This window comes from Marinobacter shengliensis (assembly GCF_030297115.1).
In the GTDB taxonomy this organism is placed as follows: Bacteria; Pseudomonadota; Gammaproteobacteria; order Pseudomonadales; family Oleiphilaceae; genus Marinobacter; species Marinobacter shengliensis.
This window is the reverse complement of record NZ_AP028062.1, coordinates 3,673,390-3,786,262: the sequence shown is the minus strand read 5'-3', so window position 1 is coordinate 3,786,262 and position 112,873 is coordinate 3,673,390. Positions and strand designations below refer to the sequence as shown.

The following is a 112,873-nucleotide window of genomic DNA, read 5'->3' as shown; positions in this document are numbered from 1 at the left end:
AGGGCTGGAAGACAGCGGAGCCCTGGCGCTTGCCGGGGTCTGGCTGGTAGCGCGATTCTGCACCGAACGTGCCCTGGCTCTGACGTTGGTGGGCTTTTCCATGGCGTTGTCGGCGGTGGTCACCAACGACGTGACCCTGTTCATTGTGGTGCCGCTGACCGTAGCACTGTCGTCGGTTGTTAAAATTCCTCTGGGCCGGCTGGTGATCTTCCAGGCCCTGGCGGTGAATGTGGGCTCGGCACTGACCCCTATTGGTAACCCCCAGAACCTGTTTATCTGGCAAACCTGGGAGTTGGGATTCATCGAATTTGTCAGCGCGATGCTGCCGCTGGTGCTTTTGTTGTCGTTGTCGCTGGGGTTGGCGACAGCCCTGGCGTTTCCATCGAGGCCTGTCCGCGTCAGCCTGGTGGCCAGGCTGGCTAAACCAAGGCTGTTGTTGGTGTCTGGCCTCTTGTACCCGGCGTTCATTCTGGCGGCTGAGGCGGGTGGCGTAATCGCCGCCGCGCTGGTGATACTGGTGTTGTATGGGCTGGTATACCGGTCGGTCCTGCGGGGTGTCGACTGGTTGCTGCTGTTAGTGTTCCTGCTGATGTTTGTGAACCTCGGGTTGTTGGCCACCTTGCCAGCGGCTCAAGCTTTTGTGGAGTGGTTGCTGGCCTTGCCCGGAGGGGTGCTGATTGCCTCTGTCCTGATGTCCCAGGTGATGTCGAACGTTCCTGCGGCGATTTTTCTCGCGCCGTTCACCGATGATTGGCGAGCGTTAGCCTGGGGTGTGTCCGTGGGCGGGTTCGGCCTGGCTATCGGGTCGCTGGCCAACCTGATCGCCTTGCGGCTGGCTCGGGTGCAGGGCTTGTGGTTGGCGTTCCATGTCTGGTCCATGCCGGCACTTGCTTTGGGAGTTCTGTCAGCGGTTTTCCTGATCGGGCCCGGCTGATCGCCGCGTCGAAATCATTCTTGAGGGCGCTCCGTCGCACTGACTGGCAGGGTGGCCGGTGTCACGCGGTTGGCGCGCCATTGCCGGTAATAAGCCAGGGCTGGCTTCTCGATGCCGTAGTGCAGGACAGCGGCCAGGGCAATCGCCACCGCCAGTGCCAGCACCACCCCCAGTTGTCCCGGAAGGCCCGCCTGATAGGCCAGGTTGATCAGCCCATAGCCAATGTTCTGATGAACCAGGTACAGCGTATAGGAAATGCTTCCCAGCCAGAGCAGGCTTGGGCGTGACAGGACATTCAGGTAGCCTGCGACCGCCAGCGCGAAAATGCCGTAGCAGGCCAGCACGAAGATACTGAATGGTGCTTTGTAGGCGACCAGGCAATGGCCGATGCTGAGGGCCAGCAGGGAGATATCGAGGGCGGGCAAGCGGCGGTCGCGATAGGCCCGGTAGATCAGCATGCCGCTGATAAACAGTGGCGCGTAGCGAACAAAGAGCAAATCTTTCAGCAGAAAATCCAGGGTGTCCGGAATGGCCTTCCACCAGATGACACCGGCATAACTGACCAGCACCCAGGCCCAGAGTACCGTCCGAATTCTGCGCCAATCGCCCAGGCCATAGAACAGCAAGGCAATCCACATGTAGAAGGTCGCTTCAATCACCAGGCTCCAGTAGGCGCCGTCAACGTGGGGGTAGCCCAGGTACTCATGCAACAGCGTCAGGTTCATCAGGGCGGCTTCAAAACTGACGGTCCTGTCTGCCGGCCCTAGCCAGTGAACCGCGATATAGGTCAATGCGATGCCAGCCCATAAGGCGGGTAGAAGGCGAAAGGCGCGGGCCAGGGCGAACTGACCGGAAGTGCGCGTGCGTTCCAGAGTCATGAAAATGACAAAGCCGCTGAGCATGAAAAACAGGTGCACACCGTAGCGCCCGAAATCCAGGAAGCCGGGACTGCTGAAAGAGTGGTCATACAGCCGGTCGTAATAGGGCAGGTAATGGAACAGGACAACGCCCAGAGCCGCAAGTCCACGTAGTGCGTCCAGGGCGGTCAGGCGATTTTGGGCATCTGGCATGATCAGCCGGGTTCCGTTGTGAGCGAGCGGACAGTCTATCCTGCCCGCCGTCAGTCGCCTATCGCCGGAGTATACGATTGCCTTGCCGGCCACTGACGTTTCGTTCATGGTGATTCGCCCGATCCGGAGTACACTTGAGGATACGAAGAGAGAACGCAGTAATCAGGGAGCGAGCAGGTCATGACAGTTGAGCTGGGTGTTATCGAAGGTTTCTATGGCCCAATGTGGAGTTGGGCAGAGCGGGGGCGCCTGATGACCTCGCTGGCCGCCCATGGCTACAGCTTTTACCTGTATGCCCCGAAGGCGGACCCCTACCTGCGCCGTCGCTGGCAGGAACCCCATCCGGCAGACCAGGCCGCCGAGCTGGAATCCTTTGCCCGGTTGTGCCGGCGCGAAGGCGTACGTTTCGGGGTAGGCCTGAGCCCGTTCGAGATTTTCAACCGGTTTGACGATGCCGCCCGGGAGGCGCTGGCGGCCAAGCTCCGGATGCTCGACAAGGCGGGTATTCAGGAGCTGGCCATCCTGTTTGATGACATGCGCTCTGAAGTGCCGGAGCTGGCCCGCACCCAGGCGGAGATTGTCCGCTGGATTCGGGATAACTCCAAGGCCGCCACCATCAGCATGTGCCCTACCTACTATTCCGACGACCCGGTGCTGGACCGCGTGTTCGGCGAACGCCCGGCGGACTATCTGGAAACCCTGGGCGCCGAGTTGCCGAAAGAGGTCAGGGTGTTCTGGACCGGAGAGGAAGTCTGTTCCCGGGAAATCTCGCCAGGGCACCTGAAGCGTGTTGGGGACCGCCTGGGCCGCAAACCGGTGCTGTGGGATAACTACCCGGTGAATGATGGTGACCGGATGTCCCGGCATCTGCACCTGCGGGCCTTTACCGGCCGCCCCGCGAACAATGCAGCACATCTGGCCGGCCACGCCATCAATCCGGCACTACAGCCGGCGTTGACGGCGATACCCGCGCTCACTCTGGCGGAATCTTACCGGCAGGGGCCGAACTATCAGTATGGCCAGGCGTTTCATCATGCCGCCCGGGAACTGTTGGGGGTAGACCTTGCCAATCAGCTACAAACCGATCTGCTGGTGCTGCAGGATGCCGGGCTGGAGCGGGTCAGTGACGAAAAGAAGCAGGCGCTGATCCACACCTACGATGCCTTTGATCATCCGGCCGCCAACGAGATTCTGCGCTGGCTGGCCGGTGACTATCAGGTGACGGACGAGATGGTGCAAACCCAGTAGGCGGACGTTACTCGAGGTAATAGTCGACGGTCGATACAACGCGTACCGTTTTCACGGGCTGCTGTTGCTCAGAAATCCCCGGTGCCTGGTCCCGGGCCAGAATCTGGAACACCCCCTGATTGGCCCGGCGCAAACCGCCAACACTGGCGTTGGCATCCCGGGCGAACTGCTGGGCAGCTTCCCGCGCGGCGGCGGTGGCTTCGGCAATCATCGCTGGCTTGATATCGTTCAGGCCACTGAACAGGTAAGTGGGGCCGCCGGGGCCGTAGTCGGTGGTCAGCAGTACGCCGGAATCCACCAGTTCACTGACGTTCTGGGCCGCCTGGCGAATGCGGTCTATCTGGGTGCTGCGTACCATTAAGGTCTGGTTGATGATGAACTTCTGTTCGCCCTCGCCCTGATAGGGGTTGGCGCGAGTGTCGGTGACATCCAGCCGTTGCAGCTCAACGGCGTTCTTGTCGATCGCCTGTAACTCCAGAAACGCATAGATGGCTTCGCGGCTACTGCGTGCTTTTTCCTGCGCTTGTTCCAGGGTGTTGCCCGTGGCGACAAATCGGATCGGCCAGAGTGCCAGATCGGCCTGCACCTCCCGCTCGGCAACGCCTTTGACGGTGACGTATCGATCCGACGTTTTCAGGCCGGTGAGCCCTTCTTTCAATAACGACGCAGAGAGAATCAGGCTTATGCCCAGGATAATGGCAACAACAACTTTCATGGTTCAGTCCCTTGTGTGAATCAACGTGCCTATTCTGTGATGCACTGGACCGCTGGTCCACTGCTAAAACGTTCCCGCATGGCGTTCTGCCGCCGATCCGTGTCCCGGAATTCCGGCGGCAAGGGTTGGATCAGATACAGGTAATCGCCCTTGTCGAGGTTGTCGGCAAACGGTGCTTGTGGTTCCTCGTTTGGCCAGAACACGGGACTGATCACCACCACAGAAAGCTCCGGCGCCTGTTGTTTGAGCAACGCCACGGTGCCCAGCCCCTGCTCACTGTGGAAGGTGCCTGTCAGGTGCACTACCTGGTGGTCCGGGTGTTGTTGATGGGCTTGCAGGATGCGCATGGCCATGGTGTTGTCGCGCAGTAGTTGGGCGTTGTAGGTGTTATCCATGCGCTCGGCCATGGAGGGATCGCCCTGGCCGTGGCTGCCGCTGATGGCCTCGACAAACTTTTCCCGGTAGGCCGGCGTGTCCCGGAAGGGCTGCTCAGGCAGCGTTTGCCGCTGGTCGGTGGGCAAGCGCTCGAGGTAGTCCGGGCCGGTGCGGCCCACGCAGCGAACCACATCGGCAGGGGCATTGGCGGCAACAACGGGAAGATCATGGCGCCGGGCAAATTCCACCAGCGGCCGGTAAGAAGCCCGGTAGTTGTCCCAGGCATTGGCGTCTTCGATCATTTCGGTTTCGCCGGTGATGCCCGCCAGATAACTGTCCAGCGCCGGCTGATAATCCAGGTTGAACTGCTCCAGGGTCAACACCTGGCGCGGACGCTGTTGGTAAAGCCGTTGTTGCAATTGGGCCTGCAGGAGGTGCGAGGCCTGGTGGCCATGATACTCGCCAATCACCACCACATCGGTGCTGGTCAGTGCTCGTGCCAGGTTGTCGATGGTGACTGGCTGGCTTGAATGGCTGTCGACCAGTACGCTGTCATACAGGGTTTGTGGTTGCGCGGGCTCTGTGCCGGACGGTTTGGGTAGCTGGGCACAACCGGTCGTTAGCGCCAGGCTGAGCGCCAGAACAGGGAGGCGAAAGCGTTCGGGTGAGGCCATCGGCGATGCTCAGTCAGGTTTGTCGGTGCGCCGTTCGCGCCAGTCTTCGCCCAGTCTCTGCTCGACGTATTCGCGGATAAACTGGCGGACTTTCTGTGACGGAGTGACATCCTCTGCTTTGCACAGTTCCTCAAAGACCGCTTTCTTCTCCGGATCGATCAGTAGCGTCAATCGAGCTGTTCGGTTTTCCTTAGTCATAAGTGGTAGTGCTCATGGCATGTTAATCAGGTTAACATTGAATGTAATCGGCGTGAGCATATAATGACTGAGCTATAGCCGCAACCGGGAAGTGCCTCATGTCGCACCGCGCTCATCTGTTTTCTCTGAGGATTGCCCACGCCTTCCGTGAAGCCTGTGTGGATGAGCGTTATACCGGCGGCCGCTTCCTGAAAGACCTGATGGCCGGCGTCACCGTCGGCATTATTGCTATCCCCCTGGCCATGGCGCTGGCCATTGCCAGTGGCGTTGCCCCCCAGTATGGCCTTTATACCGCCTTCATTGCCGGTTTTGTGATTGCCCTGTTCGGCGGCAGCCGTTACAGCATCTCCGGCCCCACGGCGGCGTTCGTGGTGATTCTGTACCCCATTGCCCAGAGCTACGGACTGGGTGGCCTGCTGCTGGCCACCCTGATGTCCGGGGTGTTGCTGGTGATTATGGCGGTGATGCGCCTGGGCCGCTTTATCGAGTATATCCCGGAATCCGTCACCCTGGGGTTCACCGGCGGTATTGCGGTGGTGATCGCCACCCTGCAGGTGAAAGACTTTTTCGGCCTGTCGGTAGAGACCATGCCGGAGCATTACTGGGACAAGCTGGCGGTGCTGGCCCAGCAATTACCGGCCCTGGATTCCATGAGCACACTGATAGCCGCCACTACCCTGGCGGTTATGTTGCTCTGGCCCAGGCTGAAAACGCCGGTGCCGCCGCACCTGCCTGCGGTGATTATCGGCAGCCTGCTGGCGATCTGGTTCAATGCCAATGGAGCGGCCATAGAGACCATCGGTTCCCGGTTCAGTTACCTGTTGCCCGATGGCAGTACCGGTGCCGGCATTCCACCGTTTCTTCCCGAATTTGCCTGGCCCTGGCAGCAACTGAATGCCCAGGGCGAGCCGGTGGGCCTGTCCTGGAATATGGTCCGCGAGCTGCTGCCGGCGGCCTTTGCTATTGCCATGCTCGGAGCTATCGAGTCTTTGCTGTGTGCCGTGGTGCTGGATGGCATGACCGGCAAACGCCACAGCGCCAACAGCGAACTGATGGGGCAGGGCATCGGCAACATTGTGGTGCCGTTTTTCGGCGGTATTACCGCCACCGCCGCCATTGCCCGCTCAGCTGCCAACTATCGGGCCGGGGCCCAGTCACCGGTGGCTGCTATGGTGCATGCCCTGGTGGTGTTGCTGGCGCTGGTGTCGCTGGCCGGTATTCTGGCATACCTGCCCATGCCAGCCATGGCTGCGCTGCTGATCATGGTGGCCTGGAACATGAGCGAGGCCCCCAAGGCCGTGCATCTGCTGAAAACCGCCCCGCGCAGCGATGTGCTGGTGTTTTTTACCTGTTTTGGCCTGACCGTGGCGCTGGATATGGTCATTGCCATTACCACCGGTGTCTTGTTGGCGGCGGTGCTGTTCATGCGTGAAATGGCTCAGATGACCAAGGTGACAGACATCAGCGATAACAAACGGGTAGTGCAGGCCGGGCTGCCGAAAGGCTGGCGGGTGTTCAAGATCAATGGCCCACTGTTCTTTGCCGCCGCAGACCGCGTATTCGGTGAGCTGGCAGATCTCTCCCGGGAGACCCGGGGCTTCGTCCTGTATATGGACGGCGTGACCGTGCTGGATGCCGGCGGCCTGGCGGCGTTGAACAAACTGATTGACCAGTGCCGGAAAAACGGTACCGAAATCATGATCGCTGACCTTCAGTTTCAGCCCCTTCGGGCCCTGGCCCGGGCTGGGCTCAAACCGGAACCGGGGGTCAGCAGTTTTTATCCATCGCTGGCCTCGGCTCTTGAAGCCCTCAGTGCCCGCTGCAGTGCCCCGCAGATGGTCTGATCCGCTCACAGCGGCCAGTGCAGTTGCAGGTTGCCGCCGCCAAACCCGAATTTGTGCAGGTAGAAGGTGGGGTTCAGGGTTAATACGGCCTGGTTGCTGGCGCTCAGTCGGGTTTCAATAGGCACGGCCAGCTTGCCGGTAAAGCCGGTGTGCCGGCGTTGTTCCTCCTCCTGTTCAAACGTTTGCCGGATCTCGGGCGCACTCAGGTAAATGCCCGGGCTGATGCTGGTGTTCTGGCTGGCGCTCAGGGTGATCTCGGCGAAGACCGTGGGTTCCCGGCGCCGAATACGTCCCTCATCGTTCAGCTCTCGTCCGAAATATCCGGTTTCATCCAGTTGCAGCCAGGCTACTCCAACCGTGGGGGAGAGGCGGTGCGGCACCAGGGTGGCGGAGCCCCGGGCCTTCAGGTGATCCCGCTCGAATCCGGTGGCCCTGTTTTCATCGCTCCGCTGCAGCGTGTAATCCCGCCGTGTGCGCTCACCTTCCAGGTGTAACCCGATCAGCCAGTCTCCGGTTTGCTGGCGGTGGCTGATGGCTCCGCGCTGGGTTTCGTTGCTGACAGCCAGCTCCTGGCGCTGGCTGATGAACCGGGAATCCGGGGACAGGTTGAGCGATACCGTCGTACCCTCCACGGCAGTGGATCCTTGGTGATGCCACTGCAGAAAATAGGACTGCGGCTTTTTGCTGAAACGGTCGGCGGTATCGGTTTTTTCGTTGAAGTAGTAATCCGGTAGTATCACAGAGGCGTGCAGCCAGCTCTGGCTGTCGAGGTGATGGCGCGCGCTAAGATAAATGTCCGATTCCGCTTTGTCGGAGAACACATCGCCTTGCAGCCACACTTCTGTGCGCTCGCCAATGTTCTGGCGGAAGCCTACCAACTGCCGCTGATAGGGACCGTCCAGATCCTCCGCCCGCTGGATATCGAGCAGAAAGCCGTTCTGATCATCGCGAAACCCGAAATCCTGGCGGTAGCGGAAGTCGAAATACAGCCGGCGGCTGCTGACACTGCCGCCGGTACCGCGGATGCCGTTGTCCATGGCGGTCGGTAACGCCTGACGGTGATCAAACGTCAGCTCGTGAAGGAAGCGCTCGGTGTCATAGGCTTCATCCCGGCCCAGTACCACTGCATCGGACCTCCAGGGTTGCGGGATATGAGCATTGCTGGCGCTTGCGGTGCCGGAGAGGGTGATTGCCAGTGCCAGGATCATCCGACGGGAGGCAGGGCTTCGGGTTGAAGTTGTTGTCATGGATTGAGGTCACCTTCCTGACAGGCTTTGTTCTATCCTATGTCCAACACTGATGATTCGCAAAAAAGGACCCCCATGTTGCCATTCCGGGTTGTTGACCGTCTGAAGTTCATTGTCGAGCGCCAACTTGTCAAAGGGGCTGGATTCCAGTTACTGGTTGTCGGCTTCTTTATTGGGCTTATTTCGCTGATCGGCGGGATGCTTGTGGTGCCCCAGGGGGGAGAGTTCGACGACCCGGGCTCGGCTGTCTGGTGGGCGTTTCTGAGGCTGACCGACCCGGGTTATCTGGGCGACGATGTGGGTACCTGGCAACGGGTGGTCTCCACATTGCTGACCGTGCTCGGTTACGTGGTGTTTATGGGTACACTGGTGGCCATCCTGACCCGCTGGTTGATTGCGAAGATGGAAGAGCTGGAGCGGGGCCTGACACCAGTCACCCTGAAGAACCACTTTGTAGTGCTTGGCTGGACAGCTCAAACGCCGCCACTGGTGGCTGAGCTGTTCAGCTCTACCGGTCGGATGCAGCGTTTTCTGGAGAAGCACGACACACAGAAGTTACGGTTGGTAGTTCTGGCCGAAGAAGCCAGTGCAGAGCAGGCTCACGAGCTGGGGAATGAGCCCGGTGTTGGGCGCCGGGCCCGGGAGGTGATTCTTCGCAGTGGCTCGGCCATCCAGCCGGACGCCTTGCACCGGGTAGCGTGTCTGGATGCCGCTGCGGTGATTGTGCCAAGCCAGGTTCACGATGCCGGAAGCTTGGTGACGTCAGATGTGGAAACCGTCAAGGCGCTGTTGTCCATCGCTGCCCAGGCTCGCCATCTGAACGCCCCCCTTCCGTTTGTCGTGGCTGAGATACAGGACATGCGCAAACTGTCGGTGATTGAACGTGCCTATCCGGGGGCGGTAGAGGTGGTGGCCGGCGATGTCACCATCAGCAGGTTGATGGTGCAGAACGTACTGCATCCCCATCTTTCTGAGGTCTATAACGAACTGCTAACCGCGGGAGAAGGCAGTGAAATTTTTGTCCGGGGCGGTGAAACCGCCGAAGGCTTGAGCCTGGGCGAACTGGCGACCCAACGCCCGAGTGCCATTGTTCTTGGATTGTTGCAGCCCGCCGGTAGCGGCTGGAACGTCAACCTGCTGGCACCCGCAGACACGATTATTCGCCGCGAAGACCGCGTGGTGCTGTTGGCCAGAGATTACGAGCATACGGGGGCAGACCCGAAAGCGGAACCGCTGCCTGTTGTTGAAAGGAGCGCTGCACGGCCCCACACAACTGGCGGTTCGGGGGCTCACCGGGTACTGGTTTTGGGCTGGAACCGCCGGGTACCCAGCCTGGCGGCGGAGTTCAGCAGCTACAAAGGGCGCAAATTCATGTTGAACATGGTGTCTGCCACCCCATTAAAAGAACGCCAGCGAGAAATTGACCGTTACGGCGTTGATCTTGAAGCCATCGACGGTCAGTTGCTGGAAGCTGACTACATGGTGGAAGACGATCTGCGAAAACTGAACCCCGCCAGCTACGATACGGTCATTCTGCTGAGCAGTGACCGCCTTGGTTCCGGGGAAGAGGCCGATGCCAGGGCCATGGTTGGTTACCTGCAGCTGGAAGAGATTCTGGCCGAGTCGCCCCGGCGCCCGCAGGTAATCATGGAGTTGAGTGATCCCAACAACCGCCAGCTGCTCTATGGCCACCAGAGTGAGATGCTGATCAGCCCGATGATCCTGAGCCACGTTCTGGCTCAGGTAGCCCTGCGTCGCGAGCTTCGGGTGGTGCTGGATGAGTTGTTCACGGTGGGTGGTGCCGAGATTCAGTTTCGCGATCCCCACGATTACCCGTTGCCGGCGAGCGCGGATTTTCAGCTGCTTGAAAAAATTGTCGCCGCCAGCGGTGATGTTGCCCTGGGCGTTTATCGTGCAAAGGCTAATGAATTGGGGCGGCACCTTCAGCTGAATCCGCCACGAAAACAGTTCCTGGAGCTGCAGCCACAAGACCGGATCGTGGTGTTGGGAACCAGCTGAACGGGTTCAGGTGGCACCGACTTTGTGGTCCGGACCGGGGGGGACTTTTTGGGCCAGTGACTTGACGTGATCGCTCAAACCCACCGCCTGCTCAATATCGATGACCAGCGCGATGCCGGTACTAAGGCTTTCATCCAGTTTGCCGGCATTGCGGACAGCCGCCAGCACAGGGTCAACCCGGCGGCTTTCTACGAGAATCAGCAGTACATCTCTCGGGTCCAGTATTTCCAGTCCGAAAATACCCAGGGTTTTCTTCAGGCCCTGGCCTCGGGCATTGGTAATAATGGTAGCTCCGGTTGCTCCTGCTTCCCGGGAGGCGTCCAGTACCTTATCGGTTTTGTCCTCATCGACAAAAACCATCAGCAACTTGAATTCCATGGTGCTCTCCAGTGACTTGTTTCAGAAGCTATTCAACCTGTTCAAGCAACACCGCCATAATGTCGTCCATGGTGACAAAGCCCAGCAGATCATTGTCTTCCAGTACCAGGATGCGTTTTACCCGGTGTTCGGTCATCAGGCTGGCGACCTGGCGAACAGCGAGACTTTTCCCTACCGAGATTGCCGGCTTGGCGCAGGCGTCGTAAACGTTCAGCAGGTCAATGTCACCTTCTTCGGCAACAACGGTCTTGAGCACATTGGTGTAGGTAATCAGGCCGTAGGCATCATTTGGGTGCTGTTTCTCGACCACCAGGGATTTCACGTTATGCTTCTTCATCAGGCTCAGGGCTTCCCGCAGCTTGGCGAAGGGGGAAACACAAACCACGTCGGTAACCATGACCTCTTTGACCAGTTTCATCTCCGGTGCTCCTTAGATATTTTCTTTCAGATGCTGTTCAAACTTCTGGAACTGGGACATATCAATGCCGCCCAGGTGTTCCAGCGGCAGGGTGAATACCAGTCCCTGGGAATCGTTTTCCGCCGGCATCAAAAGTTTTTGAATGGATTTGAGTATCTGCAAGGACAGGCCCTTTTCCAGAACCATCACCAGCACACTCTGGCTGCCGTCGTAGGTCAGGCCAAAGAAGGTCTTCTTGGCCGTGTTGCTGATGCCCCGGCCGGAAAGCACGGTAATGCCGCCGGCGCCCAGATCGCGGGCGGCATCTATGCATTCCTGTTCCTGGTCTTCCGGAACAATGGCTACGAGAACGGAAAATTTCATGGTCGCACCTCTCTGCGGTCTGTCAGCCATTGCATGGCAATGGCGTAGAGCATCACCGTAACAATAGGAAAGATAGAAGCGAAAGCAATCAGGCCGAAGCCATCAATCAACACACTCCGGCCCTCGATATTGGTGGCCAGGCCAATGCCGAGGGCGGTCACCAGGGGCACGGTCACCTCGGAGGTGGTCACCCCGCCCAGATCGTAGGCCAGGGCCACGATATATTTCGGGGCCAGGGCGGTCAGGATGATGACTACCGTGTAGCCACCCATAATGTAGTAATGCATGGAGCCGCCAACAATGATCCGGTGCACCCCGATGCTGATGCCAACGGCCACGCCCAGGGCAACCAGAATGCGAATGGCATTACCGTTGATCCGCCCGGAGGCGGCCTCTTCGGCCTGCTTGCCCACAGCGAGCAGGGCCGGCTCGGCCATGGTGGTGGCAAATCCGATCATAAAGGCGAACAGATAGATGAAGCCGAACCTCTCGAGCTCAATCAGCTGCTCCGCCATGCTGGTGCCAATCGGGAACAGGCCCATCTTGAGGCCGACGACAAAGGCATACAGGCCCAGAATAACCAACAAAAATCCGAACAGGATCTTCGGCGGATTGGACAAGCCCCGGCGCAGGACGATGTACTGGAAGAACAGAATGGTTAGGATGATGGGCAGCACGTCCCGGAACATCTCCGCCAGCTCCAACAGCATTTTCAGGGCGCCGGAGATGGCTTCGCCTTCGTCCTGCAGGAGCATGGGGCCCGCTTCGTCGGATACGCCGCCGCTGTAAACCACGATGCCGTAGAGTTGCACGGTAATCATGGGCACCATGACCGCCAGGGCCACCAGGCCAAAGCCATCGGTGAGCGGATTGCGGCCCCGAATGGAAGCGGCCAGGCCGATGCCCAGGGCAGCAATAAGCGGCACGGTAACAATGTTGGTGGTGACTCCACCGGAGTCGTAGGCCAGCCCGACAATTTCTTCCGGAGCGAACCAGGTGACGATGACCACGGTGATGTAACCGATGATCATGAACCAGTGCAGCGGGTAGCCGAAGATGGTCCGGAACACGCCGAGGGCGATCACCACGCCAACCGACGTGGCGACCAGAAGCCGGAGGGTGAGAGCGTCAATCTTGCCTTCGCTGATCTCCTGGGCCTGTTGGGCTACGGCAATCAGGGCGGGCTCTGCCACCACGGCGGAGAAACCCATGGCGAAACCAAACGAGAGCAGGATAGGTACCGACCCCCGCTTGGCAAACTGGTTGGACAGGCTTTTGCCCACCGGGAAAATAGACAGCTCAAGGCCCTGAAGGAACAGGGCGACACCGGCAGCAACAATCAGCAGGCCAATGGCCATGCTGAGTGTATTGTCCGGCATCTGCTGAAGTACGACCAACTGGAAGAACACAACCACCGCAATAATCGGAAACAGATTCTTCAGTGCGTGCAGCAGCGAGTGGCCGAAAGCGCGGATGTAGAACACCGGATACCTCTGTTACCCGTCGTCGCCGGGGCGTGATATTAATCAAGTGGCTGAATCATAGCATGTTATAGCGTGGCCAAAATGACCGGGCTCAAGAACGGCTCTGGTCTACCGGCTTATCCATTTTTGGTATTCACCAGAAAAATGCCGAAAATACACCATATAAATTTCAATTATAAATCGGAAAGCACTAAAGTTACGCCCAACGTCATCCCCTGCCGGGTTGTATGAGCAGGCGGTTGGCTCCGGAGGCTGCTGGCAGCAGCGTTTCCGACCCTTTTGAACACTAACGTAGAAAGGATAGAGACCATGCCCTACGCACAAGACGTCGACCAGATTGCTTCCATCCTGAAGCAGAACCCGACCTGGAATGCTATCAACCCGAAGCACGCTGCCCGCATGCGCGCCCAGAACAAATTCAAGACTGGTCTGGACATCGCCAAGTACACCGCCAAGATCATGCGCGAAGACATGGCTGCTTACGACGCCGATTCTTCCCAGTACACCCAGTCTCTGGGTTGCTGGCACGGTTTCATCGGCCAGCAGAAGCTGATCTCCATCAAGAAGCACTTCGGTACCACCAAGCGTCGTTACCTGTACCTGTCTGGCTGGATGGTTGCTGCCCTGCGTTCCGAGTTCGGCCCGCTGCCTGACCAGTCCATGCACGAGAAGACTGCGGTTTCTGGCCTGATCGAAGAGCTGTACACGTTCCTGCGCCAGGCTGACGCATGGGAACTGAACCACCTGTTCCGTGCCCTGGAAGAAGCTGAAAACGCCGGCGACAGCGCCAAGGCGGCTGAGCTGATCAAGCAGATCGACAACCACGAAACTCACGTTGTGCCGATCATTGCCGACATCGACGCTGGTTTCGGTAACGCCGAAGCGACCTACCTGCTGGCCAAGCAGATGATCGAAGCCGGTGCTTGCTGTATCCAGATCGAGAACCAGGTATCTGACGAGAAGCAGTGTGGCCACCAGGACGGTAAAGTAACCGTTCCCCACGCCGACTTCCTGTCCAAGATCAACGCGGTTCGTCTGGCGTTCCTGGAACTGGGTGTGGACGACGGCGTGATCGTTGCCCGTACTGACTCCCTGGGTGCTGGCCTGACCAAGCAGATCGCTGTAACCAACGAGCCGGGTGACCTGGGTGACCAGTACAACAGCTTCCTGGACGGCGAGTACATCGAAGACGCTTCCCAGATCGAGAACGGCGACGTTGTGATCAAGTCCAACGGCAAGCTGCTGAAGCCGAAGCGTCTGGCCTCTGGCCTGTTCTGCTTCAAGCCGGGCTCTGGCGAAGACCGTGTTGTTCTGGACTGTATCACCAGCCTGCAGAATGGCGCAGACATGCTGTGGATCGAGACCGAGAAGCCCCACGTTGGTCAGATCGCTGCCATGGTTAACCGCATCAAGGAAGTAGTGCCCGACGCCAAGCTGGTTTACAACAACAGCCCGTCCTTCAACTGGACCCTGAACTTCCGTCAGCAGGTATTCGATGCCATGAAGGAAGAAGGCAAGGATGTATCTGCTTACGACCGCGCCAAGCTGATGAGCGCCGAGTACGACAACACTGAGCTGGGCCAGCTGGCTGACGAGTGGTGCCGTAACTTCCAGCGTGATGCGTCCCGTGAAGCGGGTGTGTTCCACCACCTGATTACCCTGCCGACGTACCACACTGCGGCTCTGTCTACCGACAACCTGGCCAAGGGCTACTTCGGTGACGAAGGCATGCTGGCCTACGTTGAAGGTGTTCAGCGCAAGGAAATCCGTCAGGGCATCGCCACTGTGAAGCACCAGGACATGGCCGGTTCCAACATCGGTGATGACCACAAAGAGTTCTTCGCTGGTGAAGCGGCTCTGAAGGCCGGTGGTAAAGACAACACCATGAACCAGTTCGGTTAATCGACCGGTTCCGGTTGTCCGGCAGGCACGCGGTGCCTGCCAGCTACCAGAGACCCCGCAAGGCTTTTGCTTTGCGGGGTTTTGTTTTTTTTTAACACGTCTGATTTTGGCTATCTGCCTGATTCCCCGCCTTTCTTTTTTGTTTGTCCAAGTGTCGTTAAAACCTGCTGTTTCAGTAATGGAACAGGTCGTCCTGGTGTTCGCTCTGGTGTCGAGCAGTATCATTCCTGAAAAACGATATAAATCAGATAGATAACAGCTGTCTGTTAAGGTTGGCACGGTAATCGCTCCAATACATGAGCGGGTCTGGACCTTGGCTTACCCGGTTGCTGGCGGGTTGGGTCGGATTCCATACAGCCAACAAACTCAAAGGAAATGACATCATGAATACCAAGAAAAGTCTGCTAGCAGCTGCCATCGCCATGAGCATGGGTATCTCCGGTTACGCTATGGCACAACAGGGAGGAGACGGCGACCCCAACAACAACGCCAATGACAATTCCTCTGCCAACACCAATTATTCCGGAAACACGGATTCCGGTAACGACAACTCCACCGACAACTCCGATAACTCGAACAATTCAGACAACAGCACCGATGTGTCTGATTCGTTCAAGATTGCCGACAGTGGCAACAACATGTCGGATAATTCAAACAACTCCGATAATTCGAACAATTCGGATAACTCCAATAATTCCGACAACTCGGATAATTCGGACAACAGCACCAATGTTGCCGACGCCTTCAAGATTGCCGATAGCGGCAATACCGACGCATCGGACAACTCCGACAACTCCGACAATTCGGATAACAGCACCAATGTCAGCGATTCGTTCAAGATCGCGGATAGCGGTAACGATATGTCAGATAACTCCGATAACTCGGACAACAGCACCAACGTCAGCGACTCGTTCAAAGTCGCGGACAGTGGTAACGACATGTCAGACAACTCCGATAACTCGGATAACAGCGACAATTCGGACAACAGCACCAACGTGAGCGATTCCTTCAAGATCGCCGACAGCGGTAACACCGACAACTCGGATCATTCAGACAATTCGGATAACTCCGATAACTCTGACAATTCCGACAACAGCACTAACATCAGCGATTCGTTCAAGATTGCTGACAGTGGCAACAGTGACAGTTCCGATAACTCCACCAACGCCACTGATTCCTACAACACCGACAGCAGCGACAATTCAGATAACAGCACCACCACGCTGAATCTGTCCCTGGAAGTGTTCATGAACGATGCCGAGCTCAATGGCTCTGTATCGGGGACCAACGTCACCTACGGCAGTGCTAACGGTGAAAGCTCCTATGTGGATACCCGGGCCTCCAATGAGATTTCCGGTGGCTCCGCTAACTTCACTGGTGTCGGAGCCTTCGCCCAGAACGCGGGCGTGGGCAGCGTGACTCAGGCCAACGTCAGTGTGATGTCCAACCTCAACGCGGGTGGTGGCACCAACTGAGGCAATCAGGGCTGCTCCGGGTGTTGAACCGGGCAGCCCTGTGTTGTCGGGAGATGTGTCATGACAAGGTGCGTCACGCTTTTACTGGTACTGGGCAGCCTGTTTGCCATAACGGCGAACGCGGGTGACTGGCCCGATGTAGAACCACTGAGTGCCGAACAGCTGGATTCCGCCAGCGGTCGCCAGGGCATCTCCATGCAATGGCAGCTGAATGAAACCCAGCAGAATGGTCTGGTCAGTGGCAACGTACTGTCCGGCCCGGTGATTACCGGCGACAACCGGATCAGCGACCACGCCTTCGACAATATGAACGGCGTTGCCACGGTGATTCAGAACAGTGGTAATCAGGTCGTCATCCAGGACAGTACCCAGATCAACATACTCATCAACCATTGAAACCGGAGGCGGGCCATGGCGGGAATACGACAGCTGGTGACGGGTGTTCTGGCGACCCTGCTGTGGCCTTCGGCTTTTGCCGGAACCGTGTTGGTTCCCGGCCCCGGGGGCGATGTGCAGGTTAGTGTCAGCAGTTTTCTGGACCAGCGATACCAGGATGTCTTCCGGCAACAGTACGATTTCAGCTGTGGCTCTGCAGCGCTGGCCACCTTGTTGTCGTTTCACTATGACCACCCGGTCAATGAACAGGAGGTGTTCATCGGGATGCTGGCCATCGCCGATGAAGACAAGGTTCGTCGGGAAGGTTTCTCCATGCTCGATATGAAGCGCTACCTGGAAGCGGAGGGGTATCAGGCCGACGGATTCCGGCTGCCCCTGAGTGGACTGCGAGAACAGGTACGTGTGCCGGTGATTGCCCTTGTGACCCTGGGGGGCTACCGGCATTTTGTGGTTATCCGGGGCATAAGTGAGCGCGAGGTGTTGGTGGCAGACCCCGCCCGGGGTTTGAAGGCCTATAGTTGGGCTGAATTCGAGCAAAGCTGGGATGGCTCAGCGTTCGTGATTCGTAGCCATCTGGACCAGGGGCGGTCCAGCTTCCTGGCAGACGGCCAATGGCCTGGACTGGCCCGGGCACCGCTGTTCAAAGGTCTCAAGGGGCCGGGTGTTGGCCATACCTTGCCCTATTGGCCCAGCGCACAGGAGTGGTGAGATCATGACAAAGGGTACCGGTCTATCCATGGTTTTTCTGCTGGTGGCACCGCTCGCCTGGTCCGACATGCGGGTGTCAGCACCTCCACTCAGCGACAACGAACTGGCCGAATTACGGGGCGGATTTGTGCTGGATAATCTGGAGATTGCCATTGGCCTAGAGCAGGTGGTGGCGGTCAATGGGGACACCCTGGTGGTCAACAGACTGCAGATTCCCGACCTGAATCGCCCGGTGTCCAATGCCTGGAGTAGCCAGATGGAAACCGTGCTGTCCGCGAACGTCCCCGGCTTGCAGGGGTTGGAGCTGGTGTCTGGCGCGGCGGGTAATGGGGGCTGGATGACTGTGATCCAGAACAGCCTCAACAGCACGGTCATTCAGAACACCCGGCAGCTGAATATTGAACTCAACAACCTGGGTGGCGCCTATCGCCTGCCCAGAGACTCCGGCCTGCCTCTGATCCTGCCCTGATTGCCGGTTAAAGGTTGATCGGCAGTTTCAGTGTTATTTCACTGTTAGGTGCGTTATCGGTAACGCCAACGGCGACTGTCAGGCTCAGGGTGGTTGCTGGTGATAACCGATGAGACAGGCCGAAGGACAGTGAACCCACCTGAATACGATCAAAATTGGCGGCGAACAGATCGTTGTTGTGTTCAAAGGTGGTTTTACGAATCACCGAGTGGTCGTAGCCGAGGCTGAAAGACGTCCGTTCGTTAAACGCAAAGCCCATGCCGAATCCGAAGCGGACCACGTCGCCCGGGTCTACGGTGCCGCCATTTTCAAAGCCCTGTTCCTCCTTGATGGTCCAGACGTAACTGAGGTTGCCAAACAGCACAGCCGGGTCGGTCGGGTAAATGAACGAGAGGCCAGGTTCGACCGACCAGAAGCCGGATCCTGTCGGCCGTTCTGCCAGTTCGATGCCGATGGGGTTGCCGCTGTTGTCGGTGAGCACCCGTTGTTTGACGTCGTAAGGGCCGTCGCCGGTCGGGGCTTTGGCTCGGAACACTCCGATCAGATAGGGCCAGCCATCGAGCCCGTCGTTGAGCTGGTAACGCACGGCCAGTTCAACATCGCCAAGGCCTTCACCGGACGATTCTCGCAGGGTGTCTACCGGCGTACCCTGGAAAATCTCTCTTTCCCGAAGATCCTCCCGGATACTCAGGTATGGCACCCGAACGCTGCCCTCAAACCGGCTGGTGAACCCATACTTCAGGGACACGGCGCTGACGAAAATGTCCCGCTGAATCTCGGAGATGTTGATCAGGCCAATCAGCAACGCGGGAATGATGGTGTAGCCCTCCACCGCAACCCGAGTGGCGTTACTGTGGGCGTGGGAGAACGAGGGCTCGATGGTGAAGCGGCCGGGCCGGGTCACTATGCCCCGATCTGCAGTGATTGAGGCGATGTCCGTTGCGGTATCCTGAACGGCCTGTTGTTGGGCGGCATCCGTGGTTGTTCTGGGCCTGGCGTCTGGTTCAGGTGGCGCGGCATTGGCTGTGCTTGCCAGGGCTGCGGCTAACGCTATCGGGGTCAGTGGTTTCATGTTCGGTCTCCTTGCCCTCTGCCGGGGTTCAGGTTGATGCTGGAAGGGAGCTGCAGGTTGTGCTTTTCGAGTAGCCGGTAAAACGACACCCGGGAAATCTTCAGTAGGCGAGCGGCGGCGGAAACGTTCTGGTGGGTAAGCGACAGGCTGGTGGAGATAGCCTGCTCCTCAGCCCTGGCTCGGAACGCCTCAAGGGTGAACCGGTCTGGTTGGGCAGGGGCGCCGGTTGGCTCCAGCCCCAGATCTTCGGGCGTAATATGCAGTGACTTAGTCATCAGCACCGCCTGGCGGATTCGATTCTGCAATTCTCGGAGGTTGCCCGGCCAGCTATGGCGAGCCAGAGTTACCAGGGTGTCGCTTCCGATCTGATATTGGCTTCCATCGCAGGCATCCAGCGCTCGGCGGGCCAGGAATGGAATGTCCTCGAGGCGTTCTTTCAAGGTAGGCAATGTCACGCTCAGATTGCCCAGCCGGTAGAACACATCGGATCGAAACAGCCCCTGTTCCACCCTCTTTTCCAGGGGCACGCTGCAGGTTGCGATGATGCGGACGTTGACCTTTATCGGGCGACTGGCGCCGACAGGCTCAATGATACCGTCCTGAAGGAATCGCAGGATCGCTGATTGCTGTTCCAGGCTTAGTTCATCGGCGCCGGTGAGGACCAGGGTGCCGCCATCGGCTGCAGCGATCCGGCCCATGCGCTTGTTCAAGGCGTGGGTAAAGGCCCCCCGTTCGTGTCCGAACAGCTCGCTCTGGGTTAATGAAGCGGGCAGGGCGGCGCAGTTTACATTGACCAGGGCCTGCGTGCGCCGATCGGAATGCTCGTGGGCGAAGCGTGCCGCCGCCTCTTTGCCGGTGCCGCTGGCGCCGTAGATCAGCAACGGCTCGTTGGTGATGGAGAACTTGCGAACCAGGCTGCGGGCCATGCGAATGGCACTGGAAGGGCCCTCCAGCGCGTACTGCTGATAATCACTGGCATGGTCGGAACTGGCCAATGCTTCGGTCAGTTTCGACATGCCCCACATGTGGCCAAGGCTGTCGGACAGGCGGTAGGGGGCGATGGGAAGGGTGTGGTAATCCTGGCAGAATTCCCGAATCAGTTGGCGCACCGCCGGGTGTTGCAGCTGCTCGCGCCGAACCAGGGCGAGCCAGGACGATACCGGTAAAGCCTCCAGCCAGGGCGCGAACAACGGTAACCCGGCAAGCTCGAGATCGGCAACAACACACACACCCACTGCCAGCCCCCGCCAGTGCGGCAAAATGGCCAGGGATTGGGTATTGATATCAACCGGTACAATCGCCCACTGGGATGTGAGTGATGGCGGTACCGTGTTTTCGCCTGAATCCGCCGACAACCAGACGAGCGGTCGTTTCTGTTCCATAACCTTGCTCCTGCAAAGTGACTGAACAACCGACTGCTTCTGTTGGGAATCTTGGGGGAGCGAATGCGGAAACTGCTATAGTCGACCACGGCCCTGTGACCTGCTGATGAGCTTTGTCATGCAGGCGGAATCCCTGACAACCAGGCAAGCAGATTCTGCACCAGTTCTCTGGGGCGTTGACAATACAGCGAGTTGGAGATGGGTGTGGGGCGCACTGACAAGAGCTCTGTAAGGAAAGCTGACATGTCTGGCCGAAGAGTGGAGTGGCTCCATGCTATCTGATCAATGGACGGTGTTTCTGATTCTGGGCGCAACCCTTGCCCTGTTTATCTGGAACCGCCTGCGCTTCGATATCGTAGCCATGCTCGCCTTGCTGGCGGTTGCTGTCTCCGGCCTGGTTGCCCCCGACCAGTTGTTCGCGGGCTTTGGTCACCCGGCGGTGATTACCGTAGCCGCTGTATTGGTGATCAGCCAGGGGCTGGTCAACGGTGGTGTTGTGGATGCGGTCGCCCGATTGCTTGGTAAGGTTGGGCGTAACGCCGTTCTGCAGGTCATCACCCTGACTCTGGTGGTGGCCTTGTGTTCCGGCTTTATCAATAACGTGGGTGCGCTGGCGCTGTTGATGCCCGTGGCGATCTGGATGTCGCGGCAGTCCGGGCGCTCTCCGTCTTTGCTGCTGATGCCACTTGCCTTCGGCTCGTTGCTGGGAGGCACCATTACCCTGATTGGTACACCCCCCAATATCATTATTGCCAGTTATCGCGAAGCGGGCTCTTTCGGCCTGTTTGATTTTGCGCCTGTTGGGCTGGCCATTACCGCTGTCGGCATTGTGTTCATCGGTGTGATTGGCTGGCGCCTGACACCCAAGCGCGACGACCCGGCCGGTGGCGACAAACTGTTCAGCGTTGGTGAGTATGTTACCGAACTGAAGGTGCCGGAAGAGTCGCCCTTTGCCGGTGGCACACTGCACAACCTGCTTACCTCGGGTGGCACCGAGAAGAGCCTGGTGGTACTGGCATTGATTCGGGGAGAGGAGGTCTCGCCAGCACCATCAACCTTCAACGTGCTGAAGTACGGCGATGTGCTGTTGGTGGAAGCCGACACCGAGAGTCTGCAGGAGTTTGTCGAGCAAACCGGGCTGGCACTTGCCAATGCGGTGAACGACGAGGATGAAGAAGGGAAAGAATCGCAGCCAATGACATCCCGAGAGGGCACCGAAGAGCAGGTGGCCGCCGGGGACGTTCGACTGACGGAAGCCGTGATTTCACCATCGTCGCGTTTAATCGGGCGTTCTGCCAACCGACTGAACCTGAGAGAACGCTACGGTTTGAACGTGGTGGCCATTGCCCGGCAGGGGCACCGACTAAAGCGGCGCCTGGCAGACATCCGATTCCGTTCCGGGGATATCCTGCTGGTGCAGGGCTATGAAGACAATTTGTTATCGACACTGCAAACCCTGGGTTGCCTGCCGCTGGCGGAGCGGGGCTTGACCCTCGGCCGGGAGAAAAATCTCTGGCTGGCCGGCGGGGTGTTCCTCGCCGCCATCGCGATCATCCTGTCTGGCCTGCTGACACCGCCCGTGGCGCTGGTGGCCTGTGCGGTGGCCATGGTGCTGGTGCAGTTGATGGATGCCGGCGATGCCTACCGAGCCATCGACTGGCCGGTGATCGTGCTGCTCGCCGCAATGATTCCCGTAGGGCAGGCCCTTGAAACCACGGGTGGTGCTGCGTTGATAGCTGAGCAGATCCTGACGGTTGCCCAAGGGCAGGCCGCCTGGGTCGCCTTGACCATCATACTGGTGGGCACCATGTTGTTGTCGAACGTGGTCAACAACGCGGCGGCGGCCATTCTGGTCGCCCCGATAGCTCTCGGGGTGTCCAGCCAACTTGGATTGGCATCGGATGCAGTGTTGATGGCGGTGGCCGTAGGCGCTTCCTGTGCCTTCCTTACCCCGATCGGGCATCAGTCCAATGCCCTGGTTATGGAGCCTGCGGGTTATCGTTTCGGGGATTATTGGCGCCTTGGCTTGCCGTTGTCGGTGCTCGTGACGGTTGTCGGAGTGCCGATGATACTTTGGGTCTGGGGATGGCTAGCGTTCGGCCAATAGGCCCCGGAAGTAAGCCTCTACAAAGGTAGGCGCCACGTCAGCCAGCGGCCATTGCTCTGGATCGGCCAGCCAGTCAAAAAACAGTCCCAGCATTTGTGTATGCAGCAAGTAGGCGGCCTGGGCGGGCGTTAGTTCCGGGTGTAGCTTTATCCGGTTTTCCGGGCGTCCCAGGATTTCCGTGACAAATTCTGTGGCTTCCCGGGCCAGCTCCCGGTGTTTGGCAATGGCCTGGTCGGATTCATTGCGATGGAACAGGATCATGTACACACGAAAGTAGCGGGTATCCTGGGCCAGCTTGCGTAATGCCACAACGCACAGGTTTTTCAGGCTCGCAAGCCCCTGATCAGCTTCCGCAGTTTCATCCATCATCTCACCCAGAGGCGCCCGTACCCGTTCCAGCATGGCGTCCAGAATGTCGGCCTTGTTACGGAAATGCCAGTAGACCGCGCCGCGAGTAACGCCGGCCTTGCGGGCGATCTCTTCCAGCGAGGTCTTTGCAACGCCCTTGTCCATAAAGACGCATTCTGCCGCATCGAGAATGGCTTCCCGGGTGGCTTCGGCTTCGGCTTTTGTTTTTCGTGCCATGATTAATCGCAGTCATCTGATGGGAAAAACCGAAGTATAAAGGAAATCAGTTTACATACATACATGGATGGATGTATTTTAGCGCCCTATTAACGTTATGTATTATCCCGGGCCCGCTATTCCATCCCGGCTCGCCTTATGTCTTTAAACCGGTTTTCAGGAGACCGCGCCATGCGCATTGATAACGTTCACCGGCCGATGGCTCGCAACGGCTTTTTGGTTGCAGGTTTGTCATGCCTGTTCATTCTGGCTGGTTGCAGTAACGACGACGCAGGCAGTCAGCAGGGCGGCGGTATGCCGCCAGCAGCCGTGGTGGTTGAGCGAGCCGTGGCCGAAAACATCAGTGTGCGCCAGGATTATGCCGGCCGCGCTCGGGGTGCCCGTGAGGTAGAAGTGCGGGCGCGGATTCAGGGTATTCTGGAAGAGCGTCTGTACGAAGAAGGCCAGATGGTACAGGAAGGCGACCCGCTGTTCCGAATCGATCGCAAGCCTGCGGAAGCGGCCTTGCAACGGGCCCAGGCTCAGCGCCAGGTGGCCGAGGCCGACCGGCGCCAGGCTGAACGGGAGTGGAACCGGATTTCATCACTGTTCCAGCGCAACGCGGTGAGTGAACGGGACCGGGATGCTGCCCAGTCCGCACTGGAGCTGGCCCAGGCCAATCTGGCGGTGGCCAATGCCGGCGTCGCCCAGGCGGAGCTGGACCTTGGTTATACCTCGGTAACCGCGCCGGTCAGCGGTGTCACCAGCCTGGAAGATTTTCCCGAAGGCAGTCTGATCAGCTCCGGTACCCTGCTGACCACGATTGTCCAGCTGGACCCGATCCATGTGCGCTTTGCCCTGCCTGAGAACGACGCCAACATTCGCCGGGCTGCCCGCGAGGGGATGCGCGGTGCCGGCGATCAGGAAGTGGCCGCCCGTCTGATACTGGCCGACGGCCAGGAATATGAGCTGGATGGGCAGATCGACTTTACCGCCTCCACGCTGGACCCGCGTACCGGTACAGTATCGGCCCGCGCGGTCTTTGGTAACCCGGAGAATGTGATCGTGCCCGGCCAGTTTGTACGGGTTCGGGTTGAGTTGCAGAGCTTCGAAGATGCCATCGCAATTCCGGAAAGAGCGGTGACTCAGGGGCCGAACGGGCCGGTGGTCTATGTGGTTGACGATGAGAGCACCGCAAAGGCACGTCGGGTAGAGCTTGGCCCGGTGAGTAGCGGTCGCCAGATCATTCTCAGCGGCCTGGAAGAAGGTGATCGTTACATCGTCAGCGGCCTGGTTAACCTGCGTGATGGCGCAACGGTAAACGTCACCAATACCGATGATGAGGGAGGCTCAGACTGATGCTGCGGACCTTCATCGACCGGCCGATCTTCGCATCGGTCGTTTCCATCATCATCACGCTTGGTGGTCTTCTGGCGCTAATCGGGCTGCCCGTAGAACAGTATCCAAACGTAGTTCCGCCCCAGGTGGTGGTGGACGGCCGGTTCCCGGGTGCCAGCGCGGACGTGATTTCGGATTCAGTGGTGGCGCCGCTGGAGCAGGAAATCAACGGCGTGGACAACATGATCTACCTGGAATCCAGCGCCACAGATTCCGGCAGCTTCCGGGTGACGGTCTCGTTTGAGATTGGCACCGATCCTGACCAGGCCACCATCAACGTCAACAACCGGGTACAGCAGGCGCTGGCTCGCCTGCCCCAGTCCGTCCGTAACCAGGGGTTGAAAGTGGAAGCCCGTTCCACCTCCATCCTGCAAGTGATTACCCTGTCTTCTCCGGATAACACCATGGATGTGGTGGAGATCTCCAACTATGCCTTGCTGAACGTGCTGGATGAGTTAGTGCGGTTGCCCGGTATTGGCGATGCATCCCTGTTCGGGGCCCAGGATTATTCCATGCGGGTGTGGCTGAGGCCGGACAAACTCGCCCAGTACGAGCTGACTCCCAACGATGTAGCCATTGCCTTGCGCGCCCAGAACGCCCAGTTTGCGGCGGGTCGGATCGGGGCGGAACCAGCGCCCGAAGGGCAGGCGTTCACCTTCAGCGTGTCAGCCCCGGGCCGGCTGACCAGCCCTGAAGAGTTCGGTGAGGTGATCCTGCGCAGTGATGATCAGGGTGCCTCCCTGCGCCTGAAAGACGTGGCCAGAATCGAGCTGGGCGCCCAGAACTACGACTTCGCAGCGGTCTACAATGGTGGTGCCACCGTGCCCATGGGGGTGTACCTGCAGCCCGGTGCCAATGCCCTGGACGCTGCTGATGCCGTGAACGCGGCCATGGAAGAAATTGCAGACCGCTTCCCGGAGGGCCTGGAATACAACGTGCCCTACGACACCACCCGGTTCATTGATATCTCGATCCAGGAGGTGATCTCCACCTTCATTGTGGCGGTGTTGCTGGTGGTGCTGGTGACCTTCCTGTTCCTGCAGCATTTCAACGCTACCCTGATACCGCTGATTGCCATCCCGGTGTCTCTGATTGGCACCTTTGCCGGCATGCAGGCACTGGGGTTCTCGGTCAACTTGCTGACCCTGTTCGGCTTGATACTGGCGATCGGGGTAGTGGTGGATAACGCCATCATCATCATGGAAAACGCCGAGCGCCTGATGAAAGAGCAGGGCTTGTCTTCCTACAATGCGGCGGTTCTGACCATTCAGCAGGTGTCCGGCGCGGTGGTGTCTTCCACTTTGGTATTGGTGGCGGTGTTTGCCCCGGTGGCCTTCCTGGGCGGGCTCAGCGGTGAGCTGTACCGACAGTTTGCGATAACCATCGCGGTGTCGGTGGTGATATCCGGCATCGTGGCGCTGACCCTGACACCGGCGATGTGTGCTTTGTTGCTCGGCCACGAAGGCAAACAGTTGGCAGTATTCCGCTGGTTTGACGCCGGCTTCGACAAACTCACTAACGGCTTCTCTGCCGTGGTGGACTGGTTGCTGCGCCATGCGGTGATTGGCGTGCTTCTGTTTGCCGCGATGCTTGGCGGCACCGCCTTCCTGCTGAACAAAATGCCCTCTGGCCTGGTGCCCCAGGAAGACCAGGGGTTTGTGCTAGCGGCCTACTCGCTGCCCCCCACCTCGGCCCTGAGCCGGACGGCGGACACTCGCGACCAGCTGGTTGAGCAGATGATGCAACTGCCGGAAGTGAAAGACGTGGTGTCCTTTGCCGGTTTCGACATCATCTCCAGCGCTCTGCGGACCAACAGTGGTGTGGCCTTCGTGACACTGGAAGACTGGGCAGAGCGGGAAGGCGAGGGCCAGAAGGCGGCCGACATCGCCAACAAGATCATGGGCATTGGCTTTGGGATGCCGGAAGCGTTTGTGATTGCTTTTACCCCGCCTCCGATTCAGGGCTTGTCCACCACCGGTGGTGTGGAAGGCTATATTCAGGCCCGTGGTGGCCGCACCCCGGCTGAGATCAAGACCATGGCAGACCAGTTCACCCAGGCCGCCAACGCGCGGCCGGAATTGCAGAATGTGCGGGTGACCCTGGATACCGGCATTCCCCGTTACAAGGCCAACGTGGATCGGGAAAAAGCCCAGGCTGCCGGGGTTCCGATTGACCAGATCTTCACCACCATGCAGAGCACCTTCGGTGGCCTGTACGTGAACGACTTTACCCTGCAGGGCCGTAACTGGCAGGTCAATCTTCAGTCAGAAGGTGAGTTCCGTAGCCATCCGGACGACCTGCGCCGGGTGTTTGTGCGCTCCAACTATGGTGAGATGATTCCGCTGAGTTCCCTGGTGGAACTGGAGCGGGTCAGCGGCCCCGATATCCTGAACAGGTTCAACGTGTATCCGGCCGCCAAACTGCTGGCAGACCCGTCGCCGGGCTTCACCACCGGTGACGCCCTGGCGGCCCTGCAGGCGGTGGCGTCGGAACAGTTTGATCGTAACACCCTGCTGGGCTGGACCGGTGAAGCCTACCAGCTGCAGGATTCTGCGGACTCCGGCACTCTTGCCTTCGGCATGGGCCTGTTGCTGGTATTCCTGATCCTGGCCGCCCAGTACGAACGCTGGGGCTTGCCGGTGGCGGTAGCGACCGCTGTGCCGTTCGGTGTCTTTGGTGCTGCTCTGGCATCGTTACTCCGTGGTTTCCCCAACGATATCTACTTCCAGGTGGGTTTGTTGGTGCTGATTGGCCTGGCTGCGAAGAACGCCATTCTGATTGTGGAATTTGCCGCTCAGAACCGGAAAAGTGGCATGAGTTCCTTTGATGCTGCCAGCACGGCTGCACGGCAGCGTTTCCGGGCGATTATGATGACAGCACTGACGTTCATCGTGGGCTCCATGCCGCTGGCGTTCAGTACCGGTGCGGGTGCGGTTTCCCGTCAGGAAATCGGTACCGTAGTGGTGGGCGGTATGCTGGCCGCCAGTACCCTGGCGCTGTTCTTCGTTCCCTTGTTCTACAAGCTGATCGAAGATCTGGCCGACTGGCGGCGTAACCGCAAGAAGGCTGCCTGAGGTGGCCTGATTTCTGTCACCTATCGTAATGATAGCTACTGAACCGCCGTGGGTTTTGCCCTCGGCGGTTTTTTCTTTGTTATTCTGTTTGGGTGCACGAATCAGTGATGGGGAGGGGCTTTCTGAAACACGCTGTGAATACATCCGTGTACGCTCTGCTCCGCCATCCATGGCTCCGCAAGGTTTCAGAAAGCCCCTCCCCACCACTGATCCCCAGACTGTGGGAGTGAAAAGCTCTGGAGTTAGACCAAATGGTTGCTGAAGACAACAAAATACAGGTCCTGGAAGATCTGGAACTGGCTCGGACTCGCACCAAACAGCTGATCTGCACGCTGTCGGAGCAGCAGCTCGATGTTCCCTACCATCCTGGCGTGAACCCGCCTCTCTGGGAAATGGGGCATTCTGCGTTCTTCTACGAGGTCTTCGTGTTCAACTTGCTGGATGGCTCGCCCAGTTATGATCCAGCTATGGATGACCTGTGGGATTCCTTCCATGTTGACCACAAAGATCGCTGGCGCCGGGATTTGTTTCCCGGCCGTGAGGAAACGCTCACGTACTTCAATGCCATTTACGATCGGGTTGCAGAGCGCATCAAGAGCCGTGAGTTGACCGAGCGGGAGCTGTATCTCTACCGCTACGCGATTTACCACCAGAACATGCACATCGAATCGCTGATCTGGTGCCGGCAGACGGTGGGGTATCCGGCGCCTTTGGATTTCAAGGGTGACCGGCCGGCACCGGGTGAGGCAGTAACCGGGGATGCGGAGATTCCGGCCGGGCGTTGGGTGATTGGTATGCCCGGCGAGTCTCAACACTACGCAACAGACGACTTTGCTTTCGATGCCGAGAAACCCCGCTTCGAGATTGAACTACCGGCGTTCGCCATCAGTCGTACGCTGGTGAGCAATCGGGAGTTTCAGGCGTTTGTGGACGATTGCGGTTACCAGCGGCCGGAGTTGTGGTCGTTCGGTGGCAGGAAATGGCTGGAGTCTGAGCAGGATGTCAGCCTGGTGTACGGTGTTACGGAACCCCTGATGCATGTACCCCGGCACCCGTTGTACTGGCGCTGGCATGACGGCCAGTGGCAAGAGCGGGTGTTCGACCAGTGGCTGGCCCTGGAGCCGGATGCGCCGGTTACCCATGTGACCTATTGGGAAGCGGAGGCGTACTGCAAGTGGGCGGGGCGTCGGTTGCCGTCGGAGTATGAATGGGAAGTGGCAGCGCTGGGCAACAAGCCCGGGGAACCGTTCCGCCGTTATCCCTGGGGCAGTGACGCCCCGGACAGTTCAAGGGCGGATTTGGACGGCCGCACCATGGCCCGGAATCCGGTGTTCGACTATCCCGCCGGGGACAGCCGGTCGGGTTGCCGGCAGATGATCGGTGCGGTGTGGGAGTGGACCACCAACGACTTCTTGCCCTATGACGGTTTCAAGGTGGACATGTACCCGTTTATGTCCACCTTGCAGTTTGCCACCCATAAGGTCACCAAGGGTGGCAGCTGTGCCACGTCATCCAACCTGATTCGAGGCACCTACCGGCAGGCTTACCTGCCGTTTCGCAGCGATGTGTTTACCGGGTTCCGGACCTGCGCTATTTGACCTTGTCGGCCAGGAATTCCCGGAATAGCCGGGCAGATTCTGCCGGTGTTTCAACCATGGGCGCATGGCCAATATCGTCCAGGAGCACTTTGCGTGCATTGGGGATGGCGTCAACGAACACATCGGCGTTGCGGTAGTCGATTACCCTGTCCAGCTTACCCCAGACCACCAGTACCGGAGCTTCGATCCGGGTAATGGCGTCGCGGAAGTCTGGCTCAAATCCGGTGTCGCGAATGGCGGCAAAGATAACCTCGTTCACTTCCCGGTTGGCGATGGCTTTTTCTTCCATCACATCAAAAATCGGCCAGGGTACGAAGGGGCGCTTTTCGAGAGCGAAGTCCAGAAGCTTGTCAAAATCACCTTTCTTCTTCGGGATCAGTGGGTTGTCACCATCCATGACCCGATCTACCAGTTCGCTTTCATACTCAAAGATACCGGCGGGATCGAACAGCACTGCAGTCTGAATCTGATCCGGGTGGGTGGCGGCGTAAAGTGCAGTGATCGCGCCGCCCATGGAGTTGCCCATCATGTGGAACTGTCTCACGCCCAGTTCGGCCAGGATCTGATTCAGGTAGTTCACCTGGTCTTCAAACCGGTAGCCGATGTCCAGAGGCTTGCTGCTGTCGCCATGGCCAGGCAGGTCGATGGCGTAGACGTTGAACTCGCCTTTGAACTCCTTGGCCAGCCGCGTCCAGTTATCTTTGTTGGCGCCGAATCCGTGTATCAGAACCAGCGTGTCACCCTCAACGGCTTCTTTACTGCGCAGGTAGGTAATGTCCAGCTCGCCAACCGTGACTTCCGCTGTCTCAAGGCCGGCGCTGGAACGCTCCCAGCCAATGGCGCTGTCGTAGATGCTCTGTTTGGAGCAGGCACTGATAAGAAGGGTGGCGATGAGCAGCAGGGCAAGATTGAGCGCGTTTCGGGGCACGGAGAACTCCTTTTCATTGTGGTCGTTGTGAACGCTAACACTACCCCAGAAAAAAGCCCGGTCAATGACCGGGCTGAAGTTTTCCTGAGTCAGGCTGGTCCGTCAGCCTTTTGTGTGGAGACTTCCATCAGAAATCGACGGTAACGCCCAGCGATGCGGTGCGCGGCAGGTTCGGCCGGGCGCCATCGGGTGAGCGAGCGATGATTTTCTGGGTATCGAACACGTTATCGAGCTTGGCAAAGACGCGGGCGCCTTCGGCAACGCGGTAGCTGCCGGAAAGATCAACTACAGTGAGAGACTCGGTCTTTCTGAAGGTGTTGTCGGTGCCGCTGCGATCGCAGGTGTTGTCGATACACATCTCGTCGACGTATGACACGTTCAGGTAGGCGTCCCACTGATTCCCGGCGCGCAGCCCGGTACGCAGGTTCAGGACGTTCTCTGGCAGGTAGACAAGGTTGTCGCCCTTCAGAACGTTACCGGAATCGCTGTCTTTGGTGACCTCGGCATCGGTGTAGGTCCAGGTGGCTTCAACCGGAACAGACAGGCCGTTGGTCAGAGCGAACTCGTAGCCTGCCAGGGCTTCAATGCCCTGAATGCGGGCTTCACCCTGACTGACCGAACCGAAGTCCTGGCCGCCAGCGCAAGGGGTAGCCACGGAGCAGTTCTGGACCGTGTTTTCATAGTCACTGTAGAAGCCGATCAGCTCGTAGCGACCAGCGCCGCGCTGAATCCGGGCGCCAAGCTCATAGTTGGTGCTGAGTTCAGGATCCACGTCGGTGCTACCTGCACCAGCCGGAGCCATACCCCGATGAACACCGGCCAGAAGTGTGACACCGCCATCCAGTTTGTAGGTTGCGCCCATGCCTGGCAGAAGTTCACCGGTGCTGTTTGAGGCACGATCCTGCACATCGGTGCGGGCTTCTTGCTGATAGCGTACACGACTGGTTTCGATATCTTCGTAACGCAGCAGTGCTGTGACGGTCAGGCGATCGTTGACCGTAATCCGGTCAGCGATATAAGTGCTCCAGGCTTCTGCTTTTTCAATGGCGTTGTTGCCGCCATTGATGCCGGTGCCCGAGGTGGTAGAAACATACTGCAGGACCGGACGGCCGTTCACGATAACTTGGTCGAAGGTATCTTCCGGCTGCAGGCGATCCACCTCGTCTTCGTGGTAGCGCAGGCCAAAGGCCAGGTCGTGACGCATTCCGCTCAGGTTGAGGCCCCAGTCCGCCACAAAGTCGATACCCTGGGATTCATATTCCCGGGCGTTGTTCTTGATCTTGATACCGGCGAGATCCGCCTCACCGCGAAGCTGCTGCTGGGCCAGGGCGTCACCACCATTGGCAGCATTGATCAGGGAGTTCAGCCCTGCCGCTTTGTACCAGTTGCGTTTGAATTCGTTGCGGTAGGCGGTGGTGGTCAGGGTTACATCGTTGTTGAAATCCACCAGGTGCCGGGCCATGAAACCGGTGCGCTGGGTATCCATGTTATCCCGCTCAGACGCGAAGTAGCGCTGGTCCGGGTTGGCATTGAAGTCCGCGTCGGTCAGGCCGAGGTAGGTTTCCAGGCTCAGCTCTTCGCTGTAATCCACTTTCAGGTCGAGCTGATGGTAGATGTCAGCGTCCGGGCGTGTGTTCAGGCGAAGCTTGGCGACATAATCCTGCTTGTCGAAGCCGGCTTCGCGGTCTGACTGGCGGATGTCCTTGAAGCCGTCACTTTCATGCTGGTGAGTTTCGATCAGCCATCCGGCCTGTTCGCTGTTGGCGCCATACCAGGCGTGGATGCGTTTGCCGTTATCTTCGGCAATTTCCGCCGTTACCCGACCGCCGGTCGTGGTCGGAATCGGCGTGGAGCGCAGGTTAATGGCGCCGCCAACGGTGGCCGGGCCGTAACGGAGCAGGTCTGGTCCTTTCAGCACTTCAACGCCGTTGATGCGGCCGAAGGACGGGAAGTAGTAGGCGGCCGGACCAGAGTAGGGAGCAGGGGCCATCAGCACGCCGTCTTCCATCAGGGTAACCTTGCCGGACCGGCCGGAACCGGAGCCGCGAATACCGATGTTAGGACGCAGGCCGTAGCCTTCCTCTTCAAGCAGATAAACACCAGGCACTTCCTTTACCACTCGGTGCACGTCCGTGTACTTCATGGTTTCCAGGTCTTCGTTTGTTACCACATGGGCTGAGCCCGGCAGGCTGGCGGCTGAGGTCTCATCCCCGATGATGACCAGCTCCTTCAGTGTGTGCTCCTGGGCAGCGGCAGGAAGGGAGGCGGCCATGATGGCGGCTACGATAAAACGGCGGGTAAATCGTTGTTGCATAATCGCATCCTGTGCAGGTGTCATTGAGTAAGGGTTGCAACTATACAAATGATAAGCGTTAACAACAAGTAATTATTATGATGTAGATTTGAGGTTCCTATTGGCTTTCGGCCATAAAAAACCCGGCGCGGGGCCGGGTTGGGACTCGCTAGCAGGCAGCTCTACCGTTCCCGGGCAATGGCCCGGTAGGCAATGTCGTTCCGATAGAACATGCCGTTCCAACTAATTTTCTTCGCCAGCTGGTAAGCCCGCTGCTGGGCCTCCGTCACGGTGTTGCCCAAAGCGGTGGCGCACAGAACCCGGCCACCGGCAGTCACCACGTTATCACCATCCAGCTTGGTACCGGCGTGGAAGACTTTCTCACCTTCTGTTTCACCTTCCGGCAGGCCGGAGATCACATCACCCTTGCTGTAGTCGGCAGGATAACCACCGGCCGCCAGCACAATGCCTACAGAGGCGCGGTCGTCCCACTCGGAGTCGCACTGGTCCAGTTTGCCATCTACGGCGGCCTGGCACAGTTCCACCAGGTCCGACTTCATGCGCAGCATGATCGGCTGGGTTTCCGGGTCACCGAAGCGACAGTTAAACTCGATCACCTTTGGTGCACCGTTGGTGTCGATCATCAGGCCGGCGTACAGGAAACCCTTGTAGGGGTGACCTTCCGCGGCCATGCCGTTGACGGTGGGGTAGATCACCTCGTCCATGATGCGTTTGTGCACATCGGCTGTAACCACCGGGGCCGGAGAGTAGGCACCCATGCCGCCGGTGTTGGGGCCGGTGTCGCCGTCGCCCACCCGCTTGTGATCCTGGGAGGTGGCCATGGCTAGCACGTTCTTGCCGTCGACCATCACGATGAACGAGGCTTCCTCGCCGTCCAGAAACTCTTCCACCACTACGCGGCTGCCGGCATCGCCAAAGGCGTTGCCTGCGAGCATGTCGCGGATGGCATCTTCGGCTTCGGCCAGGGTCATGGCGACAATCACGCCTTTACCGGCGGCCAGGCCGTCGGCTTTGACCACAATCGGTGCGCCTTTTTCACGTACATAGGCGAGGGCTTCGTCCACATCAGTGAAATTGGCGTAGTCGGCGGTCGGGATCTTCTGGCGGGCCAGGAAGTCCTTGGTGAAGGCCTTGGAGCCTTCCAGCTGGGCAGCACCGGCGCTGGGGCCGAAGATACGCAGGCCGCGGGCTTCAAACTTGTCCACCACGCCGGCTACCAGCGGGGCTTCCGGGCCGACGATGGTCAGGCCCACGCTATTCTGCTCGGCAAAATCCGCCAGGCCGTCCAGGTCCATCACGTCCAGATCGACGTTGTCCAGGTTTGGTTCCCGGGCGGTGCCGGCGTTACCGGGCGCTACGAAGACTTTGTCTGCCAGGGGGGATTGCGCGGCTTTCCAGGCCAGGGCGTGTTCGCGCCCGCCACTGCCAATAACCAGAATGTTCATGTGTTGCTCCTGAATTCTTTGATCAGTGACGGAAATGGCGCATGCCGGTGAAGACCATCGCGATGCCGTGTTCGTTGGCAGCGTCAATCACTTCCTGGTCGCGCATGGAGCCGCCCGGCTGGATGACAGCGGTAATGCCGGCCGCCGCAGCGGCGTCGATGCCGTCCCGGAAAGGGAAGAAAGCATCCGATGCCATGACGGACCCCTTCACTTCCAGGCCTTCGTCGGCGGCCTTGATGCCGGCAATCTTGGCGCTGTAAACGCGGCTCATCTGGCCTGCGCCCACGCCGATGGTGCGGCCGGCCTTGGCGTACACGATGGCGTTGGATTTCACGTACTTGGCCACTTCCCAGGCGAACAGCAGGTCGTTCAGTTCCTGCTCGGAGGGCTGGCGCTCGGTGACGACTTTCACGTCTTCCATGGCGACCATGCCCAGGTCACGGTCCTGCACCAGCAGGCCACCGGTCACGCGCTTGTAGTCCATGGTCTGGGCGCGCTCGCCGTCGAACTCACCACAGGCCAGCAGGCGTACATTCTTCTTGGCAGCGACAATCTCAACCGCTTCCGGCGCCACGCTCGGGGCGATGATGACTTCCACGAATTGGCGGTCAACGATGGCCTTGGCAGTGGCCGCGTCCAGTTCCCGGTTAAAGGCGATGATGCCGCCGAACGCCGAGGTAGGATCGGTGGCGAAGGCCAGGTCATAGGCCTGCAGAATATCGGTACCGATGGCCACGCCACAGGGGTTGGCGTGCTTGACGATGACGCAGGCCGGGTCGGCGAAGGGCTTGACGCACTCCAGGGCGGCGTCGGTGTCGGCCACGTTGTTGTAGCTCAGTTCCTTGCCCTGCAGCTGTTTGGCGGTGGCGATGCAGGCCTCCTTCGGGTTGCGTTCGGCATAGAAAGCAGCACGCTGGTGCGGGTTTTCACCGTAGCGCATATCCTGGACCTTCACGAACTGGGCGTTGAAGGTGCGGGGGAAATCGGCGTTGTCGTTGTCCGGGGTGCGGCCACCCAGGTAGTTGGCGATGGCACCGTCGTAACCGGCGGTGTGTTCGAAGGCCTTTACCGCCAGGTCGAAGCGTGTGTTGTAACTGAGCTGGCCATCGTTGTTGTCGAGCTCTTTCAGTACCCGGCTGTAGTCGGAAGCGTTGACTACGATGGCGACATCGTTGTGGTTCTTGGCCGCAGCACGGACCATGGTGGGGCCGCCGATGTCGATGTTCTCAATGGCGGTGGCCAGATCGCAGTCGGGGTTGGCTACGGTGTCTTCAAACGGATACAGGTTTACCACCACCATGTCGATGGGGTTAATGCCGTGCTCGCCCATGATCGCATCATCGGTGCCGCGACGGCCCAGAATGCCACCGTGGATCTTCGGGTGCAGGGTTTTTACCCGGCCGTCCATCATTTCCGGGAAACCGGTGTAGTCGGACACTTCAGTGACCGGTACGTTGTTTTCCTTGAGCAGGCGGAAGGTGCCGCCAGTGGAGAGCAGCTCAACGCCGCGTTCAGTCAGGGCACGGCCGAAGTCGACGATGCCGGTTTTATCACTCACGCTGATCAGGGCGCGACGGACGGGGGTGTTAGCCTGGTTTGCCATGGGTCACTTTCTTCGCTGTTCAGATAAGCCGGGGATAGCCTGGATATAAAGAACAAGGGCCTCGCGAACGCATCCGGGAGGCCCTTCAGGGACAAGTCTGATTATAGCAGACCGTACTGCTTGAGTTTCTTGCGCAGGGTGCCGCGATTCAGGCCGAGCATGGTCGAAGCCTTGGTCTGGTTGTTGCGGGTGTATTTCATCACCTGCTCCAGCAGCGGGGCTTCCACTTCCGACAACACCAGCTGGTAGACGTCGGAAACCGGCGCGCCATCCAGCTGCGCGAAGTAGTTCTTCAGGGCCACTTCCACGCTGTCACGCAGGGTGACGGTGTTGCCGCTGTTGTTTACCGTGTGCAACTGATGCAGATCATCGTTTGCCGGTGTGCTCAGGGTGTCGTTTGCCAAAGTCTCAGCGGTCATGCTGCGAATACCTCTCCATTTCGTAAGCCTGAAAAATACTGTTCGATGCTGTCTTTCTGCTCCAGCGCATCGTCGATGGCGTTGAAGCGTTTGCGGAACTGTTTGCTCTGGTCGTGGGACTGCAGGTACCAGCCCACGTGTTTTCTGGCGATTCGCACGCCCATTTTCTCGCCATAAAAGCCGTGCAGCTCTGCCAGGTGCTCTGACAGGATCTGCTCCACCTCATTCAGGGGTGGTTCTGGCAGGTGTTCACCGGTTTCCAGGTAGTGCAGGATCTCCCGGAAGATCCAGGGCCGCCCCTGTGCACCACGGCCGATCAGCAAACCATCTGCGCCGGTGTGCGTCAGCACTTGCCGGGCTTTCTCCGGCGTGGTGATGTCGCCGTTGGCAAAGACTGGAATGCCGACGCTGGCCTTCACCTCTGCGATGGTGTCGTATTCCGCGTCGCCGTTGTATTTGTCTGCACGGGTGCGACCGTGAACCGCGATGGCCTGGATGCCTGCGTCTTCGGCCATTCTTGCAATCACCGGCGCGTTCCGGTTGTCCTGATCCCAACCGGTGCGCATTTTCAGCGTGACCGGAATGTCCACGGCGCTGGCCACCGCTTCCAGAATAGCCCTGACCAGCTTTTCGTCTTTCATCAGGGCGGAGCCTGCCGCCTTGTTGCAGACCTTCTTTGCAGGGCAGCCCATGTTGATATCAATAATCTGGGCCCCGAAGGCGGCATTCTGCCGCGCCGCATCGGCCAGCATGTCCGGATCGCCACCGGCAATCTGAACAGACCGGGGTTCCGGTTCGCCCTGATGGTTCAGGCGAGTCTGGGATTTCCGCGTATGCCAGAGTTTGCTGTCTGCTATGACCATTTCTGATACTGCCAGGCCCGCTCCCATCCGCCGGCAAAGCTGCCGGAAGGGTCGATCGGTTACACCGGCCATGGGTGCAACTATCAATGGGTTGGGCAGGGTATACGGCCCGATTTTTGCCGTCGGCAGCATGATCTGAGTCCGTGTCACAGCGAGTTAAGCAAGATTCGGCCAGAAGCGGCTGGTTAAATTATGACCGCTTCAGTCTCCGAAGGGCGGTAATGATACCGCCGGAGGGGGTCTGATTGAAGGGGAAAAGTGCTGAAAAAATTGATTATTTTTCGTGCTTTTTGGTTGACTTTTGCGCTGTCAACTGCAGCTCCGGCCCCTCATCAGGGTGTCCAGGGCCGGAAGCTCAGGTTGTAATTGACCGCGTCGCGGCCCGGATCGCGGATGCTGATCGCAATCCGTACCGGAGTCTCAGAGGGCATGGCGCTGAGAGATTCCGCTTCACCGGCAAGATATTCCGCCGGTGTAAAGGTGCTTTGCGCAACCACATCGCCGTTGAGGTTGGAAAAGGTCAGGGCGATGGCCGGGAACGGCTGTTCGAAGGTGGCCCGGTTAATGATGACAGCGTCGACGATCAGCTGGGTGCGGTTGTCCGGGTCGGTCCGGACGACCAGTTTCCTGCTTTGGATGGCTTCTACGTTGATCAGCGGTTTCAGCTGGCAGCCCGCCAGTTCACAGCCTTTCTCGTAGAATGGTCGGAGCTGGGGAATGGCAGACAGCCGATCAAACTGGAACCAGGTTACCTGGGCAACCAGAGCGCCCAGTAGGGCCACAACGACGAGCGTCCACAGGGCGGTTCTCAGGCGAGTGCGGCCCTGGCCAACCGATACCGGGTCGCGGCGCAGGTCCCGATACAGGGTGTCGGGCGTTTGATCAGCCCTGCGTGCCGGTTCTTTCGGGGCCGCAGGCCGGTCGTCATCGGTTGCCGCAAGCGTAAGCTCTTCGGGAGCGGTTGCCGGGCTGGCTGACTTGCTTTTGCCTGGCGCTGGCGGCTCGGGTGTTTCTTCGCTGTCGGCGGCGTCAGGTGCCTCGGATGCTGGCGAATCCGGGGGTGTCAGCTGCAGATCCGGCTCAGGTTTGTTTTCCGGTTCTGGCGCTTGTGGTTCAGGTTCGGCCGGTGCTTTCGGCGCCCGAGCCGGTTGATCGTCCGCCAGCATGGCTTCCGCCCAGCTTTCGTCAACGTCCTGCTTTTCCGGGGTCAGGTCGTCATCGTGGTAGCCGGACTCTTCCGGTTCATCAAACGAGCGGAAACTGTCGCTCAGTTCGTCATCGGAAAACGTCAGCTTGCTGCCGGCATAACGGCCTTCTGTGGCATCTTCTTCCGGGTTGTCGGCAAAGATAAAGTCTTCTTCATCGTGCCCTGCGTGGGTGTCTGCGGGCGGAGGAGGGGTTTCCCCTGCTGCTTTGCCACCTGTGGCGGCTGGCGCAGCGCTGCCGGTGGATTTGACGACCTGGTGCTCAATGGCGTTGAAAACTTTCAGGCAGCTGCCACAACGGACTTTTCCCCCGGCGATACTGAGTTGTTCGTCAGTCACCCGGAAACGGGTTTCGCAATTAGGGCACTGAGTCTGCAGGCTGCTTTGGGTCATGCTTCGTTCCTGAAAGCTTGATCGCGGATAGATCGATTCTCGATCATTGATCTATCACTACATCGGTCACTACAAAGGAGGCAGTTTAGTCGTAAAGCCCGGGCTCGTCATCCGTCCTTGCGCCGTCCTGTGAGGCGTATCCAGTCTTCTTTCTGTTCCGGCTCGTCCATGGTGAACCAGGGCTCGTAGGCGTCCATCACCTCCCGGGCCTGATTGAACAGGATGCCGGACAATACCAGATCCCCGCCGGGCCTGGTCAGTTCCGCCAGTCTCGGAGCCAGGCCGATGAGCGGTTGGGCCAGGATATTGGCCAGCATAATGTCGGCTCGGGTGTTCGGATCCTTGCCGGGCAGGTAGAGATCCAGGCGGTTGTCTTCCACGCCGTTCCGACGGGCATTGTCCCGGCTGGCTTCCAGCGCTTGCGGATCGGTATCCACGCCAATCACGTGGTCCGCGCCGAGCAGCAGGGCGGCCAGGCCCAGAATGCCGGAGCCACAGCCGTAGTCCGTCACCTGCTTGCCCGCGACATCCTGGCCGTCGAGCCATTCCAGGCACAGGGCGGTGGTCGGGTGGGTGCCGGTGCCGAAGGCCAGGCCCGGGTCCAGCAGCAGGTTGGCCGCGTCCGGGTCTGGCGCCTCGTGCCAGCTGGGGACAATCCACAGGCGCTTACCAAACTGCAGGGGATGGAAATCGTCCATCCAGGCCCGTTCCCAGTCTTTGTCTTCTACCAGGGTAACGTCGATTTCGGGCAGGGACTGCTGGGTTTGCTGATGCCAGGCGTCGCGGATATCCGCCAACAGTTGCTCGGTGTTGCGGTCAGACTGGAACAGGCCGGTAACCGTGGTCTGGCTCCAAAGGGGTGTGGTGCCCGGGTCGGGCTCGTACAGGGGCTGGTCGGCTGCGTCTTCCATGGAAACGGCGTCTGCGCCCATTTCCATTAACAGGTCTTCCAGCTGATCCGCGGTGTCCGGATCAGCTGGAATCTGGAGTTGTATCCAGGGCATGGTTAATCCCGCATCAGTTTCTCAAGGTAGTGGATGGTGAAGTCTACCTGTTTAAAGCCACCATCGCGTACCAGTTTTCGATGCAGGGGTTGGTTGGTCTTGATGCCCTCGACCAGCATTTCGTCCAGCGCGTTCTTCATGCGCCGGCGGGCAATCTCCCGGTCGTCGCCCCAGGTGATCAGTTTGGCCACCAGGGAATCGTAGTACGGCGGTACCGTGTAGCCGCTGTACAGATGGGAGTCGACACGAATGCCATTGCCACCGGGAGCATGGAAATGTTTGACCTTGCCGGGGCTGGGCACGAAGGTTTGCGGGTCTTCGGCGTTGATCCGGCATTCGATGGCGTGGCCAGAGATGTGGATTTCGTCCTGGCTGTATTGCAGCGGCAGTCCGCTGGCAATGCGCAGCTGCTCACGGACGATATCAACACCGGTCACCATCTCGGAGACCGGGTGCTCAACCTGTACCCGGGTGTTCATCTCGATGAAATAGAACTCGCCGTCCTGGTACAGGAACTCAAAGGTGCCGGCACCCACGTAGCCGATTTCCTTACAGGCGTCGACGCAGGCCTTGAGCGTGCGTTCCCGGGATACCGGGTCAACATTCGGGGCCGGGGCTTCCTCGATGACCTTCTGGTTCCGGCGCTGCATGGAGCAGTCCCGGTCGCCCAAATGGATCACGTTGCCGTGCATGTCCGCCAGTACCTGAATCTCCACATGGCGTGGTGTTTCGAGGAATTTTTCCAGGTAAACGGTCGGATCGCCAAAAGCGTTCTTGGCTTCGCTCTGGGTGATTTGTACTGCCTTCAGCAATGCAGCCTCGGAATGCACCACCTGCATGCCACGACCACCACCACCGGAAGCGGCCTTGATCATTACCGGGTAGCCGATCTGGCGAGCCACCTGGAGGGTGCGCTCGTCGTCGTCCGTCAGCGGACCGTCAGAGCCGGGCACGGTGGGTACGCCGGCCTTCTTCATGGCTTCAATGGCGGATACCTTGTTGCCCATCAGGCGGATGGTTTCCGCTCTCGGTCCGATAAAGCGAAAGCCGCTTTTCTCGACCTGCTCAGCAAAGTCGGCGTTTTCAGCCAGGAAGCCGTAACCCGGGTGAATGCCTACGGAGTCCGTTACTTCTGCAGCGCTGATGATGGTCGGGATGTTCAGGTAGCTTTCCGTCGCGCTGTTGGGACCGATGCAGACGGTTTCGTCGGCGAGACGAACGTGCATAAGGTCGCGATCGACCTGTGAGTGCACGGCTACCGTCTTGATGCCCAGCTCTTTGCAGGCGCGGAGGATTCGCAGGGCGATTTCACCGCGGTTTGCGATCAGAACTTTTTCTAACATGGCCATGGTTAACAATCACCGAATTCAGGAAATGACGACCAGGGGCTGGTCAAACTCCACCGGCTGGCCATTCTCGACCAGGATTTCGGTGATGGTGCCGGCCTTGTCAGCCTCGATCTGGTTCATCATCTTCATGGCTTCCACAATGCAGATGACATCACCAACGTTTACCTTCTGGCCAACTTCGACAAACGCTGCAGCGCTCGGGGACGGTGAGCGGTAGAAGGTGCCCACCATCGGAGATTTCACTGCATGGCCATTGATGGCAGCTGGCGCAGAGGTTTGTTCAGCCGGCGCTGCCTCGGGTGCTGGGGTCGGTGCCGGAGCCTGGGGCGCGGGTGCTGAGTAGTGGCTCACGTAATGGCCGCCGGAGGCCTGTTCCCGACGGCGCGATATACGAACTGAATCGTCACCCTCGTGAATCTCCAGCTCCTCGACGTCTGACTCCTCGAGCAGTTCAATCAGTTTCTTGATTTTACGAATATCCATAACTGTTCCAGTCCCGTTGTCTCTGGTCTATCGGTGAATTCGTTGCAGTGCAGCCTGCAGGGCAAGGTCGTAGCCCTGGCTGCCCAGCCCGCAGATAACCCCTTCGGCGATATCTGAAAAATAGGAGTGATGGCGGAAAGGTTCCCGCGCATGCACATTTGATAAATGCACTTCTATAAACGGTATGCCGGAGGCCAGCATGGCGTCCCGCAGGGCGACACTGGTATGGGTAAAGGCGGCAGGATTGATAATGATAAAATCCACGCCCTCACCCCGGGCCTCATGTACCCGTTCAATCAATTCGTACTCTGCATTGGATTGCAAATGCAGCAGGTGGTGACCTTGCTCGGCCGCTTTCTGGTGCAAGCGGTCGTCAATATCGGCCAGTGTTTCATGGCCATAGACCTCGGGCTCCCGGGTGCCGAGCATGTTGAGGTTGGGGCCATGGAGCACAAGTATGGTCGACATGGTTCTGTCTGCCTTGGTGTTTTACAGGATCGCCGAAGATAACGGCACGTTACCTCAATGGTGCGTACTTGTTAGCCTCAGATCAACACTTTTTGACAATCTTGCCTGTCGTACATTGGTCTTAAAAAGGTTACACAGCAATCGCCGTGTACGCGATGACATTTCGTTGATGACAATCATTGTCGATGAAGGTGGGCCGTGTCGGTATTCGACATTGGTTTCATGCAGCGCCGACAAACCGGCGGGCACGAGGTGATGCCTGAGCGATACGTTCAGGTTCAGTACTTTTTGTGCCCAGTAGGCTTGGGTCTTAAGTCCCGGCCGATTGATGCGATAGTTGGCTGTCTGGCCCGGGAGTATGCTGCCAGACTGGGTGTTTCAAGGCATAGGGATTTCCAGGGAGGTATCGTGCGAGACACCGAGATCTGCCGTCAGTTACTTGAATTGAAAGAACCGTGGGTTGTGGACCGCATCAAAGTGGATGCGCAGCGTCGGGAGCTTCATGCCTACCTCAGAACCGGAAAGTCCTGGTTTGGTCGGCCGGCATTTGTACAGCCAAAATCGTGCTGGCGGCATGCCAACGTGGGCCCTTTGAAAACCTACATTCATGCCAGTTTGCCGGAGCAGGGCACAGAGTCGCCAGAGGCGGTACCGTTTCTTGGCCCTGCCGGTGATGACTATACGCATGGTCTGGCCCATAAGGTGATTGAGTGTCTGAATGCCGGGCTGGGGTATCGACAAGTGTGCAGGTTGCTAGACATTGACGTTTACCTTGCCTGGCAAATACGCCATGCCATCAGCGAAGGCGTGCATGGTACCGATCATGGCTTTGAAGGTGCTTTGGCTGAAAGTGCTTCGCCGGGTGCTGCCCGGCAGGTTATTCCGCCGACCGGTGATCCCGTATGGTTCAATTTATTGGCCTCTGACACACCGATGGATATTCGCCTTCTGAGTCTCAAGCTACTGCTGGCCCGGAGTCGGCAGGAGTTTTCGGGCCTGACCAGTCACGATGCGAAGATTCTCAGGGTGAACACGCTCAGACGATTTTTTATCAAGCACGAAAAACAGCTTGGTCATGAAATCGCCCAGTTGGCGACATTTCGAGAGAGCGCTGAGGGGATAGACTCGTGAGCAAAACCACGCAGGCGGGGATGATGACCCCAACGGAGGCAGCCGAGCTGATCAAGGCGGGAAGGGCTTTGGCCATTGCCGGTGATGAGGCGTTATTGGCCACTCTGCCTCGGGGTACCTGGGTGGGAGGGAGCACGCCATACTTCATGACTGGCGATGGTGGCCAGTGTTGCCGCGACAGGCTGTTTGTGCAAGATCTCGGTGACGGGGACGCCAGCGTGCACCACTACGACGAAATCACGCTGCGCAATGTTCTGGAAGATGCCCCTGAGAATGGCTATTCGATCATAATTTTGCCTGCCGGTAGTAAGGTGTTGGAAGCCTATGCGCACCATGCGCCGGAGTTTCCCGACATGTACCTGAAACCGATTGTAGGCTGGGTCTCTGGTGTGCATCTCGATGAGCTGGCTCAGGGTAAAGCGGTTGTTTTTGATGGTCGGAGCGGGGAGTGTTTCAGTGACCGGGCGGTGGTGCTCCATGTGCCTCTGGATGACAGCCTCTCCGCGGTTGTTCATATCGTCAATCTGTTTGAAGCAGGCACCGGCCCTGAGCTGACGTTCGAGGCAACGAGTCGTGCGGTAGGTCGGTGCCGTGTGGATGGCCAGCCTCACAACTTCGCCGATCTTGTGTTACGCGAAAGCGGTCAGCAGCAGCTGCCGTTGGTGGCGGACTACTGTGGCGCAATGGTCAACGTAAGCATTCAGTCCGTCGACGAGCAGGCCGGCGTGGTAAACCTTTATGCACCGGTCTTCGAGGGGGTGAGTTATCGTTTCGCGCGGCCGGTGGAAGACTACCCGACCGCGTTCCTCGCCGCCATGCCTGACCATGCCGGTAATCTGGTGTTTGGCTGTAACTGTATCCTCAACTACCTATACTCGGAGCTGGAAGGTCGGACCACCGCGGAGCTGACGGGGCCGATTACCTTCGGTGAGGTGGCCTATCAGCTGCTGAATCAGACAGCGGTATTTCTGACTGTGGAGCCCGCTGCCTGATGTCCGGGATTTAGTCCTCTGCAGTGGTAACGCAGTTGCGCCCATGCTCCTTGGACGTGTAAAGCGCCCGGTCTGCGCGCTCGCACAGGGACTGGGCGCTGTCACCCTGCCAAGCGGAGATGCCGCAACTGAAGGTGACGTTAAATTCCCGGTCGCCGGCCGGCTGTACCAGCTCGGAGAAGCGCTCGCGGATTTCATTCAACACGTTGCGGGCGTCACCGGGCCGTGTGTTGGGCAGAATGATCGCAAATTCCTCACCACCATAACGACCGATGTGATCGGATTTTCGCAGTCGCTGCTTGAGAAACATCGACAGGCTTCGCAGCACCCGGTCGCCAATGGGATGGCCAAAGGTGTCGTTTACCTTTTTGAAGTAATCGATGTCGAGCATAGCGAAACACAGGGATTGGTCTTTCTGCCGGGCCCGCACGATTTCCTGCTCCAGCAGATGCAGGGTATGGGTGTGGTTATACAGTCCGGTGAGGCTGTCGCGAATCATCAGTGCCAGCAATGACCGGGCCCGGCGGCCACGGTTGTGCAGGGTGGCAATCAGGTGCTTGGGGTCGATGGGCTTGGTCAGGAAGTCGTCGCCCCCCAGGCTCATGGCGTGCAGCTGCTTGCTGACGTCTTCTTCCGCGGACAGGTAAATGATGGGAACGCTGTGGAAGCGATCCTGCTGACGGATCACCCGGGCGATCTCCATACCAGTGCAGCCGGGCATGTACATGTCCAGAATGATGATTTCCGGCGAAAACTCTTCCAGGGCGTGAATAATCTGCATCGGATCGGTGATGATGTGGGCGGTCATGCCCGCCTTCTTCAGCACCGTTTCCATGTATTTGGCCTGGGCCCGGGAGTCATCCAGAACCAGCACCTTGTAGGGCTCGACCGTATTGCCGTGGGTGTAGGTTTCGATCTTTTCGATCAGCTGGCCGGGGTCCACCGCCGGGTAGAAAAACTCCTCGCCGCCACACCGGGATGCTCGCAGGCGGGTTTCAATGCTGCCGTCTTCATCGCTCATGAAGATGATCGGTATGGGCGTGTCGTGCTGCTCCTGTAGCTGCTCCACAGTGGCAATACCACTGTTGGTGTCGCCGCCAAAGTTGACATCCATGAGGATGGTTTCCGGCTTGCTCAGGGCGCAGGCTTCAATCAGGTCAGAGGCACTGCTGAACGCGGAGGCCCGGAACCCGAAAAATTCCAGCTGGCGGATCAGGCGGGCGGCCATTTCACCGTTGGACAGCGCAATGTAAACCGGTGTGCGTCGGTATTGCTGGGGCGTGTCGGAGGTTTCCTGGTCGGTACGGCGTTGGGTGCAATGGCGCAGAGTCTCGGTGGCATCTTCCAGTTGTCGTGCCTGGTCATCCTCAAGGGGGGAGCTCTGGTGCCAGTGCTCAAGCAGTCCCAGGATGTGCTCCGCAGCGGCGGCATGGCTATCCATTTCGAACCGTTTGGCATAGCGGACCAGCTTGTCCGTTGCCGAGACCAGCTCATCGCGGTAAACCGCGGCTTGATCCCTGTCTTCGCGAATCTTCTGCCAGGTATCCAGAACCACCCTGGCCTGGGTGGTCACACGGCGGGCGAAATGCTGCCTGAGTTTTTCTTTCTGGCTTTCGTCGTTCATTGTGCTCCGGCCTGTCTGTTTTCATTTTTTGATGGTCCGATCCGGCAGGACTAACTTTTTAACCTTAGTCCTTTTGCAGAGTCTATAGTGTTTAATGTTGTCGGCGTAGGTTGCGCTATGTAAATGTTTGTCAACTCTGCGGTACAGGTCACAGACACTCATCAAACCAATTATCGGACCGGAGCCCCAGCAGCTATGGCGGGGATGCTTGGAAAGAGAGATCAGCAGCACGGCGTGATTACGCTTCAGGGGCTATTACTGGTGTTTACCGGTGGCTTGCTGGTGCTCATTCTCACGGCGGCGTTCATCACCAGTTTCGGCTATTTTCGGGGCTACGTAGCCGATCAGCTCGGTGACCATGCCCGGGACGGCGCCACGGCCACGGGCTTATCCTTGTCGAACGCCATTGATGGCTCAGATCCGGTGGCCGCTGCGTCGCTGATTGATGCCGTGTTCGACAGCGGCCGGTACTTGTCCGTGGAATACCTTGATCACAGTGACAGCCTGATTGCGGGCAGAAGAAAGCCGCTTCAGGGTACTGCCGCTCCTGGCTGGTTTATCCGTTTGACCTCCCTGCCGCGGCCAATGGCTGAGGCCGAAGTCGTGCGTGGCTGGAGCCGTCTGGGCAAGGTTCGTGTGGTCAGTCATCCGGGCCGGGCTTACGACGACCTCTGGCGCATTACCGTGGGCCTGTTGGTGGGCGTGCTGGCCATCGGCGGTGCCGGTTTGGTCGTCCTGCACCTGTTGCTGGGGCGAATACTCAGCCCGCTGAAAGCGTTGGAAGCTCAGGCCAGGGCTTTGGGGCAGCGGGATTTTCGGAAACGGGTCGACATCAAGTCAACCCGGGAACTGAACCAGGTTACCGAAGCCATGAATCAGATGGCGGATGACCTCGGCCAGTTGTTTGAGGGGCAAGGCAAGCTGATCCAGCATTTGCGCAAGGTGAATAACGAAGATCCCGTGACCGGCCTGGCCAGTCGGAGTGCCTTTGATCAGCGACTGCGGGCTGAACTTGAATCCGAGGAAAAGGCTGCCCCGGGCGTGTTGATTATGATCCAGCTCGGCTTTTTCGTTGACTACAACAGGGCCTATGGCCGCAGCGAGGGCGACCTGCTCCTGAAGCAGATTGCAGGCTGTCTGCAGCGCTTTGTTAAGCGGCACACTGAATCTTTCGCCGGGCGCAGGACCGGGGCCGAATTCGCGGTTTTCCTGCCCGGCGCATCCGCGGCAGATGTCCGGGTATGGGCGGAAGAACTGGTGGCGGAACTTGACGGGCTTTATGCGGATCATGCCGCACCGATGGATACCATCGTGCATGCGGGGCTTGCTGTGACGGCCGAAGGGCTGGGTAGCCGGGACCTGCTGGCAGCTGCCGATGAGGCCTTGGTGGCGGCCCAGCAGCGGGATGAATCCTGCTGCTGGCTGTCCGAAACCGGCCTGGAGAACCACCACAACATGGAAACCTGGCGGGTGATCATCAGCCAGGCGATACGTGACCGCAGTTTGTCGCTGTGGTTACAGCCCATGGTGCAGGGCGGTGAACAGTCGGTGGTTCACTATCAGGTGTTTTCCCGTATCAACAGTCCTGAAGGGGTTCTCAAGGCAGGTTTGTTTGTACCTGTGGCCGAGCGCCTTGGGCTAATCAAGGACATTGACCGGCTGCTGATCGAGCGGGTTCTGGAGCGCTTGGCGAGCCATCCAGGGGAGCGCCTGGCGGTATCCCTGGGGAGTGCGTCTGTTGCTGACCCGGAGTTCCGGAGTGATTTGCTGGCGAGTCTTGGGCAGGCAGGGCCTCTGGTTAGTCGTCTTTGGGTTGGTGTGGCCGAGCAGACCATTCACCATCACCGCAAGGATGTCAGCACACTGGTTCGAGAGCTCGTCCGGCTCGGGGTGCCGGTTCTGGTGGATCGTTTCGGGGTGGGGGGCGTGCCGTTCAGCTACCTGAAGAATCTGCCGTTCCGGGCCATGCGTATCGATAACAGCTTCATCCATAACCTGGACAGCCATGATGAAAATCGTTTCTGGCTGGAGTCCGTGCTGGCCATTGCGCGCAGCCGGGGCGTGAAGGTTTTTGCGACAGGAGTGGAAACGGCAGCAGAATACTCGGTACTGTGTAAACTGGGTATTGATGGAGCCATGGGATACCATCTTGGCAGGCCATTTGCCGCTGATTGACAACTGACGGGAGACTTGCAGCCTTATGCCGGGCAAAATCACACAGTACTTCAGGGACAAGAAAGACGATATGCAGGATTACACCGGAGGCAACGGTGTCATTGGCAAGTTTGTTCTGGCGATCCTGTTGGTATATCTGCTTGTAACCACCATTCTTGGTATGTACTGGAGCAGTGAGCCAGATACCTTTTCTGTGCGAGAGCACACCCGTGCTCTCGCCAGTGACATGGGCCGGGAGCCGGTGACCGGTTTTGCCACCACGGCCACGATGATCAAGATTGCCGAAACCTTGCTGGACAAACCCGGTGGCTACATTTCCAACGATATCTTCCCACCCGGGTTGTGGATGGACAACATGCCCAACTGGGAGTTTGGTGTGCTGGTGCAGTTGCGGGATCTGTCCAGAGCTATGCGTAAGGACATCAGCCGCTCCCAGAGCCAGTCTGCTGAAGACGCGGACCTGATCATCGCCGAACCGCAGTTTCATTTTGACAGCGGTAGCTGGGCCATTCCCTCCACAGAGCGGGAGTACCGCCGGGGCATCAATGCGCTGAAACGGTACCTGGACCGGCTGTCTCACCCGGAGCAGCCTAACGCCCAGTTCTTTGCCCGTGCTGACAACCTCAATAACTGGCTGGCCGACCTTGAAACCCGGTTGGGCAGCCTGTCACGAACGCTCAGCGAGAGTGTTGGGAAAGCCTCGGTTTCGGAAGCCCTGGCTAACCTGAACCCGGATGATCCGCTGGCGGAAGACACCGGTGGTGATGACGTGAAAACGCCCTGGACCAAGATTGATGACGTGTTCTATGAGGCACGGGGCAGCGCCTGGGCATTGCTGCACATCTTCAAGGCCATTGAGGTGGATTTCCGCAAGGTGTTGCAGGACAAGAATGCCATGGCCAGCGTGAAGCAGATCATTATTGAGCTTGAGGGCACGCAACAGCCCATGTGGAGCCCGGTGATTCTGAACGGCAGCGGCTTCGGGGTGCTGGCGAATCACTCACTCACCATGGCGGCCTATCTGTCGCGGGCGAACGCGGCCATCAGTGATATGCGGGATCTGCTGTCCAGGGGCTAAGAGTCCGGATCTTGCGCACAAAAAAGCCGGGCAGTCGTGATGACTGCCCGGCTTTTTTTACCCGAAGTGCGATCAGCCTTTGTAGGCGTTAACCGCATCTTCAATGGCTTTTTTGGCTTCGGCGGCGTTGCCCCAGCCCTGTACCTTCACCCACTTGCCGGGTTCCAGTGTCTTGTAGTTCTCGAAGAAGTGACGGATCTGGTTGCGCAGCAGCTCCGGCAGGTCGTCGATCTCTTTGACATCGTGGTAGGTGGTGGTCAGCTTGTCGTGGGGTACCGCAACCAGCTTGGCATCACCACCGGCCTCGTCTTCCATGTTCAGCACGCCTACCGGGCGACAGCGAATAACGCAGCCGGCCTGAATGGGGTAAGGGGTAACAACCAGCACATCGATGGGATCGCCGTCATCAGCCAGGGTGTGGGGGATGAAACCGTAGTTGGCCGGGTAGAACATGGGGGTGGCCATGAACCGGTCAACCAGCAGGGCGCCCATGTCTTTGTCCAACTCGTACTTGACCGGGGAGCTGTTAGCCGGGATCTCGATGGCTACGTAGATGTCTTCTGGCGGGTTCTTGCCAGCGGGGATGTTGTCGAATTGCATGTGCGATCCTTCCTGCTACGTTGAGGTGCGTTTAACTGCGTTCAAAAAGTGGGCGTAATTATACGGGACAATGGTGTGGACCGAAACTAAACGTTGGTCTGTAAGCTTTCGCAACAGGTTGCCGCTGGCTCGGGGCTTTGGTAGTTTTCGGTATAGAAGTGGTGAAATTTCATCCATTCTCAAGGGATATGAGAGACAATGGAACAAAGGAATGGTCGGGTGATTGATCTAACGGCTTGCCAGGTTTGGCACGAAAGCGGGCTCTCGATAACGTTTGAGGGTAATCCGGGCTCTTCTCACTTCGGCGTCTCCCCTTGCCGCCCCGAACGCCTTTCCTCCCAATTCCCCTGATACTCAATGATCGAGTGTTGATCCACTGACATAGGACGTTGCATATGCTGGGTTCCACAGGCTTACAGTTCACCATAAGCGTTGGTGAACTGCCCGACGACACTTTCAGTGTGTATGAGTTCGATATTACTGAAGCTCTTTCAGAGGTATTTACCCTTGACCTTACAGCCTTCAGTAAGGCCAGTCACATTGCGCCATCGGAGGTATTGGAGCAAGAGATAATCCTTCGGATATACCAGGATGAGCAGTTGCTGAGGCAGTTCAGAGGTGTGGTGGCCGAGTTTTCCCGTGGTACAGCGGGCAACCACCGAACCCGGTACGAGATGATCGTTAGGCCTCCACTCTGGCGCCTCGGCATAGGCCGGAACAGCCGGATATTCCAACATAAAGATACCGAAGTCATTGTCCGGGAGTTGCTGGAGGAATACGCGGTAGTAGGCACACGTTTCGACCTGAACCGGAAACCGGAAGAGCGTGAGTACTGCGTGCAATACCGAGAGTCAGATCTCGCCTTCCTGAAACGGTTGGCGGCTGAAGAAGGTTGGCACTTCAGGGTGGAGCATGGCAGGCAGAGTTCTGAGTTTATCGTCGCAGATCATTATCGGGATTCATTGAAACTGGAAAATGCCCCATACAATGCCACGGCTGGAGGGAGCAGTCGGCAAAGCTGTGTATACCGGTTCGATACCACCGAGCGAGTGGGTGTTGCCGGGGTTACCATGAAAGACTACACCTTCCGCAACCCCGCCTATGGGCTCGACCATGTGGAAATGGCGTCAGACCTGCAGCACCAACGGCCAGACTACGAACACTACGATTATCCTGGTCGGTACAAGCAGGACGCCAGCGGCGAGCCCTTCGCCCGTGCACGGCTTGATAGCCTCCGGCAGGGCGCAAGCACCGCCAGCGGAGAAAGTAATCGGGCTGATTTTACAGCCGGGGCTCGTTTTCAGTTGGAGGGCCATTTTGATGACGTCGCCAATAGTGAATGGTTGTTGATTAGCGTGACGCATCATGGTGTACAGCCTCAGGTGCTGGAGGAGGAAGCAGGAGGGGAGCCCACTACCTACGGTAATGGGTTCACCGCTATACCGGCAACGGTAAATTGGCGACCACGGAACGACCGTTGCCGCCCGGTAATGGATGGCCCTCAAATAGCCCGAGTGACCGGTCCGGCCGGGGAAGAAATCTATTGCGACGACCACGGCAGGGTCAAGGTATGGTTCCCCTGGGACCGCTATGGCACGGACGATGAACACAGCAGCGCCTGGTTACGAGTCAGCCAGGGGTGGGCCGGCGGCCAGTATGGCTTCATGGCGCTACCCCGTGTAGGCCACGAGGTGATTGTCAGCTTCCTGGACGGTGATCCAGACCAACCCATCATCACCGGCCGGACATACCATGCGACCAACACGCCACCCTATACCCTGCCCACAAACCGAACCAGAACCGTGCTCAGGACGCAGACCCACCAGGGTGGCGGCTACAACGAATTAAGTTTTGAAGACGAAAAGGAAAAACAACTGGTTTATCTTCGGGCGCAGAAAGACCATGAGTTGGAGATCTACAACGACCAGAAGTACTCCGTCGGCAACGATCGTGAAAAACACATCGGCAACGACCAGCGCCTGAACGTAACCCGGGACGAACAGGTCGACATTGGCCGCGACCAGAAGGCCTCCATCGGGCAGGATCAGACCCTGGAGGTTGGCCGTGACCGGTTTACCAACATTGGCCGCCACTATCGCCTGGAAGTGGCCGATCGTCGCCACGAGTTCAGCCGCGCCAATCATGATCTGGAAGTGGGTGGACACTACACCCAGAAAGTGCAGGGCAAGGTACTGGTAGAGGCCGGCGAAAGCGCGCTGATCCATACACGGAACCTGACGCTCACCGGCAGCGAAAGCGTGGTTATCCAGGGCCCGGGGGGCAAGATCACCATTGGCTCAGGTGGCGTGACCATTGATTCACCGTCCATCAAGCTGAACGGGCCGGTGGCGGTCTCAACCGGCGCGGTCTCGCAGATCAAAACCCTGGAAAGCGCGGCTCGGGAGGGAACGCCGCTGGTTGATATCTGCTCCGCGTGTGGAGACGGTGCATGAGTAACGCCAAGCGACAGCATGCGCTGGTCTGCCGGGGCGTGCAGTGGTTGATACTGGACGCCGCCGCCTGTCCCGAACCCCTGTGGTTTGCCCGTGGTGCTGGCTTGGATACCCTTTCCCTGTTCCGCCAGCAGGACGAAGAGCTCGCCGACAGCGGCCCCTGGCTCATTGCAGTTGACGGAGAACCCGGGGCAATCGATGTGTGTTTGCGGAAAGATCCGCTGGGCCACGCCAGCCTTTGGATTTCGAGCTCCTTAGGCCATAAACATCTGGCGGATGCCTTGCGGTCGCGGGTGTATGCCCGTTTGCCCGGAGGAGAAACAACGCGGTTTCGCTGGTACGACCCGCGAGTACTTAGCCCCTACCTGGAAGATTCGCCGCCTCCTCGCCGCGATGAGTTCCTGGCCCCTTTTGATACGCTGATTCATGCCGATCTCAATCCGTACCAGCACCCATACCAGCACCCATACCACTATCAGCTTTGGCAGCGAAACGAAGCCGGAGACAGTTTCGTGCGTCGTCACCTGTCGTTCATGGAGGAAATCTGATGGGTATTCCCGTTTCATTGAAAGGTCATTACCACATGTGCCCGATGTTCTCGGGTAACACACCCCACGTTGGTGGCGGCATTGCCGAGGGCGATGGGGCCTTTACCGTCAACGGTACGCCGGTTGCCCTGCAGGGCCATAAGTGCAACTGCAAAGTCGGCGGGCCCGACACCCTGAGCCAGGGTACTCCCGGGTTGACCGTGAACGGCGTGCCAGTTGTGTTGCAGGGGAGCGCTACGGCTCACGGCGGTGTTGTGCTTGAAGGTGATCCAGCAGTCACGGTGGCTTGATGATGGCATGGACATTGACTCAGGAAGAGCTTGACCGCATGCCCAGCCAACAGCAACGAGTTCGCCAATATGCGTTGGCGCGCCACCTGTTGGATTTGCCCGATCCACCGGCAGACTGGCCCGAATGCAAGGCGCAACTGGATACAGGCCTGACCCTCGCGGCAGAAGCTGGATTCACGAGCCTGCTGGCGGTCACGCTGCTGCTGGAAGCGTTGCACTACGTGCCTGACGCATTCGAGAATACGGCGGTACAAGGTTATCTACATTCCGGAGCGCTCGAGCAGTTTCGGGCAGAGCGGGTACTGGAATGGGCAAGGGAGCACAAGCAGCACAAGGAGAATGTGGATGAGTTGTCATGAGGATTGCCAATGCCGCCCGGGCGTTGTGGCTCTGGTGTTTGTGCCAGGGATTATGGGTACGAGGTTGAAAAACCGCAGGAGCGGGAGCTCTGTTTGGGATCCTGCTGCTGGAATGGAATATGAGGGCCCAAGTGGTGCGGCCATCGAAATCAAGAAACAACGCGAACAGGAAATGGCAGAAGCCCAGGCCGACGAAGAAGATGGCGCCTGGGAAGCTATTGGAAAATGGTTCCAGCGCCGCTGGATTGGTGTTAAAGAGCGTGGCGACAGCGTTGTTGAGCGGGGCCGCGCGGCCCGCCGATACGCCGGCGTGATTCCCCGCGTGAGTGACTTCATGTTTGCCGGGCCGGTGAAGCGCAAGCAGTTGTTGGTTAACGACGAAACCAAGAGGGAGGGAGCATCTATTGTTGATCGAAAAGACGACCTGCTGGAGATTGACGAAGGCACCGACGACTATTTCCGCATCTATACCGCTGTACCACCCTCGCAAGTGGAGGAAAAACGCGGTAAGGGCTGGGGCGAGGTTCATTGGGACAGCTACGGCCCTTTCCTGAAGCATCTGGAGAACAAGGGACAGACTCTGTCGCGGCTATACCCGGGGTTGCGCTTTCCGGTATTCGCTGTGGGCTATAACTGGATGCTGAGTAACGAGGCAGCCGGCGAGCGCCTGAAGGAGCGTCTGGCGGAGTTCCGCCAACAGGTAGTGCACGAGGATGAGCGCGGCATAGGGCCGGCAGACGTCAAGTTCCTGGTTATAAGCCACTCCATGGGCGGCTATGCCTCCAGGGCCGGATTTACCATGTCGGGGCTGGAAGGCGAGGTAGAGGCGGTGATCCACGGTGCCATGCCCACCCATGGCAGCCCGGCAACTTACAAGAAATTCCGCGCGGGGGAATCTGGAATGCCAAAGTTCCTGCTGGGCAAGAACGCAGCAGACGTTACAGCCATCCTTGGCTTCTGCCAGGGTGGGCTTGAGTTGTTGCCGAACCAGCTGTACCGCACGGTAGACAACCAGCCGGAATGGCTATATCTCAAGACTGGCGAGCAAGCTCCGGAGGTAGTGGATATCGGGAACGGAGAGGGTGTGTTTGATTTCTATTCCCGGTTTGATGTGTGGTATCGGATGATTCAGCCCGAGTTGTTGGCTCCGGAGAAGGAACCGAGGACACTGGAGGAACGCGAACTGGAATCCTATAAGCGGGCGATGCGGATGAGATTGAGCGCGAATACGGTTTTTCATCAGGGGCTAGCAGACAACTTCCACAACACCACCACACTCGTCTACAGCAACAATGACAACGACCTCTCCTTTGATCGCTGCGTGTGGGAGGGTGACGAGGTTTCCGATGGCAGCCGCGACGAGTGGCAAGTGTACCGCCACGAGAATCACGCCGTCTTTTTCGGCGACGGCACAGTCAGCCTGTACGGGCCGGAGGAAAAGCAGCGGCACGAGGCCGCCTTCGACGAGTGGATGCAGCAAGCCCGGCACGAATACCATCCGCCGCCACCGCCTAGAGCCAACACGGCAGATTACAAACTCAAGCCGGAATCCGCCCCGGGGGACGGCACTGTCCACGCCGGTGCCGGCGACCACCCGCAGGCATCCGGCGGGCTCAAGCGCCTGGCCCTGCCAGCCACGGAGGAGCACCAGACGTTCTTCAACTGCCCCGACGTACGGGACCTGGTCGTGGGCGAGCTGCAAACCCTGCTGCCGGATATACACCGCAAACTGGGAGGCTGAATGGCGCCGGTTATCCGCAACACCCTGATGGGGCTGCTAATACTGACACAGACAACACAAGGAATGGCCATGAACAAGACGGACGTGCGAGAGGAAGAGGCGCCGGAATTCGAGTTTACGGAACACTGCGCCGGTCGCTACCAGTTGGAGTTGCCGGCGGACATGAAGCTAATCGACAGCGGCTACAACGATGAACTGATTATGACGTCGGTGTACCCGCCGGAAGAACAGGTCCACGACACCGCCTACCGGGGTGAGTCGCGTGTAGAGGATTGGCAGGCCCGGGTGGAAGCACAGCGGCAGAAGGAGATTGTTGAAACCGGCTACGTGCATAAAGGGCTGGAAGGTAGTCTCAAAACACTGGTTTACTACGCAGATTATCGCAAGATGCCGGGACTAAGTGAAGATCCGGACGCGTGGCATAGCTTTAAAGCGTTTATGCTCAGAGACTTCCCTGATGTGGAGAAGGCCATTGCAGTAGAGGGGCAGGAAGCAAATGGCAACATTAAACGGGATGAATCCGATTACAAAGCCATCTACCGTGAACGCTTGGCCCGGATGCAGGAACGGGCGGCCCAGGTGGAATACCATCCCTGGCCCCACAAGAAGGCGGGCGTCTGCCTGGACCGGGAGTTCGTGGTGGTGAATACCCTGGCCCCGGAGCGGGAAGGGTATGCCATGGAGTTCTATAATGGCAAACGTTCAAGATTTTTGCTGATGGGTGGCACCTACACGAGCGAAGGCAGGCTGAAAGAGGTGCAGAAGGAAGCCAGCGGCATGCTGGCCTTCCTGGCTTCCAGCAAAATGAAAGTGGCGGGCCGCAAGGGCCGGCTGTTCATCAGCGACGGCAAGTACAGCGAGACGGAGCGGGAGTTTCGGTGGATAGCGACTGATAGCGAGGTAAACAGCTTCAAGAACGGCCACTTTGTTATTGAAGGCGCCATCGAAATGAAGGACTACCCGGAGATGGCGCCGATGAAAGGCACTGACGTGATCGTGGGGCTGCTCAAGGGTGTGCGTGAGCGCCCCTATGGCATGCTGGATGTTAAGAGGTAGTTGGTTAGCGCCACATATTATCGTTTTGACAAGGATTGGTTGTGATGCAGTGGTTTATGGTGTTCATTGGAATTGTTTTCGGTTTATTTATTGGCGCTGTGGTGGGCTGGTTCGTCGGATTGACACCGGTGGTCATCGATACGTTTAACAGTCTTTTCTCACTAAAAAGGTCCGGTGATTTTTTTGGTGGCAATCTGAATGCTGTTGTTTTCACACTGCCTGCATTGGCTATTCTGGGCTCAATTGTGGGTGGATACCTAGGATATCGTGCCGGTTGAAAACTGAAGACCAAACAGACCAGGCTTAAAGCCTGATCTGTTTGGCAATCAGCTCCTTCATGATCTCCGTGGTGCCTCCGCCAATGGACAGAATCTTGGCATCCCGATACAGCCTCTCTACCACGGATTCCCGCATATAGCCCATGCCACCGAACAACTGCACCGCTTCGCGGGTAACCTTTTCGCACACGTCCACAGAGAAATTCTTGGCCATGGCCACCTGTTTGATCGGGTTCTTGCCGGCCTGCATTAGCGCCGCGCAGCGGTAGGTGTATTCCCGGGCGATGTCGATCTGCGTCGCCATGTCCACCAGCTTGTGGCGGGTGACCTGGAAGCCGGCGATGTTGCGGCCGAAGGCCTGACGTTGTTTGGTGTAATCCAGGGCCGCCTCGTAGGCCAGTTGGGCGGTCATGTAGGCCATGACGGACAGGCTCAGGCGTTCGGCCAGGAAATTGCTCATAATGGCGATAAAGCCGGCGTTTTCGGCGCCGATCAGGCGGTCTGCCGGTACCCGGCAGTCTTCAAAGAAAAGCTCGGCAGTGTCGCTCGCCCACCAGCCCATTTTTTTGAGTTTTTTGCCAGTGGAGAAGCCGGGCATGTCGCGGTCGATCAGCAGCAGGCTGATGCCGGCGTGGCCTTCGCCTCCGGTGCGCACGGCCACGGTGTAGTGATCGGCGCGGATGCCGCTGGTGATGAACGTTTTGCTGCCGTTGACGATGTAGTGATCGCCATCTTTTACCGCCCGGGTCTTCAGGTTCGCCACGTCGGAGCCGCCACCGGGTTCGGTAACGGCCAGCGCAGCAATTTTCTCGCCGCGTAGTACCGGCGGTACGATCTGTTCCCGAATTTCCTGCTTCGCCCACTTGGCCACCGGCGGCAGGCCAATGTCCAGGGAGCCGATGCTGGCCACAAAGCCACCGGAGGTGGAACGCATCAGTTCCTCGGAAACCGCCACTTTCATAAAAATGTCGCCTTCAGCGATGCCGCCCAGAGCCTCAGGGAAGCCAATGCCCAGAAGCCCTGCGTCGCCTGCGAGCTGGTAGATTTCCCGGGGGAATTCGCCGGCTTCTTCCCAGTCGTCTATGTAAGGGCGTACGTGGGTTTCGATGAATTTGCGCGCGGTCTGGCGCACCTGTTCGTGAGTTTCGTTGAAGTAGTCAGACACGGATTCGCTCCCGGTGTACTTGTTATTCGGTGGGACGAGTGTCGCGCAATCTTCGTCACCAAGCAAGCGCTTGGTTTGTATTTCTCTGGGTACAAAAAAACTGGCCCGATTGGCCAGCTTTCGCAGGTAGTCCGTGGCCTGTCAGGCGCCGTTACGGGAGATACGCTTCACGCCCTCGCTGGTGCCCAGCAACAACAGGTCCGCCGGGCGGCGGGCGAACAGGCCGTTGGTGACCACGCCCACGATGTTGTTCAGTTTTTCTTCCATCTGGATCGGGCGGGAGATATCCAGGTTGTGGACGTCGATGATGATGTTGCCGTTGTCTGTGGTAACACCGTCACGGTACACCGGATCACCGCCCAGCTTGACGATTTCCCGGCCAACATGGCTGCGTGCCATGGGGATGACTTCCACCGGCAGCGGGAAGTCGCCAAGGATGTCCACCATTTTCGAGCCATCAGCGATGCAAATGAAGGTTTCGGCTACCGCCGCTACGATTTTTTCCCGGGTCAGCGCGGCGCCGCCGCCTTTGATCAGCTCCAGGTTGGCGTTGGTTTCGTCGGCACCGTCGACATAAAACTCCATCTCACTGACGCTGTTCAGGTCATAGACTTCAATACCGTGCTTTTTCAGGCGTTCTGCGGTGGCTTCGGAGCTTGCCACGGCGCCGTCGAATTCATCTTTGTACTGGGCCAGGAAGTCGATAAAAAAGTTGGCGGTGCTGCCAGTGCCCACGCCGACAATGCTGCTGCGTTCCAGTTTCGGGGCAATGTAGTCCACGGCTGCTTTGGCAACGGCTTGTTTGAGTTCGTCCTGCGTCATGGTGAGCTCCGGGAGAAAAAAGATGATTTTTCACGCATTATACGCGCCCAGTGTCTCTGCTTATAGACGGCTGCCGTGCAAAGTTTCTACACTGTAGGTTTTTCCAAGCCAATCACCAGCAACCGGAACCATCATGCCGCAACGCTACATCAAGAAGATTCTCGATGCGCGGGTCTATGACGTCGCCATCGAAACACCCCTGACTGAAGCCCGTAGCCTCTCCAAGCGCTTTGGCAACAATATTCTGCTTAAGCGTGAAGACCTTCAGCCGGTGTTTTCCTTCAAGATTCGCGGCGCCTACAACCGGATTGCCCAGCTCTCTGAAGAGCAGAAAGCCAAAGGGGTGATTTGTGCCTCCGCTGGCAACCATGCCCAGGGCGTGGCGTTGGCGGCCAAGAAGCTGGGTATCAAGGCAGTGATCGTGATGCCCCAGACCACCCCGGAGATCAAAGTGCGCTCGGTGAGGGACCACGGTGCCCGGGTAGTGCTCAAAGGCGATGCTTTTGATGAAGCCGCGGCCCATGCCCAGGAACTGATCAAGAAACATGGCTACACCTACATCCCGCCCTACGACGACCCGGATGTGATTGCCGGCCAGGGCACCGTCGCCATGGAAATCATGTGGCAGTTCAGCCAACCGATCCATGCCATCTTTATCTGCGTGGGCGGCGGTGGCCTGATTGCCGGTATGGCCGCCTACATCAAATACCTTCGCCCGGAGATCAAGGTAATCGGTGTTGAACCCGAAGATTCCAACTGCTTGCAAGCAGCGCTCGCGGCCGGTGAACGGGTGGTCCTGGACGAAGTGGGCATCTTTGCCGACGGTGTGGCGGTCAAGCAGATTGGCAAATACCCCTGGGAAATCTGCAAAGATTACGTGGACGAAGTGATCACCGTCTCCACCGACGAAATCTGCGCAGCCATTAAGGATGTGTTCGAAGACACCCGCTCCATTGCCGAGCCCGCCGGGGCTTTGGGTGTTGCCGGTATCAAGAAATACATCGAGCGTGAACAGATCGAAAATGAAAACCTGATCGCCACGCTCAGCGGCGCCAACATGAATTTCGACCGTTTGCGTTACATTTCAGAGCGCACCGAAATCGGTGAGAAGCGCGAGGCCATCCTGGCGGTCACCATCCCGGAACGCCCGGGTGCCTTCAAGACCTTTATCAACGCCTTGCACAAGCGCAGCATCACCGAATTCAACTACCGCTATTCGGACTCTGACGACGCCACCATCTTCGTCGGTATCCAGATCCAGGCCGGCGGCCACGGCCGGGAAGACCTGGTGCAGGAACTCCGCGAAAACGGCTACTCTGTGATCGACCTCACCGACAGCGACCTGGCCAAACAACACATCCGCCACATGGTCGGCGGCCATGCGCCATCGGTGGATAACGAAGTGGTGTACCAGTTCGAATTCCCCGAACGCCCGGGTGCCCTGCTGAAATTCCTGATGTCCCTCGGCACCCGCTGGAACATCTCCCTGTTCCACTACCGCAACCACGGCGCCGCCTACAGCCGCGTGCTGCTGGGAGCACAGGTCAACGAAGCGGAAATTCCGGATTTCGAAAAAATGTTGGAGAAGGTGGGTTTCCGCTACGAAAACATGACCGATAACGAAGCCTACCGGCTGTTCCTGGGCGCGGGTAACGGAAGCGCAAACGAAAAGTAGAAACCGGGCCAAACCACCCAAGTAGAATCGTTCCTGGGGCTCCTTTCCGGGAATTTCGAAGGCCAGGGATGGCCTGAGAGAAGCGCACATGGATGTGCTCGTAGCGGTTCCCGGAAAGGAGCCCCAGGAACGATTCGGCCTGCTTTCGCCAAACTGTTGTGCCGGTTTCGGGCATCCATCAGCTGCGAGACACACCGGCGCCAAAACCCTTACATAACTGTAACGAGTCAAAAATTGTAAAATTGAAGTTACGTGTTAGTCTTTCGTCTAATTCTCGGACCCGAGAATAGCTAGCTGATTTTCCAACTAATTAACTCAAAGAAAAAACGGGAAATACGTAATGGGTAACAAGCCTGACATCATCCGCGCCATCGTGCTCATCTTTGCTGTCGGCCTTGTCATTACCGGCTTCACTTCCATCCAGGCCTCAGAAGACAAACGTGCCGACCGAGCGGCTGCGCCAGCGGTCGGGTTTATCCAGTCTGCCAATCAGGGCCTGAACCGGTAACAGCGCTGGTCCGTAACCACGCCGTGCAGGGGCACATCCCAGGATTCTATCGGTAATTCACGGACTTTCTGAAAATCGTGGGCCAGCCCTATCAGCTTGGGCGCCATGGCCGGTCTTATCCGGCTGAAGGCGAACGTGCGGTCATAGAACCCACCGCCCATGCCGAGCCTTCCCCCCTGCTCATCAAAACCTACCAGCGGAAACAGTACCGCATCCAGTGCCCAGGCCGGTCTGCGCCTTGAGCGTGGAAATGCCGGTTCCGGGATGCCAAAGCGATTAGCGGTCAGTTCAACGCCGTCAAAGTACGGACTGAACACCAGTTTGCCCGGATACACCGGGTGCAGAATTGGCAGGTAAAACCGAATGCCTTTGCGCCGGCCCAGATCAATGAAAAGGCTTGGGTCGATCTCGCCATCATTGGGCAGATAGATGCCAATATGCCTGGCACGGTAAAGGTCGGGGTGCTTCAGAAGGTTCAGTGCCAGTCGTTCCGAGGCTTGCTGTTGCTGTTCGAAGGATAAGGCTCGGCGTTTTTGCCGGAGGTGCCTGCGGAGCTCCGTCCTGGACAGGGTGTCCGGATGGGATTCAAACGGTTGGGGGGAGTGGAAATGACTCAAAATAAAGCTTCCCGGGCTGCCGTTATCGGATGTAGCCCTTGAACCCAAAGTTCAAGGTCGGTGGCCGCTGTGACATATTAGGCTTTCCCCCTTGGGGGACATGCTCACAATGCCCTGAAGTGGCCACCTGGGTAGTGCGCATCGGCTCGAGGACGTACCCGACCAGCGAACAGCCCAGGAAGTTGATCCCATTATACGGGCAGGGTCGGGGCCGATTGCAACCCCATTTCCCGGAATCTTTCTGAAATCAATTTCCGGACGATTCTCCGAGGGCTTCGTCCAGCCGGTTGTCCATGGCTCTGAGCAAATTGCTGGTTGCGTGAGACATGGTATCGCGCTCCAGCAGTTCGTGGGTAATGTTTAGCGCGGCCATCACGGCAATGCGCTCGGTTCCGAACACTTTGCCACTGGAGCGGATTTCCCGCATTTTGTTGTCCAGATGCCGGGCCGCACGAAGCAAGGCCTCTTGCTCTTCCTGCGGGCAAGCCACCAGGTATTCCTTGTCGAGTATTCTGACTTCAACGGTGGTTGATGACTTTGACATCAGTGGTGCTCCAGCGCCCTCAGGCGGCCTATCATGGCTTCAATCTTGTTTTTGGCAAGATCGTTCTTGTGCATTAGCTGGGCTCGTTCCCGATTCCAGTCGTCCTGCAGCTCGCGCAACAGGGCGTTATCCTTCTCCAGCTTTTCGCAGCGTTCAATCAGCTTGTCCAGCTTGTCCGCTAATGCCTGTACTTCGGACTGTTCCATGACGTGCCCAACAACGGTGATGTAAGTGTGAGTAACTATAAGTGCCGACGCCAAACCGGTCAATTTAACGCATTGTCATGGCGCGGATTCCCGTGATGGCCATCACCTTCGGCGCGGGTTCAGTCTGTATCGGCGGCACCAAATCCCTGTTTCCGGCTCTTTCGCCAGGTGCTGGTGGCCGGTACCAGTGATACCAGCAGGGCTGACACCGGAACGGCAGCCAGCAGTAACCATTCGTCCTGTTTCAGCGGGCGCAGGCTGATCTGAATGCCGAACTGCTCCAGCAGCCAGGGGCTCAGACCGGCAATTGCGCCAGCCCCGACAATCAGGGCGAGCAGGCAGGCGGTGAGGGCCAATACTACGCACTCAAAACTGTAAAGTGATGCGATCAGCGCCGGGGATGCGCCTGTGGCCCTTAAAATCGCCACTTCGCGTTGGCGCTGGGCCTGCAGGGTCAACAGGACGGCCACCAGGCCGACCAGGCTGGTAACAACCACGAAGGCGCTGATGCCGAGCAGCGCTTTTTCAAATTGCCCCATCATGCGCCAGAGCTCGCTCAGCGCGACACCGGGGAGAATGGCGGATAACGGCTCGTCCCGGGACTGGTTCAGTTCCCGTTGTACCTGAAACGTGAGGATGGGCTGACTCAGGCCGACAAAGGCCGCCGTGATGGAGTCTGGTGTAAAGTCCCTGGCTCTGGCGCGGTCCGGGGATAAACCCCGGCCAGGGATAGCGACACCGGATTCCCAGCCAACATGGATAGCTTCCATGGCATCGAGGCTGATATAGACGGCCTGGTCGACCGGCGTCCCGGTGGGTGCAAGCACGCCGGATATCCTGAAGGGCAGGTCGGTGTGATTGGAGAAGCTGGTGCGACCGCCCCCGTGAGACAACACGATCTCATCGTTGAGGTGATGGTCGAGTTGCCTGGCAACACCGGCGCCGAGGACCACGTCGAACAGGTCGTCAAACCACTCGCCTTGGGCCAGTTCCAGAGACTGGTTGTTGCCGAACTGGAGCCGGGCCAGAAACTGGTCGTTGGTGGCGACCACCCGATAGCCACGATAGCTGTCCCCCAGTGAAATGGGGATGGCCCAATCAATTCGGCGATCCTGCTCTAGCTTCTGGAAGCTGGACCAGCGGATGTTGTTGGTGGCATCACCAATATGAAACACCGTGTACAGCAGCAGGTTAAGCTGGCCACTCCGGGCGCCGACGATCAGGTCGGTTCCGCTGATGGTGCTGGTGAAAGACTGGCGGATTTCGGTGCGCAGGTACTGGATGCCCAGCAGCAGGGACACGCTCAGAGTCAGTGTCAGGCAGACCAGAGCAAGCACCCGGCGGCGATACCAGAGGCTGGCGGTAGCGAGGGAGAGGGCAAGTTTTACTTTGCTCATGGCGTCGCTCCCAAAGCTTGTTGATGATGAAAGTGGCTGGCCAGTGCGCGGTCATGGCTGACAAAGATAACCGAGCTGCGCCGCTGTTCAGCCAACGCCAGTAGCAGGTCCAGAAAACGGTCCCGGTTGTCTGCATCCAGTGCCGAGGTTGGCTCATCAGCCAGGATGATTTCCGGTGCGCCAATCAGTGCCCGGGCAGCCGCCACCCGCTGTTGCTGGCCAACGGAGAGTTCGGTCACGCCTTTGTGCCAGTGGTTGTCCGGGATCGCCAGCTGCCTGAGCAGGTCCGCTGCCGATGTCTCGGGGTCTGGGCTGGTGCGGGTGCGGCGCACCGCAGACAGGCGGCAGGGCAAGGTCACGTTGGCCAGCGCGCTCAGGTAAGGCACCAGGTTGAACTGCTGGAAGATCACGCCCATGTGATTTGCCCGGAACCGGTCGCGAGTGCCGGCCTTCAGGCTGGACACCGGCTGCCCCAGAAGTTCGATGGTGCCAGACTCCGGGGCCAGCATACCCGCCAGTAATCCCAGCAGCGTACTCTTGCCGGTGCCGCTGGGGCCATGCAGGAACAGATGCTCTCCCTGGGCAAGCCGGATATCGGGGAAGGCCGTGGCGGTTGTCTGGCCGGGCCATCGAAAGGCCAGTTGGCGTGTCACGATCGCAGGTTCCGGTATACTGGAACCGGATTGGTTTCTTGCTGTCTCGGTGCTCATATCCGTATTGTCTTTGCCGTTGTATGATGGCGTCCGTTACACGGTTGACCCCATGGGGAGTGGTTGTACATGTTCGATACCTTGCAAATCCGGAACCTGCTTGCGCGGCTTGGACCGATGTTACTGCTGATGGTTTCATCCGTTGCCCTGGCAGAGCCGCGGGAGATCGACTGGCTGGAACTGATGCCGCCGGAAGATCTGGCGCTGCTGGAGAGTATGCCGGAAATTGAGCACGAAGGAGACGGCCCCGTCCTGTTGCCGGACGAAATCATGACCGGCCGGGTTGTTCCGGAGATGGGTAACTTAGAAGGCCGGATTCCGGGTTTTGTCGTGCCCCTGAAAGTCACCAACGACATGCGCATCCTCGAGTTCTTCCTGGTTCCCTATTATGGCGCCTGTATTCATGTGCCACCGCCACCGCCGAACCAGATTATTCACGTCAAATATGAAGAAGGATTCACGCTCCGGGCTTTGTATGACCCGGTGTGGATAGAAGGCGAACTGGTGATCGAACGTACCGAGAATGATCTCGGTACGTCCTCCTACTCGCTGGTAGCGACGTCGGTCAAACCCTACAGCGAGTAGCGGCTGCTAGCGGCTCAGCCGGAACTGGGTGGTCCCCAGCGACAGGCGCGTGGCGCCTTGCCCCTGGGGACCGACCCACTGCACATTGAGATGCTCAAGTTCAGGGAAGCGGGCCATCAGGCCGGTTTCGAACTGAGCTGACTCCGATAAACCCGGGCAGTTGAGTGTCTGGGTGATTTCTATGTCTGCATGACCAGAGTCATGATCGTGGTCATGGTCGTGACTATGACTATGGCTGTGACCATGGTCATGCTTGTGGTGGTCTCCTTTTGCTTCACCCCAGCCCACGTGCATGGCGCTGGAGACCAGAGTGCAGTTGCCGGCCACGGTATTGATCATGGCGGTTTCACTGGCCCATTGTTCGGTGTCGTTCACCCGTTGGCGCTGTTCATCCGTGCGGGGCTTGTGCTCGAAACCGATCAGGTTGTAGGCGGGTGACAGAAGCAGTAGATCTACCCGCTCGTTATCAATCGCCATTTGCAGGTCGGCGTGCCCATGCTGGTGCGCGCCCGGGTTGTCGGAGGCTAGAACCGGCCATGCGGCCAGGCTGAGTGATAGCAGCAGGGTTGTTGAACGTGCGGATGCGCGTGGGTAAAACATGGTTGGTACCTCTCGCAGCTTTGATACGTTATAACATTTTTGATTTTTGCCAGTGCAAAAGCAAGCCTGCCGGTACCCGGAAGTGCCACTTGTCTGCCGGAATGCTAGGATAGAGGCTTGCTCAAATGTATACGGAACCCGGCTGGTAGAACGGCCAGGCTCCCCTGACACAGGAACACAGGGTTTCATGTCTGACACCGATAGTACAGGTGCTGCCCGCGCCGCTGAATTTGAACGCTGGGCCAACGTTTACACCACACACAAGGCGTTCAGCCACCCCTCTGAGCTGCATGGTGCATTGTGTGGTCGATTGGCGGCTGGTTCCCGTATTCAGGAAGACGAATGGCTGGCCATGGTTTGTGAACAGATGGGGCTTGCCACTCAGGCCATGGAAGAGTCCGGGGATCTGGCGCCATTTATGAACGGCGCCTACCAGACGGCGCTCGCGCAGTTGCAGTCGTCAGACCTCAGTTTTCACCCGTTGCTGCCGGATGATGATTACGCCATTGATCAGCGCCTTGAGGCACTGGTGGCCTGGGTTCGGGGTTTCCTGGAAGGCATGGCACTGGCGGCCGGAGCATCCCTGGGGCAGGCTCCGGACGAGATTCGCGAGCTGATTGAAGACATGGTGGCCATCAGCCAGTTGTCGGAAGATGAAGAATCGGATGAAGAAAGCGAGCAGCAGTTGCTGGAGATAACCGAATACATCCGGCTGGGTGCCCTGGCGGTATTTACCGAGTTCAACGAACCGGAAAAGCCGGCCAACACCCCGACCCTGCATTGACCTGGAGACATCATGACCTCAATGATTTCCGTGAAAGAGTTTGCTGAGCGCCGGCGCAAGTTGATGGACCGTATGGCGCCAGACAGCATCGCGATCCTGCCGGCGGCCCCGGAACGGGTCCGGAACCGGGATGTGCTGCATCCGTTTCGCCAGGACAGTGATTTTCAGTATCTGACAGGCTTCGGCGAGCCCGAGGCCGTGCTGGTGCTGATTCCCGGCCGTGAGCACGGTGAAACCGTGCTGTTTTGCAAAGAGCGGAACCCGGAGAAAGAACTGTGGGATGGTTTCCTGGTGGGGCCGGAAGGCGCCATTGAGCGCTTCGGTATGGACGATGCCTTTCCGATTTCCGACATCGACGACATCCTGCCCGGAATGATTGAAGGCCGCAGCCGGGTCTATTACCCGCTGGGCAAGGACCACGCCTTTGATAACCGGGTGATGGACTGGGTCAAGGTTATCCGCAGCAAGGTGCGCGCAGGCGCCCATCCTCCCGGCGAGTTCGTGGCCCTGGAACACCTGCTGCATGACATGCGGTTGTACAAAAGCGCCGCTGAAGTGAAAGTGATGGCCAAGGCCGGACAGATCAGCGCCGAGGCCCATTGCCGTGCCATGAAACGGGCACGCCGGGGAGGTTACGAATACAACCTGGAAGCCGAGCTGATCCATACCTTCATGGAACACGGTGCCCGTTCAACGGCGTATCCTTCCATCGTGGGTGGCGGTGCCAACGGTTGCATCCTGCATTACATAGAAAACAGCTCGCCCCTGAAAGAGGGCGATCTGGTGTTGATCGATGCCGGCTGCGAGCTGGAATGCTACGCCTCGGATATCACCCGTACCTTCCCGGTCAGCGGCCGTTTCAGTTCGGAGCAGAAAGCCCTGTACGAAGTGGTGCTGGCGGCCCAGTACGCGGCAATTGACGCCGTGCGGCCAGGCAATCACTGGAACCATCCTCACGAGGCGGCACTGAAAGTGCTTACCCAGGGGTTGATTGACCTGGGGCTGCTCTCTGGTTCGCTCGATGACGCCATCGCCAGCGAGGCCTACAAGCCCTTCTTTATGCACCGGACCGGTCACTGGTTGGGCCTGGATGTGCACGATGTGGGCGACTATAAGGTGGGTGATGCCTGGCGCGAACTGGAACCGGGCATGGCGTTGACGGTGGAGCCCGGGCTTTACATCGCGCCGGACAATGCCAATGTAGACGCCAAATGGCGAGGCATTGGCATTCGCATTGAAGACGATGTGGTGGTCACCAAGGAAGGTTGCCGGGTTCTCACTGGCGATGTTCCGAAGACCATTGCCGAGATTGAAGCGCTGATGGCGGACTGACACAGTGACAGACACCCGCACCGATACCGATCTGATCATTGCCGGTGGCGGCCTGGCCGGGGCCACTCTGGCGCTGGCGCTGGCGCGCGTGGTGCCGGAGTTACGGGTAACGGTAGTTGAAACCTTTCCACTGTCGCCGGATGCCTTGCCCGAAGACTACCAGCCCAGTTACGACGCACGCTCCACGGCGTTGGCCTGGGGCTCGCGGCTGATCTTCGAAAACCTTGGGCTGTGGCAGGTACTGGCGGAACATGCCACGCCAATCCACCACATCCACGTGTCGGACCGGGGGCGATTTGGCGCAACCCGTTTGCATGCGCAGGATCATGGTCAGGCCGCCCTGGGCTATGTTGCCGATAACCGCTGGATGGGCCTGAGCTTGATGCGGGCGCTGCTGGACACCCCCGTGAGCTGGCAGGCACCGGCGGAAGTCACCGGTATGACGCCGATGCCTGGTGGCGTTCGTGTCGAGATTCGCAAGGGTGACGACCAATACAGTCTGACCGGGCAGTGCCTGGTGGTGGCTGATGGCGGCCGCTCTGGCCTGCGGGAGCAGCTGGGGTTTGTGACCCGCACCGAAGACTACGGTCAGAATGCCCTGATTGCCAACGTCTCCACCAGTGACGCACACGGATTTACCGCTTTTGAACGCTTCACCGAGGCGGGCCCTATGGCCTTGCTGCCCCATGGCTCGCCGGTGACGGCGGAAAACCAGTCCGCCCTGGTGTGGACGCTCACCGACAGTGCGCTGGAGCAGGTACTGGCACTGTCCGATGACCAGCGATGCCAGGCCTTGCAGGAACGCTTTGGCTGGCGCCTGGGGCGCTTTACCCGGATAGGGGAATGTCATCATTACCCGTTGAAACTGACCACGGTGGATGAAGCCGTGCGCCCGGGCGTTGCGTTGGTCGGTAATGCGGCCCACGCGTTGCACCCGGTCGCCGGGCAGGGGTTTAACCTGGCCCTGCGCGGGCTGATGACCCTGGTGGAGCAGTTCCGGCGAGCGGTGGACGAAGGCACGCCGCTGGGTGATCTGTCGATCCTGGGTGAGTATCAGCGCTTGCACCGGCAGGACTGGCAGCAAACCGTGCAGTTTTCGGATTCCCTGATTCGCGTATTCGGGCAATCATTGCCACCTCTGGCGGCCGCCCGGGACGCGGGCCTGGTGGGCCTGGATCTGGTACCCGGCGCCAAGCGCTGGTTTGCCCGCAAAGCCATGGGCACCGGTGGCCGTAAACCCATTGTTTCCCGTGCCGATTGTTCGAAGGAGCCTGCCCGCAATGACCAGTGATTCCGGCAATTCGCAGATGGATATCCTGATTGTGGGTGGCGGCATGATTGGCTCAGCACTGGCCCTGGGGCTGTCCCGCCAGGGCTGGCAGGTCGGGTTGATTGAAGGTGCCACCGCAGCGGAGTTGGTTGCACCGGCGGCCCCGGCAACCGACGTGAACGCCTTTGAGCCCCGCGTCAGCGCTATCTCCCTGGCCAGCCAGCGCCTGCTGGATGAGTTGGGTGCCTGGCGGCGGGTGCAGGACAGTCGCCATTGTGGCTACCGGCAGATGACGGTGTGGGACGGTGACGGCACCGGGCGTATTCATTTTGATGCAGCGGAGCTGCACGCCAGCTCACTGGGCACCATTGTTGAGAACCGGAACATTGTGCGCGCGCTGTTTGAAGAACTCGCTGACAGTGAAGTAACACTGTTTGATGGCGTCCGGGTGAAGGCCTGGCATGGCCGCGACGGTGTTGAGCTGGAAGACGGTCGGCGCCTGAATGCCCACCTTGTGGTCGGAGCCGATGGCGCCATGTCTCGCTTGCGGCAATGGAGTGGCCTGGCGACGCGGGAATGGGATTACGATCAGCAGGCAATTGTATGTACGGTCCGCACCCGCCAATCGCACCGCTACACCGCCTGGCAGCGTTTTTCGCCAACAGGGCCCCTGGCCTTTTTGCCGTTGCTGAATGAAGCCGGCGATGACCATTTCTGCTCAATTGTCTGGTCCCAGGATACGTTGGAAGCAAAACGTCTGATGGCGTTGGACACCGAGGCGTACAGGCAGGCGTTGGGTGTTGCCATCGAGCAGCAACTGGGTGAGGTGCTGGAGGTCTCCGAGCGTTTTGCCTTCCCGCTGCGCCAGCGACATGCCAAGGACTATGTTACCGACGGCCTGGCACTGGTAGGGGATGCCGCCCACACCATTCACCCGCTGGCAGGCCAGGGTGCCAACCTGGGCTATGGGGATGTGCGGGCCCTGCTGGAAGAGTTGGCTCGGGCAAAAGCCCGCAACCTGGCCCCGGACGATGCCCTGGTGCTGGCCCGCTATCAGCGGCGCCGGAAAGGGGAAAATCTCACTATGATGGCGGCGATGGAAGGTTTCAAGCAGCTGTTTGCCCGGGACGAGCTGCCGGTTCGCTGGTTACGGAATACCGGTATGCGCTGGCTCAACCAGTTGCCCATGCTGAAGAATCGCGTGGCGGCCGAGGCCATGGGTATCACGGAATAAGAGACGGCTTTGCGGGTAGCTCAGCCGCAGGCATCAAACAGCCGGCTGATCAACACTGGCACGGCCGTTTCCACCCGCAGAATGCGGGGCCCCAGATGCACGCCCTGGCATCCGGCCTCTTCCAGTTTGCCCACTTCGTAATCGGTAAAACCACCTTCCGGCCCGATGCACAGGGCTGCCGGCTCGTTCAGGTGAACGGGGCAGGGTGCGGTGGTGCCGGGATGCGCCACCAGTGCGATTTTATTTGCCAGCAGGGCCGGTAGTTCGTCTTCCACAAAGGGTTTGAACAGCTTGCGGATATGCACCTGTGGCATCACCGTATCTTTAGCCTGCTCAAGGCCCAGCGTCAGGTTTTCCTTCAGGTTGTCGTCTGACAGCCACGGAGTTTGCCAGAAGCTTTTTTCCACCTTGTAGCTGTTAATCAGCCAGATATCCTTCACCCCCAAGGACGCGCAGGTCTGCAGCACGCGGCGGAACATCTTTGGCCGTGGCATGGCCAGGATCAGGGTCAGTGGCAGGGGCTGTGGTGGGCGTTGGCTGAGCGTTACTTTCAGCTCCGCTTCGGAGTCTGTCAGGGTCAGAATCTCACCGGTGCCCATGGCGCCGTTGGCCCGGCCGACCGGAATCTGGTGGCCGGTACTGGCTTTGAGTACGGTCCTCAGGTGTTCAAGGCGGCGACCGCGGAGCAGCACCCGGTCTGTGCCGGTGAAGTCTTCGTCGAACAGCAGCGCCAGATTCATGCGGAGTCGGACTCGCCCTCAGAGGCGTCATCGACACGTCGGTATGCCAGGCGCCCGAACAGGATGCCGAATTCGAACAGAATCCACATGGGCACCGCCAGCAGGGTCTGGGAAATAATGTCGGGCGGGGTCAGCAGCATGCCGATGATAAAGCAGGCCACCACCACGTAGGGGCGTTTTGCGGCCAGATCCTGGGGTGTAGTGGCACCTGTGAGGATCAGGAGTACGGTGGCAATGGGAATCTCGAAGGCCACGCCGAAGGCAAAGAACATTTTCAGCACGAAGTTCAGGTAACTGCTGATGTCTGGCAGCTCGACAATGCCCTCGGGCCCGATGGCGGTGAAGAAACCGAACACAAGAGGGAACACCACGTAATAGGCAAACGCTGCGCCGGCGTAAAACAGCAGTACCGAGGTAAACAGCAGGGGAAACGCCAGGCGTTTTTCATGGGCATACAGGCCCGGTGCTACGAAGCTCCAGAGCTGATACAGGATCACCGGGATGGCGGCAAATACCGCCAGCACCAGGGCCAGTTTCAGGGGCGCAAAGAAAGGCGAGGTGATGTCGGTGGCGATCATGGTCTGGCCCACCGGTAAAAGCTCACGCAGTGGTAACGACAGCCAGAGGTAAAGGTCGTTGGCGAACGGGTAGATAAAGGCAAAACACACAATCACGGCCAGCACCATTTTCAGGAGCCGGTTGCGCAATTCGAGCAGGTGCTCGATCAGGGGCATCTCCTGTTGTTCAGGAGGTATCGGGTTACTGCCTGGGTCGCTCATGAACGATTATCCGATGGCCGCTCTGGTGTCGTGCTGCTGGCTTCACCGCTGGCTTCCTGATCGGCGTTGTCGCCTTGCGGAGCGGGTTGCGGAGACTCGGCGGTGGACTGATTGGTGCTTTCCTCGCCGGCAAGCCGGCGGGTTGCCGGTGCGGGCCGCGGTTTGCGGGTCTCGCTGTCTGGCAGGATCATGTGTTCGTATTTCTTGGCTTCATCGAGGGCGCCGCGGACGGTTTTCTCCATGTCGTCCAGGCCGACGTCACCGGCCTTGCGGAGCTCTTCCCGCAGCTCTTCTGCCTTGAGCTGGCGATCCAGTTCCGAGGTGAACTGGCCCACCATGCGCCGCGCGCCGCCAATCCACCGGCCCGCAGCCCGGGCAGCGGTAGGCAGGCGCTCAGGCCCAAGTACAAGCAGCGCGATGATGCCGCAGATCAGCAGCTCAATGAAGCCAATATCGAACATTCAGGTGGTACTCAGCTTTGCTTTTCCCGGGGCTTCTCTTCGGCCGGGGCCTCAGTTTTCTCAGCCTGCTGGCCTTCCAGCGTGCTCTGATCAGCGGATTTTTCTTCTTCGTCGCTCATGGATTTCTTAAAGCCACGAATCGCGCCGCCCAGATCACTGCCGATGTTGCGCAGTTTCTTGGTTCCGAACAACAGGATGACGATGCCGAGTACGATTAAAAGTTGCCAGATGCTGATACCCATGAGGGTTCCTCGTTCAATTGTTGCTGTTCCATGACATTGTACGCCAACGGCGACCGTTCCCGGAAATCCCCGTTAGGGGTACCTCTTTTACGAGTTCCGCGACGCTTTCTCTTCAAGGCCTGACAGGTCGAAACGACTGGCCAGTTCATCAATCACATCTTTTGGTCCGAGCCCAAGCCGGGAGAGCATCACCATGCTGTGGAACCACAGATCGGCCGTTTCGTACACCACATCCCGGGTGTCCCCGGAGTGTTCAGCGTCTTTGGCGGCCAGCAGTGTTTCGGTGCACTCTTCGCCCACCTTCTCCAGAATCTTGTTCAGCCCCTTGGCGTGCAGGCTGGCCACGTAGGAGGTTTCCGGGTCGGCTTCCTTTCGGGCTTCCAGGACCTGGGCCAAGCGTTCCAGTACATCACTCACGGTGTCTGCTCCTCAATCACTGCCGTAGATGGCGTTCGGGTCTTTCAGCACCGGCTCGGCGCTGACCCATTGGCCGTCTTTCAGGGTCCGGTAAAAACAGCTTCGCCGACCAGTATGGCAGGCAATACCGCCTTTTTGTTCCACTTTCAGCAAAATGACGTCGGCATCGCAGTCGAGCCGGATATCCCGAAGTACCTGCTGGTGCCCGGAGCTTTCGCCCTTACGCCAGAGTTTGCCCCGGGATCGGGACCAGTACACTGCCTGGCCTTCCTCAACGGTCAGCTTCAGCGACTCGGCATTCATCCACGCCATCATCAGGATATCGCCGTTGTCGGCATCCTGAGCGATGGCCGGTACCAGACCGTCTTCTGTCCAGCGAATCTCATTGAGCCAGTCAGGCTGTACGACGTTAGCGGGGGAATCTTGCATTTTTGTGAATCCTGATAAATCCAATCGTTTAACGGCTACCCCGGAGCATGACCGCGCCGGCAAGGGCGAGCAAGGCCCAGCTCCAAAGTGGCGCATTGGCCACCAGCTGCGTGGCCTGCTCCTGAGTGCCCGCCAGGGCTGCGGCGGCGAGTACGGCGGCAATGAATCCCCGGCGCCACCGGCGGTCGCTGCGCTGTTGCTGCTCTTTCATTAACTCAAGCGTAGCGCGATTCTGTTCTTCCGTTGGGCCGCTGCTTCGAAGCTGCAATAGTGCATCATGAACCAGTTGTGGCATCTCCGGCGACTGTTCAAGCCAGGCCGGCAGGTGCGTTTGCAGCGATTTGATCAACCCGGCGGGGCCGATGCGCTGGCGCATCCACTTCTCCAGGAACGGCTGGGCGGTGCTCCACAGGTCCAGGTCCGGGTACAGCTGGCGGCCCAGGCCCTCGACGTTCAGCAGGGTTTTCTGCAGCAGTACCAGCTGCGGCTGCACTTCCATATTGAAACGGCGGGCGGTCTGGAACAACCGCAGAAGGAAGTGGCCGAAGGAGATGTCTTTCAGTGGCCGCTCGAAGATGGGCTCGCACACGGTACGGATGGCCGCCTCGAATTCATTCACCCGGGTGTCCGGCGGCACCCAGCCGGACTGTATGTGCAGCTGGGCCACCTGGCGGTAATCCCGACGGAAGAACGCGAGCAGGTTCCGGGCCAGATAGCTCTGGTCATCTGGCGCCAGGGTGCCCACAATGCCGAAATCGATGGCGATGTATTTCGGGTCGGCCGGGTTGGAGACGTCGACAAAGATGTTGCCCGGGTGCATGTCGGCGTGGAAGAAGCTGTCCCGGAACACCTGGGTGAAGAAGATCTCCACGCCTTTTTCGGCCAGCACTTTCATATTGACGCCGGCCGCTTTCAGGCTGTCTACGTCGGCAATGGGGATGCCGTGAATGCGCTCCATCACCAGCACGGATTTGCGGGTGTAGTCCCAGTCGATGAACGGGATGTAGATCAGCGGTGAGTTGTCGAAGTTGCGGCGCAACTGGCTGGCATTGGCGGCTTCGCGCTGCAGGTCCAGCTCATCGTGGATGGTGGCGTCGTAATCGGCCACCACGTCCACCGGGTGCAGCCGTTTGCCTTCAGACCAGTATTTTTCCAGCAGGCCGGCCATCAGGTACATCAGGCCAAGGTCCTGGCGGATCACCTTGTCGATACCCGGCCGCAGCACCTTGACCACCACTCTCTGGCCATTGGGCAGAGTGGCGGCGTGTACCTGGGCCACGGAGGCCGAGGCCATCGGGTCCGGGCTGAACTCGGCGAACAGCTCCGATACCGGTGCACCGAGGGATTTCTCGATAATGCCCCGGGCCTGGTCGCTGGGGAACGGCGGCACCCGATCCTGCAGTTGTTTCAGGGATTCGGCCATGTCGTCGGGCAGCAGGTCCCGCCGGGTGGAGAGAATCTGGCCAAATTTGACGAACACCGGGCCGAGTTCTTCCAGCGCCAGTCGCAGCCGGTCGCCCCGGCTCAGTTTCGGCTGGGGGAACAGGTGCCAGGGCGCCAGCAGGAAGAAGATCTTCAGCGGCGTGGGCAGTTCCGCCAGGGGCAGAAACGTGTCCAGCCGGTAGCGGCAGAATACCCAGGCAATTCGGAACAGGCGTTGCAGGCGGGTCACAAGGTCTCCGTATCGTTGTCGCTACCGGAACTCTCCAGCTGTGTCAGCCGGGCTTCCAGGCGTTCAGTACGCAGGTTGAGCTGGTCAATGTCCTGGAAGGTGGCCTCCAGCTCTCTGCGGCCGGGCAGGGCCCGGCTCTCTTCGTGCAGGTACTCTTCCAGATTGGCGTTCATGGCATTCGCAGCATGCCGGCTCCACTGCACAGCACTGCGGATGCGCTTGCCCAGAAAATGTGCCGGAAGGTCGCCAAGATGTCGGGCCATGGCTGCTTCCCAGTCCGGTTCCAGCTGGTTCAGGGCACGTTGCAGTTGGTGGGCCAGGGCGGTATTGCCCTGCACGCCCAGCCGATTGTCCGCAAACACCTGATCATCGCCGAGGGCGAGGGCAACAAAGGCCATGGGGCGGCCGGTAATGACCAACTCGGGGGCATCGGCGGGCTGACTGCGCACCTGAACCCGTTCGCCCACACGCTCCAGGGTCCAGGTTAACGGGACCGGTGCGCTGATGTTGAATTGTGCCGGCCCGGTCAGGGCGTCCAGCAAGGCCTGCCGGCCCGCTGTGTCCAGCTCCAATGCCCGGTTCAGCGCGATCTCTACAATGGCGCTGGCAGCGGACAAAAGGGTCGGGCCGGGGAACATCAGGGTTTGATTCCCACGTGCAGGGCGACAATGCCGCCGGTCATGTTGTAGTACTTGCAGTTCACCAGACCGGCCTGTTCCATCATACCTTTCAGGGTGTCCTGGTCCGGGTGCATGCGGATGGACTCGGCCAGGTACTTGTAGCTTTCACTGTCGCCGGCAATCAGCTGGCCCATCAACGGCAGGGCGGTAAAGGAATAGGTGTCGTAGGCTTTGCTCAGCAGCGGATTGGTAGGCTTGGAGAATTCCAGCACCATCAGCTTGCCGCCGGGCTTCAGTACCCGGGCCATGTCCCGCAGGGCTTGATCCTTGTCGGTGACGTTGCGCAGGCCAAAGGCGATGGACACGGCCTGAAAGCTGTTGTCCGGGAACGGCAGGTGCTCGGCATCGGCCTGCACATACTCGATGTTGCCTGCGTAGCCCCGGTCTGTCAGCCGGCTGCGGCCCACCTGCAGCATGGAGGCATTGATGTCGGCCAGCACCACCTTGCCGGTGGGGCCGACCAGGTCAGAAAATTTCATGGTCAGATCGCCGGTGCCACCGGCAATATCCAGTACCTGATGGCCCTGGCGAACACCGCTGAGCTCAATGGTGAAGCGCTTCCACAGCCGGTGAATGCCCATCGACATCAAATCGTTCATGAGGTCGTATTTGCCGGCCACGCTGTGGAAAACCTCGGCCACCTGGCTGGCTTTCTGGCTCTTGGGTACATTGCGGAACCCGAAGTGGGTTACGTCGTCCTGGCCGTTGCCGGGGGTGCCCGGTGTTTGCTGCTCGCTCATGGGTGTTGGTCCTGTCAGAATCTCAGGTTGGTATTCTAACCTTTGAGGGGTTGGCTACAAGTTTATTGCCGACTTACACTGTAAATCTGTCTCCAAACAACCGAGAAAACATGATCCATGTCTGTCATTGATATTCATCGCGCCCACTCCCTGGACAAAGCCCACGCCCGTGAAGCGGCGGAAACCCTGGCCAAGGACCTGTCGAAGCAGTTCGATGTCAATTACCAGTGGGAGGGCGACCTGCTCACGTTCAAGCGCAGTGGGGTGAAAGGCCACCTGGACCTCTCTGACAGTGATCTGCACATCCGCCTGGAACTGGGGCTGATGCTGCGCCCGTTCAAATCCCGTATCGAGCAGGAAATTCACTCGCAACTGGACCAGATTCTCACGGCCTGAGCCTGGTTAAAGGTTGCCCGGTACCGAAAAGGGTTCCGGGTGGCCGGCCAGAATGTTCTCCATCACCTGTCTTTCCCGACCGATCAGCCGTTCAATCAGTACGTCGACATCCTCCATCTTCCGGAATGCGCTGTAGCCCCGGTGCAGGAAACTGTGCAGATCGCCCAGCTCGGCCATTTCCGCCGGCCCCCGGCTCATCGACAGCAGCCAGCCCAGGGTGCGGTTGCGCACGTAGCGGTCCAACTGCTGGCCAGTGTCGGCCACCAGTTCCAGTTGCCGGCTGCGGATGCTCAACTGGCCGCTGGCCCGATAAGCGTCGCAATAGTCGCTGGTGGTGATTGAGGCGGTACTCAGGTTGTGTCGGTCAAACCATTGTGCCAGCTCTAGATCCAGGCTTTGGGTGACCAGATTCAGTTCAACCAGCCCGGCAAAGGTGCCCAAGAGGTGGTCTGGTAGCCACTTCACCATCTTCGGGAAGACCCGGTCGATGTTATCGTCCCGTTGGGTCATGCCGGCAGGGGCGTAAAGGTCTGTCAGCAAGAATTCCAGGCCGGTGTGGTAGCCGGGGTTCTGGTAAAGGTCCTGGTGCGTGGCTTTTAGCCGTTCCGCTTGCCAGTCGGCGATGCGGCGGGTGTCTTCCAGCAAGGGGTGGGTTGACTTGAGCTGGCGAAAGTCGTGGTATTCCAGTAGCAGGCGTTTAAGCCGGTGGGCGTTTTCTGAATTCACGTCCGTTGTGACCAGGCGCTCACGATACATGCAGGGGCTCCAATAAAACCGGCGACAAGAGGCATGGCCTCAGAAAAAGGCGCTCAGTTTAGCGAAGCGGAAACCGGGCTGCACCTGTTCAGGTTCAGCCCTCGGCGGCAATAGGCAGAGTTTCCAGGCCGGGTACCCATTCCTTGCTGTCCAGCGTGATGAAGTGGCTGGGGGCTTCGGTTTCGATGATGCGCATGTTGGTCGGGCTGGTACGGGCACTGGCCAGCATGGCATTGCGATCCAGGATGCGATCCGTTGCAGGTATCAGGAACGTGCCATGGCGCACATGCTGGTACACCGAGGTGTCTGTGCGGACCATCCACTCCATGATGTTTTCAATGTTGCGCACGATGGTCAGATGATCCTTGGTGGCATAGAACAATTTGTTCAGCAGCTGCCGTTTTCTCGGGTTCATCTTGCCAAAGAATGTCTGGCCGTAGGCGGATTGCGGCGCGCTGTTGATCAGACGGATCAGCCAGGGCCACATGCCGTGGCTGACCGGCTCCAGCAGCGTGGTCACCAGGGCGTGCAATTTGCCCTGGGGCAGCACTGGCGCTTCCAGCACAATTTCGACATCTTCGTACAGCTCTGGCCACTGCTTGATGGCTTCAAGAATCACCGCACCACCCCTGGAGTGGCCGTGGATCCGGATATTGCGGGTGCTGGGCAGGTTTTGCAGTGCCTGGTTCAGAATGCAGGCATCATACTCAATGGTACCTTCCAGGTGCTTTATGGGCACTTCCCAGCCCGGGTTCTCCGGCGTTACACCGTTTACTGGAATATGGTAATTGCTGCAGGTGAGAAGAATCAGTTCGGTGGTTGGACCATCGTACGCCTGGGTAAAGTAGCAGTGATTCTCCAGAAAGCCGTGCACACCGATGACGGTATGTTCCGCAGCGCCGCTATGATTACGCACCGATACGGCGCCTTTACCAACACGGTAAACCCGGCCTGAGAACATCTCTGAATAGGCGCTCTCGATAGGCTTGATCAGTTTGCGAACATGACTGGCTTTCATGATTCATCTCCCCCGGCATTGCAATGGACTGTTATTGGTTTTGGTTGTGCCGGTCTTTCATTTGTACCGCGTTTGGCTGGGCGAGTTAGTGGCACTACCGCCGAGATTTTCGGAGATCTGTAGCCAATCGCGCAGCATCGTGGTCCTTCTCTATAACCATTGCATCATTACATATAACCAGTATAGAGCCGAAGGGTTACTTGCAGGTAATTTTTTGTAACGCCGTGGGCGACGCACGGTGATGGAGCCCCGTAAAGGACTCTGGCACAATGCGGGATTGGCTTTTTACTTATCGGGCACGTTATTCATCGGGGACTATCAGGTTTGAACCAGGAGCAATCGCATCTCATGCTGCCTTCGGATTCGGCCTGGCTGGCTTTGGAACGGCCGGAAAACCCCATGACCATCACCATCATGCTCCGGGTTGACGGCCTGACGGCCGGCCGGTTCCGGGAATTTCTGGATGTGTACTGGACTGCCTGGGAGCGTTTTCTCTGTCGCCCGGTCTGGAAGGCGCCGGCCTGGTACTGGCAGAAAGACCCCACCTTTTCCGTTTCCCATCACCTTGATGTGGTGATAGATCGGTTTGATCAGCATCAGTTGCAGGACTGGGTGTCGGCGCGGCTGAACGAGCCGCTGCCGCGGTATCGCCCGGGCTGGAAGTTCTGGCTGGCGCCCAACGCCCAGGGTGGTGCGGCCTTGCTGCTGCGCCTGCATCATTGTTACGCCGACGGCCTGTCCCTGCTGGGCATTTTCTCAACACTTTGCCCGCCATCGCCCCGGCAGTACCCGGCCATCTATGGCGCCGCCGAGTTGCCGCAGCTGGAACGGTGGACAACCTACGCCAGGCAATGGTTGGGGAATATGGCTGCCCAGGCAGGCCAGGTTTCCGGCGCGATACCGGATGATGGTCCCACCAAAGGGGCGGGGCACGCCGGGCGGGCTCTGGAGGCCAGTGCCCGGATGGTGCATGAGCTCAGCGAGTTTCTGGTGGAACCGGCCGATACGCCCTCGGAGCTTCGGCGGCCATTGCTGGGCAGGCGCAGCTGTCGGTGGTCTGAACCGGTGGCGCTTGACCGTTTTCGTGCAGTCGCATCGGCCACCCATACTACGATCAACGATGTGTTACTGGCCTGTGTGGCGGCTGCTGTGCGCCCACGCCTGGGGATGTCACCAGAACAGTTGGACGATGCGGTCATGCATGCGGCGGTGCCGGTGGATATCCGGTCCCGGATGCCGGAGGGGGTTCGGCCGGAGGACGGCGAGCCCGGCAACTGCTTTGGCACGGTGTTCGTGCCCATGCCGGTGGATGGTGCCAGTGCTCTGGAGCGGCTGTTCCGCATCAAGCATGAAACCCGCAAGCTCAAGAAGAGCTGGCAGCCGGGGATCGCCTGGGGGCTGACGGCCAGCGCAGCGCTGTTGCCGGAGGTGGGGCGCAAACCTTTGGCTGATCTGTTTTTCCGCAAGGCCTCGGCGGTGGTTTCCAATGTACCTGGCACGCCGGAGACCCGGTACCTCGCCGGTTGCGCCATCACCGAACAGATGTTCTGGGTGCCTCAGGCCGGCGATATCGGGCTGGGTGTGAGTATCGTCAGCTACGCCGGTCAGGTGCAGTTTGGTGTCGTGGCAGACGAGGCCATTTTGGCCAACCCTCATGAGTTTCTTGATGACTGCTTGTCTGAACTGGACCAGTTCCCGGGTGGTCTTTCCACGTAGTCGTACTTCCAAAGTTTCATTTCAAGTGCCTCCCAAATGAGCAGAAAACCTGCTCGCTGGAAGCATTCCCCCCTGTTGTTGCATCACCGACCATGGAAATCAGGCGTCAGACCTCGCCTGGAGCGATCGGATAACCGGTCCTCTTATCCCAGATTTCCAAAAAACAACCGGGGGATGTATGAAAAACAACAACTTCAGAAAGTCAGGGTTGGCCATTGCCATGATGGCGGCCATGGGAGCCAGTGCCGGAGCCAATGCGGCCATTGAACTGTACAATGAGGACGGCACCAGCTTTTCGGTGGATGGCTACTTCAATGCGTTTTACGTGAACCGTGATGACAAAGTCGCTGACGTGCGCAATTCCGACGTCAAGATGGGTTTTTTGCCGAACACCATCGGCTTCAATTTCAGTAAGGAGATGGGCGACCTGACACTGGGTGGCCGTTCATCGTTCTGGAGCACCATCAACGACAGCCTGCAGTCGCCGACCGACACCGCAATCGATGTGCGTCAACTGTACGCAACGGTGGATGGCAGTTTTGGTCAGGTCCTGATTGGTAAAGACTTTGGCCTGTACGCCCGTTCCAATATATTCCTGGATGAGATCCTGATGGGTTTTGGTTCTCCGGGTGCAGCCACAGGCGTGTCTTTCGGCAATATCCGCACTGGCTACCCTTACCCAAATCCGTCAGCCCAGATCACCTATCGCACACCGGACATGGGTGGCCTGAACGTTGCGGCGGGTATCTTTGAGCCTGCCAACACCACTCCGGGCGCCCAGTCTGAGCAGTCCGCCCCGCGTTTTGAGGCGGAAGTCACCTACAGCGCTGACCTGAACGGCGTGGCCCTGACGGGGTGGGTGAACGGTCGTCATCAGAGCTCCGAAAACGCCACTACCAAGATCGATAGTCGGGGTGTTGGGTATGGTGTGAAAGCGGCTGTGGCGGGTCTGTCCCTGACGGCTTCAGGCTTCACTTCCAAAGGCGACGCGCCCGTTCTGATTACTGATGGGGCTCTGGCCTCTGAAGAAGACGCCGATGGCTACCTGGTTCAGGCTTCCTACACCCTGGGGGCGAACCGCTTTGTGCTGTCTTACGGTGAAACCGATTCCGATCAGGGCAATTTCGAGACCGAGAATATGTCGGTGGCCGTGTTCCACGACGTTAACAGTAACTTCAAGCTGGTGGCCGAATACAACATGTTCGAGCAGGAAACCAAGTCTACAGGTGTGAAAACCGCAGACGCCAACACTCTGGCATTGGGTGCCGTTGTGATGTTCTGAGGAGCTTCGCTCCTGTCTATGGCCTTGCAGGTAGCCGGCAGGAAGCCGGTGCGCCTGCGATGGCCGTCTCAGACTAAAGTGCCGGTTTGCTCTTGCCAAAACCTGGCTGCGTCACCGGACATTGATTCAAGGGGAATATAATCAATGGCTTACGGAAGATTTGGCGCGCCGACAAAGTGCACTGAAGTCGCATTGGCTGGTGGTTCAGGAGGCGTAGAATCGGTATCAGATTCCCGTATTCCGAGCAGGCTACCGATGAAGCCAGTCAGTCAGTTACCCGCAGTGCGAGTCGCCAGTTCCAGCGTCCGCAAGCCCGAGCTGGCCGCCGCAGAGCTTGCCAAGCGGCTTTTGCACGACAACCTGGGTTGCGTGCTGTTCTTCTGCTCTGTTGAATATGACCTGCAGAAATTGGGCCCTGCTCTGCAGAAAGCCTTCTCTGGTGTGCGTGTCTACGGTTGCACCTCGGCCGGTGAGATTACCGAGCAGGGATACGACCGGGGCTGCATCAGCGCCATCGGGTTTGATGCCCGTTACTTCGCCATCGATTGTGCTTTGATTCGGCAGTTGGATCGATTCACCCTGCAGGACGCCCAGGGTGTCATTGACCAGATGCTGACCACCTGCCGGGATGCCAACCTGGCGCCGGTCAAGGGTAATACTTTCGCGATTACCTTACTGGACGGGCTTTCCAGCCGGGAAGAGCTGGTGCTGGCGACCCTCAACGCGGCTTTAGGCACAATCCCTCAGTTTGGTGGTTCTGCGGGGGACGACGAACGCCTGGCCGATACCCACGTTTATTACGATGGGGAATTTCACTGCGGGGCGGCCACCGTCATGCTGGTCAATACCCCGCTGGATTTCCGGGTGTTCTCGACCCACCACATGGAACCGCTGGATGAAAAACTGGTGGTTACCCGGGCTTGCCCGCAAAGCCGGACGGTATACGAGTTGAACGCGGAGCCGGCAGCCGAGGTTTATGCCCGGGCGGTGGGCGTATCGCTGGATGAACTGGACCGCAAGGTGTTTGCCCTGCGGCCCCTGGGCGTTCGAGTGGGCGGGAACTATTTCGTTCGCTCTATCCAGAGAGTCAATCCGGATCGCAGTCTCACGTTCTATTGCGCAGTGGAGACGGGCATTGTGATGACCGCCATGGCGCCGGGTTCGCTCCTGGACAGTGTACGAACCCAGATTGAGGCCTCCGAGCGGGTGGTCGGCACACCGCTGGTGACACTGGGGTGCGACTGCTTTTTACGCCGGCTCGAAGCCGAGCTGACCGGACAAAGTGACGCGGTTTCCGAATTCCTCAAAGCGCACCGTGTGGTGGGGTTTAACACCTACGGGGAGCAATTCAACGGTATGCACATCAATCAGACCTTTACGGGGGTGGTCATTGGCCAGCCTGAGTTCAGCACCTGATCTCCCCGAATCTTCCGGCGAGTCCGCCAAAGACCAGCGTATTGCGGAACTGGAAGCCGAGAACCGGCGCCTGCGAGAAATCCGGGATGCGCTGATCGTTCGGGTGGAGTCTGGCTCGGCCCACAAGCCGGAGCCCTACGCGGCGTTCGAACACTCGGTGATACTGGCCGAGCAGGTCCGTGAGCGCACGGAAGCCCTGAACCTGACCATGGAAGAACTCAAGGCCAGTAACAAAGCCTTGATGCGTGCCCGGGAAGAGGCGGAGACCTCGCGCCAGCGCCTGAACGATGCCATTGAAAGCATTGCCGATGGTTTCGTGCTGTTCGACCACAACCACTGCCTGATTCAGACCAACAGCCGTTTCCGGAGTTACTGGCGCCATGCCGGTGTGCCAGTGCCGGCAGCGGGCACCCCGATAGACAAGGTGAAATCGAAAGCGCTGAGCTCCGGGCTGGTCGTCGAGGAGCACAGCCACGAGGATGCCGAGGGCACGGTGTTCCTGCTGTCCAACGGCCGCTGGGTGCAGATGACCGAAAGGCCCACGCGGGAAGGCGGGCTTGTGGTGCTGTATTCCGACATCACTGACGTCAAGAACAGCGAAATGGCGCGCCGTATCAAGGCGCTGGAAGAAAGCGAGCGTTGGATTCGCGTGGTGACAGACCATGTGCCGGCATTGATTGCATACGTGGGCGCTGATCTGACCGTGCAGTTCTGCAACAAGGTTTACCAGGCCTGGTATGGCCAGCCCGGGCAGTCGCCCCTGGGTATGCGCCTGGACGAGGTGCACGAGCCTGAATTTTACCAGCGGCTGCTACCCCAGATTCTGGAGGTCATGGACGGCCACAGCGTGACATTCGAGTTTGACGAAACCGGTGTCCGGGGTGAGCAGCGGTACATGCTCAGATCGTATGTGCCCAACGTCGATGACAATGGCGAAGTGGTCGGCTTCTTCGTGCTGATTCGTGATATTACCGATCGCCGAAAAACCGCGCTGGCGCTGGAGCAGGCCTATGACAACCTGGAGAAGCGGGTACGGGAGCGTACAGCGGCACTGACCGGCCTCAACGCCCAGCTCCGTCAGGAGATCTCGGAGCGCGCAGCGGTTGAGGCGCGCCTTAGGGAAGCCAAGTTGGAGGCCGAGCGGGCCAATCTGTCGAAAACCAAGTTTCTGGCCGCCGTTAGTCACGATCTGCTGCAGCCGCTCAATGCTGCCCGTCTGTTTACCAGCGCCTTGCAGGAGCAGAGCTTCGGCCCCAGGGCCGAGGGCCTGGTGCGCTCGGTCAGCACCTCGCTGGACGACGTAGAGAACCTGCTGGGCACGCTGGTGGACATTTCCAAACTGGACGCTGGGGTGATAAAACCGGACGTGACCGCCTTTGATCTGCGGGATCTGCTCAACAACATTGCCCGGGAATTCCGTCAGATGGCTTTGGCAGAGGGGTTGCGGCTGGATTTCGTGCCATCTTCGGCGGTGGTGCAATCTGACTCCCAGCTATTGGCCAGAATCCTGAGAAACTTCCTGACCAATGCGATCCGTTACACCGGCCAGGGGCGCATCCTGCTCGGTGTTCGCCGCCGGCATGATCACCTGTTACTGCAGGTTTGGGACACCGGCCCGGGTATTCCCGAGGACAAGTTGACCGAGATCTTCCAGGAATTCAAACGTATTCGCCCCGGCGGTTCCCAGGCCGACAAGGGGCTGGGCCTCGGGCTGGCGATCGTCGACAAGATATCCCGCATGCTTGGGCATGAGGTGTCTGTGGCGTCGACTGAGGGCAAAGGCTCGGTGTTCAGCGTGCAGGTGCCGCTGGGGCAGTTGCAGCCCTCGCCGGCGGCGACCACGGACATCCAGAAGGTCGAAGTGGATCACGGCATGTCCGGCGCCAGGGTGTGGGTTATCGACAACGATCTGGCCATTTGTGAGGGGATGAAAACCCTGTTGGAGGGTTGGGATTGCAGGGTGGTGACCGCCGTCTCTGTGCCTGATCTGGACGCCAAAGTGGATATCGCCAGCGCACCGGTGGACCTGATCCTGGCGGATTACCATCTGGATAACGATGAGAACGGTGTGGATGCGGTTGCCCAGATCAATGGCCGGCGCAGTCAGCCGGCGCCGGTGTTGATGATCACGGCCAATTACACCAACGAGCTGAAACAGCACATCCGCGAGCTGGGGTATCTGCTGATGAACAAGCCGGTCAAGCCGCTGAAATTAAGATCGGTGCTCAATCATGTCTTGAGGGGCTGAGCCCCTCAAGACTGGTCAACGCTTCAGGTACTGGCTGAAATCCACATCACTGGCCGACAGAATGGCCTGCACCCGGTTGTGCACACCGAGTTTCCTCAGAATGGCCGAAACGTGGGCTTTCACTGTGGTTTCTGCAATGTTCAGGTTGTAGGCGATCTGCTTGTTGGACTCGCCTTTGGACATTCTTTCCAGCACAAGTAACTGGCGACGGGTCAGGGAGTTGAGCAGTTCCGGGGAAATGGGGTTGTCCTCGTGCCGGGCTCTGCGGCTGTTACTTTCCTTGCCGGTGCGAATGATATCGGAGGGCAGGTATACGTTGCCATTCAGGATCTGCTGGATGGCTTCGGTCATCTGGGCCCGGGGTGAGGATTTGGTGATGAAGCCCACCGCGCCGTAAGTGATCGCCTGCAGAACCACCTGTTTGTCTTCCTCGGCGGAAACGATCACCACCGGGATGGTCGGCGCCTCGTTGCGCAGGGTGATCAGTCCGTTCAGGCCGTGCATACCTGGCATGTTCAGATCCAGCAGGATGAGGTCGAGATCGTCGTTTTCGCGGGTGATTTCCAGTGCGCTGTCCAGATCATCGGTTTCGATAATCTCACTGCCCTGGAATCCTGAGGCGATCACACTGCTGATCGCTTCCCGGAACAGGGGGTGGTCGTCGGCAATCAGAATCTTGTACGCCGGCTCCATGGATGTTTCTGCCTGTTTATTGTCGTCTTCGGGAGTGGTGTCGGATTCATCATAGCGTTTTTCCGACGAGAGTGCGGCATCAAGCTCGGTTAACATTGCGGCCTCCTGTGCAGAAGGTGTCCGCATGGGTGCGATCACCTTCTGTTTATTATTGTGATGATTTCATTACACGCCATATTGGCCTTGGGTTGAATGCGACCATCGCACCAAAAAACAGGCACCAAAGTACTATTCTTGAAGGGCTGGGGGCTTCGTATCGTGATGGTATGACGCATCACACAAGAATAACTCAAGCCGTACACCCGGGCCTCAAGGGGTGGTTCTCACGGGGCTTTCGCGCACTCAGCCTGGTGTTTGCCGTGGTTTTTCTGGTAACACCGGACAACGGCTATTCGCAGGAACCGGCAGGCTTGCCCGTTCTCAACATCAGCGTGCTTCAGTTCGGTACCGCCCACTGGGAGCTGGATCATCTGCAACACCGAAAGCTGGACCAGAAGAACGGCTATCGGCTTGATCTGAAACTGGTGGCGAATTTGCCGGCGTCACGGCTGGCAGTCACCAGTGGTTCTGTGGATGGCGCGGTGGCTGATTTGCTCTGGGCGCAGTCGCGCTTCAAAGCCGGCACCCCCTACCTGTATGTGCCCTTCTCAAGCCAGATCGGGGATATCGTCGTGCTGGAGGCGTCGGCGATTCACTCTGTAGCTGGCCTGGCAGGCAAACGCATCGGCGTAGCCGGCGGGCCGGACAGCAAGGGCTGGGTGCTGCTGACCAAGGTGGCAGAGCGACAGGGTATCGATCTGGCTCGAGATGCCCGGGTGCAGTTTGCCGCCCCGCCACTACTGAGCCAGGCGCTAAAGCGTGGCCAGGTTGATGCCATCGTCACCTACTGGCACTTCTCTGCCCGGCTCAAAGGCGAGGGCGGCTGGCGTTCGGCTTTCGGGATGGCGGACCTGCTCAGGGCTCTGGATCTGGACCCGAACCTGCCGGTACTGGGTTATGTCTTTCCTTCGGAATGGGCGCGACAGCATGCCGGGTTGATTGAACGCTTTGCCCGTTCGCTGCAACAAGCAAAATCCGAGCTGGCCGGGGAACCATCGCACTGGCAGCGGTTACGGCCTCTGATGGGACAGTCCACAGACGCCGTGTTCGAAGCCCTGCGGGATGGCTTTGTGGCGGGTACCCCGGCGCCGCTGACCGAACAACGCCGTGGCGACCTCCAGCGGCTGCTGGTACTCACAGGCGCTGATACCGAGACTCTGATGCCCGAATCCCTGTTCTACCGGAGCCCGCCGTGAGCAGCCAGGCAGGTCGCCCGCCGGTCTGGAGCTACTGGTTGGTACTGCCCCTGTTTATTGTGTTCTGGGGGCTATTTGCCTGGCACCTGGAATCCCCGTTGTTACCCGGACCATTGCAGGTGCTGGAAACCCTGATGGAGGAGGCGCGGGGTGGTCAGCTCTGGTTCCACCTGAGCGCCACACTGGCGCGGGTCGCGGTGGCGTTCACCCTGGCGATGCTGCTGGGCACGTTTATTGGTATCGCGATGGGACGGTCGCGCACCGCCAATGCACTGTTTGATCCCATGCTGGTGTTGCTTCTGAACCTGCCTGCGCTGGTCACCATCATACTGATGTATGTCTGGTTCGGGCTGGTGGAGGCGGCGGCAGTGATGGCGGTTGTTATCAACAAGATCCCGAACGTCGCCGTCACAGTGCGAGAAGGTGCCCGCAGCCTGGACTACCGGCTGGAACAGATGGCTACCGTGTACGGATTTACCCGCTGGCAGCGGCTCCGTGAGGTTTGGGTGCCGCAGCTCTTTCCCTATCTGATGGCGGCCACCCGGGGAGGACTGTCGCTGATCTGGAAAATCGTTCTGGTGGTTGAACTGCTGGGGCGTTCCAGTGGCGTTGGTTTTCAGCTGCACCTGGCGTTCCAGGTGTTCGACGTTGCAGCCATTCTGGCCTACAGCCTGGCGTTCATCGGCGTTGTGCAACTGATTGAACTGGGGCTGTTACAGCCTGTGGAAAGGCGGGCCAATCGCTGGCGACAGCCGGAGCAGGCCCATGCTTGAGCTGAGAATACGCGGTCGCGACTATGCACAGCCCGTACTGGGCGAAGTGTTTGCCACCATCAAGCGTGGTGACCGCATCTGCTTGCTGGGGCCGTCCGGCATCGGTAAGACCACGCTGATCAATGCCGTCGCCGGCCTGGATTACTCAATGCCGGCCGGCGCGGTGGTGGGTCGTGAAACACTGCGAGTCGGGTACCTGTTTCAGGAGCATCGGCTGTTGCCCTGGCGAAGCCTGAAAGCCAACCTCCGGCTGGTGGGCGCAAGCGATGAGAAGGCTGAACACCTGTTGCGACAGGTTGGTCTGGCCGGTTATGGCCATTACCTGCCGGATCAGCTTTCACTGGGGATGACGCGCCGTGCTGCTTTGGCCCGCTGCCTGGCGGTCAAGCCGGACCTGTTACTGCTGGATGAGCCCTTTGCCTCGCTCGACCCGGTTATGGCGGGAGATCTGAAACAGCTGATTGCCGGCATACTGGACGCAAACCCGGATATGGCCATGATCTGTGTGACCCACGACAGCGGTGATGCAGAGTTACTGGCAAACCGGCTCTGGTACCTCGATGGTAAGCCGGCAAGGTTGCAATGGGACGACCGGGTGGTGGAGTCGGGAGCCGTTCGCGAGTTGTTGGAGCAGCTGAGGCGGCTGGATAGAGTGGGCTCCTGACGCTCGGCCGGATCAGGCGGGCTTGCTCCCCAGGATTTTCGTCCGCTGGGGGCGAAAACCCGCGGTAGCGAACAGCGAAAGCACGATGGTCACGCCGGCGGTGATTCCGACGGCCAGAGGATTCCATTCCAGGTAGAGTGAAAACCGGATCGCTTCGACTGCGTGGGTAAACGGATTGAACTGGCAGATCCAGTAAAGCCACGGGCTGGCTTCGTTCATGCGCCACAACGGATACAGGGCGGAAGACATAAAGAACATAGGGAAGATGACAAAGTTCATCACCCCCGCGAAGTTCTCCAGTTGTTTTATCCAGGTGGCAATCAGCAATCCCAGTGCGCCCAGCATCAGGCTGGTGAGGATCAACGTCGGCAGAACTGCCAGATACCCCCAGCGGGGTGGCTCTACGCCAACCTGCCATGCGATCAGCAGAAAAACATAAACCTGGGCCACTGACACGAAACCCATGGCCAGCAGTTTGGTAATCAGCAGAAACGGCCTGGGCAGGGGGCTCGTCAACAGCACCCGCATGCTGCCCAGTTCCCGGTCATACACCATCGACAGGGCCCCCTGCATACTGTTGAACAGGATAATCATGCCGCACAGCCCGGGCACGATATAGGTTTCATAGGTGATGTAGGTCTGGTAGGGGGGAATAATGGAAATGCCCAGAACCGCCCGGAACCCGGCGGCAAATACCACCAGCCAGAGTAGGGGCCGCACCAGCGCACTGGCAAAGCGGGTGCGCTGTTGCCAGAACCTGAGCCACTCCCGGGTCTGAATGCCCAGGAAACAGTGCCAGTAATCAATGGCTTTCATATCAGCCGGCTCCGGTCAGTTTGTGGAAGGTCTCCGCCAGGTTCTGCGCACCTTGTTCCTCGCAGATCACCTGGCCGGTGCCGTTTGCCAGCAAGCGGCCCTGGTGCAGAATCAACACGTTGTCTTGCTCCTGGACCTCTTCAATCAGGTGCGTGGCCCAGAGTACGGTCAGCCCATCTTCCTCGCACAGGGTCCGAACGTGTTCGTTGAGTGCCCGCCGGCTGGCGACATCGAGGCCTACGGTGGGCTCGTCCAGAAGTAACAGGGAGGGTTGATGAAGCAGTGCACGCGCAATTTCCACCCGCCGCCGGTGCCCCCCGTTGAGCTGGCGAACCGCGTCGTCGGCCCGGTCGAGTAGCTTAAACCGGGCCAGCTCACGGTCACCACGGGCCCGGGCTTCTTTGCGGGACAGGCCATGCAGCGCGGCGTGGTAGTGCAGGTTCTGGCGAACGGACAAGTCCAGGTCCAGGGCATTCTGCTGAAACACCACGCCGATTTTCCGCATCGCCTCTGCGGGCTGTTTTCTGAGTGACCGGCCGCCCAGCAAGACATCGCCCTGCTGCAAGGCCAGTAGTCGGGTGAGCAAGCCAAACAGGGTGGATTTGCCTGCCCCGTTTGGGCCCAGAAGTGCATGGAAACGACCAGAGGTCAGCGCGAAGCTGACCTCCTTCAGAACCGCTTTGTCTCCGTAGCGGAAGCTGATGTCCCGGGCTTCAATGGTCATGAAGTCGGATCGATCACCACACCCCAGGGGTAGCGGCCCACCTTGATGGATTTGATGACCTTGAGCTGGTCCACATCAATCACCGAGACATCGCCAGAGACACCGTTGGTGGTGTAAAGGAACTTCTCATCCTTATCCAGTGCCAGCTGCCATACCCTGGAACCAACCAGCAGATAGTCCAGAACCTCATAGGTCTGAGCATCCACCACGGCGACGTGGTTGGACGGCCCCAGGGCCACAAAGGCGTACTTGCCGTCCGAGGTCAGCTGAATGCCAACCGGCTGAACGCGGTCCTGGGGCACGCCGCGGATCTTGAAATCAATCAGTTTGATTTCTTCAATGGTGTCGACGTCAAAGATGTGCACGGTGCCGCCGATTTCGGCTGAGGCCCAGGCAATCTTGCTGTCTTTGCTGAACTCCACATGGCGGGGGCGTTGGCCAACGACCACGTTCTTCTCGATTTCAAAAGTCTCGGTGTTGATCCAGTGCAACATGCTGGTGGTTTCACTGGTGTTCACCGCCCACTTGCCGTCGGGACTGACTGCCATGCCTTCCGGCTCGATGCCGACATCAATCTGCGCCAGCACATCCTTGGTTTGTACATCCACCACGGTCACGATGGCATCGTCCTCATTGGCGATATACAGGTGCCGGTTGTTCGGATGCAGGGCGAACTGCTCTGGGTCCTCGCCGGAGGGCAGGGTGTCGATGATCTTCCGGGTGGCCAGGTCCAGCACCTGCACCGTGTCGTCGTCACTGGCGCAGATATAGAGCTTGGTGAAGTCCTTGGACAGCAGAATGCCCCTTGGGCGCGCGCCCACCTCAATGGTGTCAATCACCTGATGGGTTTCTGTATCGATCACCGACAGGGTGTTGTCTTTCTCGTTGGAAACATAAGCCAGGCTGGCCATGGCTGGCCCAGACAGGCCGATCATGGCCGCTAGAGCAGCGTGTTTAAACAATGATTTCATGGTGTTGCTCCTTCTTGTTTTCAGTTTGGCGCCGCTCAGGGTCAGCCGTTGATGCGACACCGACTCTCGGGTTTGTCGAACCCGAGGGTGTCCATTTCGGTATTTGGGTGCAAAAAGCCGTCAAAGGGGGCCTGTGCGACCAGGCTTCTGGGATGGACCAGCGGGATTGGCTGGCGCAGCTGCCCGTTCCAGTCCCGGAAGCTCAGGCTGCGCCCCTTGAAGGCGGCAAGCTGGAACTTGTCGGTAAACAGAAAGTCGCGAATCTCGTTGGCGTCGGCCACCTTCAGGTCGGTTACCGCGGTACCGATGGAACGGACAGCGGCCCAGGCAGCGTAGTCGTCGCCGTTCATGTCGCGCTCGGCCAAGGCCCGGAACCGGTTCTGAAGCTGCGCGGCACCCCAGGCTTCGACCACCCGGTGCCAGGTGACCGGCACCATGCCCTGGGTGCCGACCACGGGTCTGGGCAGCCAGGTGTTGAACGGAACGTATTCGCCGAAATCACCGCGCACATCGGCCACAACGACGGCATCGTAGGCGCGGGCCTGGGTAAAGGCTGGCAGTTCCTTGGCCGCAGTGCGGCGCAGGTCGGCGTCGAAAGTCCAGGGCTTGTCCTGGACAATCTTCAGGCCAAAGCGCTTGGCAGACCGGCGAAACGCATCGGCCCAGGCCTTGTCCTCCTCGGTCGGGCCGGTAATCAGGAACAGGTCGTTCCAGCGCCGCATATTAAGCCACTGGCCCAGGGAGTCGGTCAGCATGGCGTAGCTGGGCACGGTGTGAAGCAGGTTAACGTGGCATTCGGCGGTGCGAAGCGCATCGTCTTTGGCGCCGGCATTGAAGACCAGTGTGTTGTTACCTGCCCGGCCCATGATGGCCTGGACGGTTTGCGCTGGCGCATTGATGACAAACAGCCGGGTACCCTTGTCATGCATGGTTTCAAACGCCGCCAGGATTTCCTCATGGGAACCCGTTAATTCAGTTTCCAGTTCATAGTTCTGCCCGAGGAATCGGCCAGTGGTCTGGTTGTCAGCCAGTCCCAGCTGGGCTCCTCGCAGGCCCGCATCCTCGGGCTCTGGAATGATATTGGATAACACGGGGCCTTTGTCTGGCACCCACTGCAGGTAGCCGATGCGAACGTCGAGCGCCTCCGCGTACAGAGGACCTGCGCTGAGCATGGTGAGCAGGGTGGCTGCCGCTGTCCTGGAAAGCAAAGACATTGGATTCTCCGGTTTGTTGTTGTGATTCCAGCTTAGAGAAGGGGCAATGCCGGTGAAATATTCAGAAAGTAGGAAAGTGCCAGTACTAAAGAACTATTCCGGTTAAAGCTGGCGGGTTTAGCATGAGAGTGGACAGGCTGTTTACCCGCAATGGATAAAAACAATGACGGTATATCGGAAGATATCTCTATTGATGCTGGCGGTTTTTCTGCTCATCTATCTGCTCGGAGCGCTGTTTTACATCCAGCAGGCCCGCCATGATGTCCAGCGGGAACTTGACGGTGTTGCCGGCCTTGCGCAGAGTTTGGAAAGCCCTGACAGTCTCCCGGAATCTGTCGTTAGCGGCATGCGTCACCTGACGCCGGCGGGTGATACAGGTTCTGGAGTAAGCAGGGATGTGCCTGCCTGGTTCTCAGCACTGATTGCCAGAGAATTCCACCGGCCAGTGGTTAATGGCTGGCAGGTTGATCCCGCCGATGAGGTTGAGGAAATCTGGGAAGGGTTCCTGCTGGTTTCCGGTGCCTACGCGATTGGTACCTGCCTGTGCTTCCTCGCGCTGTTTGTTATGGTCAGGCGCGGCATGCGTACCCTCGCCAGCCTCTCTGAAGCCATGGGGGCAATCTCGGCGGGTCAACTCACTTCCCGACTACCGCGTCAGCAAGAACAAGAGCTGGACTCTCTGATTTGCCGTTTCAATTCCATGGCCGAGGCGCTTCAGTCGGAACAGCAGACCGTCAGTCGTCTGCTCAACGAACTGCTTCGGTTGCAGGACCGGGAGCGCGAGCATATCGCCCGTGTACTCCACGACGACCTAGGGCAATACCTGACAGGTATTCGTGCCCAGGCGCGAAGCCTGCTCTACGATCCCGGCCTGAATGATCGGCAGAAGAAACAGGCCAGTGACCTGGCGGAAAACTGTGAGACCATCCAGAGGCATTTCCGTCACCTGCTCCAGGATTTGCATCCGCTGGTGATGGAGCAGTTGGGGCTGGGCAGCGCAATCCGGCATCTGACCGAACAATGGCAACAGCTTAGTGGCCTGGAGTGTCGCCTTGCGATGGACGATCGCCTGCCAGAATTCACCGGTGAGCAGCAGACACACCTGTACCGGTTTCTCCAGGAGGCCTTGAACAACGTATCCCGTCACGCCAATGCGTCCTGCGCGACATTGGCGGTAGCCCTTAACGCCACGGAACTGAGCATTGAGGTACGTGATGATGGCGTCGGAAACGATTGTCTGCCCGACAACGCCGGCCTGGGTGTGCGGTCCATGCGTGAGCGTGCCAGATGCCTGGGTGGTGAAGTAAAGTTCTTCAGTCGAATGGGCGAGGGCACCCGAATCCGGCTTGCCGTCCCGCTTACCCGGCTGTGCCCAATCCCGGGGAGCATCGTGTGAAGCTCATGATTGTGGATGATCATCAGGTCGTTCGCCAGGGGATTGCGAATCTCCTGCGTTCAATGCTGCCCGCGGTGGCGATCACCGAAGTCGACAACGGCGAGGATGCGGTCGCTTGCTATGGAGGGTTGCGGCCAAATGTGGTGCTGCTCGATATGGGGCTTCCCGATATCTCTGGTTTGGAGGTTGGGCGCCGACTGCGCCAGCGCTGGCGTGGGGCGGCCATTCTTTTCTTCACCATGCACGATGAGCTGCCCATGGTCAGGCAGGCTCTGGATATTGGTGGTTTGGGGTTTGTCTCAAAAAGCTGCGCCCCGGAGGAGTTGGCTGAAGCGGTGAAACGGGTCGCTGCTGGCCAGCCCTACATCGAGCATCCGATTGCGACCCGTCTGGCAATGAACCAGGAGCGGCCGGTAGACCATCGGCTCAGGGATATGACCCAAAGGGAAATGGAGGTTCTTCTGATGTATGCCCGGGGTGAGAGTGTTTCAGGTATCGCTGGGCGATTGTGCGTCAGCAACAAGACCGTGTCTAACCACTTGGCGGGCCTGAAGAGCAAGCTTCAGGTTGCCTCGTCAGTGGAGCTGATCCATCTGGCAGTGGATGCTGGCCTTGTTCGCTATGGTCAGCTGGAGGAAGCAAGGCGGGTCTGAGCCCGCCCCGGGTCACCAGTCAAAGGGGCAGGCTGTGCAGCCCTCCATATGGGTTCCCTCGAACGTGGCGTAGTGAATGCGGGTTCCGGTCAGGTCGGCATCAGCCAGGTTGGCCAGCCCCAGCTTCGCTTCCTGAAGGTTTGCTCCCCTCAGGTTGGCGCCCTCCAGATTTGCCTTTGGCATCCAGGAGATCTCGAAGCTGCTGAAGGGCATAGTGGCGTTCACCAGAGTGGCACCGGAAAAACGCGAGAAGTCGAAGTTGGCTCCGGTCAGGTCTGCCTCACTGAAGTCTGCTCCCTGGGCGAACAGATACTCGCCCTGCATACCCTGTAACTGGGCATTCTTCAGTGACGCGCCCCTCATGCTGGCCCGGTAGGCCTGGAGTCGATAGCCGGTAACATTGTCGAGATTCGCCCCATCAAGGTTGGCACCTCGGAGGCTGGTATGGCTGATATTTGCGCCAGACAGGTTGGCACCGCGCAAGTTGGCTGAGTGAAGGTCCATATTGGACAGATCTGCCCCCTGCAGGTCAGCGCCGGCGCAACTAGCTTTGCGTTCCAGCTTGCAGCCGTTGATGACGGGGATTTGATCCATATCGGCCATATAGTCACTGGCCAGTGCCGATGCGGTGAACAGTAACAATGAGGCGGTAATAACAGGTTTCATGATTTCACCTCTGAATCATAGGCAGAAAAAAGGGCCCGGCGAACTGCCAGGCCCAGTCCGGAGGAACGTTAGCGGGAGGCCTGTGCCCAGGAGGGCATCTTGAATACCCAGAACGAACCGCCCTGGGAGACAGGTTTGGTCAGTTCGGCCATATCGCCGCCCCAAAGCGGAACTGCACCGCCGTAGCCGGAGGCGATGCCTATGTATTGCTCGCCGTCTATCTCCCAGGTGATCGGCGAAGAGATGATTCCCGAGCCGGTCTGGAATTTCCAAAGTTCCTCACCGGTCTTGGCATCGAATGCCTTCAGGTAGCCGTCTCCAGTGCCTGTGAACACAAGGCCGCCTTTGGTGGTCAGAACGCCGGCCCAAAGTGGCAACCGCTCTTTGTGTTCCCATTCGATCTCGCCGGTGAGCGGGTTCATGGCTCGAAGGATGCCTACGTGGTCGTCATACATACGCTTGATTCGAAAGCCTTGTCCCAGATAGGCAGCCCCTTTCTTGTAGGTAACTTCTTCGGTCCAGTAATCTTCTTTCCAGTGGTTGGCGGGTATGTAGAACAGCCCGGTGTCCTGACTGTAAGCCATAGGATTCCAGTTTTTGCCACCCAGGAAGGGCGGAGAGACTTCGATGGATTCGCCACGGGTTTCACCCTTCGGGACGGGTGGTGGGCGCTGGCCTTTTCTTTCCACGGGGCGGCCTGTTTCCAGGTCGATGTGGCTGGCCCACGTAATGTTGTCAACAAATGGGAACGCTTTCTCGAGCTTACCGTTCGTGCGGTCGACCACGTAGAAGAAGCCATTGCGGTCAGCGTGCGCGGTGGCTTTTACCTCACGCCCGTCATCTGTGTACTCAAACAGCACAAGCTCGTTATTACCGGAAAAATCCCAGGCATCGTTCGGTGTGTGTTGGTAGAACCACTTCACCTCACCTGTTGTGGGGTCTACGCCAACCTGTCCTGACGTATAGAGGTTGTCATAATCCTGAGGATTGCCACCCGGTGATGTGCGGGCCCAGGTGTTCCAGGGTGCGGGATTGCCGGCACCGATGATGATGGTGTTGGTCTCTGCGTCGAAGCTGGCGCTTTGCCAGGGGGCTCCGCCGCCATGACTCCAGGCTTCAACCTTGCCGGTGTCACGGGAGGAGTCGTCGGGCCAACTGGGCGCGCGAGGATCACCGGTTGGCGTGCTTTTTTTACCGTTGAGACGGCCATAATGGCCCTCGACGAACGGGCGCATCCAGATTTCGTCGCCGGTATCTGGGTCTCGGGCAAACAGCTTGCCTACAACGCCAAATTCATCACCTGAGGATCCGTGAATCAGCAAAACTTTGCCGGTCTTCTGATCCTTCGCGAGCGTGGGTGCGCCGGTCATGGTGTAGCCGGCTTCATGGTCACCGAATTTTTTTCGCCAGACGACCTTACCGGTATCCTTGTTCAGGGCAACAATGCCAGCATCCAGAGTACCGAAGAAGACTTTATCGCCAAAAATGGCAGCGCCACGGTTGACCACATCGCAACAGGGGCGAATGCCTTCTGGCAGCCGGTGACTGTATTCCCATAGCCGTTTTCCGGTTTTTGCGTCCAGGGCCCACAGGCGAGAGTAGGAGCCGGTGACATAGATAACACCGTCATGAACCAGTGCCTGGGATTCCTGCCCTCGTTGTTTTTCATCGCCGAACGAAAATGACCAGGCCGGAACCAGTCGCTCCACGTTGTCCCGGTTGATGGTGGTCATCGGGCTGTATCGTTGGGCCTTGGGACCTATGCCATAGCCCAGCACGTTCTCGGTTGTTTGCGCATCATTGGCGATATCTTCCCAGGTTACGTTTCCGGCATTTGCATGACTGGTGAGACCTACCGCTGATCCGAGTACCAGAGCCAGTCCTATCCCCCGTAGTAGCGGGCGCTTGCGTGTCTTGATGTTCATTGTCTTTCCCCTTGTTTTTTGTTGTACCCATCGTCTTGCTCAAGGCATCGACGCCACGAGTATTGGCTTAGGGGGACGTTGTGGCGACGGAAAAAAGCATCGGATCAATGGGATGAAACCAACAGGAATCGGGAAAAGTTCCCAGGGTATGGCCATCATCATGAAAAACCGGGCGTTCTCCATGGGCAATGCGGAAACTCATGCTTTGGCGTTGACTCTCAGCGTTTACTACTAAGGAACTAGTGTCTGAAAGCGAAAGTGGCATTCTATCGCTAGCGCGGCCTCACCATACTTGTGGAAAGCTGCTGGTTGACGTCACACAAAAACAGCGCCAGCCATCGTGATTCAAAACAAGAGGTGGTCTAACCATGCTGACACACGTTTTCACTCGAACCCTGCTCGCTGCCACTTTGTCTGTTGGCGCTTCCTCCGCCTGGTCTCACGGGGATGTGACACCGCAACCGGTTGATACCGGTGCCTTGCCTGACCTGGGCAAGGAGCTACGAGCTGAAAATCCGTTCCGTGAGGGCAACGAACACGGCTCACTCAACGAAGAAGCCATCAAAATCGGTCGCAGTGGCTATGCCGGTAACTGCGCTGTGTGCCACGGTATCGAGGCCATGTCTGGTGGCCTGACGCCGGACCTGCGTGAACTGGAAGAGTGGGACGACGAATACTTCATTGGCCGAGTCACCAACGGCACCGGCCGCGGTATGCCCTCCTTCAAGGACAATCTGGATCAAACCGCGATCTGGGCCATTCGCACCTACGTTGAGTCGCTGCCCAAGCCGGAATAATCCGGTTTGGAAACGATTTCTCGTCAGGAGGGTGAGTGATGAAAGCTGCGTTTCGTGTATTGCTTGTGGTGTTTGCGATGCTGGCGGCGGTGGCGCATGGCCAACAGCCGCGCCTGCTCATTCCGGATCGCACCCTGGATATTATCCAGGATTCGGGTTTTCTGAACGTCGGCATGTATAAGGACTTTCCGCCCTACTCCTACGAGGAAAATGGTGAGGTGAGGGGCGTGGATGCGGATCTCGGTCGTCAGATCGCCGAGGCACTGGGTGTGGAATTCCGGCCCTACTGGATCATTCCGGATGAAAACCTGGGGGACGATCTTCGCAACCACATCTGGAAAGGCCATTACCTGTCCAAAACACGTGTGGCCGACATCATGATGCGAGTGCCCTACGACAGTGTGTTCAAGTACATGCGCGACTCAACCGGCGAGATGATCAATGAGCAGGTGGTGTTTGTGGCGCCTTATCAGCAGGAGCGTTGGCAGATTGTGTTCGATGCCGACAAGCTGGATGAAATCAATACCGTCGCCAAATTCCAGTACCACCCGATCGGTGTGGAGATCGACACCCTGCCGGCTACTTACATGACCTCTTCGTTTGGCGGTCGCATGCGTGATCAGGTGCATCACTACATGAGCGTCGCCAAGGCGTTCGAGGCGATGGCAAGCGGTGAGGTAAGCGCCGTCATGGGCATGCGCGCGGAGCTGGAACACAGTCTGAAGTCTTATCCGGACCGTCCCTTCAAAAAAGCCAGCAACGGCTTTCCTGGTATCAGTAAACCGGTTTGGGATGTCGGCATCGCCATACGGCACACCCATCGTGCCCTGGGATACGCCGTTGAAGGCGCTGTGGACCGAATGATCCGCAATGGCGAAGTGGCCCAGCTGTATCAGCGGCATGGGCTCTCCTTTAGCCGCCCTGGATACTATGACGCGATTCTCGGGCCGGAAGAAGCCGAGTAGCCTTTGTGGACCGAATCCAGCCCGCCCCAGTGCGGGCTTTTTCGTTTCTGGCGGAGTCTTACTACCAAGTGATGAGAAAACCTGTGCGTGGGGTTAATTGTTGCAAATGCGGAGGCCAACAAGAATGGGTAGAGAGGCGGGAAAAGTTCCCGGTTCGCCATCGAATCTGAAAACAAGAGAATTGGAGAACGCAACCATGAGATCAATCGCGATCGGCAAGACCTTTGCGGCCAGTGCCCTGGCATTAGCTGTTTCCTTCGGGGCCCACGCGGTCACCGACCAAGACCTGCTGAACGACCATCAAAGCATCGACAGTGTCGTTACCTACGGCATGGGCTATCAGGGTCAGCGCTACAGCCCTATGAAAACCCTGAACACCAAAAACGTTAAATATCTCCAGCCAGCGTGGGCGTTCTCCTTCGGTGGAGAGAAACAACGTGGCCAGGAATCGCAGCCGCTGATCAAAGACGGCGTGATGTACGTGACCGGTTCCTACTCCCGCATGTGGGCAGTAGACGCCCGGACAGGTCAGGAATTGTGGCAGTACGACGCCCGCCTGCCAGACGGCATTATGCCCTGCTGTGACGTGATCAACCGGGGCGCTGCCATTTATGGTGACAAGGTTTACTTCGGTACTCTGGATGCCAAGCTGGTCGCGCTCAATAAAGACACTGGTAAGGTGGTCTGGATTAAAAAGGTTGCCGATTATCAGGAGGGCTACGCCATCACAGCCGCACCCATCGTGGTCAACGGCAAGTTGATTACCGGCGTGTCTGGTGGTGAATTCGGTATTGTGGGCAAGGTAGAAGCCTACGACGCCAACACCGGTGACCTGGTGTGGACCCGCCCGACGGTTGAAGGCCACATGGGCTATGTCTACAAGGACGGCAAGAAGATCGAGAACGGTATTTCCGGTGGCGAGGCCGGCAAGACCTGGCCTGGTGACATGTGGAAGACCGGCGGCGCGGCAACCTGGCTGGGCGGCACCTACGATCCGGAAACCGATACCCTGTTCTTCGGTACTGGTAACCCGGCGCCCTGGAATTCGCACCTGCGCCCTGGGGATAACCTGTACTCCGCGTCCCGGGTTGCGATCGATCCGAACGACGGCAGCATCAAGTGGCATTTCCAGACTACCCCGAATGATGGCTGGGATTACGATGGTGTCAATGAGCTGATTTCCTTTGATCTGAAAGAAAAAGGAAAAACCATCAAAGCTGCTGCCACGGCGGACCGTAATGGTTTCTTCTACGTGCTCAACCGTGAGGATGGCTCGTTCATTCGCGGTTTCCCGTTTGTCGACACCATCAGTTGGGCAACCGGCCTGGACCCGAAAACCGGTCGCCCGATCCTGAAAGAAGGCGGTCGCCCGGGTAACCCGGCGGACCTGGATGGGGAGAAGGGTGAAACCGTTGTCGCCTTCCCGGCCTTCCTGGGCGGCAAGAACTGGATGCCGATGGCTTACAGCCCGGATACCGAACTGTTCTATGTGCCCTCCAACGAGTGGTCCATGGACATCTGGAACGAGCCGGTGTCCTACAAGAAAGGCGCTGCCTATCTGGGTGCAGGTTTCACCATCAAGCCGGCTAACGACGACTTTATCGGCGTTCTGCGGGCCATGGACCCGAAAACCGGCAAAGAAGTCTGGCGCCAGAATAACCCGGCTCCGCTCTGGGGTGGCGTAATGACGACCGCTGGCGGTCTGGTGTTCACCGGCACACCGGAAGGTTTCCTGAAGGCCTTTGACGCCAAAACCGGCAAAGAACTCTGGAAGTTCAACACCGGCTCCGGCGTGGTTGGTACCCCGGTAACCTGGGAAATGGACGGCGAGCAATTCGTCTCCGTTGCCTCCGGTTGGGGTGGTGCGGTGCCGCTGTGGGGCGGTGAAGTGGCCAGGGTGGTCAAAGACTTCAACCAGGGCGGTATGGTCTGGACCTTCAAGCTGCCGAAAGACCGGGTGGCTGCCAAGTAAGTTGTCGATCGACCTTTGGGCTGCCTCCGGGCAGCCCTTTTTGCTTATTCAGCATAGCTGCTCAAAGCATCTACTACCAAGGAACGAGTTTTTCGCCCCCAACGACGCATTCACGGAATCCGGCATGGGGTCTACATTGAATGAGTAAACGCGAAAGGCCGCGTTGCCATGCGACAAACACAACAAAGAGGTCGATATCATGATCTACGCACAACCAGGAAAGGACGGCTCCGTTGTTTCTTTTAAATCCCGCTATGAGAACTACATTGGCGGTGAATGGGTAGCGCCGGTTAAGGGCCAGTATTTTGAGAACATAACGCCGGTCACTGGCGAAGCTTTCTGTGAAATTCCGCGCTCGACCGCTGAAGACATCGAGCTGGCGCTGGACGCCGCCCACAAAGCAGCGCCGGCCTGGGGCAAGACGTCTCCCACCGAGCGTTCCAACATCCTGCTGAAAATTGCTGACCGCATTGAAGCCAATCTCGAGAAGCTCGCGGTGGCGGAAACCTGGGACAACGGCAAGGCCGTTCGCGAAACCCTGAACGCCGATATTCCCCTGGCGGCGGACCACTTCCGTTACTTCGCCGGCTGCCTGCGTGCCCAGGAAGGCCATATGGGCGAAATCGACCACAACACCGTGGCCTATCATTTCCACGAGCCGCTGGGTGTGGTTGGCCAGATTATCCCCTGGAACTTCCCGCTGCTGATGGCGGCCTGGAAGCTGGGCCCGTGCCTGGCGGCCGGTAACTGCACGGTGCTGAAGCCCGCCGAGCAGACCCCTGCCAGCATTCTGGTACTGATGGAAATCATCGGCGACCTGCTGCCGCCGGGCGTGCTCAACATTGTTAACGGCTACGGTATTGAAGCCGGCCAGGCTCTGGCCACCAGCAAGCGCATTGCCAAGATCGCCTTTACTGGCTCCACCCCGGTGGGCTCCCACATCCTCAAGTGCGCGGCTGAAAACATTATCCCGTCTACCGTTGAGCTGGGTGGCAAGTCACCGAACATTTACTTCTCTGACGTGATGAAGGCTGAGCCGGAGTTCATCGACAAGTGCGTGGAAGGTCTGGTGCTGGCGTTCTTCAACCAGGGCGAAGTCTGCACCTGCCCGTCACGGGCGCTGGTTCAGGAAGACATGTTCGAAGAATTTATGCAGAAAGTGGTTGAGCGCACCAAGGCCATCAAGCGTGGCAACCCGCTGGATACCGACGTTCAGGTGGGTGCCCAGGCGTCCAAGGAACAGTTCGACAAGATCATGTCGTACATGGAGATTGGCCGTCAGGAAGGCGCGGTTGTGCTGACCGGTGGTGACCGTGAGCATCTGGAAGGTGAATTCAACAACGGCTTCTACATCCAGCCGACCCTGTTCAAGGGCGACAACAAGATGCGTGTGTTCCAGGAAGAAATCTTCGGCCCGGTGGTGGGTGTCACCACCTTCAAGACTGAGGAAGAAGCCTTGGCCATCGCCAACGACACCGAGTTTGGCCTGGGTGCCGGCGTCTGGACCCGCGACACTAATCTTGCTTACCGGATGGGCCGCAACATTCAGGCCGGTCGGGTATGGATGAACTGTTACCACGCGTACCCGGCCCATGCCGCGTTCGGTGGTTACAAGAAGTCCGGTGTTGGCCGTGAAACCCACAAGATGGCGCTGGAGCATTACCAGCAGACCAAGTGTATGTTGACCAGCTATGACACCAACCCGCTCGGGTTCTTCTGATCTGCAAGTGGCAGTTGGGGCCCATCCACACGGGCCCCGTTTCGTGTGACCGCACAGGGACGGTGCACATTGTTGGCCTGGCATTTGTCAGGTAGCTCCTTCGCGGAGCGCGGGATCTTTCTACACTCTCCTTAGGCCCTTCCCAGGGCCTTTTTTATTCCTCTATTTTTACAGCCGTTTACGCTACAGTGAGGGCGACTTCGTAAATTGTTTTCTGGCTGAGGCTGAGTGCCGGTGCTCCGGCGTTTACCTTGGCACCTGATTCGAGGAGGGCATATGTTCAAAGGTATTCTGATCGAAGGCAGCCGGGGCGACCAGCAGGTGTCCCTGAAGTCCATAGACGAAGCGCAGTTACCGGAAGGCGATGTGACGGTGGATGTGGCATACAGCACCCTGAACTACAAGGACGCTCTGGCCATTACCGGTCGTGCGCCCATTGCCAAGACCTATCCGATGGTGCCGGGCATCGATCTGGCCGGTGTGGTGACGGAATCGTCCAATCCCGACTTCAAGGCCGGAGACGAAGTGGTCCTGAACGGCTGGGGTGTGGGCGAGAAACACTGGGGCGGCCTGGCCCAGAAAGCCCGGTTGTCCGGCGACTGGCTGATTCCCTTACAGGCTCCGTTCACGGCTCGTCAGGCCATGGCCATTGGTACGGCCGGTTACACCGCCATGCTGTGTGTCATCGCCCTGGAGAAGCACGGCGTGAAGCCGGAGTCTGGCGACATTCTGGTGACCGGCGCCACCGGTGGTGTTGGCAGTGTGGCGGTCGCCATTCTGGCCAAGCTGGGTTACTCCGTGACTGCCGTGACCGGCAGGAAGGAAGAGGAAGCCTATCTCAAGTCACTGGGCGCAAAACAGATACTGGATCGCGCTGAACTGAGCGAGCCGGGTAAGCCTCTGGCCCGCGAAACCTGGGCTGGCGCGGTGGATGTGGCTGGCGGCCAGGTGCTGGCCAATGTCTGTGCCGGCATGAAATACCACGGTGTGGTCGCCGCCTGCGGTCTGGCTGCTGGTATGGACTTCCCGTCCACCGTCGCCCCTTTCATTCTGCGTGGCGTGACTCTGTGTGGTATCGACAGTGTGATGGCCCCGAAAGCAGACCGCCTATACGCGTGGAAACGACTGGCCGAAGACCTGTCCCCGGAGCTGCTCGACAGCATGATCACCGAAGTCGCCTTCGATGATGCCATTGATGCGGCCAGCCGTCTCATGGACGGCAAGATCCGCGGCCGTATCGTTATCCCCGTAGCTGGCTGAATCAGGCCCCGGCGGCGTCCGTGGCCAGAATCCGTGCCTGCTTTTGTTGCTGCTTGTTGCGGACAATAGCATCCACGCACTGATTCTGGTCGCGGAGAATCACCACGCACTCCAGGCACTGGATACACTCGTCGTAATCAATCCGGCCATCCTTGCGAATGGCATTGATGCCACAGGCATTCTTGCAGTGCTGGCAGGGCTGGCCGCAACGGTCAACCCGCTCCAGCCAGCTGAAGATCCGGAATTTGCCAAGCACCGCCAGGCCGGCGCCCAGTGGGCACAGATAGCGGCAGTAGAATTTGTGGATAAACATGCCCACCGCCAGCAGGGCCACGGCGTAAACCACAAACGGCCAGTAACGCACGAAGAACAATGTAATGCTGGTTTTGAAGGGTTCCACTTCAGACAGCTGTTCCGCCAGCGTCAGCGAATAAAACGATGCAATAACGATGGCCAGCAGCACCGGGTATTTGATCAGGATGAGCTTCCGGTGCCAGCGCTCCGGTACCTTGATTTGCCGGAAACGGAGTTTCTGGCCCAGCCAGGCGGCCATCTCCTGCAGCACGCCAAACGGGCACAGCCAACCGCAGAACACCCCCCGGCCCCAGATGAACAGGGTGACGAACGTGTACGTCCAGAGAATGAAAATCACCGGGTCCAGCAGGAACATGTTCAGGCTGAAACCATCCCTGATGGCCAGCAGCAAGGTGTAGATATTCACCACCGACAACTGGCTCTGGGCGTAGAAGCCGATAAAGAACAGGGTGAAGAACAGGAAGCCCCAGCGAAACCGATGAACCAGCTTCGGGTGTCGGGTCAGGGTTTTCTGGCGGGCGAAGAAAATCGTTAGCACCGTGAGGCTCAGCACCAACAAGGTAATTTGCCACCAGCGCTCCTTCCAAAGCCCGACCCACATGGGCGCCCGTGACTGCTCCGGCCCGGCGGCAATGTCTACCGTCTCAAACAGTTCCTCCGGGAAGGCAATGGGCAGCTCGAAACGGGCGGTGTCCACCACCAGGTGGTTGCGGGCCAACACGGTATTGAGAGTCAGTGTGGATTCGACCCCGGGGTTAAAACCGGCGTTGCCACCGACCCGGAACAGGTTAACCGCCGTCATCTCCGGCACACCGGCAGCGGCGAAGCTTTGGCCGGTTTCCAGCCAGTTCAGGTCTCGCATCTCGACAGACAGCTGATTCTGGCTCAGACCAAACCGGTCCGGAGTGCTGCCCGGCACAAAGTCCGCGCCAATGTGGGGGTAACGGCCCCGAGACATCACCAACATCACCTTGCCGTTGTCGCCAAGGCGCTCCCTGAAGGCCTGGTATCGATCGTCGCCCAGCAGGTTGCGACCGACCATGGGGGAGTTCATATAAGCCAGGTAGAGTTCCGAGAAAGCCTCGCCAGGATCGGGCTCAAGGTTGCCAGGATAGTCCGACAGCGGTCGGCCCAATTGCTGTTCCACATCCGCGGCCGTGACCTCGATGCGGGTGACGTAACCCCGCTCCAGCAGTTGCTCCCAGGTGAGCGGTTCGAACAGGTCTTGGCGCGCCCGGGTGGGTGCAGCCTGGGCGAAGCCCTCGAGCTTGTTGCGGGCCACCTGCAAGGCCGAGGAGAGCACCGAATCGTTGATGATCAGAACCGACACCGTGGCCTTGCTGACGCCATCAAAGTACACCACATTGCCGGAGGAAGTCCGGCCCGAACGGCCCGAGGAACTCACCACAATCTGCTCCGTCAGTGCGCGCCCCTCGTACTGATCGACAAATTCGTAGAGTGATTCCTCCCCCAGGCCATGAAGGAATACCGGCTCGTGGTGATGCAGTACCCGCACGCCGGTGAACCGGCCCCGTGTATCCAGGCCGATCATCATGGTAATCGGCTTGCCGGCAAAGCCCGGAAGTTTGCTGAAGTCTGTTGAAACGTAGGCGTAACCCAGCAGTTCCTGGAGCTGGTAAACCGGATACACCGGGAAATCCGCCAGTTGCTCTTCGATAACGGTGGCCGAGGGAAACAGATCCTGGATGATCTGCCGGGTGTCGTCGGAAAGTTCTGCCCGCAAGGGCGTTGCAGCCAGACAACAAAGCAGTAGCGAGAGCAGAAAGCGCCCGGCCATGGTGGTCTCCTGAAGTTATTATTGTCCTTCTCCCATGCTAGGCCGCTGGGGGTTGGGCTCAATTCAACCTCGGGGGCAAACGATTGCTACTTTCAGCCGGCGGAAAACAGTTCCAAAGTACCATATGGGGTGCCAGCGTCTGTGATTACGATGATTGTGTGCATCTGGCAAACGCCCGTTCGCACCACCATGCAACGCACTAATAATCACGACAAGAGGTGAGCATCATGTGGACCAAGCCAGCTTATGAAGACCTGCGTATCGGTTTTGAAGTAACCATGTACTTCGCCAACCGGTGAGCCCTGGCCGGCCAGCCCTGCGGCTGGTCGTTCCCGCTCGGGAGATCTTCTGATGCACCTGCATATTCTGGGGTCGGCCGCCGGTGGCGGTTTTCCCCAATGGAACTGCAACTGTCGGAATTGCGCCGGCTTTCGCGCCGGAACGCTGAAAGCCCATGCCCGCACCCAGTCGTCGATTGCCATCTCTGAGGATGGCGAACGCTGGATTCTGTTTAACGCCTCTCCGGATATCCGTGCCCAACTGGCGGCTTTCCCTGCCATGCAGCCGGCGCGGGCGCTCCGGGATACGGGCATCGCCGCGGTTGTCTTGATGGATAGCCAGGTTGACCACACCACCGGGCTACTGTCCCTGCGTGAGGGGCTGCCTATGGATGTGTGGTGTACCCGACAGGTGCACGACGACCTGAGTTGCGGGTTTCCGTTGTTCAATATGCTGAGCCACTGGAACGGCGGGCTGAACTGGTGCGAAATCCAGGCCGACGAGCTGCAGCCGTTCAGCCTGCCCTGTGCGCCCTCCCTTGAACTGACGGCCATTCCGTTGCTCAGTAATGCTCCGCCATACTCCCCGCGCCGGGACAACCCTCATCCGGGTGACAACATCGGTCTTTTCATTCGCGATACCCGCACTGGGCAAACCGTGCTCTATGCGCCTGGCCTGGGACAACCTGATGCCCGCATTCGCGGCTGGATGCGCCAGGCAGACCTGTTGCTGGTAGACGGCACTGTGTGGCACGACGACGAGATGATCCGTCAGGAAGTGGGCACCAAAACAGGTCAGGCCATGGGGCATCTCGCCCAGTCCGGCGCCGGTGGCATGATCGAGTTACTGGACAGCATGCCGGCCCGGCGCAAGGTGCTGATCCACATCAACAACACCAATCCGATTCTCGACGAAGACTCGCCGGAACGGGCAGAGCTCACGGCCCATGGCATCGAAGTTGCCCGGGACGGAATGCATTTTGAATTGACGGGGCAGCCATGAACGCCAAAGCCAACACCGCCATGAACCGGCAGGATTTCGAACGGGCCCTCAGAGATAAAGGCGCCTACTACCATATTCACCACCCTTATCATCGAGCCATGTACAGCGGCCGGTGTACGCCGGAACAGATCCGTGGGTGGGTCGCCAACCGATACTACTACCAGGTGCGGATTCCACAGAAGGATGCCGCCATCATGTCGAACTGCCCGGATGCTGGGGTTCGGCGGTTGTGGCTGCAGCGCATTCTGGACCACGATGGTCACGAAGGGGATGTGGGCGGTATCGAGGCCTGGTTGACGCTCGCCGAAGCCGTGGGGCTGAGCCGGGAAGAGGTGATCGACGAACGCCACGTACTCCCCGGTGTCCGGTTTGCTGTGGATGCCTATTTCAACTTTGCGCGCCGGGCAACCTGGCAAGAGGCGGCCTGCTCGTCACTGACCGAGCTTTTTGCGCCGGAAATCCATCAGTCGCGGCTCGACAGCTGGCCACAGCATTACCCGTGGATTGAAGAGAATGGCTACCGCTATTTCCGTAAACGTCTATCGGAGGCCAGACGGGACGTGGAGCACGGCCTGGCCATTACCCTGGACCATTTTGTCACCGAGGCTCAGCAACAAAGGGCGTTCGAGATTCTGCAATTCAAGCTGGACATTCTCTGGTCGTTGCTGGATGCCCTGACCATGGCTTACGTTCACCAGACACCGCCATACCATACGGTCACCGATCAGCCGGTCTGGCATCGGGGCCTGTAAGGAGCGTTACCATGACTTTGGAGAAAACGCCCAAACTCCGCCGTGGTTTCCGGTTCCAGTGGGAGCCGGTGCAACAAAGCCATGTGTTGCTGTACCCGGAGGGTATGGTCAAGCTCAACGGCAGCGCCGGTGCCATCCTGGCGGAAGTGGACGGGGTTCGCCCGGTACACCAAATTATCCACTCCCTGGAACAGCAGTTCCCGGATGCAGGCCCGCTGGCGGCCGATGTGGAAGCGTTTCTGGCAGACGCGGTTCAGCAGCAGTGGATTGAGTGGTCATGACGGTGGTCGCAGAAGCACGGGTAGGGCCGCCGCTGTGGTTGCTGGCGGAGCTCACCTATCGCTGCCCGCTGCAATGCCCCTATTGCTCCAACCCACTGGACTACGCCAACCAGCAACAGGAACTGTCCACCGAGCAATGGCTGGATGTGTTGCGCCAGGGGCGAGCCATGGGGGCGGCCCAACTGGGCTTCTCCGGCGGCGAGCCGCTGGTGCGCCAGGACCTGCCGGAGCTGATTGCCGGGGCCCGGGATCTGGGGTATTACACCAATCTGATTACCTCCGGCATCGGGCTGACTGAAGCAAAAGTGCAGGCGTTTGCCGAGGCGGGGCTGGACCACATTCAGGTCAGCTTTCAGGCCTCAGACCCGGAACTCAACAACGCCGTGGCCGGTTCCCGCAAAGCCTTCGAACAGAAGCTGGCCATGGCCCGGGCGGTCAAGGCGGCCGGCTACCCGATGGTGCTCAACTTTGTGATCCACCGCCATAACATTCACCAGATGAACGACATTCTGGCCCTGTGTGAAAACCTGGATGCCGATTACGTGGAGTTGGCCACCTGCCAGTACTATGGCTGGGCATTCAAAAATCGGGAAGGGTTGATGCCCTCCAAAGCCCAACTGGTCCAGGCAGAACAGGAGGTAAATGACTACCGGCACGATCTCCGTACTCGTGGTCGCCCCATGAAGGTGATCTTCGTAACCCCGGACTACTACGAGGAGCGCCCGAAGGCCTGCATGAATGGCTGGGGCAACCTGTTCCTGACCGTGGCACCCGATGGCACCGCCTTGCCTTGCCACAGCGCCCGCCTGTTACCCATCGATTTTCCCAACGTGCAAACCAAGTCCCTGAACGACATCTGGTATCACAGCCCCGGCTTCAACCATTACCGTGGTGACAGCTGGATGCCCGAACCCTGTCGATCCTGTGATGAAAAAGACAAGGATTTTGGCGGCTGTCGGTGCCAGGCTTATCTGCTGACCGGTAATGCCGATAACGCCGACCCGGTCTGCTCCAAATCGCCCCATCACGATCGAATTCTGGCCGCCCGCACCGCTGCGGATCACGCTACAGCGGGGCTGGGTGACCTTGTCTACCGCAATGCCCGGAATTCCAAGTTACTCTACCGTGGCTGAGCCGATTTCGGCGCACGCTGCCTGCGCCGGTTTTTCCCAGTATGCGCAGCTGAGAGTGTGCGACGACACCATTTTCTGGCTTGCCTCCCATCCTGAAACCGGCTCTGTTGCCCTCTGGCAAGCCGATCACTCCGGTATCTGTCGGGTCAACACCGGCCCGGGCAGTATCCGAAGTCGCCTCAACGGCTACGGTGGTGGTGCTTATGCGGTACTACCGGGGCGAGTGGTCTGGGTAACGGAGGATCAGCGCGTCTGGCAGCTCAACCGAGTGACAGGTAGACGAACCTTATTGGTGCCGGAGGTTGACGCTACCTGGGGAGGCTTGGTGGCAGACCCGCAACATGAGCGGGTGTTGGCGGTGCGTGAACGGCATGAACAGCAGGCGTTGATGGCCCTGGAAGCTACGGGGCACGTCCGGGTGTTGCACCAGGGGCTGGACTTCTACGGCGCGCCGGCGGTCAGCCAGGACGGTTCCCGCGTGGCCTGGTGCAGCTGGCAACTGCCGGATATGCCCTGGTTGCAGTCAACGCTCTGGCAGGCAACGGTCACGGCTGGCGGTGATGTTGCAGGTGCGTCAGGGCAGTCCCCGCCGGTTTCTGGTTCGGTTCAGCAACCGCAGTTTGTCGGTGAGCATCTGTGGGTCATATCCGACCATGAGGGCTGGTGGCAGCCCTGGCGGGTAACGCGCCGGGATGGCCGCGACCAGTGGCTGAAAAGCACGGCGCCCATGCTCGATCATGCCAACGCGCCCTGGCAACTGGGAGAGCGGCATAGTTGCCCGTTGCGTGAGGGTGGTTGGGCCAGAGTGCAATACCGTCAGGGTATCGGTGAGCTTTGGCTGGAACGGGCCGGCCAATGTCAGAGAGTGGCTGAGGGCTGGACGGATTTCCGGGATCTGAGTCCGTCAGCCGACGGCCTTGTGTGCATAGGGCGCGCTGCCGACCGGCACGATGCAGTTCTGAAGGTGTGTGCGGACTCCGGCTCGGCAACTATCCTGGCTGGCGGACAAGTGCCGGATCGCTCAATCATGGCGCCGGTGGCGCCCGTCGCTTTTGTAGTGGATGCGGAAGCGCCCGACACTCTCCCCGTTCAAGGGTTTCTATATCCTCCCATATCCGCATCCGCCGCGGCACCACCGGTCATCCTGATCGCCCACGGTGGGCCAACGTCAGCCGCCTATGCGGTCTACAACCTCCAGGTTCAGTTTTGGTGTCAGCGGGGCTTTGCCGTTGCGGAGGTGAATTACACCGGCAGCACCGGTGCTGGCCGGGATTTCCGCCTTCGTCTGGCCGGCCGGTGGGGCGAAGCGGATGCACGGGACATGGTGCGCTGCGCCGATTACCTGGCGGCACAAGGGCTGGTCTGCGCCGACAACGTGTTCATTCAGGGCCGAAGCTCCGGGGGTTTTACTGCACTGATGGCGGCGGTGCAGACTGACCGCTTCAAAGCCGTTGGCAGCCTGTTTGGCGTGACCGATCCATTGCGGCTTCGTGCTGCAACCCATCGGTTTGAATCCGGTTACCTGGACTGGCTGCTGGGGAATCCGCAGTCCAATCGTGCCCGCTGGCAGGCACGTACTCCGGCCCTGCAGGCTGACCAAATAAGCTGCCCTGCTATTTTTTTTCAGGGTGGGAAAGATGCCGTCGTGGTGCCTGAGCAGACCCGGCGGATGGTGGCCGCGCTTCAGGACCGGGGCCAACCGGTGGAATTGCACTGGTATGAGGATGAAGGCCACGGGTTTCAGAGGGCAGAAAATCAGGCGCACATGCTCGAATCGCTGTACCGATTTTATGGAAGCCTGGTCCCAGACAACCCTAAGATACGCCAAAAGGACAATGAACCAGCGCACAAACTGAGTTAAACTCTCAACTATTCCTATAACAACAAAACGGTTGTCCCTGAGCGTCATGAGCTACGATATTTCCGCGCTGCGCAAGTTTGTCTCTCCCGAGATTGTCTTCGGTGCCGGGTCCCGCCGGTCGGTGGCTAACTTTGCCAGTAATTTTGGTGCCCGCCATGTGTTCCTGGTGTCTGATCCTGGTGTTGTCGCCGCCGGATGGGTTGCAGAAGTTGAAACCCTGCTGGTTGAGGCGGGGTTGCGCTGTACCACGTTTACAGCGGTGTCGCCCAATCCCAAAGTAGATGAGGTGATGGCCGGCGCCGAACTCTACCGGGCCAGCGAATGCGATGTCATCGTGGCGATCGGCGGCGGCAGCCCCATGGATTGCGCCAAGGGTATCGGCATTGTGGCCAGCCATGGCCGCAGCATCCTGGAATTTGAGGGTGTGGATACCATCCGTAATCCTTCGCCACCACTGATCCTGATTCCCACCACCGCCGGTACGTCAGCGGACGTCTCGCAGTTTGCCATCATTTCGGACCCCAACCGGCGCTTCAAGTTTTCCATCATCAGCAAAGCGGTGGTGCCGGATGTCTCGTTGATCGACCCGGAAGTAACCGAAACCATGGACGCCTACCTCACCGCCTGTACCGGGGTGGATGCCCTGGTGCACGCCATCGAGGCGTTTGTTTCTACCGGCAGCGGGCCTTTGACCGATACCCATGCTCTGGAAGCGATACGACTGATCAACGGCAATCTGGAAGCGCTGGTGGCAAACCCGTCAAACCCGGTGTTGCGAGAGCAGATCATGCTGGCGTCCATGCAGGCGGGGCTGGCCTTCTCCAATGCCATTCTGGGGGCTGTCCATGCGATGTCCCACAGCCTGGGCGGTTTCCTGGATCTGCCCCACGGCCTCTGCAATGCACTGCTGCTGGAGCATGTGGTGGCCTACAATTTCCCCTCCGCCGAGGACCGGTTCCGCCGGGTTGCCGAGGCCATGGCGATTGATACCCGGGGTTTGAACGGGGCACAGGTCAAGGCACGGTTGATGACCCGCATTATTGAACTCAAGAAGACCGTTGGCCTTGAGGCGCGGCTCAAGGAGCTCGGCGTCACCACCTCTGATATTCCCTACCTTTCCGGCTATGCATTGAAGGACCCCTGCATACTGACCAACCCAAGGAAGTCGTCACTTCGGGATGTTCAGGTGGTCTATGAAGAAGCCCTCTGACTCAACCAGCACCGGTTACGACATCGGCGATCTTTTGGGGCTCAGCAGCCAGTCTGCCCGAAAAAGCTATTACCCCGCGTTGCAGGAGCGCCTGGAGGAACTGGAGCAGGAGCGCAACCGCTACAAATGGCTGTTTGAGAACGCTCTGCACGGTATCTTCCAGGCCAACCTGCGTGGTGGTTTTCTGGCCTGCAATCCCGCCATGGCCCGAATCTGCGGCTATGACAACCCGGAGCAATTGCAGAAAAAAGTGATTCGACTCAGGGAGCAGCTGTTCTGCAGCGCCGCAGAGTTCGATCAGCTTCGCCAGGAACTGCTCGACCATGGCAGCCTGAGCGCCCGCGAGACCCGTCTTCGGCGAGCAGACCAGACCCCGGTGTATGTCGCACTAACCATGCTCCGCCGGCCGGATCTTGGGCCGGAAGTGGTGGAAACCTTCGTTGCCGACATAACCGAGCGGGTGCAGGCCCGGCAGAAACTGGAGCAGCTGAATGCCGAACTGGAAAAACGCGTGGAGGAACGTACCGAGGCGCTGCAAAACGTCAATGTGGACCTGCGTTATCAGATTGAAGAGCGGGAAAAGGTTGAGCAGGAGTTGAAAGTGGCGGTGAACGCTGCCAAAGAAGCCAATCGCAGTAAAGACAAGTATCTTGCGGCTGCCAGTCATGACCTGCTGCAACCCCTGAATGCTGCCAGGCTGATGATTTCGGCCCTGCAGGACAGCCAGTTACCTGAGGCGGAAAACCGGATGGTGCATCAGGTGCACAGGGCCCTGGAAGGTGCCGAGGATTTGTTGGCCGATCTGTTGGATATTTCCAAACTTGACCAGCAGGCCATGAAGCCGGATCTGACCTGTCTCAATCTGGCTGCCATGCTGAAAGGATTGGGCGAAGAGTTTGAGGCGGTGGCTGCCAATGCCGGATTGCAGTTCCGGCTCCGGGTGCCATCGGTATCACTTCGGACCGACCCCCGAATGCTGGCACGGATTGTCCGTAACCTGTTGAGTAATGCCTTCCGCTATACCCGTGAGGGCGGCGTGATGCTGTCTGTCAGGCAACGTCGGGATCGGCTGGCCATTGAAATCTGGGACACCGGCGTGGGGATCGAATCCCACAAGCTGCAGGATATTTTCACCGAATTCCACCAGCTACTGCCCCAGGGCACCGGCGGTCGCCAGGGCGTCGGATTGGGACTGGCCATTGTGGAGCGCATGGTACGGGTTCTGGGTTACGGAATCCGGGTGACCTCACGGCCCGGCCGAGGTTCGAGATTTGAGGTGTCGATCCCGCTTGAGCACCGGGTAATTGAGGCCTCGCGCAGCCAGGCTCCAGCCGGCGGTGCCATCCATGGAAACTTTGACGGACTGGCGGTGTTGGTGATCGACAA

General features: G+C 58.9%; 107 protein-coding genes and 1 other RNA gene (2 of these 108 running past the window's edge). 55 read left to right on the top strand and 53 right to left on the bottom strand.

Translation table 11 applies throughout. The features are described from left to right. Positions 1-934: the 3' portion of an SLC13 family permease gene (locus tag QUE75_RS17400; RefSeq protein WP_286252045.1), read on the top strand. It extends 182 nt beyond the left edge of the window; the window shows 934 of its 1,116 coding nt (coding positions 183-1,116); its start codon lies beyond the left edge, outside the window; it ends in the stop codon at positions 932-934. 14 nt (positions 935-948) lie between these two features. Here QUE75_RS17400 and QUE75_RS17395 read toward each other — a convergent pair whose 3' ends face one another. Further along, positions 949-2,112: an acyltransferase family protein gene (locus QUE75_RS17395; RefSeq protein ID WP_286252044.1), complete on the bottom strand. Its 1,164-nt coding sequence runs from the start codon at positions 2,110-2,112 to the stop codon at positions 949-951. 72 nt (positions 2,113-2,184) lie between these two features. Here QUE75_RS17395 and QUE75_RS17390 point away from each other — a divergent pair, with 72 nt between their 5' ends. Next, positions 2,185-3,252, top strand: a complete 1,068-nt coding sequence (locus QUE75_RS17390) for a beta-N-acetylglucosaminidase domain-containing protein (protein ID WP_286252043.1) — start codon at positions 2,185-2,187, stop codon at positions 3,250-3,252. A 7-nt stretch (positions 3,253-3,259) separates the two neighbouring features. Here QUE75_RS17390 and QUE75_RS17385 read toward each other — a convergent pair whose 3' ends face one another. Genes QUE75_RS17385 through QUE75_RS17375 form a run of 3 tightly spaced genes read right to left on the bottom strand, consistent with a single transcriptional unit; the run spans position 3,260 to position 5,214 of the window. Continuing rightward, complete coding sequence (locus tag QUE75_RS17385) at positions 3,260-3,967, bottom strand: SIMPL domain-containing protein (protein ID WP_106693901.1); 708 nt, start codon at positions 3,965-3,967, stop codon at positions 3,260-3,262. Between the two features lie 29 nt (positions 3,968-3,996). Then, positions 3,997-5,016, bottom strand: a complete 1,020-nt coding sequence (locus QUE75_RS17380) for a ChaN family lipoprotein (protein WP_286252041.1) — start codon at positions 5,014-5,016, stop codon at positions 3,997-3,999. Positions 5,017-5,025: 9 nt separating this feature from the next. Continuing rightward, positions 5,026-5,214: a CopG family transcriptional regulator gene (locus tag QUE75_RS17375; RefSeq protein ID WP_072676199.1), complete on the bottom strand. Its 189-nt coding sequence runs from the start codon at positions 5,212-5,214 to the stop codon at positions 5,026-5,028. Between the two features lie 98 nt (positions 5,215-5,312). On the opposite strand from QUE75_RS17375, the gene dauA reads away from it, so the two are divergent. Then, complete coding sequence (gene dauA, locus QUE75_RS17370) at positions 5,313-7,058, top strand: C4-dicarboxylic acid transporter DauA (RefSeq protein WP_286252038.1); 1,746 nt, start codon at positions 5,313-5,315, stop codon at positions 7,056-7,058. 5 nt (positions 7,059-7,063) lie between these two features. On the opposite strand, the gene QUE75_RS17365 is transcribed toward dauA, so the two are convergent. Beyond that, positions 7,064-8,305: a hypothetical protein gene (locus QUE75_RS17365; protein ID WP_286252036.1), complete on the bottom strand. Its 1,242-nt coding sequence runs from the start codon at positions 8,303-8,305 to the stop codon at positions 7,064-7,066. Positions 8,306-8,380: 75 nt separating this feature from the next. Here QUE75_RS17365 and QUE75_RS17360 point away from each other — a divergent pair, with 75 nt between their 5' ends. After that, positions 8,381-10,324 carry a CASTOR/POLLUX-related putative ion channel gene (locus QUE75_RS17360; RefSeq protein ID WP_286252034.1) on the top strand — a complete coding sequence of 648 codons (1,944 nt, stop codon included), beginning with the start codon at positions 8,381-8,383 and terminating at the stop codon, positions 10,322-10,324. 6 nt (positions 10,325-10,330) lie between these two features. Here the strand turns inward: QUE75_RS17360 and QUE75_RS17355 are convergent, their stop codons facing one another. Genes QUE75_RS17355 through QUE75_RS17340 form a run of 4 tightly spaced genes read right to left on the bottom strand, consistent with a single transcriptional unit; the run spans position 10,331 to position 12,967 of the window. After that, positions 10,331-10,702 (bottom strand): P-II family nitrogen regulator, encoded by a 372-nt coding sequence (locus QUE75_RS17355; protein ID WP_061330738.1) that lies wholly within the window; start codon positions 10,700-10,702, stop codon positions 10,331-10,333. 28 nt (positions 10,703-10,730) lie between these two features. Continuing rightward, positions 10,731-11,120 carry a CBS domain-containing protein gene (locus tag QUE75_RS17350; RefSeq protein ID WP_058092434.1) on the bottom strand — a complete coding sequence of 130 codons (390 nt, stop codon included), beginning with the start codon at positions 11,118-11,120 and terminating at the stop codon, positions 10,731-10,733. Between the two features lie 12 nt (positions 11,121-11,132). After that, a complete protein-coding gene (locus tag QUE75_RS17345) occupies positions 11,133-11,483 on the bottom strand; it encodes a hypothetical protein (RefSeq protein WP_058092435.1) in 351 nt (116 codons plus the stop codon). Continuing rightward, on the bottom strand, positions 11,480-12,967 hold the full coding sequence (locus QUE75_RS17340; RefSeq protein ID WP_286252031.1) for a DUF1538 domain-containing protein: 1,488 nt from the start codon (positions 12,965-12,967) through the stop codon (positions 11,480-11,482). Before QUE75_RS17340 ends, QUE75_RS17345 begins: the two co-directional genes overlap by 4 nt. 309 nt (positions 12,968-13,276) lie before the next feature. Between QUE75_RS17340 and QUE75_RS17335 the strand changes: the two genes are divergently transcribed. The 5 genes from QUE75_RS17335 to QUE75_RS17315 all read left to right on the top strand — a co-directional run bounded on the left by QUE75_RS17335 (position 13,277) and on the right by QUE75_RS17315 (position 17,917). Next, the gene (locus tag QUE75_RS17335; RefSeq protein ID WP_058092437.1) at positions 13,277-14,869 is read left to right on the top strand and encodes an isocitrate lyase; all 1,593 of its coding nucleotides are present in this window, start codon (positions 13,277-13,279) and stop codon (positions 14,867-14,869) included. Positions 14,870-15,252: 383 nt separating this feature from the next. Further along, entirely contained in the window at positions 15,253-16,344 is a 1,092-nt protein-coding gene (locus QUE75_RS17330; protein ID WP_058092438.1) for a hypothetical protein, read from the top strand. Between the two features lie 60 nt (positions 16,345-16,404). After that, positions 16,405-16,740 (top strand): hypothetical protein, encoded by a 336-nt coding sequence (locus QUE75_RS17325; protein WP_058092439.1) that lies wholly within the window; start codon positions 16,405-16,407, stop codon positions 16,738-16,740. A gap of 15 nt (positions 16,741-16,755) precedes the next feature. Beyond that, the gene (locus QUE75_RS17320) at positions 16,756-17,448 is read left to right on the top strand and encodes a C39 family peptidase (RefSeq protein WP_058092440.1); all 693 of its coding nucleotides are present in this window, start codon (positions 16,756-16,758) and stop codon (positions 17,446-17,448) included. A 4-nt stretch (positions 17,449-17,452) separates the two neighbouring features. Further along, the gene (locus tag QUE75_RS17315; protein WP_058092441.1) at positions 17,453-17,917 is read left to right on the top strand and encodes a hypothetical protein; all 465 of its coding nucleotides are present in this window, start codon (positions 17,453-17,455) and stop codon (positions 17,915-17,917) included. Between the two features lie 7 nt (positions 17,918-17,924). Here the strand turns inward: QUE75_RS17315 and QUE75_RS17310 are convergent, their stop codons facing one another. Together QUE75_RS17310 and QUE75_RS17305 are read right to left on the bottom strand one after the other, a co-directional pair. Beyond that, complete coding sequence (locus QUE75_RS17310) at positions 17,925-18,989, bottom strand: transporter (RefSeq protein ID WP_058092442.1); 1,065 nt, start codon at positions 18,987-18,989, stop codon at positions 17,925-17,927. After that, positions 18,986-20,371: a sigma-54-dependent transcriptional regulator gene (locus QUE75_RS17305; RefSeq protein WP_286252023.1), complete on the bottom strand. Its 1,386-nt coding sequence runs from the start codon at positions 20,369-20,371 to the stop codon at positions 18,986-18,988. The genes QUE75_RS17310 and QUE75_RS17305 overlap by 4 nt, the downstream gene beginning before the upstream one ends. A gap of 271 nt (positions 20,372-20,642) precedes the next feature. On the opposite strand from QUE75_RS17305, the gene QUE75_RS17300 reads away from it, so the two are divergent. Next, positions 20,643-22,478 (top strand): SLC13 family permease, encoded by a 1,836-nt coding sequence (locus QUE75_RS17300; protein WP_286252021.1) that lies wholly within the window; start codon positions 20,643-20,645, stop codon positions 22,476-22,478. On the opposite strand, the gene QUE75_RS17295 is transcribed toward QUE75_RS17300, so the two are convergent. Then, positions 22,461-23,063, bottom strand: a complete 603-nt coding sequence (locus tag QUE75_RS17295) for a TetR family transcriptional regulator (RefSeq protein ID WP_286252019.1) — start codon at positions 23,061-23,063, stop codon at positions 22,461-22,463. The genes QUE75_RS17300 and QUE75_RS17295 overlap by 18 nt on opposite strands. A gap of 171 nt (positions 23,064-23,234) precedes the next feature. Here QUE75_RS17295 and QUE75_RS17290 point away from each other — a divergent pair, with 171 nt between their 5' ends. From QUE75_RS17290 to senA, 3 genes are all read left to right on the top strand, one after another. Continuing rightward, positions 23,235-24,401: an efflux RND transporter periplasmic adaptor subunit gene (locus QUE75_RS17290; RefSeq protein ID WP_061330732.1), complete on the top strand. Its 1,167-nt coding sequence runs from the start codon at positions 23,235-23,237 to the stop codon at positions 24,399-24,401. After that, the gene (locus tag QUE75_RS17285) at positions 24,401-27,514 is read left to right on the top strand and encodes an efflux RND transporter permease subunit (protein WP_286252016.1); all 3,114 of its coding nucleotides are present in this window, start codon (positions 24,401-24,403) and stop codon (positions 27,512-27,514) included. The genes QUE75_RS17290 and QUE75_RS17285 overlap by 1 nt, the downstream gene beginning before the upstream one ends. A gap of 251 nt (positions 27,515-27,765) precedes the next feature. After that, a complete protein-coding gene (senA, locus tag QUE75_RS17280; RefSeq protein WP_286252013.1) occupies positions 27,766-29,112 on the top strand; it encodes a selenoneine synthase SenA in 1,347 nt (448 codons plus the stop codon). Here the strand turns inward: senA and QUE75_RS17275 are convergent. From QUE75_RS17275 to aroQ, 11 genes are all read right to left on the bottom strand, one after another. After that, positions 29,105-30,040, bottom strand: a complete 936-nt coding sequence (locus QUE75_RS17275; protein ID WP_286252012.1) for an alpha/beta fold hydrolase — start codon at positions 30,038-30,040, stop codon at positions 29,105-29,107. The genes senA and QUE75_RS17275 overlap by 8 nt on opposite strands. A 127-nt stretch (positions 30,041-30,167) precedes the next feature. After that, a complete protein-coding gene (locus QUE75_RS17270) occupies positions 30,168-32,354 on the bottom strand; it encodes a TonB-dependent receptor family protein (RefSeq protein ID WP_286252011.1) in 2,187 nt (728 codons plus the stop codon). Positions 32,355-32,515: 161 nt separating this feature from the next. After that, positions 32,516-33,799 (bottom strand): phosphoribosylamine--glycine ligase, encoded by a 1,284-nt coding sequence (gene purD / locus QUE75_RS17265; protein ID WP_286252009.1) that lies wholly within the window; start codon positions 33,797-33,799, stop codon positions 32,516-32,518. A gap of 22 nt (positions 33,800-33,821) precedes the next feature. Continuing rightward, complete coding sequence (gene purH, locus QUE75_RS17260; protein ID WP_061330726.1) at positions 33,822-35,402, bottom strand: bifunctional phosphoribosylaminoimidazolecarboxamide formyltransferase/IMP cyclohydrolase; 1,581 nt, start codon at positions 35,400-35,402, stop codon at positions 33,822-33,824. 101 nt (positions 35,403-35,503) lie between these two features. Then, positions 35,504-35,821 (bottom strand): DNA-binding transcriptional regulator Fis, encoded by a 318-nt coding sequence (gene fis / locus QUE75_RS17255; RefSeq protein ID WP_058092452.1) that lies wholly within the window; start codon positions 35,819-35,821, stop codon positions 35,504-35,506. Continuing rightward, a complete protein-coding gene (gene dusB / locus QUE75_RS17250; protein WP_138435836.1) occupies positions 35,818-36,816 on the bottom strand; it encodes a tRNA dihydrouridine synthase DusB in 999 nt (332 codons plus the stop codon). The genes fis and dusB overlap by 4 nt, the downstream gene beginning before the upstream one ends. 200 nt (positions 36,817-37,016) lie before the next feature. Continuing rightward, positions 37,017-38,282: a DUF3426 domain-containing protein gene (locus QUE75_RS17245; protein ID WP_286252002.1), complete on the bottom strand. Its 1,266-nt coding sequence runs from the start codon at positions 38,280-38,282 to the stop codon at positions 37,017-37,019. A 107-nt stretch (positions 38,283-38,389) separates the two neighbouring features. Beyond that, positions 38,390-39,286 (bottom strand): 50S ribosomal protein L11 methyltransferase, encoded by an 897-nt coding sequence (gene prmA / locus QUE75_RS17240; RefSeq protein WP_061330723.1) that lies wholly within the window; start codon positions 39,284-39,286, stop codon positions 38,390-38,392. Between the two features lie 2 nt (positions 39,287-39,288). Further along, positions 39,289-40,635, bottom strand: coding sequence for an acetyl-CoA carboxylase biotin carboxylase subunit (accC, locus tag QUE75_RS17235; RefSeq protein ID WP_058092456.1), 1,347 nt, complete (start codon positions 40,633-40,635; stop codon positions 39,289-39,291). An 18-nt stretch (positions 40,636-40,653) separates the two neighbouring features. Beyond that, positions 40,654-41,118: an acetyl-CoA carboxylase biotin carboxyl carrier protein gene (accB, locus tag QUE75_RS17230; RefSeq protein ID WP_106693879.1), complete on the bottom strand. Its 465-nt coding sequence runs from the start codon at positions 41,116-41,118 to the stop codon at positions 40,654-40,656. 27 nt (positions 41,119-41,145) lie between these two features. Then, positions 41,146-41,586: a type II 3-dehydroquinate dehydratase gene (gene aroQ / locus QUE75_RS17225; protein WP_286251998.1), complete on the bottom strand. Its 441-nt coding sequence runs from the start codon at positions 41,584-41,586 to the stop codon at positions 41,146-41,148. Positions 41,587-41,784: 198 nt separating this feature from the next. Here aroQ and QUE75_RS17220 point away from each other — a divergent pair, with 198 nt between their 5' ends. Both QUE75_RS17220 and QUE75_RS17215 read left to right on the top strand, forming a co-directional pair. Then, a complete protein-coding gene (locus tag QUE75_RS17220) occupies positions 41,785-42,717 on the top strand; it encodes a hypothetical protein (RefSeq protein WP_286251996.1) in 933 nt (310 codons plus the stop codon). Further along, positions 42,714-43,709, top strand: a complete 996-nt coding sequence (locus QUE75_RS17215; protein ID WP_223808045.1) for a DUF6976 family protein — start codon at positions 42,714-42,716, stop codon at positions 43,707-43,709. The genes QUE75_RS17220 and QUE75_RS17215 overlap by 4 nt, the downstream gene beginning before the upstream one ends. A 10-nt stretch (positions 43,710-43,719) precedes the next feature. On the opposite strand, the gene QUE75_RS17210 is transcribed toward QUE75_RS17215, so the two are convergent. Beyond that, positions 43,720-45,333: a diguanylate cyclase gene (locus QUE75_RS17210; RefSeq protein WP_286251992.1), complete on the bottom strand. Its 1,614-nt coding sequence runs from the start codon at positions 45,331-45,333 to the stop codon at positions 43,720-43,722. A gap of 195 nt (positions 45,334-45,528) precedes the next feature. Here QUE75_RS17210 and QUE75_RS17205 point away from each other — a divergent pair, with 195 nt between their 5' ends. Both QUE75_RS17205 and QUE75_RS17200 read left to right on the top strand, forming a co-directional pair. Further along, positions 45,529-47,508: an EAL domain-containing protein gene (locus tag QUE75_RS17205; RefSeq protein WP_061330719.1), complete on the top strand. Its 1,980-nt coding sequence runs from the start codon at positions 45,529-45,531 to the stop codon at positions 47,506-47,508. Between the two features lie 25 nt (positions 47,509-47,533). Continuing rightward, a complete protein-coding gene (locus QUE75_RS17200; RefSeq protein WP_061330718.1) occupies positions 47,534-48,586 on the top strand; it encodes a DUF2333 family protein in 1,053 nt (350 codons plus the stop codon). A gap of 72 nt (positions 48,587-48,658) precedes the next feature. On the opposite strand, the gene ppa is transcribed toward QUE75_RS17200, so the two are convergent. Continuing rightward, positions 48,659-49,186: an inorganic diphosphatase gene (gene ppa / locus QUE75_RS17195; protein WP_072676227.1), complete on the bottom strand. Its 528-nt coding sequence runs from the start codon at positions 49,184-49,186 to the stop codon at positions 48,659-48,661. A 395-nt stretch (positions 49,187-49,581) separates the two neighbouring features. Here ppa and QUE75_RS17190 point away from each other — a divergent pair, with 395 nt between their 5' ends. From QUE75_RS17190 to QUE75_RS17160, 7 genes are all read left to right on the top strand, one after another. Next, the gene (locus QUE75_RS17190) at positions 49,582-51,639 is read left to right on the top strand and encodes a type VI secretion system Vgr family protein (RefSeq protein ID WP_286251987.1); all 2,058 of its coding nucleotides are present in this window, start codon (positions 49,582-49,584) and stop codon (positions 51,637-51,639) included. After that, a complete protein-coding gene (locus tag QUE75_RS17185; protein ID WP_286251985.1) occupies positions 51,636-52,187 on the top strand; it encodes a DUF4123 domain-containing protein in 552 nt (183 codons plus the stop codon). The genes QUE75_RS17190 and QUE75_RS17185 overlap by 4 nt, the downstream gene beginning before the upstream one ends. Continuing rightward, positions 52,187-52,477 carry a PAAR domain-containing protein gene (locus tag QUE75_RS17180; protein ID WP_286251983.1) on the top strand — a complete coding sequence of 97 codons (291 nt, stop codon included), beginning with the start codon at positions 52,187-52,189 and terminating at the stop codon, positions 52,475-52,477. The genes QUE75_RS17185 and QUE75_RS17180 overlap by 1 nt, the downstream gene beginning before the upstream one ends. Further along, the gene (locus tag QUE75_RS17175; RefSeq protein WP_286251980.1) at positions 52,477-52,836 is read left to right on the top strand and encodes a hypothetical protein; all 360 of its coding nucleotides are present in this window, start codon (positions 52,477-52,479) and stop codon (positions 52,834-52,836) included. Before QUE75_RS17180 ends, QUE75_RS17175 begins: the two co-directional genes overlap by 1 nt. 112 nt (positions 52,837-52,948) lie before the next feature. Further along, positions 52,949-54,577 carry a lipase family protein gene (locus QUE75_RS17170; RefSeq protein WP_286251978.1) on the top strand — a complete coding sequence of 543 codons (1,629 nt, stop codon included), beginning with the start codon at positions 52,949-52,951 and terminating at the stop codon, positions 54,575-54,577. Then, complete coding sequence (locus QUE75_RS17165) at positions 54,578-55,633, top strand: hypothetical protein (protein WP_286251976.1); 1,056 nt, start codon at positions 54,578-54,580, stop codon at positions 55,631-55,633. It begins immediately after the preceding gene. A gap of 41 nt (positions 55,634-55,674) precedes the next feature. After that, complete coding sequence (locus QUE75_RS17160) at positions 55,675-55,911, top strand: hypothetical protein (protein ID WP_286251974.1); 237 nt, start codon at positions 55,675-55,677, stop codon at positions 55,909-55,911. 25 nt (positions 55,912-55,936) lie between these two features. Here QUE75_RS17160 and QUE75_RS17155 read toward each other — a convergent pair whose 3' ends face one another. Both QUE75_RS17155 and rpiA read right to left on the bottom strand, forming a co-directional pair. Further along, entirely contained in the window at positions 55,937-57,076 is a 1,140-nt protein-coding gene (locus QUE75_RS17155; RefSeq protein WP_286251971.1) for an acyl-CoA dehydrogenase family protein, read from the bottom strand. A 141-nt stretch (positions 57,077-57,217) separates the two neighbouring features. Continuing rightward, positions 57,218-57,898, bottom strand: coding sequence for a ribose-5-phosphate isomerase RpiA (gene rpiA, locus QUE75_RS17150; protein ID WP_286251969.1), 681 nt, complete (start codon positions 57,896-57,898; stop codon positions 57,218-57,220). Between the two features lie 133 nt (positions 57,899-58,031). Here rpiA and ilvA point away from each other — a divergent pair, with 133 nt between their 5' ends. Beyond that, on the top strand, positions 58,032-59,573 hold the full coding sequence (gene ilvA, locus QUE75_RS17145) for a threonine ammonia-lyase, biosynthetic (protein ID WP_061330714.1): 1,542 nt from the start codon (positions 58,032-58,034) through the stop codon (positions 59,571-59,573). 340 nt (positions 59,574-59,913) lie between these two features. After that, positions 59,914-60,081: a hypothetical protein gene (locus QUE75_RS17140; protein WP_167392875.1), complete on the top strand. Its 168-nt coding sequence runs from the start codon at positions 59,914-59,916 to the stop codon at positions 60,079-60,081. Here QUE75_RS17140 and QUE75_RS17135 read toward each other — a convergent pair. The 6 genes from QUE75_RS17135 to QUE75_RS17110 all read right to left on the bottom strand — a co-directional run bounded on the left by QUE75_RS17135 (position 60,063) and on the right by QUE75_RS17110 (position 63,498). After that, positions 60,063-60,698: a 5-formyltetrahydrofolate cyclo-ligase gene (locus tag QUE75_RS17135; protein ID WP_106693872.1), complete on the bottom strand. Its 636-nt coding sequence runs from the start codon at positions 60,696-60,698 to the stop codon at positions 60,063-60,065. The genes QUE75_RS17140 and QUE75_RS17135 overlap by 19 nt on opposite strands. A 4-nt stretch (positions 60,699-60,702) precedes the next feature. Further along, a non-coding RNA gene (gene ssrS, locus QUE75_RS17130) (6S RNA) lies at positions 60,703-60,882 on the bottom strand. 63 nt (positions 60,883-60,945) lie between these two features. Next, positions 60,946-61,242, bottom strand: coding sequence for a cell division protein ZapA (locus QUE75_RS17125; RefSeq protein ID WP_072676232.1), 297 nt, complete (start codon positions 61,240-61,242; stop codon positions 60,946-60,948). After that, the gene (locus QUE75_RS17120) at positions 61,242-61,448 is read right to left on the bottom strand and encodes a TIGR02449 family protein (protein ID WP_061330711.1); all 207 of its coding nucleotides are present in this window, start codon (positions 61,446-61,448) and stop codon (positions 61,242-61,244) included. The genes QUE75_RS17125 and QUE75_RS17120 overlap by 1 nt, the downstream gene beginning before the upstream one ends. A gap of 119 nt (positions 61,449-61,567) precedes the next feature. Continuing rightward, the gene (locus QUE75_RS17115; protein ID WP_286251964.1) at positions 61,568-62,845 is read right to left on the bottom strand and encodes an ABC transporter permease; all 1,278 of its coding nucleotides are present in this window, start codon (positions 62,843-62,845) and stop codon (positions 61,568-61,570) included. Next, positions 62,842-63,498 (bottom strand): ATP-binding cassette domain-containing protein, encoded by a 657-nt coding sequence (locus QUE75_RS17110; protein ID WP_396631670.1) that lies wholly within the window; start codon positions 63,496-63,498, stop codon positions 62,842-62,844. Before QUE75_RS17110 ends, QUE75_RS17115 begins: the two co-directional genes overlap by 4 nt. Positions 63,499-63,624: 126 nt before the next feature. On the opposite strand from QUE75_RS17110, the gene QUE75_RS17105 reads away from it, so the two are divergent. Continuing rightward, positions 63,625-64,140 (top strand): DUF3299 domain-containing protein, encoded by a 516-nt coding sequence (locus QUE75_RS17105; RefSeq protein ID WP_286251961.1) that lies wholly within the window; start codon positions 63,625-63,627, stop codon positions 64,138-64,140. Between the two features lie 6 nt (positions 64,141-64,146). Here QUE75_RS17105 and QUE75_RS17100 read toward each other — a convergent pair whose 3' ends face one another. Then, positions 64,147-64,740 (bottom strand): ZrgA family zinc uptake protein, encoded by a 594-nt coding sequence (locus tag QUE75_RS17100; protein WP_286251959.1) that lies wholly within the window; start codon positions 64,738-64,740, stop codon positions 64,147-64,149. 187 nt (positions 64,741-64,927) lie between these two features. Here QUE75_RS17100 and QUE75_RS17095 point away from each other — a divergent pair, with 187 nt between their 5' ends. Genes QUE75_RS17095 through QUE75_RS17080 form a run of 4 tightly spaced genes read left to right on the top strand, consistent with a single transcriptional unit; the run spans position 64,928 to position 69,360 of the window. Then, positions 64,928-65,524 carry a UPF0149 family protein gene (locus tag QUE75_RS17095; RefSeq protein ID WP_061330706.1) on the top strand — a complete coding sequence of 199 codons (597 nt, stop codon included), beginning with the start codon at positions 64,928-64,930 and terminating at the stop codon, positions 65,522-65,524. Positions 65,525-65,536: 12 nt separating this feature from the next. After that, positions 65,537-66,856 (top strand): Xaa-Pro aminopeptidase, encoded by a 1,320-nt coding sequence (gene pepP, locus QUE75_RS17090; protein WP_106693866.1) that lies wholly within the window; start codon positions 65,537-65,539, stop codon positions 66,854-66,856. A gap of 4 nt (positions 66,857-66,860) precedes the next feature. Next, positions 66,861-68,147, top strand: a complete 1,287-nt coding sequence (gene ubiH / locus QUE75_RS17085) for a 2-octaprenyl-6-methoxyphenyl hydroxylase (RefSeq protein ID WP_061330704.1) — start codon at positions 66,861-66,863, stop codon at positions 68,145-68,147. Next, positions 68,137-69,360, top strand: coding sequence for an FAD-dependent monooxygenase (locus QUE75_RS17080; RefSeq protein WP_286251954.1), 1,224 nt, complete (start codon positions 68,137-68,139; stop codon positions 69,358-69,360). Before ubiH ends, QUE75_RS17080 begins: the two co-directional genes overlap by 11 nt. 20 nt (positions 69,361-69,380) lie before the next feature. Here QUE75_RS17080 and QUE75_RS17075 read toward each other — a convergent pair whose 3' ends face one another. The 9 genes from QUE75_RS17075 to ubiE all read right to left on the bottom strand — a co-directional run bounded on the left by QUE75_RS17075 (position 69,381) and on the right by ubiE (position 75,520). Next, a complete protein-coding gene (locus tag QUE75_RS17075) occupies positions 69,381-70,100 on the bottom strand; it encodes a 16S rRNA (uracil(1498)-N(3))-methyltransferase (protein ID WP_061330702.1) in 720 nt (239 codons plus the stop codon). Then, positions 70,097-70,879 (bottom strand): twin-arginine translocase subunit TatC, encoded by a 783-nt coding sequence (tatC, locus tag QUE75_RS17070; protein WP_061330701.1) that lies wholly within the window; start codon positions 70,877-70,879, stop codon positions 70,097-70,099. Before tatC ends, QUE75_RS17075 begins: the two co-directional genes overlap by 4 nt. Beyond that, positions 70,876-71,340, bottom strand: coding sequence for a Sec-independent protein translocase protein TatB (tatB, locus tag QUE75_RS17065; RefSeq protein ID WP_061330700.1), 465 nt, complete (start codon positions 71,338-71,340; stop codon positions 70,876-70,878). The genes tatC and tatB overlap by 4 nt, the downstream gene beginning before the upstream one ends. Before the next feature lie 11 nt (positions 71,341-71,351). Beyond that, positions 71,352-71,582, bottom strand: a complete 231-nt coding sequence (gene tatA / locus QUE75_RS17060) for a Sec-independent protein translocase subunit TatA (protein ID WP_058092479.1) — start codon at positions 71,580-71,582, stop codon at positions 71,352-71,354. A gap of 87 nt (positions 71,583-71,669) precedes the next feature. After that, complete coding sequence (locus QUE75_RS17055) at positions 71,670-71,999, bottom strand: phosphoribosyl-ATP diphosphatase (RefSeq protein WP_061330699.1); 330 nt, start codon at positions 71,997-71,999, stop codon at positions 71,670-71,672. A 12-nt stretch (positions 72,000-72,011) separates the two neighbouring features. Beyond that, positions 72,012-72,428 carry a phosphoribosyl-AMP cyclohydrolase gene (gene hisI / locus QUE75_RS17050; protein ID WP_058092481.1) on the bottom strand — a complete coding sequence of 139 codons (417 nt, stop codon included), beginning with the start codon at positions 72,426-72,428 and terminating at the stop codon, positions 72,012-72,014. Positions 72,429-72,456: 28 nt separating this feature from the next. After that, positions 72,457-74,100 (bottom strand): ubiquinone biosynthesis regulatory protein kinase UbiB, encoded by a 1,644-nt coding sequence (gene ubiB / locus QUE75_RS17045; RefSeq protein ID WP_286251950.1) that lies wholly within the window; start codon positions 74,098-74,100, stop codon positions 72,457-72,459. Next, on the bottom strand, positions 74,097-74,738 hold the full coding sequence (locus QUE75_RS17040; protein ID WP_061330697.1) for a ubiquinone biosynthesis accessory factor UbiJ: 642 nt from the start codon (positions 74,736-74,738) through the stop codon (positions 74,097-74,099). The genes ubiB and QUE75_RS17040 overlap by 4 nt, the downstream gene beginning before the upstream one ends. Continuing rightward, entirely contained in the window at positions 74,738-75,520 is a 783-nt protein-coding gene (gene ubiE / locus QUE75_RS17035) for a bifunctional demethylmenaquinone methyltransferase/2-methoxy-6-polyprenyl-1,4-benzoquinol methylase UbiE (RefSeq protein ID WP_061330696.1), read from the bottom strand. Before ubiE ends, QUE75_RS17040 begins: the two co-directional genes overlap by 1 nt. 117 nt (positions 75,521-75,637) lie before the next feature. Here ubiE and QUE75_RS17030 point away from each other — a divergent pair, with 117 nt between their 5' ends. Continuing rightward, positions 75,638-75,916 (top strand): polyhydroxyalkanoic acid system family protein, encoded by a 279-nt coding sequence (locus tag QUE75_RS17030; protein ID WP_061330695.1) that lies wholly within the window; start codon positions 75,638-75,640, stop codon positions 75,914-75,916. Between the two features lie 6 nt (positions 75,917-75,922). Here the strand turns inward: QUE75_RS17030 and QUE75_RS17025 are convergent, their stop codons facing one another. Then, positions 75,923-76,672: an FFLEELY motif protein gene (locus QUE75_RS17025; protein ID WP_061330694.1), complete on the bottom strand. Its 750-nt coding sequence runs from the start codon at positions 76,670-76,672 to the stop codon at positions 75,923-75,925. Positions 76,673-76,766: 94 nt separating this feature from the next. Then, positions 76,767-77,690, bottom strand: a complete 924-nt coding sequence (locus QUE75_RS17020) for an alpha/beta hydrolase (RefSeq protein WP_106693860.1) — start codon at positions 77,688-77,690, stop codon at positions 76,767-76,769. A 348-nt stretch (positions 77,691-78,038) separates the two neighbouring features. On the opposite strand from QUE75_RS17020, the gene QUE75_RS17015 reads away from it, so the two are divergent. The 4 genes from QUE75_RS17015 to QUE75_RS17000 all read left to right on the top strand — a co-directional run bounded on the left by QUE75_RS17015 (position 78,039) and on the right by QUE75_RS17000 (position 84,352). Then, on the top strand, positions 78,039-79,406 hold the full coding sequence (locus QUE75_RS17015; RefSeq protein WP_106693859.1) for a WS/DGAT domain-containing protein: 1,368 nt from the start codon (positions 78,039-78,041) through the stop codon (positions 79,404-79,406). 178 nt (positions 79,407-79,584) lie between these two features. Further along, on the top strand, positions 79,585-80,688 hold the full coding sequence (locus QUE75_RS17010) for a porin (protein ID WP_106693858.1): 1,104 nt from the start codon (positions 79,585-79,587) through the stop codon (positions 80,686-80,688). Positions 80,689-80,943: 255 nt separating this feature from the next. After that, complete coding sequence (gene nosP / locus QUE75_RS17005) at positions 80,944-82,104, top strand: nitric oxide-sensing protein NosP (RefSeq protein ID WP_286251940.1); 1,161 nt, start codon at positions 80,944-80,946, stop codon at positions 82,102-82,104. Then, the gene (locus tag QUE75_RS17000) at positions 82,088-84,352 is read left to right on the top strand and encodes a hybrid sensor histidine kinase/response regulator (protein WP_286255726.1); all 2,265 of its coding nucleotides are present in this window, start codon (positions 82,088-82,090) and stop codon (positions 84,350-84,352) included. Before nosP ends, QUE75_RS17000 begins: the two co-directional genes overlap by 17 nt. A 15-nt stretch (positions 84,353-84,367) precedes the next feature. On the opposite strand, the gene QUE75_RS16995 is transcribed toward QUE75_RS17000, so the two are convergent. After that, positions 84,368-85,045 (bottom strand): response regulator, encoded by a 678-nt coding sequence (locus tag QUE75_RS16995; RefSeq protein WP_106694070.1) that lies wholly within the window; start codon positions 85,043-85,045, stop codon positions 84,368-84,370. A gap of 266 nt (positions 85,046-85,311) precedes the next feature. Between QUE75_RS16995 and QUE75_RS16990 the strand changes: the two genes are divergently transcribed. Genes QUE75_RS16990 through QUE75_RS16980 form a run of 3 tightly spaced genes read left to right on the top strand, consistent with a single transcriptional unit; the run spans position 85,312 to position 87,777 of the window. Next, positions 85,312-86,340: an ABC transporter substrate-binding protein gene (locus QUE75_RS16990; RefSeq protein ID WP_286251938.1), complete on the top strand. Its 1,029-nt coding sequence runs from the start codon at positions 85,312-85,314 to the stop codon at positions 86,338-86,340. Continuing rightward, the gene (locus QUE75_RS16985) at positions 86,337-87,113 is read left to right on the top strand and encodes an ABC transporter permease (RefSeq protein ID WP_286251937.1); all 777 of its coding nucleotides are present in this window, start codon (positions 86,337-86,339) and stop codon (positions 87,111-87,113) included. The genes QUE75_RS16990 and QUE75_RS16985 overlap by 4 nt, the downstream gene beginning before the upstream one ends. Further along, positions 87,106-87,777 carry an ATP-binding cassette domain-containing protein gene (locus QUE75_RS16980; RefSeq protein WP_286251936.1) on the top strand — a complete coding sequence of 224 codons (672 nt, stop codon included), beginning with the start codon at positions 87,106-87,108 and terminating at the stop codon, positions 87,775-87,777. The genes QUE75_RS16985 and QUE75_RS16980 overlap by 8 nt, the downstream gene beginning before the upstream one ends. Positions 87,778-87,789: 12 nt before the next feature. Here QUE75_RS16980 and QUE75_RS16975 read toward each other — a convergent pair whose 3' ends face one another. The 4 genes from QUE75_RS16975 to QUE75_RS16960 are packed head-to-tail and all read right to left on the bottom strand — an operon-like array spanning position 87,790 to position 91,502. Continuing rightward, a complete protein-coding gene (locus QUE75_RS16975; RefSeq protein ID WP_286251935.1) occupies positions 87,790-88,593 on the bottom strand; it encodes an ABC transporter permease in 804 nt (267 codons plus the stop codon). Between the two features lies 1 nt (position 88,594). Then, positions 88,595-89,317 carry an ABC transporter ATP-binding protein gene (locus QUE75_RS16970; RefSeq protein ID WP_286251934.1) on the bottom strand — a complete coding sequence of 241 codons (723 nt, stop codon included), beginning with the start codon at positions 89,315-89,317 and terminating at the stop codon, positions 88,595-88,597. Further along, positions 89,314-90,288, bottom strand: coding sequence for a YVTN family beta-propeller repeat protein (locus QUE75_RS16965; RefSeq protein ID WP_286251933.1), 975 nt, complete (start codon positions 90,286-90,288; stop codon positions 89,314-89,316). The genes QUE75_RS16970 and QUE75_RS16965 overlap by 4 nt, the downstream gene beginning before the upstream one ends. 41 nt (positions 90,289-90,329) lie before the next feature. After that, the gene (locus QUE75_RS16960; protein WP_286251932.1) at positions 90,330-91,502 is read right to left on the bottom strand and encodes an ABC transporter substrate-binding protein; all 1,173 of its coding nucleotides are present in this window, start codon (positions 91,500-91,502) and stop codon (positions 90,330-90,332) included. Positions 91,503-91,695: 193 nt separating this feature from the next. On the opposite strand from QUE75_RS16960, the gene QUE75_RS16955 reads away from it, so the two are divergent. Both QUE75_RS16955 and QUE75_RS16950 read left to right on the top strand, forming a co-directional pair. Beyond that, complete coding sequence (locus QUE75_RS16955) at positions 91,696-92,898, top strand: sensor histidine kinase (protein ID WP_286251931.1); 1,203 nt, start codon at positions 91,696-91,698, stop codon at positions 92,896-92,898. Continuing rightward, a complete protein-coding gene (locus tag QUE75_RS16950) occupies positions 92,895-93,551 on the top strand; it encodes a response regulator (RefSeq protein ID WP_106693848.1) in 657 nt (218 codons plus the stop codon). The genes QUE75_RS16955 and QUE75_RS16950 overlap by 4 nt, the downstream gene beginning before the upstream one ends. A 12-nt stretch (positions 93,552-93,563) precedes the next feature. Here QUE75_RS16950 and QUE75_RS16945 read toward each other — a convergent pair whose 3' ends face one another. Both QUE75_RS16945 and QUE75_RS16940 read right to left on the bottom strand, forming a co-directional pair. Then, a complete protein-coding gene (locus QUE75_RS16945; RefSeq protein ID WP_106693847.1) occupies positions 93,564-94,217 on the bottom strand; it encodes a pentapeptide repeat-containing protein in 654 nt (217 codons plus the stop codon). Between the two features lie 68 nt (positions 94,218-94,285). Then, complete coding sequence (locus QUE75_RS16940) at positions 94,286-96,142, bottom strand: methanol/ethanol family PQQ-dependent dehydrogenase (RefSeq protein WP_286251928.1); 1,857 nt, start codon at positions 96,140-96,142, stop codon at positions 94,286-94,288. A 112-nt stretch (positions 96,143-96,254) separates the two neighbouring features. On the opposite strand from QUE75_RS16940, the gene QUE75_RS16935 reads away from it, so the two are divergent. The 6 genes from QUE75_RS16935 to acuI all read left to right on the top strand — a co-directional run bounded on the left by QUE75_RS16935 (position 96,255) and on the right by acuI (position 102,856). Next, a complete protein-coding gene (locus tag QUE75_RS16935; protein ID WP_267283736.1) occupies positions 96,255-96,377 on the top strand; it encodes a hypothetical protein in 123 nt (40 codons plus the stop codon). A gap of 133 nt (positions 96,378-96,510) precedes the next feature. Then, on the top strand, positions 96,511-96,939 hold the full coding sequence (gene pedF, locus QUE75_RS16930; RefSeq protein ID WP_286251924.1) for a cytochrome c-550 PedF: 429 nt from the start codon (positions 96,511-96,513) through the stop codon (positions 96,937-96,939). Positions 96,940-96,977: 38 nt separating this feature from the next. After that, positions 96,978-97,904 (top strand): substrate-binding periplasmic protein, encoded by a 927-nt coding sequence (locus QUE75_RS16925; RefSeq protein ID WP_286251922.1) that lies wholly within the window; start codon positions 96,978-96,980, stop codon positions 97,902-97,904. A 196-nt stretch (positions 97,905-98,100) separates the two neighbouring features. Next, positions 98,101-99,876, top strand: coding sequence for a PQQ-dependent methanol/ethanol family dehydrogenase (locus tag QUE75_RS16920; protein ID WP_106693843.1), 1,776 nt, complete (start codon positions 98,101-98,103; stop codon positions 99,874-99,876). Between the two features lie 199 nt (positions 99,877-100,075). Then, positions 100,076-101,596 (top strand): acetaldehyde dehydrogenase ExaC, encoded by a 1,521-nt coding sequence (gene exaC, locus QUE75_RS16915; protein ID WP_044389289.1) that lies wholly within the window; start codon positions 100,076-100,078, stop codon positions 101,594-101,596. Between the two features lie 276 nt (positions 101,597-101,872). Continuing rightward, positions 101,873-102,856, top strand: coding sequence for an acrylyl-CoA reductase (NADPH) (acuI, locus tag QUE75_RS16910; RefSeq protein ID WP_106693834.1), 984 nt, complete (start codon positions 101,873-101,875; stop codon positions 102,854-102,856). A gap of 1 nt (position 102,857) precedes the next feature. Here the strand turns inward: acuI and QUE75_RS16905 are convergent, their stop codons facing one another. Beyond that, the gene (locus QUE75_RS16905; protein WP_286251921.1) at positions 102,858-104,969 is read right to left on the bottom strand and encodes a NosR/NirI family protein; all 2,112 of its coding nucleotides are present in this window, start codon (positions 104,967-104,969) and stop codon (positions 102,858-102,860) included. 227 nt (positions 104,970-105,196) lie between these two features. Here QUE75_RS16905 and pqqA point away from each other — a divergent pair, with 227 nt between their 5' ends. The 8 genes in view from pqqA to QUE75_RS16865 are tightly spaced (at most 52 nt apart) and all read left to right on the top strand, a layout consistent with a single transcriptional unit that may run on beyond the window. Then, positions 105,197-105,268, top strand: a complete 72-nt coding sequence (gene pqqA, locus QUE75_RS16900) for a pyrroloquinoline quinone precursor peptide PqqA (protein ID WP_007153157.1) — start codon at positions 105,197-105,199, stop codon at positions 105,266-105,268. 52 nt (positions 105,269-105,320) lie between these two features. Beyond that, the gene (pqqB, locus tag QUE75_RS16895) at positions 105,321-106,250 is read left to right on the top strand and encodes a pyrroloquinoline quinone biosynthesis protein PqqB (protein ID WP_286251920.1); all 930 of its coding nucleotides are present in this window, start codon (positions 105,321-105,323) and stop codon (positions 106,248-106,250) included. Then, entirely contained in the window at positions 106,247-107,002 is a 756-nt protein-coding gene (gene pqqC / locus QUE75_RS16890) for a pyrroloquinoline-quinone synthase PqqC (RefSeq protein ID WP_286251919.1), read from the top strand. Before pqqB ends, pqqC begins: the two co-directional genes overlap by 4 nt. 11 nt (positions 107,003-107,013) lie before the next feature. Next, positions 107,014-107,283, top strand: a complete 270-nt coding sequence (pqqD, locus tag QUE75_RS16885) for a pyrroloquinoline quinone biosynthesis peptide chaperone PqqD (protein ID WP_286251918.1) — start codon at positions 107,014-107,016, stop codon at positions 107,281-107,283. Continuing rightward, entirely contained in the window at positions 107,280-108,416 is a 1,137-nt protein-coding gene (gene pqqE / locus QUE75_RS16880) for a pyrroloquinoline quinone biosynthesis protein PqqE (protein ID WP_286251917.1), read from the top strand. Before pqqD ends, pqqE begins: the two co-directional genes overlap by 4 nt. Beyond that, on the top strand, positions 108,409-110,277 hold the full coding sequence (locus tag QUE75_RS16875; RefSeq protein WP_286251916.1) for an alpha/beta hydrolase family protein: 1,869 nt from the start codon (positions 108,409-108,411) through the stop codon (positions 110,275-110,277). Before pqqE ends, QUE75_RS16875 begins: the two co-directional genes overlap by 8 nt. 46 nt (positions 110,278-110,323) lie before the next feature. After that, positions 110,324-111,487 (top strand): alcohol dehydrogenase-like regulatory protein ErcA, encoded by a 1,164-nt coding sequence (gene ercA, locus QUE75_RS16870; RefSeq protein WP_106693829.1) that lies wholly within the window; start codon positions 110,324-110,326, stop codon positions 111,485-111,487. Continuing rightward, a protein-coding gene (locus QUE75_RS16865) for a NahK/ErcS family hybrid sensor histidine kinase/response regulator (RefSeq protein ID WP_286251914.1) crosses the window boundary here: on the top strand, positions 111,471-112,873 show its 5' portion. The gene runs 346 nt beyond the window's last position; only the first 1,403 of its 1,749 coding nucleotides appear in the window; the start codon lies at positions 111,471-111,473; the stop codon falls past the right edge of the window. The genes ercA and QUE75_RS16865 overlap by 17 nt, the downstream gene beginning before the upstream one ends.

Excerpts from the sequence above, each read along its gene's own strand:
- purH (WP_061330726.1), bottom strand. The coding sequence starts at position 35,402 with ATGGCAAACCAGGCTAACACCCCCGTCCGTCGCGCCCTGATCAGCGTG.
- QUE75_RS16960 (WP_286251932.1), bottom strand. The coding sequence starts at position 91,502 with ATGTCTTTGCTTTCCAGGACAGCGGCAGCCACCCTGCTCACCATGCTC.
- exaC (WP_044389289.1), top strand. The coding sequence starts at position 100,076 with ATGATCTACGCACAACCAGGAAAGGACGGCTCCGTTGTTTCTTTTAAA.
- QUE75_RS17355 (WP_061330738.1), bottom strand. The coding sequence starts at position 10,702 with ATGGAATTCAAGTTGCTGATGGTTTTTGTCGATGAGGACAAAACCGAT.
- pqqC (WP_286251919.1), top strand. The coding sequence starts at position 106,247 with ATGAACGCCAAAGCCAACACCGCCATGAACCGGCAGGATTTCGAACGG.
- QUE75_RS17210 (WP_286251992.1), bottom strand. The coding sequence starts at position 45,333 with ATGAACGACGAAAGCCAGAAAGAAAAACTCAGGCAGCATTTCGCCCGC.
- QUE75_RS17165 (WP_286251976.1), top strand. The coding sequence starts at position 54,578 with ATGGCGCCGGTTATCCGCAACACCCTGATGGGGCTGCTAATACTGACA.
- pepP (WP_106693866.1), top strand. The coding sequence starts at position 65,537 with ATGACCTCAATGATTTCCGTGAAAGAGTTTGCTGAGCGCCGGCGCAAG.
- QUE75_RS17325 (WP_058092439.1), top strand. The coding sequence starts at position 16,405 with ATGACAAGGTGCGTCACGCTTTTACTGGTACTGGGCAGCCTGTTTGCC.
- QUE75_RS17315 (WP_058092441.1), top strand. The coding sequence starts at position 17,453 with ATGACAAAGGGTACCGGTCTATCCATGGTTTTTCTGCTGGTGGCACCG.
- aroQ (WP_286251998.1), bottom strand. The coding sequence starts at position 41,586 with ATGTCGACCATACTTGTGCTCCATGGCCCCAACCTCAACATGCTCGGC.
- QUE75_RS16925 (WP_286251922.1), top strand. The coding sequence starts at position 96,978 with ATGAAAGCTGCGTTTCGTGTATTGCTTGTGGTGTTTGCGATGCTGGCG.
- QUE75_RS17350 (WP_058092434.1), bottom strand. The coding sequence starts at position 11,120 with ATGAAACTGGTCAAAGAGGTCATGGTTACCGACGTGGTTTGTGTTTCC.
- pqqE (WP_286251917.1), top strand. The coding sequence starts at position 107,280 with ATGACGGTGGTCGCAGAAGCACGGGTAGGGCCGCCGCTGTGGTTGCTG.
- QUE75_RS17175 (WP_286251980.1), top strand. The coding sequence starts at position 52,477 with ATGATGGCATGGACATTGACTCAGGAAGAGCTTGACCGCATGCCCAGC.
- QUE75_RS17380 (WP_286252041.1), bottom strand. The coding sequence starts at position 5,016 with ATGGCCTCACCCGAACGCTTTCGCCTCCCTGTTCTGGCGCTCAGCCTG.
- QUE75_RS17010 (WP_106693858.1), top strand. The coding sequence starts at position 79,585 with ATGAAAAACAACAACTTCAGAAAGTCAGGGTTGGCCATTGCCATGATG.
- QUE75_RS17120 (WP_061330711.1), bottom strand. The coding sequence starts at position 61,448 with ATGGAACAGTCCGAAGTACAGGCATTAGCGGACAAGCTGGACAAGCTG.
- QUE75_RS17320 (WP_058092440.1), top strand. The coding sequence starts at position 16,756 with ATGGCGGGAATACGACAGCTGGTGACGGGTGTTCTGGCGACCCTGCTG.
- QUE75_RS17125 (WP_072676232.1), bottom strand. The coding sequence starts at position 61,242 with ATGTCAAAGTCATCAACCACCGTTGAAGTCAGAATACTCGACAAGGAA.
- QUE75_RS17290 (WP_061330732.1), top strand. The coding sequence starts at position 23,235 with ATGCGCATTGATAACGTTCACCGGCCGATGGCTCGCAACGGCTTTTTG.
- QUE75_RS17015 (WP_106693859.1), top strand. The coding sequence starts at position 78,039 with ATGCTGCCTTCGGATTCGGCCTGGCTGGCTTTGGAACGGCCGGAAAAC.
- tatC (WP_061330701.1), bottom strand. The coding sequence starts at position 70,879 with ATGAGCGACCCAGGCAGTAACCCGATACCTCCTGAACAACAGGAGATG.
- senA (WP_286252013.1), top strand. The coding sequence starts at position 27,766 with ATGGTTGCTGAAGACAACAAAATACAGGTCCTGGAAGATCTGGAACTG.
- ppa (WP_072676227.1), bottom strand. The coding sequence starts at position 49,186 with ATGCAATTCGACAACATCCCCGCTGGCAAGAACCCGCCAGAAGACATC.
- QUE75_RS17285 (WP_286252016.1), top strand. The coding sequence starts at position 24,401 with ATGCTGCGGACCTTCATCGACCGGCCGATCTTCGCATCGGTCGTTTCC.
- QUE75_RS17270 (WP_286252011.1), bottom strand. The coding sequence starts at position 32,354 with ATGCAACAACGATTTACCCGCCGTTTTATCGTAGCCGCCATCATGGCC.
- QUE75_RS17100 (WP_286251959.1), bottom strand. The coding sequence starts at position 64,740 with ATGTTTTACCCACGCGCATCCGCACGTTCAACAACCCTGCTGCTATCA.
- QUE75_RS17170 (WP_286251978.1), top strand. The coding sequence starts at position 52,949 with ATGGAATATGAGGGCCCAAGTGGTGCGGCCATCGAAATCAAGAAACAA.
- QUE75_RS16905 (WP_286251921.1), bottom strand. The coding sequence starts at position 104,969 with ATGGCCGGGCGCTTTCTGCTCTCGCTACTGCTTTGTTGTCTGGCTGCA.
- ercA (WP_106693829.1), top strand. The coding sequence starts at position 110,324 with ATGAGCTACGATATTTCCGCGCTGCGCAAGTTTGTCTCTCCCGAGATT.
- QUE75_RS16920 (WP_106693843.1), top strand. The coding sequence starts at position 98,101 with ATGAGATCAATCGCGATCGGCAAGACCTTTGCGGCCAGTGCCCTGGCA.
- QUE75_RS17335 (WP_058092437.1), top strand. The coding sequence starts at position 13,277 with ATGCCCTACGCACAAGACGTCGACCAGATTGCTTCCATCCTGAAGCAG.
- QUE75_RS17245 (WP_286252002.1), bottom strand. The coding sequence starts at position 38,282 with ATGACCCAAAGCAGCCTGCAGACTCAGTGCCCTAATTGCGAAACCCGT.
- QUE75_RS17345 (WP_058092435.1), bottom strand. The coding sequence starts at position 11,483 with ATGAAATTTTCCGTTCTCGTAGCCATTGTTCCGGAAGACCAGGAACAG.
- QUE75_RS17025 (WP_061330694.1), bottom strand. The coding sequence starts at position 76,672 with ATGTATCGTGAGCGCCTGGTCACAACGGACGTGAATTCAGAAAACGCC.
- QUE75_RS16965 (WP_286251933.1), bottom strand. The coding sequence starts at position 90,288 with ATGAAATCATTGTTTAAACACGCTGCTCTAGCGGCCATGATCGGCCTG.
- pqqB (WP_286251920.1), top strand. The coding sequence starts at position 105,321 with ATGCACCTGCATATTCTGGGGTCGGCCGCCGGTGGCGGTTTTCCCCAA.
- hisI (WP_058092481.1), bottom strand. The coding sequence starts at position 72,428 with ATGCAAGATTCCCCCGCTAACGTCGTACAGCCTGACTGGCTCAATGAG.
- QUE75_RS16975 (WP_286251935.1), bottom strand. The coding sequence starts at position 88,593 with ATGAAAGCCATTGATTACTGGCACTGTTTCCTGGGCATTCAGACCCGG.
- ubiE (WP_061330696.1), bottom strand. The coding sequence starts at position 75,520 with ATGAGCGAGCAGCAAACACCGGGCACCCCCGGCAACGGCCAGGACGAC.
- QUE75_RS17105 (WP_286251961.1), top strand. The coding sequence starts at position 63,625 with ATGTTCGATACCTTGCAAATCCGGAACCTGCTTGCGCGGCTTGGACCG.
- QUE75_RS16955 (WP_286251931.1), top strand. The coding sequence starts at position 91,696 with ATGCTGGCGGTTTTTCTGCTCATCTATCTGCTCGGAGCGCTGTTTTAC.
- QUE75_RS16995 (WP_106694070.1), bottom strand. The coding sequence starts at position 85,045 with ATGGAGCCGGCGTACAAGATTCTGATTGCCGACGACCACCCCCTGTTC.
- QUE75_RS17330 (WP_058092438.1), top strand. The coding sequence starts at position 15,253 with ATGAATACCAAGAAAAGTCTGCTAGCAGCTGCCATCGCCATGAGCATG.
- QUE75_RS17205 (WP_061330719.1), top strand. The coding sequence starts at position 45,529 with ATGGCGGGGATGCTTGGAAAGAGAGATCAGCAGCACGGCGTGATTACG.
- acuI (WP_106693834.1), top strand. The coding sequence starts at position 101,873 with ATGTTCAAAGGTATTCTGATCGAAGGCAGCCGGGGCGACCAGCAGGTG.
- QUE75_RS17190 (WP_286251987.1), top strand. The coding sequence starts at position 49,582 with ATGCTGGGTTCCACAGGCTTACAGTTCACCATAAGCGTTGGTGAACTG.
- pqqD (WP_286251918.1), top strand. The coding sequence starts at position 107,014 with ATGACTTTGGAGAAAACGCCCAAACTCCGCCGTGGTTTCCGGTTCCAG.
- QUE75_RS17115 (WP_286251964.1), bottom strand. The coding sequence starts at position 62,845 with ATGAGCAAAGTAAAACTTGCCCTCTCCCTCGCTACCGCCAGCCTCTGG.
- QUE75_RS17180 (WP_286251983.1), top strand. The coding sequence starts at position 52,187 with ATGGGTATTCCCGTTTCATTGAAAGGTCATTACCACATGTGCCCGATG.
- QUE75_RS17365 (WP_286252036.1), bottom strand. The coding sequence starts at position 8,305 with ATGACAACAACTTCAACCCGAAGCCCTGCCTCCCGTCGGATGATCCTG.
- rpiA (WP_286251969.1), bottom strand. The coding sequence starts at position 57,898 with ATGACGCAGGACGAACTCAAACAAGCCGTTGCCAAAGCAGCCGTGGAC.
- QUE75_RS17360 (WP_286252034.1), top strand. The coding sequence starts at position 8,381 with ATGTTGCCATTCCGGGTTGTTGACCGTCTGAAGTTCATTGTCGAGCGC.
- pedF (WP_286251924.1), top strand. The coding sequence starts at position 96,511 with ATGCTGACACACGTTTTCACTCGAACCCTGCTCGCTGCCACTTTGTCT.
- QUE75_RS17200 (WP_061330718.1), top strand. The coding sequence starts at position 47,534 with ATGCCGGGCAAAATCACACAGTACTTCAGGGACAAGAAAGACGATATG.
- QUE75_RS17395 (WP_286252044.1), bottom strand. The coding sequence starts at position 2,112 with ATGAACGAAACGTCAGTGGCCGGCAAGGCAATCGTATACTCCGGCGAT.
- fis (WP_058092452.1), bottom strand. The coding sequence starts at position 35,821 with ATGACCGCTGAGACTTTGGCAAACGACACCCTGAGCACACCGGCAAAC.
- QUE75_RS16945 (WP_106693847.1), bottom strand. The coding sequence starts at position 94,217 with ATGAAACCTGTTATTACCGCCTCATTGTTACTGTTCACCGCATCGGCA.
- prmA (WP_061330723.1), bottom strand. The coding sequence starts at position 39,286 with ATGCCCTGGATACAACTCCAGATTCCAGCTGATCCGGACACCGCGGAT.
- QUE75_RS17030 (WP_061330695.1), top strand. The coding sequence starts at position 75,638 with ATGTCTGTCATTGATATTCATCGCGCCCACTCCCTGGACAAAGCCCAC.
- dusB (WP_138435836.1), bottom strand. The coding sequence starts at position 36,816 with ATGCTGCCGACGGCAAAAATCGGGCCGTATACCCTGCCCAACCCATTG.
- accB (WP_106693879.1), bottom strand. The coding sequence starts at position 41,118 with ATGGATATTCGTAAAATCAAGAAACTGATTGAACTGCTCGAGGAGTCA.
- QUE75_RS16980 (WP_286251936.1), top strand. The coding sequence starts at position 87,106 with ATGCTTGAGCTGAGAATACGCGGTCGCGACTATGCACAGCCCGTACTG.
- QUE75_RS17140 (WP_167392875.1), top strand. The coding sequence starts at position 59,914 with ATGGGTAACAAGCCTGACATCATCCGCGCCATCGTGCTCATCTTTGCT.
- ilvA (WP_061330714.1), top strand. The coding sequence starts at position 58,032 with ATGCCGCAACGCTACATCAAGAAGATTCTCGATGCGCGGGTCTATGAC.
- QUE75_RS17095 (WP_061330706.1), top strand. The coding sequence starts at position 64,928 with ATGTCTGACACCGATAGTACAGGTGCTGCCCGCGCCGCTGAATTTGAA.
- QUE75_RS16970 (WP_286251934.1), bottom strand. The coding sequence starts at position 89,317 with ATGACCATTGAAGCCCGGGACATCAGCTTCCGCTACGGAGACAAAGCG.
- QUE75_RS17075 (WP_061330702.1), bottom strand. The coding sequence starts at position 70,100 with ATGAATCTGGCGCTGCTGTTCGACGAAGACTTCACCGGCACAGACCGG.
- QUE75_RS17385 (WP_106693901.1), bottom strand. The coding sequence starts at position 3,967 with ATGAAAGTTGTTGTTGCCATTATCCTGGGCATAAGCCTGATTCTCTCT.
- QUE75_RS17020 (WP_106693860.1), bottom strand. The coding sequence starts at position 77,690 with ATGAAAGCCAGTCATGTTCGCAAACTGATCAAGCCTATCGAGAGCGCC.
- nosP (WP_286251940.1), top strand. The coding sequence starts at position 80,944 with ATGAAGCCAGTCAGTCAGTTACCCGCAGTGCGAGTCGCCAGTTCCAGC.
- tatB (WP_061330700.1), bottom strand. The coding sequence starts at position 71,340 with ATGTTCGATATTGGCTTCATTGAGCTGCTGATCTGCGGCATCATCGCG.
- QUE75_RS17310 (WP_058092442.1), bottom strand. The coding sequence starts at position 18,989 with ATGAAACCACTGACCCCGATAGCGTTAGCCGCAGCCCTGGCAAGCACA.
- QUE75_RS16940 (WP_286251928.1), bottom strand. The coding sequence starts at position 96,142 with ATGAACATCAAGACACGCAAGCGCCCGCTACTACGGGGGATAGGACTG.
- QUE75_RS17390 (WP_286252043.1), top strand. The coding sequence starts at position 2,185 with ATGACAGTTGAGCTGGGTGTTATCGAAGGTTTCTATGGCCCAATGTGG.
- QUE75_RS17080 (WP_286251954.1), top strand. The coding sequence starts at position 68,137 with ATGACCAGTGATTCCGGCAATTCGCAGATGGATATCCTGATTGTGGGT.
- QUE75_RS17305 (WP_286252023.1), bottom strand. The coding sequence starts at position 20,371 with ATGGAACAGAAACGACCGCTCGTCTGGTTGTCGGCGGATTCAGGCGAA.
- accC (WP_058092456.1), bottom strand. The coding sequence starts at position 40,635 with ATGGCCATGTTAGAAAAAGTTCTGATCGCAAACCGCGGTGAAATCGCC.
- QUE75_RS16990 (WP_286251938.1), top strand. The coding sequence starts at position 85,312 with ATGACGCATCACACAAGAATAACTCAAGCCGTACACCCGGGCCTCAAG.
- tatA (WP_058092479.1), bottom strand. The coding sequence starts at position 71,582 with ATGGGTATCAGCATCTGGCAACTTTTAATCGTACTCGGCATCGTCATC.
- QUE75_RS17300 (WP_286252021.1), top strand. The coding sequence starts at position 20,643 with ATGCTATCTGATCAATGGACGGTGTTTCTGATTCTGGGCGCAACCCTT.
- QUE75_RS16935 (WP_267283736.1), top strand. The coding sequence starts at position 96,255 with ATGAAACCAACAGGAATCGGGAAAAGTTCCCAGGGTATGGCCATCATC.
- QUE75_RS17040 (WP_061330697.1), bottom strand. The coding sequence starts at position 74,738 with ATGTTCCCCGGCCCGACCCTTTTGTCCGCTGCCAGCGCCATTGTAGAG.
- QUE75_RS17295 (WP_286252019.1), bottom strand. The coding sequence starts at position 23,063 with ATGGCACGAAAAACAAAAGCCGAAGCCGAAGCCACCCGGGAAGCCATT.
- dauA (WP_286252038.1), top strand. The coding sequence starts at position 5,313 with ATGTCGCACCGCGCTCATCTGTTTTCTCTGAGGATTGCCCACGCCTTC.
- QUE75_RS17375 (WP_072676199.1), bottom strand. The coding sequence starts at position 5,214 with ATGACTAAGGAAAACCGAACAGCTCGATTGACGCTACTGATCGATCCG.
- purD (WP_286252009.1), bottom strand. The coding sequence starts at position 33,799 with ATGAACATTCTGGTTATTGGCAGTGGCGGGCGCGAACACGCCCTGGCC.
- QUE75_RS17185 (WP_286251985.1), top strand. The coding sequence starts at position 51,636 with ATGAGTAACGCCAAGCGACAGCATGCGCTGGTCTGCCGGGGCGTGCAG.